This is a genomic window from Sphingobacterium sp. IITKGP-BTPF85, assembly GCF_001006065.1.
Taxonomy (GTDB): Bacteria; Bacteroidota; Bacteroidia; order Sphingobacteriales; family Sphingobacteriaceae; genus Sphingobacterium; species Sphingobacterium anhuiense.
Genome location: NZ_ASZT02000005.1, coordinates 1 through 83,644, shown reverse-complemented (window position 1 = coordinate 83,644; position 83,644 = coordinate 1). Strand labels below are relative to the sequence as shown.

Here is an 83,644-nt window from a genome sequence, read left to right as displayed (position 1 = left end):
CATATGAAATAGGCCTTTTTTTCGTATAATAGGATCTAGAATTTTGATCCTATCGTTAACATTACATTTGTTCTGCTATTCTTAACGTCAACACTTGGACTAACCGTATTCCAGTCGCCTTCATAAGTGATTCTATAAGGATTTTCTTTATAGTTGTTGGCATTATAAACACCAGTCAGATCAAGATATACACCACGGCCTAATTTAGCACCTAGACCAGCTGAAATGCCATAAGTTTTATACTCAGCATCTTTGTACGGATTACCATTATAATTGAAACCAGCTCTTCCGCTTAATATCTGATTAAATAATACCTCGCCACCTACGCGTACATTGAAGGCTGCCTGGTATGTATTTTTAATATTAGCATTCATCTGCTGCTCGTTTGAATTATTATTATAAACATCTCTATAGCGCATACTTGCATAATCGACAAATTCAACTTCCGCAGTTAATAGACCGGCAGAAAAATATTGTGTAAGACCAGCTGAAAGCTTATAGGGAGTTTGTAAGTTATAATCGTACGAGGTGTCGTAATACTTAGATGCGAAATTATGGAATGACTTATCGGCATTTGGCTTAAAGTAGTTAATGTCTGTATAAGAGGTCGATTCATCTGTAATTGACATAAATGTAGGCGTTTTAGCGTAAATCCTAAACTTAAAGAAGGTGTGGCTTTATAGATCATACCTAATTTAAAATCAAAACCAGATCCTTGAGTCACTTGGCCGTAATGGTCAAATAGTTCGTAGTCCACATCAACAAATTTTGCCTGTTCTTCATCTGCCTTTAGATAGTTTGATTCAGGATTCAATGCTTTAATACCAGCCGCATCTTTCGTTATGCCGTATTCTGTAAAAACAGCAGATTTTTCATAACGGAAATCTGTTAGGCTGAAAGTTGCTCCGATATAAAATTTATTGCTATAATTAGAGCCAAAAGATAATGCTGTTTCAGATTTTCCACCTTTGGTCCATACTGAATTCAATTGTTCGCTTCCTTTATCTTCAGCAATTGGAAAATAAAAGTTTTTGTCTTTGCCAATAGTTTTATCAAACATAAAGGATGATTTCATGTCATTTGCCCATTCACTTCCATCCTCATCGAACATGCGATCTGCATACGCATGTGTGATCGAATTGTCACTATTCACGCCACTATAGTCTAATTTATTGTTAAAAAGATTCGTACGATTGTAAGCAATACCAACATTAAAATTTAACCAGCCTTTAGTTAAGTCTCCGCCGTAACGAGTGGTTGGTAAATGAAATACAACACCACCATTATCCAGGTTAAAATTGTCTGTTTTGCTATTGCTTTTGTTACCGAAATAATCCATCTTATTTTTCCCATATTGGTAACGTAAAGTTGCAGAAGCATCAGATTGGTTATAAAAACCTAAACCTGCAGGGTTTCCTGTTATAGCGCTAATATCACCACCTAATGCAGTTGAAGCACCTCCCATAGCCTTGAAACGAGCTGTTCCTCCATTGTCTCCTTGAGAAAACAAAAGTACATCTTCCGTCATTGACTGGGCCTTTGCGGTGCCAACCATACCTATAGCTAGTACACTCCCAAAAAGTATTTTTTTAATAGTCATATAGTTTTATATATAGTAGTAATGAAAGAGTGATTGAATTTTCATCAACCACTCTTCTTATGAATCATATTTATCTTGTACGGCCTCCACCACTGCGTGTAGCACCACCGCCTCCGCCACCACCTGATGAACGAGTGGCACCACCGCCACTGTTAAAGCTTCCGCTCGATTGTGATCGCATCGTTGGTTGCGATGAACGAACCGGTTCGCTAGAACGTGTTCTTGAAGGTTGATAAGTATCTCTACTTGTACTTCTTGTCGCTGGGTTTGATTGTTGTACTCTTGTTGAACTTGTAGAACGTGTTCTGCCTACATTACTATTTGAGTTGTTGTAATTATCGGAACGTGTTGAACGTGTTCTGCCAACACCATTATTATAATCACCTCTGTTGGTATTGCTTGAACCGATACGTGTTCTTCCTGCTCTGGTATCATTTGGATTATTGCTTGATGCAGAAGAACGTGTTCTTCCAACACTGCTAATTCTACCGTTCGCATCTCTAGAGACGACAGCATTCGAACGTGTACGTCCAGTAGTTCTTCCACCATCACTGTAACGCGTACCTGATCTCGAACGTGTGTTGTAGTTATCACGGTAAGGTGAACGTGCTGCTAAGTCACGTGATCTGTGGTTACCCCAGTATCCGCCACCATAACCACCACCCCAGTAGCCGCCGCCCCAATATCCATTACCCCAATATCCACCGCCCCAGCCCCATCCTGGTACCATGGATTGTAACCCCAGCCAGAACCATAGCCGAAGCCAAAACCTAGGCCAATGGACCATCTGCCACCTCCAAAACCAAATGAAGGACCATAAAAGCCTCCGTATCCCATTCCCATACCATACCAAGGATCAAAGAATGGATCAAAGTAGGTCATACCTGGTGAAGAATAATAAAATCGATTAATTCGATTCGCATATTCCAAGTCTTCGTATTTTCCTTCTTCATATTCTGCATCAGAATATTCATCACTATAATATCCGTTATCTTGGACTTGATCAGCTTCACTTTCATCCGCATAATAGTAATCCGGACTTTGATAAGCTGGTCTTGCCTGGGCATTATTATTATAGACATCATCACTATGAGTGATTGGTCTGCTAGTAGTACAAGATCCCAGCGTAAGGCTCCTGAAATCACAATAGCGCCGAGTAAAAAACTATTTTTTTTCATAATATACTAAGTCGTTATGTTCGACAATACAGTCTAATTTACTATCTTAGACCCAAATTTCAGATAAGGGTTTAATCGTGTTCTCAAAAATAATAAATATTTATTTTTAAAACTTATATTCCTTTATTAGACGGAATTCTTAATCACAATGTTACAATAATTTTTGAATTAATAATATGGGTAAAGGTATAACAAGTCGTGAAGAAGACTATTCGCAATGGTATAATGACCTTGTGATCAAGGCTGACTTGGCAGAATACGCTGCTGTGAGAGGTTGTATGGTTATAAAACCATATGGATATGCTATTTGGGAGCGTATGCAAGCGGTTTTGGATAAAAAGTTTAAAGATACTGGTCACAGTAATGCTTATTTTCCTTTGTTCATCCCCAAGTCATTTTTCTCGAAAGAAGCATCACACGTAGAAGGTTTTGCAACAGAGTGTGCAGTAGTGACACATTACCGTTTAAAAAATGATGGTAACGGAAATATTATTGTTGATGAAGATGCTAAATTGGAAGAAGAGTTAATCGTTAGACCAACATCTGAAACGATTATTTGGAATACTTACCGTGGGTGGATTGAATCTTACCGGGATCTTCCAATTTTAGTGAACCAGTGGGCTAACGTTGTTCGTTGGGAAATGCGTACCAGATTATTTTTGCGTACTACTGAATTCTTGTGGCAAGAAGGCCATACCGCGCATGCAACTCAGGAAGAAGCAATTGAAGAGACCGAAAAGATGCTTCATGTATATGGTGACTTTGTTGAAAAATATTTGGGTGTGCCGGTTATACGCGGTCGTAAGACTGAAAACGAGCGTTTTGCGGGAGCGATAGACACGTATTGTATTGAAGCATTGATGCAGGACGGTAAAGCTCTGCAGGCAGGTACTTCACATTTTCTTGGTCAAAATTTTGCTAAAGCTTTTGATGTGAAATTTACTTCTAAAGAAGGTAAATTAGAGCATGTATGGGCAACATCATGGGGTGTTTCGACGCGTTTGATGGGAGCTCTGGTTATGGCACACTCGGACGATCAAGGTCTGGTATTGCCTCCAATGTTAGCGCCAATCCAAGTTGTTGTTGTTCCAATCTTTAAAACAGCAGAAGAGAAGCAAGCAATTGATAATTTTATCGATGCTTTGTCTGGCGAATTGAAAAGTAAAAATATTTCAGTGAAATATGACGATCGTGATACGCAAAGACCTGGATTCAAGTTTGCAGAATGGGAATTAAAAGGTGTACCATTGCGCTTAGCTATTGGAGCACGTGATATGCAAAATGGAACTGCTGAATTAGCAAGACGTGATACACAGACCAAAGAGACTGTTGAACAAGCTGGATTAGCAGATAGAATCGAAGGTTTATTGACTGAAATTCAGGAAAACATTTTTAAAAAGGCTTTGGATTACAGAGATTCTCATATTACTGAAGTAAATTCATATGATGAGTTTAAAGAAGTTTTGGAAACGAAAGCTGGTTTTATATCTTGTCACTGGGATGGCACTGTGGAGACAGAAAAACTAGTGAAAGAAGAAACAAAAGCGACTATTCGTTGCGTGCCTTTAGACGCAAAAGAGGAAGCTGGTATTTGTATTTTTACAGGTAAGCCTTCGACAAAACGTGTTTTATTCGCAAAAGCGTATTAATTTATAATCAATCACTCATGCGTTATCTCATATTAGGTTGTGGATGGGTAGGAGAGTTTGTCGCTAATTTATGGTTGAAAGAAGGACATGAAGTCTGGGCATCTACCACTACAGCAGAAAAATACCATCGGTTAATAACCGATGGTATTTTTGCATTTAAGCAAAATTTCGACGAACCACTAACTCCTGCTATTAATTTGCCAAAAGAATTTGATTATATCTTGGTGAGTGTTCCTGCAACAAATAAATCAACAATAGAAGACCTGACTAAAAGGTTCCTTCGAGTAAGTAACTTTCTATCCAGTTTACAATATAGTAAAATAATATTTTTAAGCTCAATTGGAATATATCCCGATGTTTCGAAAGAAATAGATGAGGATAGTTTTGAAGAAGATGAACTGCAGTCCAAATTACTGCTTGCTGAAAAATCTATTGGTGTATTCCCAAATACGCATATTTACCGTCTAGGAGGCCTGTTTGGTCAAAATCGCATTTTTGCTAAATATTTTCAGCAGAAAGAATGCACTACGGGTGGACAGCCTGCCAATTTTATTCATTTGGAAGATGTTGCGTCGCTGATAAGTGAGGGTTTTGCAAAGCCTTTAAACAATAAAATCTACAACGTGGTATGTCCTCATCATCCATTAAAGCAAGATGTTGTCGAAGCATCAGCACAGAAATACGGTTTTGATTTACCAACTGCTTTTAATAATAGTGATTCATTTCAGAAAATAGTAAAGTCAAATCGTTTGCAAAATGACTTGAATTATACTTTTAAATATGAATCTCCGTTAGATTTTTAATAAATTTACTTTTTCAGAATTAATATAAATATTAAATAATATGGCATATAAATTTGCAACTAAAGCGATTCATGCTGGTCAACAGTCGGACCCTACAACGGGTGCAGTGATGACTCCTATATATCAGACTTCTACTTATCAACAGGCTTCTCCAGGCGAGCATAAAGGTTACGAATATTCAAGAGGAACAAATCCTACACGGAAAGCTTTAGAAGACTGTTTAGCTGCTTTAGAAAATGGTCAGCATGGTTTAGCCTTTTCAAGCGGTATGGCCGCCACGGATTGTGTTTTGCGTCTATTGAAACCAGGAGACGAAGTAGTTACGGGAGACGATTTATATGGTGGTTCCTACCGTATTTTTACTAAAGTTTATGAAGCCTATGGAATCACTTTTAAATTTGTAAATACTTCAGATCCTGATGCTGTACGGGAAGCGATAACGGACAAAACGAAGTTAATCTGGGTAGAAACTCCGACTAATCCGACATTGAAAATTGCGGATGTTGCGGCTATTGGCCAGGTTGCTAAGGAAAAAAAGTGCTTTACGTAGTTGATAATACTTTTGCTTCTCCATACCTACAAAATCCTTTGGACCTTGGTGCTGATATTGTTATGCACTCAGCTACCAAATATATTAATGGTCATTCGGATGTGGTTATGGGGGCACTAGTTATGAATTCAGACGAGTTATACAAACAATTATTCTTTTTTTATAATGCCGTAGGCGGAACTCCTGGACCACAGGATTCATTTTTAGCGCTTCGTGGCATCAAGACATTACATTTACGTATGGAGGCACATTGTGCTAATGGACGTAAAGTTGCTGAATATCTTAGGAATCATCCAAAAGTGGAAAAAATTTATTGGCCAGGATTTGAAGATCATCCTGGACATGATATTGCTAAAAAGCAAATGCGTGATTTCGGCGGTATGATATCTATTGTTTTAAAAGGTGCTGATCTAAACGAAACATTTCGCATTTCTTCGCAATTTAAAGTGTTTACACTTGCTGAGTCACTAGGAGGAGTGGAGTCTCTGATTAATCATCCAGCAACAATGACCCATGGATCTATTCCAAAAGAAATACGTGAGAAAGTAGGTGTGGTCGATAATTTGATCCGAATCTCAGTTGGGATCGAGGATGCTGATGATTTGATTGCTGATCTGGAACAAGCGTTAGTTTAATAATAGATTAAAAAGTTTTAGCCGTCAGTTCCTCCTGATAATTTTATCGGGAGGAACTGATGGTTTTTATTTAAATAGATGGCAGATTTTAATATTAAGGATTTTTTGGATAAAAAAGTCGAAAAGTATAATCAACCCAATTTCATTCCGAATGATCCGATTTGTATTCCACATCGTTTTCAAAAGAAAGAGGATGTGGAAATCATGGGGTTTATAGCTGCAATATTAGCTTGGGGGCAACGGAAGACCATCATTAATAAATGCACAGAGTTGATAGAACGTATGGATGGAAGTCCACATGATTTCATCATGAATCATCAGGAGGTTGATTTAAAGCAGTTGCTCGGATTTAAGCATCGTACTTTTAACGATACCGATCTTCTGTATTTTATTCAGTTTTTTCGTTATCATTATAATCATTTTTCCTCTTTGGAAGATGCATTTTTAATTGGACAGGAAAATACGGGTACAGTTGTACTAGAAAAGTCTTTAGATGAGTTTAAAAATTACTTTTTTTCTCTTCCTGATTATCCATTAAGAACGAGAAAGCATATTAGTTCTCCAATACAGAAATCTACTGTTAAAAGGATCAATATGTTTCTGCGCTGGATGGTACGTCATGATGATAAAGGAGTAGATTTTGGAATTTGGAGCCGTTTAAATCAGAAGGATCTTATTTGTCCCTGTGATCTTCATGTCGAACGTGTCGCTCGTAAATTTGGATTAATAACTTTGGATCAGGTAAACTGGAAAACAGCGATGCAGCTTACTGAAAATTTGAGAAAGTTAGATCCATTGGATCCGGTTAAATATGATTTTGCTTTATTTGGCCTAGGAGTAGAACGTGAGTTGTAAAACAGATCAGATGTTTCTTTAATCAACTGATCTGTTTTATAATTCCGAGCTTATAGCTATGCGTTAAGCGGTATAATATTTTTTAATTAATGTAATAAATTGCTGTAAAACGGGATGTTGACTTTTGTTGTCATAAGCTAATATCACCTCTGTCTGAATATCCTGTTCTTTTAAAGCATGAAATTCTAATGGCAATTCGGTATTCTGTTTTGCAACCGAAGTTGGAACAAATGCGATACCTAATCCATTCGCTACCAATTCTAATATGGAATGCATGGTGTTACATTCGTGTACAATTTGTGGATGGAAACCGATCCGGTTTGCACAGGTTATGATCTGATTGTGGTAATCATCAGCATAACTTGAATTGTACGAAATAAAATCTTCTTGCATTAAAGTAAGTGCATGAATGTCCTTACCCCACTTTTTAGGCGTTGCTAAGCAAAAGGAATCTTTAAACAAAGAATACACCTGAAGATTAGTTGTAAAGATAGGTGCTCGTAGTATTCCTAAATCAAGTTTCCCATTTTCTAATGCCGTTTTTTGTTTCTGAGAAGAGGTCTCATACAGATAGACATGTAAGTAGGGGAAATCATTTTTGATTTGTTTCAATATCTTAGCCAGCATTTTCTTTGGGGTCGAACTAATGTAACCGAGTCTGAAATCTCCTGAAATAGCCTGATGTAATTGTTTGGTCATGAGCTTAGCCTTTTCCAGCTGCTGCATCAGTTGATCACATTCCTGTAAAAATAGCGTCCTGCATTTGTTAATTCAACACGCTTATTATTTCGGTAAAATAAAATGACCCCTAATTCTTTTTCCAGATCTTTAATCTGACGGGTTAAGGGCGGTTGAGAGATATGCAATTTTTCTGCCGCACGACCGAAGTGTAACTCCGTTGCCACTGCTTTAAAATAATGTAAATGTCTTAATTCCATCGATACTTGAAAGGTATTAATAATTGCCTAAAATAGTATTTTTAAAGTATTATTCAATGTTTTAGATTTGAAAATATTAAAAATTAGAAAGATGGAATATAAATCAACGCTAAAAGAAATTGAAGAACGGTTTGACCAGGATGTAGCACGGTTTTCAAATCTTGACACAGGACAGCAGACGACTTTAGATGCCTTGTTTAATATGGAACTGATTACTGATGGTATTGTCGCTGTGTATCCGGAATTAAATCACGTGCTAGATATTGGTTGTGGCGCTGGTAATTACCCTGTTAAATTAGCGCAAAAGATGTCCGATTTTGACTGTACTTTGGTTGACTTAAGCCAGCCGATGTTGGAAAAAGCACAAGAACGTGTACAAGAAGTCATAACTGGACAGGTTCAGATATTAAAAGGTGACTTTAGAACTGCCGAGCTAAAAGAAAATCATTATGACGTTATTATTGCAACGGCGGTTTTGCATCATCTCCGTGATGACCAAGATTGGGAGCATGCATTTAAAAAACTGTATAGCTTACTCAAAGAGGGCGGGAGTATCTGGATTTTTGATCTGGTGATTCATGATCATGATGCCATTCAAAAATTGATTTATGATAATTACTATGGTAGATACCTTACGGGTTTGAAAGACGGAACTTATCGTGACCATGTTTTTGCTTATATCGAGCATGAAGATACACCGCGGAGTTTAACTTATCAGCTTGATTTGCTTAAAAAGTAGGATTCAATTCTGTTGATGTACTCCATAAAAAATTGAATTTTGCCTCTTTTGTAGCTTTTAAATCTCGAACTACAGCATCTTAAGAAGCATAGTTGATTCATTTTAAAAGACGATAAATTTTAGTTTGCAAATATCACGTTAGTAAGCTGCTGTTTAATAGGAAATATACTTATATATACCTTATACTAAGGTACTATTTTTGGAGATATTCTAAAGGGATAATAGAGGGTTTCTAGAGGTAAAACACTATAAAACCCTCTATTAAAGCTCAGTTAAATCCGATGAAAATCTTACTGCATATTGAACGAGTATTAGCTGAAGTGCAAATCAGTCTTTTACATATTCATAAGAGGATGCAGATTTTGTTAAAAAATTATTATTTGTGACGATGACTGCCTATCCGCCAAATGATTTTCGTACTTTTATAAGCTATTTTAAATAACATATAATATTAGGAGAAAGCTTTGGATTTTTTAGCAGGATTGAACCCTTCTCAAAGAGGAGCTGTAGAACAAACTGATGGACCAGTTATGATTGTTGCTGGGGCTGGATCAGGAAAAACACGTGTCATTACTTATCGCGTTGCCCATTTAATACAAAAAGGAGTAGATCCTTTCAATATATTAGTTTTAACTTTTACTAATAAAGCCGCAAAAGAAATGCGTAATCGTATTATGTCGGTGGTTGGTGCTGAGGCTAAAAATATTTGGATGGGAACATTTCACTCCGTATTTGCCAAGATTTTGCGTGTAGAAGCTGAATTGATCGGATACCCGCGTAATTTTACGATTTACGATACGGATGATACGAAAAGTTTACTACGTTCCATTTTGAAAGAAATGAACTTAGATGACAAACTTTATAATGTCAATCATGTGTATGGGCGTATTTCTCAAGCGAAAAATAATCTCATATCGCCACAGGAGTATAATAAAAATGAAGCACTAAAAGCGGAAGATATTTCTAACGGGAGAGGTCAGTTAGGAGAAATCTATATGACGTATGCGCAACGTTGTTATCGTGCAGGGGCTATGGATTTTGATGATTTGTTGTTCAAAACCAACGTTTTGTTGAATAAGCATCCTGAAGTGCTGCATAAATACCAGCATCAGTTTAAATACTTGATGGTTGATGAGTATCAAGATACCAACTTTTCACAGTACTTAATCGTTAAGCGATTAGCTGCTGTTAATGAGAATATTTGTGTAGTTGGTGATGATGCACAGAGTATTTATGCTTTCCGTGGTGCAAATATTCAGAATATCTTGAATTTCCAAAAGGATTATCCTGCAGTAAAGGTTTTTAAATTAGAGCAAAATTACCGTTCAACTCAAATGATTGTTAACGCCGCGAATTCGGTTATTGCTAACAATCAAAATCAGTTGGAAAAGAATGTCTTTTCTGATAATGAAGAAGGAGAGAAGATAAAAGTTTCACGTGCATTTTCAGATAATGAGGAAGGCAAAATTGTTGCGGAATTAATTTCGCAAGAAAAGTCATTAAAATCGTATAATTATAAAGATTTTGCTATTCTTTATCGCACCAATGCGCAATCTAGAGCAATGGAGGAAGCTTTAAGAAAAATAAATATCCCTTATAAAATATATGGTGGTACTTCTTTTTATCAACGAAAAGAAATTAAAGATTTAATTGCATATTTTAGACTTACTTTTAATCCAAACGATGAAGAGGCGTTGAAACGTGTGATCAATTATCCTCGTCGTGGTATTGGTGATACCACGGTTGAGAAAATCGTGATCGCCGCAGATCAACATCAATACCGTCTTTGGGATATTGTAGCGAATGCTCAAATGTTTATGGACGGACGTAGTGCCGCTTCTGTTGGAGGATTTGGTCAAATGATCTTGAGTTTTCAAGCGCTGGCAAAAACTAATAGTGCTTTTGATACGGCAATGCATATAGCACAGCATTCAGGTATATTAAAGGAACTATATGAAGATAAGTCTGTTGAGGGATTGACACGGTACGAACATATACAGGAATTGCTCAATGGTATTAAAGAGTTTTCCGAACGCGAGGATATTGAGGAACGTGGGTTAGACATTTATATGCAGGATATTGCTTTGCTGACCAATGATGATAACGATAAAGATCCAGATGCGGATACGGTTTCAATGATGACGATACACTCGTCTAAAGGTTTAGAATTTCCTGTCGTATTCATCGTTGGCTTAGAGGAAAATTTATTTCCATCTCAGTTGGCACTTAATTCAAGGACTGAACTGGAGGAAGAAAGAAGATTATTTTACGTTGCAGTTACCAGAGCTGAAAAAAAATTATTACTTTCGTACGCAACTTCTAGATATCGATGGGGAACACTTAATAACTGTGAACCAAGCAGATTCTTGGATGAACTGAATCCATCTTGTTTGGATCTGGATTTTAAACCAAGACAAAGTTCTTCTGCAGAATCTGGAAGTTTCCAAGGTGAGCGTATTGCCTGGCAGCAAAAAGAGACGGATAGTTTTTCGAAACCTAAGCCGAAACCTTTTAAAACTACCTCGATATTACCCAAAGCGCATACACCTTCCGCTGGTTTTACTCCATCCGACACAAATAGTTTGCAGGTTGGCATGGAAGTGGAACACGAAAGATTTGGTTTCGGAAAGGTTGTTAACCTCGAAGGATCAAAGGGAGAAGTAAAAGCAACTATTTTCTTTAAAGACTTGGGACAGAAACAATTGTTGCTTAAATTTGCAAAACTGAGAATTATTCAATAATTTAATACCAAAGTACAGAATACAACGTTGTATTGGTACTGAAATTCACTATATGAACTTTGACTACAACAGCACAAGACCGAAGCTAATCCTAGCTGAATACGGTAGGAATGTGCAAAATATGGTAAACTATATTTGTGATTTACCTACAAAAGAAGAAAGAAATAAGTATGCTCAAGTTGTCATTGATATGATGGGGGTGTTAAATCCTCATTTACGCGACGTGGCAGATTTTAAGCATAAATTGTGGGATCACTTGCAAATTATTTCTGATTTCCAGATTGACGTGGATTCTCCATATCCTAAAGCAACTCCAGAATTGGTGAAGCATGAGCCAGAATTGTTATCCTATCCGCAGCATAATATCAAGTACAAGCATTATGGTTTTACAGTGGAGAAAATGATTAATAAGGCAATTTCCATTACGGATGAAGAAAAACGTCAAAAAATGGCGCTTTCAATTGCCAATTTCATGAAGATGGCGTATACAACATGGAATAAAGATGCGGTAGCAGACGAATTTATTATTCAAGATTTAGCAGAATTGTCAAGTAAGGTATTGCAATTGCCAGAAGGTACAGTTTTGACCAAACAAGATTTCAAAAGTGCGCCTCCGGGAAATAGAGTTAAAGGAAATAATCCGACACAAACTACTAATAACAATTCCGGGCATTCTAATAATAACCATAGTCGGAGCAACAACAATAATAACTCAAATAACAGAAGACCTTCGGGAACAAATTCGTTCCAAAAACGAAGCAATTCAGGTGGCGGAAGTAGTAACAATAACAATAGACGTCCTTACCAAAATAATAATAACAGCAATAATAATAGCAATAGTAACAGCGGTTATAAGAGAGGATAATTGTTAATACTTTAAGTATGATATAAGGCAATTGTGAAGTGATTTATATTTCTTTTCAATTGCTTTTTTTCTTATAACATCAAAGGAAAATATAAAAAGATATAGGTGTACGCATGAATGCATTTGAAATCAATGGCGGGAAGCCATTAAAAGGAGAGATTATTCCTCAGGGAGCGAAAAATGAAGCATTACAGATTTTATCTGCAGTATTGTTGACTGAAGAACCCATCACAATTAGTAATGTTCCAAACATTAAGGATGTCAATAAATTAATAGATCTCTTAATAGCATTAGGTGTACGTGTCAATCGTATTGATGAGGATACTTATGTTTTTGAAGCTAAGGATATCAATATAGATTATTTCCAATCGTCAGAATTTAAAGAAAAAGGAGGAAGCTTAAGAGGTTCTATTATGATTGTAGGACCCTTATTAGCACGTTTCGGGAAGGCAGCTATTCCAAAACCCGGAGGCGATAAAATTGGTCGTCGTCGTTTGGATACTCACTTTTTGGGTTTTGAAAAATTGGGAGCCAAGTTTATCTACGATTCGGAAAATCATTTCTTTAATGTCGATGCTACTCAATTAAAGGGAGCTTACATCTTGTTAGATGAAGCATCTGTTACAGGTACTGCTAATATTGTTATGGCGGCAGTATTGGCTAAAGGTAAAACTGAAATCTATAATGCAGCTTGTGAGCCTTATTTGCAACAGTTATGCAAAATGTTGAATCGTATGGGAGCTAATATCTCCGGTATTGGTTCAAATTTGCTCACGATAGAAGGTGTGGAGCGTTTGGGTGGAACAACACACCGTATGTTGCCAGATATGATTGAAATTGGCTCTTTCATCGGATTAGCAGCTATGACTGGTTCTGAAATTACCATTAAGGATGTCTGTTACAAAGAATTGGGGATTATTCCTACCGTATTCCAACGTTTAGGAATTAAAATGGAGTTGCGTGGTGATGATCTTTTTATTCCAGCGCAGGATTCATACGAAATAGATACATTTATTGATGGTTCAATTTTAACGATATCAGATTCACCTTGGCCAGGATTTACACCAGATTTATTAAGTATTGTTTTGGTTGTGGCAACACAAGCAAAGGGAAATGTCTTGATACACCAAAAAATGTTTGAAAGCCGTCTTTTCTTTGTTGATAAACTGATTGATATGGGGGCTCAGATCATACTTTGTGATCCACACCGTGCAACTGTAATCGGATTGAATAAAATGTATCCTTTACGTGGAATTGAAATGACTTCACCTGATATCCGTGCAGGCGTATCTTTATTGATCGCAGCATTATCTGCAAAAGGTACTTCAACTATTCATAATATCGAGCAAATAGAGCGTGGTTACCAGAATATCGAAGAGCGATTAAAGAAATTAGGCGCTGATATTCGTCGCGTTGATGTTGCTCCTAAAGGACACTAAAACATGTTATTGTCATAATTTGATATTGTATAGTATTTTAGTAGATTTTATTTAGATCTTATAATATCTTTGGTTAATCAAGTGTTTAAACATATAAAATAGATTAAGTTAGTTATGAAAAAATTATTAGTATTACCTGCTATCGCAGCTGTTATTATGTCTTCTTGTGCTGGAAATCCAGAAGGAAAAAAAGCGGAAGTGCAAGATTCTGTTGCGACAGAACAAATTGCTACTCCAGCTGGAGAGGTGTTTAATGTAGATGCAACACAGTCAAAAGTTGTATGGACCGGAACGAAAGTGACAGGTGCACATACAGGTACGATTGCGATTAAATCAGGTTCATTAAATGTGAATAATGGTGTGTTAAACGGTGGTACGTTCACATTGGATTTGAATACAATTAGTTCTACAGATCTTGAAGGAGAGTACAAAGAGAAATTAGATGGCCATTTAAAAGCGGCGGATTTCTTTGATGTTGCTAAATTTCCTGAAGCTACATTTGTTGTGACTAAAGCGGAAGCTGGTGCTACAGCACAAGATGTGAAAATTTCTGGTAATTTAACAATCAAAGGTATTACTAAAAATATCTCATTTGATGCTAAAGTAATTGAATCAACTGCTACAACAATCAACACAGAAGCTGATTTTAACATCGTTCGTGCTGATTGGGGCGTAAGTTATGAAGGTAAAAAAGATGATTTAATTTCTGCTGAGATAAACTTTAAGGTTTCTCTAGTAGCGACTAAATAAGCTCATCAGAATAATTATTATAAAAAAAGGGGAGTGATACACATGTATCACTCCCTTTTTTTATAATAACAGATCTTGTATATAACAAAATCTGTTATTTCTTAAGCGACATCTCGTAAGTCAACTGCAACAACACGTGATACACCTTGTTCTACCATGGTAACTCCATAGATGATGTCTGTGCTCGCAATTGTTTTTTTGTTGTGAGAAACCACTATAAATTGTGAGTTCTTAGAAAAATCACGAATGATATTATTGAATTTATCAATGTTAGTATCATCTAATGGTGCATCTACCTCATCAAAAATACAGAATGGTGCAGGCTTCGAAAGATACAGTGAGAATAGAAGTGCTGTTGAGGTGAGGGTTTTCTCTCCTCCTGATAGTTGATTGATCGACAATGGTCTTTTTCCTTTAGGACGCGCAATAATATCAATATCCGAATCTAACGGTTTAGATGGGTCTGTAAGGATTAAATCACAGCTATCTTCTTCGTTAAATAGGGAGCGGAAAACTTTGATGAAATTATCACGAACACTATTGAACGTAAACATAAATTGTACCTCTGCAGTATCATCAATCTCTTTAATGGTTGCCATTAAAGATTCTTTTGCCTCCAATAGATCTGATTTTTCTTTATTGATGAAGTTATAACGTTCATTCATCTCATCGAAAGCCTCTTTGGCCATAAGATTGATTGAACCGTACTCATTCAATTGTTTTTTGAGTTTCGTACACTTGGCGACAAGTACATCTTGATCTTCTGTGATTGTTGGCGTTTCTTCTTGTTCTAATAGATCTTTTAATTCAATATTAACTCTGCAGAAAGGCGTTCTTTTAAAGTATTAAGATCAATCTGAAGTGCTGTTTTCTTATCTTTTATTTCAGAAATTAGGAGATCATCTTGTTCTTTTGATCGACGGTATTGTATAATTTGCTCTTCTAACTCATTTATTTGTTTACGAACACCATAGTAGCTCTTTTCTAATTCTTCTAAACCTTTTTCCAGTGCATCCTTCTGCGTATACATTTCCACCAGATCTTGGTCTTCTTCATCTACAAATTGGGCTGTATTTTTTAAAGATAACTGTACTTCTTCGAGATCTTTTGTATTACGTTCGATACGAGATTGAAAATCCTCCTGCTGCGTTTCGCGGAATTCGAGATCTTTATTGATGTTTGAAACTTTATTCTGTTGCTGATGGTATCCGAGATTTCCTTGATTGTAACTTGCGGATTTTTCAGTTAAAATCTCTGAAATTTCATTAAATCTGTCCTGAAATTCTTGAAGATCACCTACCTGCTGCTCACGTTCGTTTTTGAAATCTTGAATTTGAGGTTCGATAATCAGTAAATCATTTTCAATAGCTATTATTTTATCTTGAATATCCTTCTTGCGGTTTAGTGCATTAGTAATGAAGGTTTGATATTGTTCTTGTTTTGTTTTGACAAATATCAATTCATTATTTAGACGGTTTAGTTGAAAACGAAGCTCATCAATCATTTCCTTTTGGGAATTAGACTGTAATGCTGCTAACGTCCGGATTCGTCGGCTATTTGATCCTGTAGCTTATTGATGTTTTCATTAAGAGCTTTGATTTCCTTTGCTAAGATTTCGATGTTTTTAGCGCGTCCGATTCGTTTACCTTCAAATAATCCCACAGAACCACCTGATAGACCTAACCTGTTTTTCGAAAATTTACCATTTTTCTGCAAAATAACAATATCTCCCTCGGGCAATGGTAATTCAAGTTCATGGTCGCGTTCTCGTTGCAAAATATAGACATTTTGTAATAAAACTTCGCAAAGAGGCTTGAATTTGTCATCAACAGTAATAACATTCAAAGCTGGAGTTAAGATATCATCATTAATCGATGAAGATGTCTTTATGGATGGGATGGCATCCAATATGAAGAAATTTGCACGACCACGTGCAGCATCGCTTAAAAGATTAATTGCCTGTACCGCATCTTGCTGTGTTTCCACGACATAGTGATTCATGATCGATTCCAGGTAATTTTCAATAGCTACGCGGTAGTCTTCCTCGCAAAAAAGAACATCTGAAAATAATGGCGGTTGTTTTTTCCAACCTGCATTCTTCTTTAGAAATCGGATTGAATCAGGAAAGCCTTCTAAATTATCAATTAAGGATTTAGTTAAGTTATATTCATTCTGTTTCGCATCTGCTAACCTTGACTCTTTATTTAATTCGTCCTTAAGGGTATTTATATTTGCTGTATGATTTTGAATTTGCGATTGCAATTCTTCTTCCATCTGTATGGCGGTCTCATACTGTTGTTGCTGCGTTTCTACACGGCCCTCTAATTCAGCTACAGTAATATTAAATTGATTTAACTCAGCTTCTTTGGATTCAGTATCTGTTACCGTTCGGATGGATTCTTGTAATAAAGCTTCTTTTTGAATATTTAAAACAGCAATATCTTTTTCAAGCTTATAGATATTGTCCTGTAAAGTTGTACTGGCCTTGTTATAGCTGTCTAATTTTCCTTTGGCAGTTTGTTGCTGACCTCTTAGCTCTTCGACTTCAAATTTATCCTTTTCTAGGTTTGTTTGGAAATTATCCAATTGCTGTTGCTCATGAAATAACTCTTCATTTAACCTTTTGATCGTATAAAGAACATGATTGAGTTGTTGATTGTCATTGTTGATTTCAAAATTCAATCTGCTTTCTTTATCCTGAAGATTCTTAAGCTGTTCGTTTTTAACTTTTTTTCCGACTCGTAATTTCGGATTTTATTAATAAATTCCTGGGTGGCTTTCTGTTGTATGGAAACATTTTTTTCCTGCTCCAGATTGTCTTCTCGGATTTGCTTTAGTGCATTTTCAGCTTTATTAATATGTTCTTGTGCGTCGGTACTCTGCTTGTTTAATTTGGATTCCTGACCTTGGAGACGTTCCAGTTCACTGCTAAAATCGGCAATGCGGTAGTAGGCTAAATTGATACTACTCTGGCGGTATTCATCTTTTAAAAGCGTATATTTTTCTGCTTTTTTAGCTTGTCCTTCTAATGATCTTAGATTTTTGGTAATCTCAAACATTAAATCATCTACGCGACTCAAGTCAAGTTCAGTATCTCTTAGCTTATTTAGCGTTTGTTTTTTACGGACTTTATATTTGGATATTCCAGATGCTTCTTCAAATAGATTTCGACGGGAGTTTTCTTTATTATTGATGATTTCATCAATCATTCTCAGTTCGATGATCGAATAAGAATCTGCTCCAACTCCTGTATCTAAAAACAAGTCTGTAATATCTTTTAAGCGACATTTTACATCGTTTAATCGGTATTCACTATCACCGTTTCTAAACAGCTTACGTGTCACAGTGACTGTTGTAAATGCTGTTGGAAGTACGTTTTTATTATTGTCAAAAGTGAGTGAAACTTCTGCCAGGTTTGCCGCTTTACGATTTTTCGTCCCATTAAAAATGATGTTTTCCATTTTTTCTGAACGGAGCATACGTGTACTCTGCTCTCCCAAAACCCAACGTATCGCATCGACGACATTTGATTTGCCACAACCATTTGGGCCCACAATTGCGGTGACGCCTTCATTAAAATTGATTGTAATCTTATCGCCGAAGCTTTTGAATCCTTTTATTTCTAGTTTAGTTAACTGCATTTATACTACAATTTTTCTGCATTAAATAGGAAACGAAATTAAGAAATAAGTTCAACTTATTTGCACGATTTTGGGATTCGGGAGCAGAAGTTTAGCTAACTCTTTGGTTATGTCTGACAATCAAAATTGCTAATAGTAAACTATTAGCAATTTCCGGTTTCACTGTCGCAGCTAGGTCCTTCATTATCATTCATGATAATAACTGTTTTAGCATCTTCATATGCTTGACGGAGTGTCTGTTCAAACATTTCTAAAGGTTGTGCTCCAGCAATACCAAACTTTTGATTAAATACGAAAAATGGAACGCCACGTAAACCTAGATTTACACCTTCTTGAATATCCTGAGTGACTTCGTAAGTAAAACGATCAGAAAACAGCATTTCTTGGACTTCTTTTTTGTCCATCCCCACTTCCGCGGCTAGGTTTACTAATATATTGGTATCATTAACGTCTACTCCTTCACTGAAATGGGCTTTTAGTAGGCGTTCTTTTAAAATATTACCAAGACCATGTTCTTGTGCAAAATGTATAAGACGATGTCCATTTAGGGTATTGACAATTAGTGATTTTTCGAAATCAAAATCAATCTCTAGAGATTTTCCTATGGACTGAACCTGTTGCATCATACCTAAAGTTTCTTCCTTAGTTAGACCTTTCGCATTTTTAATGTACTCTACTGCGGGAATACCAGCCGCATCTTGTGGGAATTGCGGGTGTAGTTGATAAGATTTCCAAATAATCTCAACTTCATCACGATGAGGAAATGAAGCTAATGCTTGTTCTAATCTTTTTTTACCAATATAACAAAATGGACAAACGATGTCCGACCAAATTTCTATTTTCATAATGTATGTTTAAGAATCGGGAACTCCTAATAATTGAGTTCCCAAAATATGTTTTAGTTGAATTTAATAATGAAATCTTCGTGGCTTGGTCTTACTTTCTTTAAGTTAACTAACCAATCGTTTGCTTCATCGCGGTAACCCAGGGCTAAGATTGTAACCGATTTAAGGCCTAATTTGTCTAACTCAAGTAGGGCATCTAACTGTTGGTTGTTAAAACCCTCCATAGGAGTTGCATCAATTTTTTGTTCTGCCGCCGCGGCTACGGCTAATCCAAAACCAATATAAGCCTGACGTGCCGCATGGTTAAATTGCTGTTCTTGGGACAACGCTGATAATTGTGTATAAAGATTGTTTTTATAATCATCTGCAAACCCTATTGGCAATCCTCTTTCTTCCGCCTGTTGCGCAATGGTGCTTCTACACGTTCTTTAGTATAGGAATCGTAAGCTGCGAATATTAAAATATGTGAACTGTCTACGATTTGGGATTGACCGTAAGCGATAGGTTGAATTTTTGCTTTCAATTCGCGATTTGATATTTCAATTACTCTATAAGGGTGTAGCCCAGAAGAGGTAGGAGCCAAACGAGCAGCTTCTAAAATGTAATCAACTTTTTCTTGTGCTACTGGAGTGCCATTCATCTTTTTTGTGGCATATCTCCATTTTAAATCTTCTAATAAACTCATGTTATTTATTGTGGTGTTTTAATGATATAATAAATCCCTCAATAGCATCTGTTAGGATAGGGGATACTACTTCTGGATCTGTTGCTGTATTTGATATGAATTCGATGGTAATAATACCATGTAAAATAGACCAAAAGGTTTTGAATTTTAAAAATAGATCAATTTGTTCGACTTGATTCTCTTCAATACATTTGGAAATACAATTTAACATGACATCTGATGCGACTTTCATCTCTTTGATACTGTTCACAACTTCGCATTGGGGAATACCCAAACCGAACATAATTTCATAGTATTTCTTATTTTCGAATGCGAATTTCCAGTAAGATGTCGCTAGATGATACAAGTTCAGGTCTGCGGTTCTGCTTGAATCTACAGCAGATGCAAGTTGTGTTGCAAGCAAAGAAAAACCGACTTTTGTAAAATAGGCTACAATAGCATCTTTGTTTTCAAAATGTTTATAAATAACAGGAACACTATATTCAATGGCATCTGCTATTTTTCTAATGGATAGTGCTTGCCAACCTTCCTCCTGTACAATAAGCCAGGATTGTTCAATTATTTGTAACCTAATTTTTTCTAAATCTCGCAATTTCCGCTCTGATACACCCATCTTTAAAACTTTAGTTAACAGTGTTAGCAAAAGTAACAATGATTTTTTTAAATTAAATAGCCTGTAAAATTTAGTACATTTTTATGACAGATTATAATTATTCAATCGTAGAGTTTGTCTAAAAAAGCAATTTGTTATTATTAAGATTTGGCTGCAGTACTGGAGTTAATTAGAGGTTATTTTTTTATTTGCTCTTATTTTATAGCTGTTTACAAAATCAAGTAACTCGTTATTTAGCTAAAATTTTCCGCGTAGCATTTGTTTTTGTCTAAAAAAATTAGTACATTTGAAGTTGATGTGAAATTAATTACTATAAGTTTTTTAATTTTTGTCAGTTTTTAAATATAAATCAGTGCTAAAACTTACCAGTTTTACCTTCTCCATACACTATTGATTTTTTTGAAAATTGACCTGATATTTTGATTTATCAATATATTGGTTCTTCTCCACCATTTAGTTTTCTGATCATTTATATTTTTCAGTAGGCTAGCGATTTCAAGATACGGCATCACAGGTTTTATTCAGACGTCTGGCGGTAGAGTCAGCGTATTATTCAGTCACTTTAAATTATACGAAATGTTAGGATTTATTATGAAATTTTTATTAACGGTTATTGTTTCAACTTGGTTAATTATGCAGGGTACTACGGGTAGCTTCTTGAGCATACCTGTTCTTTTTGCAATATTGGTGTTCGCTTTGTTTATATGGGATTCCATTATTTCTTACCGTAAATCGGAGGAAAGAAAAGAAAACTTACAACATTTGAATGATTTCTTTAAATATAAACAAAGTAAATACCGTGGTTTATAAGAAATGTTTTCTTTTGGTACATCCAATTTAATGCAGTGTTGATTTTTATCCACTGCATTTTTTTATGTCTGTAACTAGAGCGAGTTTAAGAAGGAGTTGACCTCTCCACTGAATTTTTCGGGCTCTTCCAAATTAGGTAAATGACCTGATTCCGTAAATTCAATAAATTTAACGTGGGCAATATTGTCAAGTAAGGTTTTGGTCTGTAGATCTGTGATTAACTTATCTTCTTTCCCTTTGATGACCAATGTGGGCACTGTTATAGTGTTTAACATAGCTGTTGTATCTGTACGGGCCGCTAATGCTAATTGTGTCGCACAAATGTTTTGCAGATCGTTTCGCCGAATGGCACTCTTTATTGTTTCAATCGCTTCTGGGTTTTCAGTTAATGTCTTTTTTGAAAATACTGTTTCAATAAAACCTAATGAAAATGGACGTTTTCCATATTTTAGTAAAGCTTGGATTGAATCAAAACGTTTTTGTTTTGCCATATTGTTATCGGCAAAAGAATGGGTGTCACTTAAAATGAGTCCTTGAAGTGTACTTCCTATTAATTCGTAAGTGCGCAGTGCAATGTAGCCTCCCATCGAAACACCACAAAGTACAACGTTATTTAAATTTAAATGTGTGATGAATTGGATTAAATCCTTTGCAAAAACATCCACACTAAAAAAGCCATGACCTCGCGTGCTGTGTCCGTGTCCTCTAATATCTATTGCTATTCCGATAAATTGTTCGTCTAATTGTTGCATCTGTGCGCGCCACATATTTTTATTGAAAGGGAAACCATGTAAAAAGATAACTGTTTTTTCAGCTTTATCTGTCTTACTAGGTCTTATCATATATGAAATGCTGATGTCGTCAATACGTATTTTGCTGAGTTTCGTTTCTTTTTTGGACATAAGTACGTCTTTGTGAAAAAAATATTAAAAAAATAACCTTTGTAAATGTAATACTATCAATAAGATAATAAAAATATTACTTTTTTTGTCTAAAAAAGTTTAAAAATAGTTTGCAGAATTGAAAAAAGTCCCGATATTTGTATCACCAAACAAAGGGGTATGACTTTAAATAAAAGTCGCTCAAAATGCACTCATGGCTCAATTGGATAGAGCACCTGACTACGGATCAGGAGGTTAGGGGTTCGACTCCCTTTGAGTGCACTACTAGAAAGCTTAGTCATTACGACTAAGCTTTTTTTGTTCCATTCCAAATTATTAAAAGAAGGTTTCATCATATAGTTTAATTGAGGTTAATAGGAATATGACACTCCGTTTAAACTCTTTATTTAACTATCCGCTATTTTTGTTGCTATATTTAAATTTCGCCAAAATGAATTATAAAAGTATTTGTCTGCTTTTTTTACTCTTCACTTTCAAAATAATATCTGCCCAGCAAGCTCATTATCCTGATAAGCCTAATATTCATGGAATGTTATTGATGGGGATAGAGACTATATATGCTGAACATTTACCTATGTTTCATCAGCCACACGACTATCAGATTATTCTGGAGCTTGAATTTTCTAAGGCCGATCTAGAGCAATATCGCACTAGCCGTTTAGCATTTCCTGAAGAATTTGTTTATACGATTGAACCAGAAGTTTTTGTTTTGCCAGAAATGGTTAATCAGACCAAAGTATTTAGGGCAAATGTATATAGAGGTCATTTTGAAAGGGGAGGATTTAAGCTTTTAGATTCGATTTCTCTTAAAATCAAGCAGGTTGTCTATTATAAACAGTTTGATAAAGATAATCCAAGGCCTGTAAATTTGCAGTACATCTTATTCGGAAATATGAAAGAACAATTTCTGAGCCATTTGATCAGTAGAAAACCTGATTTTCATGAGGTTTTGTCTGTTAAGTTATCGGATGTTAAGCAGATGAAAACAGACAAGTCTTATCAGCTGCTCGTTTTGAAGGAAAGGGAGAATCGTGTTCCTTTTTCTTGGAGTAAGTCGAAGGCAATGATTCTGGGTACTAAACGACCGGTTAGTTTTATAAACCACAAACAGCTGTATGTTGAATTTGGTGATTTGGAATAAAGAATATTCCATATTCCTTTTATACGAGTCTTCCTGGTTAAAAGGTTTTTATTTTCTTCTATTTTTAAAATAAGATCTAGTTTATGCGTTGACAGAGGTACAGGTAAAGTATTTCAAATGCAATCAGCATTTTATATAGTAACTGAAAAAATTGCTTAGAGTTTTGGGAAACTTTTTTTAATTATTTTAAGATAATCCTTTCAAAGATGAAATAACTTGAATATGTATAATGGGTGATTTAGGGATTAAAAATTCTTCTTTGGTGGTTCTATATATCGAATTTCGCCGTGTGCGAGCTCTTTATATCTGTTGATTATGATTAAGCATAATTGTATTTGATTGATGATTTTTTATTTTGTTTCATTATCAGTCTATTAGATAAAAATTGAAAAAAAATTTGGAGGCAGTGCTATTTTGCGTATATTTGCATCACCAAAACGGAAGAACAGCAATGAAGATGACGTAATGGTTGACGCGCTCATGGCTCAATTGGATAGAGCACCTGACTACGGATCAGGAGGTTAGGGGTTCGACTCCCTTTGAGCGCACTATTTGAAAAGCCTAATCAATATAGCGATTAGGCTTTTATTTTTTACTCTATTACTCTAAATACTACTATGCTAAACCTTGTAATATTTGGCTCCGGGGGCAGGAAAGGGAACACAATCGCAGAAGCTTATCGATAAATATCAGTTAGTTCATGTTTCAACAGGTGATATCTTTAGAGCTCATATTCAAAACCAGACAGCTCTAGGTCAACAAGTCAGTCAGATTATTGCTGACGGAAACTTAGTGCCTGATTCGGTTACGATTGCGATGTTGGAAGAGGAGGTGAAGAAAAATCCGGACGCAAAAGGATTTATTTTTGATGGCTTTCCACGTACTGTGGCACAAGCAGAAGCGTTGGACGCATTTTTAACTGGTATTAATTCTTCTATCTCTGTAGTTATAGCTTTAGATGTAAATGAAGATGAATTAAAAACACGCATTGCTAAACGTCAGGAGATTTCTGGCCGTGCGGATGATGCTGCTGATAAATTGGTAAAACGTATTGATGAATATTTTACAAAAACTATTCATGTGTTACCTTATTATGAAGCACAAGGTAAATTGTCCAAAGTAAACGGTATTGGTGATATCGATTTTATTTTTGGAGAATTGACTGCTATTATTGACAATTATTAAATAATAAAGCGGAGACGTTTTAATAACAAATATATTTTATTTCTATGGCGCAAGGTTCTAATTTTGTCGATTATGTGAAGGTGTGTTGTCGATCGGGACACGGAGGATCAGGCTCAGCGCACTTACATCGAGATAAAACAACCATGAAGGGTGGACCCGATGGAGGTGATGGTGGTCGTGGAGGTCATATTATCCTTAAAGGGAATACACAATTATGGACTTTATTGCACCTAAAATATAGGAAGCATATCATTGCTTCCAGTGGTGAATCAGGTAGTTCTGCTACAAGTACGGGTGCCTCAGGGAAGGATGAAATTTTAGAGGTTCCTGTAGGGACAGTGGCTAAAGATGCTGAAACGGGAGAGGTTTTATTTGAAATCACCGAGGATGGAGAGACACAAATTTTAACTCCTGGTGGTAAAGGTGGATTAGGTAACTGGCACTTTAAATCTTCAACTCAGCAGACGCCACGTTTTGCACAACCGGGTTTGCCTGGACAAGAGCGTTGGATTATTCTAGAGTTGAAAGTATTAGCTGACGTAGGATTGGTTGGTTTTCCAAATGCGGGAAAATCTACACTATTATCTGTTGTTTCAGCGGCGAAACCTGAAATTGCGAACTATCCTTTTACTACCTTAGTTCCTAATCTTGGTATCGTGAGTTATCGTGATGGGAAATCTTTTGTAATGGCAGATATTCCTGGTATTATTGAGGGTGCCTCTAAAGGTAAGGGGTTAGGATATCGATTCTTAAGACACATTGAACGAAATTCTGTGTTGCTGTTTATGGTGCCCGCAGATACTGAGCGCACGATAAAGCAGGAATATGATATTTTATTAAATGAGCTTTCAGTTTATAATCCAGAACTTCGTGATAAACCAAAATTATTGGCAATTACTAAGGCTGATATGTTGGATGATGAATTGGAGAGAGAAATGGAAAAAGAAGTTCCGGAAGGATTACCGTATATCTTTATATCATCTGTTGCAGGAAAAAATATTTTGCAATTGAAGGATATGATCTGGAAAGCAATTAATATGTAATTGATTGTTTTTTGGTAGAAAAAGCGATTACATACGATGTAATCGCTTTTTTTATTTTTTAGCTCCTGTATTGAACGGTAGTTTGTAACTTTAGTGTTTAAACTAATTAAATTATGAATCAAGCGGCACAAAAATATTGTGTAGAATGCGGAGCTATTATTAATGCAAAGGCAGAAATATGTCCATCATGTGGTGTTCGTCAACCGATGTATTATACCCAGCAATCTAATAATCAAAATAAAGATGAAAGGTGGTTAGCCTGTTTATTACTTTGTATTTTTTTAGGACCGTTTGGTGTTCACCGTTTTTATGTAGGTAAGATCGGTACTGGGATTATTCAATTATTGACCTTTGGCGGATGTGGTATCTGGTATATTATTGATCTTGTTATGATTGTCATTGGGAATTTTCGCGATGCATCGGGCAATGTAATTGAAAGTAATTAATAAACACTTCATTATCTTATTAAGATTGGTGATTTTAACGTTATATTTTTGGAATATCACAATATTATAAAAAAAGTCTTTTTACTTTGATGATTTTGTTATACCTTTGTCTCCTGTGAAAATTGAAGTAAATGCTTTCGCAAATGTTGTAAAAAACGATAATTTCGTTATCGTTGAATCAATTGTTAATTGATTATTTAGCCCATTTAGGGCTTTTTTTATACACCAAAACTTCGATAAAGCAAGGAATTAGGAAAAACAATTTTATATTTAATAAATAATGACCAACTACAGCAAATTGCCTGCAATTTTAGTTTTAGAAGACGGAACGGTTTATCACGGAAAAGCAGCGGGAAAAATTGGAACGACTACTGGCGAAATTTGTTTCAATACCGGAACTACAGGTTACCAAGAGATTTTTACCGATCCCTCATATTTCGGACAAATTATGGTAACAACCAATGCCCATATTGGTAACTATGGAATTGATGAAGATGATACTGAATCTGGTAAGATTCAAATCGCAGGATTAGTTTGTAAAAATTATAATATTAACTATAGTCGTAAAATGGCCGACGAATCTATTCAGAGCTATTTTGAAGAGGGAAATTTAGTTGGTATTTCAGATATTGATACGCGATCTTTGGTGCGTCATATCCGTAATAAAGGTGCAATGAATGCTATTATTTCATCTGAAAACTTAGATGTTGAAGCATTAAAAGCTACTTTAGCTACTGTTCCTTCCATGGATGGACTTGAATTATCATCTCAGGTTTCTACAACAGAACCTTATTTTTATGGTAATGAAGATGCTCCTGTACGTGTGGCAGTATTAGATTTAGGTATTAAAAAGAATATTCTTCGCAATTTCTCTCAAAGAGAAGTGTATGCAAAAGTATTCCCTGCTAAAACTACTTTTGCAGAAATGCAAGAATGGAATCCTGCAGGATATTTCATCTCTAATGGTCCTGGTGATCCATCAGCGATGAGTTACGCAATTCAAACGGTAAAAGATATCTTAGCGGCAGACCAACCGATGTTTGGAATCTGTCTTGGACACCAGATATTGGCTTTGGCAAATGATATCCGTACGAAAAAATGCACAACGGTCACCGTGGTATCAACCATCCGGTTAAGAATATTATTGCTAACCGTTGTGAGATTACCTCTCAGAATCATGGCTTTGGTGTTGTTGCAGAAGATATTGAACAGTCAGATAAAGTTGAAGTTACGCACATCAATTTAAATGACCAATCGATTGAAGGTATCCGTGTAATTGGAAAAAATGCGTTCTCGGTACAATATCATCCAGAGTCGTCACCTGGTCCACATGATTCACGTTATTTATTTGATGATTTCATTGAGTTAATTAAAAAATAATCGATTAGTATAAAGATAGGGGTTAGCAATTTGCTAACCTCTTTTTTTGCACTTTATATATTCATTCTTGCCATAAAATTGTGGTTTACGTTTTTTAATAAGCTCAATTTTATTTATATTTGATTATTAAATCAGAATATAATTTTTTAGTGTAAAAATTACACTAAGTATTGTATAAAATACTATATAAAAAGTTTAAACCAATATTACAATGAGTTTAATTATTGATGTACATGCGCGTCAGATTTTGGATTCGCGCGGAAATCCTACTATCGAAGTAGATGTAACGACACAAAATGGTTTCGTTGGACGTGCTGCAGTGCCTTCTGGTGCTTCTACAGGTGTTCACGAAGCAGTAGAGTTGCGTGATGGTGATAAATCAAAATACTTAGGTAAAGGTGTTTTGAAAGCAGTAGAAAATGTAAACACTAAAATTGCTGAGGCTTTAGCAGGTGTTGATGTTTTTGAGCAAAATGCAATCGACAAAATCATGATTGATTTGGACGGTACTGAAAATAAAGGAAACTTAGGCGCTAATGCTATTTTAGGTGTTTCTTTAGCTGTTGCAAAAGCTGCTGCCCAAGAGTCTCGTCAACCATTATACCGTTATATTGGTGGTGTTAATGCTAATACATTACCTATTCCGATGATGAACATCATTAATGGTGGTTCTCACTCTGATGCTCCTATTGCTTTCCAAGAATTTATGATTATGCCAGTAGGCGCTCCTTCATTCTCTGAAGCTTTACGTTGGGGAACGGAAGTATTCCATAACTTGAAAAAGATTTTGCATGACCGCGGTCTATCTACTGCAGTAGGTGATGAAGGTGGCTTTGCTCCGACTTTTGATGGTACTGAAGATGCTATTGAAACTGTATTAAAAGCAATTGAAGCAGCTGGTTACAAACCAGGTTCTGATATTTGTCTAGCTTTAGATTGTGCTGCTTCAGAATTTTATGTAAACGGTAAATACGATTATACTAAATTTGAAGGTGATAAAGGTGCTATCCGTACTTCCGAAGAACAAGTTGCTTATTTAGCAGAATTGACTGAAAAATATCCAATTATATCTATCGAAGATGGTATGCAGGAAGATGATTGGTCAGGTTGGAAATTGTTAACAGAAAAAATTGGCGCTACTATCCAATTGGTTGGTGATGATTTATTTGTTACAAATACAAAACGCTTGCAACAAGGTGTCGATACAGATACTGCAAATTCAATCTTAGTAAAAGTTAATCAAATTGGTTCTTTAACTGAAACAATTAATGCTGTTACTTTGGCACAGAATTCAAACTACACTTCGGTTATGTCTCACCGTTCTGGTGAAACTGAAGATTCAACAATCGCTGATTTAGCTGTTGCTTTGAACTGTGGTCAAATTAAAACTGGGTCGGCTTCACGTTCTGATCGTATGGCTAAATACAATCAATTGTTACGCATTGAAGAAGAATTAGGTGCAAATGCTCGTTTTATTGGAAAGAACTTCCGTTTTGCGAAAAAATAATTTGCAATAAATATCAAAAAGAGGCATCCTTTATTTAAGGATGCCTCTTTTTTTACATGATATTCTAAGCTAGAGTTACAATTTATATCATGCACTGCTAAGTGATAATTTTAAAATAATTTATCACTACCTGGGATATGTAAATCAAGTTTTAATTCCTTATTCAGCTTTTTGATGAAATAACTTGCTAAAAGTGGTGATTCCAGTTCGATGTTTTGATGAATGAAAAAATATAGTTTCTGTAGACCTGCTTCCCGCCATTGTTTAATGACCATAACCCAGTCATCCAATCTGGTGTAATCAGACGGATCATTGGCTCCGACATAGCGAATGAATGCCGATGGAGTAGTTAAATGCATATGTAAGAGGTCGCGTCTTCCTGCTGTGTCAACTAAGATATTTGTAATGTCAAATTGCTCAAGTAACTTGTAAAATGCGGTTGCTGTTTCAGCTTTGGAAAACCATTCCTGATTACGAACTTATACTGCAAGTGGTAGTCCTTTCGGAAATTTAGAGATAAACTCACGGAGGCGTTCCATATCTTTTGGTTTATAGTTATCATGCATTTGTAAGAAGATCATTCCTAACTTTTCTTCAAAGAGAGCGATATTATCTGTAAATTCCTTTACTTTTTCATCAGTGTTTAATAGACGGCTATAATGACTTATTGATTGCGGTATTTTGGGGAAAAATTTAAAGTCTGTGGGAGTCTTTTTTTTCCAAGTCTCAACTTGCTCTTTTGATGGTGCATTATAAAAGGTTGCATTGAGTTCAATACTGTTAAACTGGCTACTGTAGTAGGGAAGTTCATCTTTCGTTCCTTTCGGATAAAAGCCCTTTAAGTCCGATTTATTCCACTTAGCACATCCGACATAGATGGCAAATGCTTCCTTGTTTTTATTCTTTTTTAATAATTTTAGCGTATCCGGGGAAGTAGGGGGTAACGTAAAATCTATTTCTTGTGGATTTGATACCTGTCCAAATTTCATGTTGTTCCGTTTTATATTGTTTATAAAAAGTAAAGCGAAGCTGCGGATTTAAATAATGTAAACCGATTTTATTTTTATCTAACATCACATGATCTTTTTTGAAGTTGAGCTTACCATTGTGCGCTCGCGATTCTTAATAAATCACATTGAAAGAAGGATAAAATAAGCAGTCTATTTTAATGCAGTTCATCCCAAAGTTCTTGAAATTGTTGTTTCAATTGTGCTAATTCTTGTTCTAATGTTTCAATTCTTTTATGAAGGAGTACCGTATTTTCGGAAGGGGGATGTATTTGCTCAAATTGTTCCAAATCGATATCACCGAGTAAATGTATATATCGCACTTCCTTATGTCCTGGTTGTTTTTCTAATGCTTTTACAAATCCTTCTGATGCTAATTTTTCAAGATGTTCTGTAATGTCTTCCAAGGCTTCAAAATCATACAGACGACCTGAATTTGAATTTATTTCTCCGGCTGTTAATGGTCCGCGAAGTAGTAGAAGACAGATGATTGCTAGTTCTGATGGAACTAATGGAAATTGTATGGCAAAATTATGTTTATACTTTGTCACACGGCTACCTCCACCTACAACATGCGCGATAAGACCCTTTTTTTTCAGTATGGCTAAGGTATTGATAATGGTCTCATCGGAATATTGTACCACAGGTCTTCGAGCCGTTTTTTGGTTGCAGGCACTTTGGAGACCGTTCAGTGACATCGGGTAATATTCTGGGGTGACCTTTGACTTCTCGATTAAAGAGCCTAATACACGTTGCTCTTCGGCTGATAATTGTGGTTTGGTGCTAAGTTCCATAAATTTAATTAGTTGAAATCAAATATGCTATTTTTTAGAGGGGGAAACAATTATTTTTAAATATTATCCACAATAAAAACCATTAAATATCCTTTTTATTATCTTAGTGAAGTTTTAAATATACAGCTTTGTTAAAGATCGCGTACCATCCCGAATATATTCATCCTGTACGTGCAGGCCATCGATTTCCGATGGAAAAATATGAATTGATTCCATTACAGCTATTGCACGAAGGGGTAGTGAAAGCGGAAAATTTTTTTGAACCTCTACTTGTGTCATTTGAAATTGCTTGTTTAGCGCATGACCCCGGCTATGTGCAGGCTTTATTTGATCTGACATTAGATCCTAAGATGGTTCGGAGAATTGGTTTTCCTTTAACAAGGAGTCTAGTTGATCGTGAACGTTATCTGGTAGATGGTACGATAAAGTCCGCACTATATGCACAACAAAATGGTATTTCGTTTAATATTGCAGGTGGAACGCATCACGCGGGTTATGATTTTGGAGAAGGCTTTTGTTTATTGAATGATCAAGCTGTGGCCGCTCGTTATTTGCTTAAAAATAAGCTGGCAAAAAAAATTTTAATCATCGACCTCGATGTGCATCAGGGCAACGGAACCGCTCATATATTTCAAGACGACCGAGATGTTTTTACTTTTTCGATTCACGGGGATAAAAATTTTCCATTTATCATAGAAAGTTCTGATTTGGATCTTCCTGTTTCGGATGGTATAACTGATGATGTATATTTGCAGTTGCTTAGCAAGCATCTGCCGAATCTCTTTAACAAAGTCAAACCAGATTTTGTTTTTTACCAGGCCGGAGTTGATATTCTGGCGACAGATAAATTGGGGAAATTGAAACTTTCTCCAGCAGGCTGTCGATTAAGAGATGAGTTTGTTCTGTTAAATTGTTTGCAATATCAGGTTCCAGTTCAAGTTTGTATGGGGGAAGGCTATTCTTTGCATATCAAAGATATTGTTAATGCACATTGCGAAACATTTAAAATCGCTGTCGATTTATATAATTTTTAAAAATAAGATTTAAATAGGAAATATGTTTTTTCATCAAGATGCTACTTTCGATCAACTTTCTATCCATCGTGTAGGCAACAAGTCACAAGAGGAATTTTATATATTATCAGAGCAACCAGTTCCACTTGAGAATGACGATGTACTCCCCCCTCTGCTCATGCAATATTTTATGAGTCCTTTTGCAAAGGTAAATGAAGTTTATCGCTTATTTCATCCCAATGGAGAGCTGGCGTTAAATGAAATTTTTCATTTTACAAAGCAATTCTTTAATGAGCAATTAGCTTTTCATGACTATTCTCAGCAGATAGCAAAACACTTATATGAAGTTTGTATGCACCCGAAGATCAAACCTGGTGAGGTGTATGTGGTTTCATTGAAAAATGTACAGATTGAGGGGGATAATTATGATGCTGTCGGAATTTTTAAGTCAGAAAATAAGGAAACTTATCTAAAAGTATATCCGAATCAAGGTGGTTTTCAATTGGATTATGAGGAAGAAGCAATTAATATTAATAAGTTGGATAAGGGTGTGATCATAGTTAATGTAGAAGAAGAGGAAGGTTATAAGGTGCTGGTTGTCGATCAAACGAATAAAACCGAGGCAGTTTATTGGAAAGATGATTTTCTAAAGATAAAAATTCGTAATGATGATTTTAATCAGACGGGTAACTATTTGAAAGTTTATAAAAACTTTGTAAATGAGAAATTGGATGATATGTTTGAGTTAGAAAAGGCTGATAAGATTGATCTGCTCAATAAATCATTGAATTACTTTAAAGAAAAAGAGACTTTTGATCAAGAGGAATTTGAGGAGGAAGTAATTGGTAATCCTATTGCAGCAACAATGTTTAATGACTTCCGATCTGGATTTGAAGATGAATTTGATTCTCCTTTTCAAAGCAGTTTTGATATCGCCGACAAAGCGGTTAAAAAAATGGAAGCATCTTATAAGACCGTATTAAAGCTGGATAAAAATTTTCATGTTTATTTGCATGGTAAAAGAGAATATATTGAAAAGGGATTTGATGAAGATAAGGGGATGAATTATTATAAGCTATATTTTGAAAATGAGAGCTAATATCTAAACAATGTTTATGCTAAAGAAACCACTTATCTGTTTTGCAATACTGTGTTTTATTACTGCAATAATCACTATTCTGGAAGGAAATACTTTTTTGTTGAGCACTATTATTCAAGAATGTGGTATCCTTCTTTTTCATATTTACCACAAGTTTTTTTGGTTATTTACCTTTTAGTATTGGGGACTTATTTTACTTTTTTGCTGTTTGTTGTCTTTTACTATTAATCGTTAATGTTGTTAAGTACTTATTTAAAAAGAGATATGCTTATGCAGGTAGATTCATAGTATATCTTATTAACGTAATTTTGGGCTTATACTTGTTTTTTTACATAAGCTGGGGGATGAACTATTACCGGATACCCATTGTACAAAATATAGGTTTAAGCACAGATAGTCTAAAGTTAGCTGATTATCTTGTTGTTCTGGAAACATGTCTCGATTCGACAAATGTTTTGCGGTCCCAAATAAATCCAAAGCAATGGGAGCATCAGGATGAAAAGATAAAAAGAGAGATGATAGCATTAGTACAGTCGGATACGACTTTTCAATCTTTTCTTTCAACGACTTTAGTCGGTGCAAAGGGTCCCCTTAATAGTCATTGGGTCTCCTATTTTGGTGTGTCAGGATATTTTAATCCTTTTACACATGAAGCACATGTGAATACAGCAATGCCTGTTTTTTCTAGTCCTTTTACGTATGTTCATGAATTGGCTCATCAACAGGGGGTTGGTTTTGAAGACGAAGCAAATTTTATCGCCTATGTGCGATTGAAAAATCATCCAGAGCTTTTTTACCGCTATTCCAGCTATTTACAAACAACATCATATATGCTACAGGAGCTTAGGGGAATAGATTTGGAATTGTTTGCTACTTATAAAAAACGGCTTTCCCAACTTGTAGTAGCTGATCTGAAGGAGGAAGCTATTTTTTGGAGCAATTATACTGGCTGGACTAATAAAGTCTTTGGTATCTTCTATAATGGCTATTTGAAGCATAATAATCAAAAGGAGGGTATGGCCCGCTATGATAGAATGACTAGACTTGTGGTCGCTTATGAATTAAAGCTTAAAGGATGCCTTTAAAATGATATTAAATAAGAAAAAGCGAGCATTGCTCGCTTTTTCTTATTTAATCGTTATAATCTCAGTCTTGCCATCTGTTCCCGGGCTACCGGAATAGATCTGACCTTGAGGAAGTCCTCTCAAGCCAGCTGGAGCTTGTCTCACGCGATCATAAATAGATCTTAAATCGCTGGTTGCATTGACATTTTTACCACCACCTTCATTTGCAATCTGCAAATAATTAGGTTGTTTTTTATTTTCTCTTTGCGGTACAATGCTATTTTCTGAAAGTGTTAATTTAACATTTCCACCATTACCATTTGGAAATGTTTTTGTTCCATTAAAGGCATTATCTCCTTTCGCTATAATATACAGCGACCCTAATTTTTGAATATTAGCTTGAATATCAAAATTGGAACCGTTATTTTTTCCATCTGTCCCTGAAATAGAAGCATTATTACCTATAATGGCGTGACCAACATTTAAAATGACATTTTTGTTTGCGTAAAACATCAAAGAAGCTTTATCGCCCATTATCAACGTGTCAATATGCAAATTAATCGTCGAGTCTGAGGATTTGGTATTGTAGACTTTTTTAGCCTTTTTCCCAATTTCTAATTTGCTGATGTGCTCAACATTACTTTGTGCATATGACTGAAATCCCAAAAAAGCAAGGGCAAAAATTGTAATTATTTTTTTCATGGCTATTTGTTTTTTATGTTAAAAAACATCTGTTTGACGAATAGCGTTTTTGAAGGTTTAATGCGCTACTTCAAATACTGAACAATTAATTTAGCGGTTTTGTTTGATGCTCCTGGTTCTCCTAGTTTTTGGGCCAATGTTTCATAATTTTCCATTACACTTGCCCGGTATTCTGCTTTATTGATCAATTGATCTAACTCTTGTGCAATATCGTAAGTGGTACAATCGTCTTGAATCAATTCTCTTACAGACAAGAAGTCATTAATTAAATTGACCAGCGAAATGAATTTTACTTTAATGACCTGTTTAGCAATCCATATAGATAGTGCATTGGCTTTATAAACAACGACTTGAGGTACTTTAAGAATTCCAGTCTCTAATGTTGCTGTCCCACTTGTTACGACTGCTGCTTCGGCATGTTTTAATAAATCGTAAGTAGTATTAAATACAATCGGTATATTTTGATCACCAATGTATTGCTGGTAGTATGATTTATCAAAATTTGGTGCTCCTGCAATTACAAATTGATGCATTGGAAAGAGGTAGGTTAAATTTGCCATAACCGGTAATAACTTTTCTATTTCCATTTTACGGCTACCAGGCAGCAATGCGATGATTGGCCGTTCGCTGAGCTGTTGTTCAGTAATGAAATTAGGATTGAATTTATAAGATGAAATGGCATCTAGTAATGGATTTCCAACATAGTCAACGGGCATTTTCCATTTTTATAAAAATCGACTTCAAAGGGAAGGATACAGAACATGTGATCGACGACACGTTTAATTTTAATCACACGTTTTTGATTCCATGCCCATACTTTTGGAGAAATATAGTAACATGTTTTTATACCTTTTTTCTTGGCAAAATCTGCGATTTTTAAGTTAAAGCCAGGGAAATCAATTAAAATGACACAATCAGGCTTTTCTTTAATAATATCTTCTTTTACCTTTTTTAAATTTTTTGAATGGTACTTAAGTTTTTTAATACTTCGACAAAGCCCATAAAGGCCATTTCCGAAGTGTGTATTAAGGCTTTTTGATTTGCAGACTCTTCCATTTGTGTGCCGCCTACGATTTTGAAGGTAGCGTTTGGATCTTCGACTTTTAATGCGTTGATCAAGTTTGCACCATGTAAATCTCCGGAAGATTCGCCTGCTATAAGATAATATTTCATTTGCTCGATTCTATTCAATAATAGGGTTAAACTTAGATAATTTTGCTTAGATCCGCAATATTATTGCGCTTATATAAAAGTAATGATATTGGATTTATCGTTTTATGGAAACAGTATGGGTGATTCATTTTTTGATGATGATTGCGCATTTCTAATGAAGAAAGTTACAGGTTCCTTTTATAATAGATGATTATCACGCAGTTTTTCCATAATTAATGTGTTCATAATTAGACTTCAGCTAATTTTCAGATAAATGTTTTTATATTTAATTGAGATTTAGCATGTATAGATCTTAAATATTACTTTTGTACTATGGATAGATTTTTAGCACTTATTCGAAACAAATATTTTTTAGCTGGTATAGCTTTTACTGTTTGGATGTGTTTTTTGATCGTAATGATTTTGCAACACAATATAGTTACCAGCATCAAAAAAGTAATTTGGAGAGAGAGAAAGCGTTTTACGAGAAAGAAAATGAGAGTATTATTGAAACCATAACAGACATCCGCTCTGATCAACGTGAAGTGCAAAGGATAGCTCGTGAAAAATATAAAATGAAGAAAGAAAATGAGGATGTTTATATTGTAACCGAGGTAGAACCAAAAGAAGAAAATTAAATCTAAGTTTCCTTTCTTTAGGATATTGCATTATTACAATAACATAAAAAAGGCTGTTTCAAAATCGAAACAGCCTTTTTATGTTATTCTTTAGTCTTATGCTCTGCGGCATATTCTTTTCTAATTTTCGAATGTTTTTTGCTATAAACAAAGTAGATTATTACACCGATCAACATCCAGATGCCTAATCGTTCCCAAGATTCAATAGGTAATGATGCCATCATTAATACACAGACTAAAATACCGAGTATTGGAATAAGCGGTACAAATGGTGTTTTAAATGGACGTTCCAGGTTTGGTTCTGTTTTGCGTAATACAAGTATCCCTATGCACACTAATGTAAATGCAAATAAGGTACCAATACTGACCATGTGGCCTAAATCAGATACGGGCACAAATCCGGCAAAAATACTTACAAATACCATGAAAATTAAATTTGTTTTCCAAGGAGTCTGTCTTTTTGATAGATCTGAAAATATTCGAGGTAATAGACCATCTTTACTCATTGAATAAAATACACGGCTTTGTCCTAAAAGCATGACCAAAATTACAGATGTATATCCAGCGATAATCGTTACGATTAAAGCTGTGTTTAAGAAGGTATAACCTGTTTTTGCAAATGCTGTGGCAACAGGTTTGGCGTCACCTTTAAACTCAGTGTAAGGTGCCAATCCAGTCAATACATATGAAAACAATACATATAGTAAGGTACAGATGATCAAAGAACCAATAATACCGATTGGCATTCCTTTTTTAGGGTTTTTAGCTTCTTGCGCAGCAGTACTAACGGCATCAAAACCGATAAAAGCAAAAAATACAACTCCAGCCGCTCTCAGGATACCGCTAAAACCAAAATGACCAAAATCATCGCTTCCCAGAAAACTCCAGAAACTTAACTGGCCACTTTTCACCATTTCTTCTCCATGATTGACAGGTATAAAAGGTGTGTGATTCGCTGGATCTATGAATCCCCAACCCAATACAATGAAAATTAGAACTACAGCAACTTTTAGAATAACTAAAATGTTATTTACAAAAGAAGATTCTTCTGTACCACGCATTAAAAGTAGTGATAGTAAACAAACAATGATGATTGCAGGAACATTGACAATACCACCTTCCCAAGGACCATGTAGAAATTGAGTTGGAATTTCGACGCCTAATGTTAAGAGAAGTTGATTGAAGTATTGGGACCAACTAACAGATACCGTAGCTGCTGCCAAAGCATATTCTAACACTAGATCCCATCCAATTATCCACGCCATAAATTCACCCATCGTAGCATATGAATAGGTATAAGCAGATCCAGCAACCGGGATCATCGATGCAAATTCTGCATAACATAAACCTGCAAAACCACAGCCTACAGCCGCAATAATAAAAGAGAGTACTACAGCAGGACCAGCATGGTCGGCCGCCGCTATACCTGTCAGTGAAAATAAGCCTGCACCTATAATGGCACCTACTCCTAATGCAATAAGTCCAGAACTGGAGAGTGTACGTTTTAATGTACCTTGGCCATTTAGCTCTGCTTCTGCGATTAATTTGCTAATCGATTTTTTAAAAAGCATAAATATATTTTAAGTGGGTTGTTTTTTAATGTTTATTGATTGTCTTTTCAAAGTCAAATATAGTTTTTTATATGAAAAAAGAGGAAGTTTTTTTTGTTTCTGTTCTTGATATAATGATAATTAATGTTTATAAAGCTGTTGTAAAGTATTTTTACATAGCCTAACTTATTTAAACTTGTTCAAAATAAAAGAAAGAAATTTTTAATAAAGTATGGGGAGTTTGAACACAGAATGGTAAAGAATCTGCGCGTTAATGATTCAATGTTCGTATAAAGGCTTTAAAAATAAAAAAGCTTTAAACCTTATATGTGAAATATTTTGGTTTAAAGCTTTTTTGAACTTATAATAAAGTTGAATTTACTATTTTCCTTTTTTCGTGTTGTATTTTTTGTAGGCATCTATAATATACAGCTTAACATCTTCTGCTGAGGCTTGCTCAATGAATTTGTAAGTCGGTCTGTATTGCTCTTTGAAAAGTGCCAAATCTGGATTTTTTAGAGGCGTTACGGATTGGATTAAGTCATCTGTGAATTTACGATCGATAGCTCTTTTATGTTGCTCCTCTACTAAAAGTTTGTAGTTTTGACGTGCTCTTTTTCCTTCTTTACTAAATAGTCGAGAAGGAGAGAGACGGATACCGCCACGTTGTTGACCAACATCAGAGTATTTTCCCGCGATTTTTGTTGCATTGATTTCTGCAATTAATCTACTATCTGTCATTCTTTCAATATAGACTTCATTTAGTTCAATTACTGAATTTAATCTATTTAGATAGACTCTTTTAACACCATAATCATAGACAAAAACAGTGTCTTTTTCATATCCGGTAGCCTCTATCGCTAAATAATCATTCAATTGAGCATCAATGATAAAATTGCCTTCTTGATCTGTTTGCACAATTTTATTTGTACGGGTATTTTTGATAGAAACTCCTTCAATTTTTTGACTACTGACCAATTCCATGGCAATTCCTTTTATTTTTTCCTGCGCTTTGAGATTGCTGAAGATACTGGTAATTCCCAGAAGTGTCAATATGCTTAAACTATGTATGAATGCTGTTTTCATTTTTCCTTTTTATATAACCAAAATACATAAATATAAGTAGTAATGTATTTAAAAGAAATTATTTTAATAAAAAAATCTCATATATGATTGTATATGAGATTTTCTGTTTTTTATTTTGCTGTCCAGATATTGTTTTCCGGAACATGGTCTGGAAAAACTTTATCAGGATCTAATTGAACTGATATTAAAGGTTCTTTTGAATCTATTTTGAAGTCAAAAGATTGGTTTCTTTCCCAAACTTCTACGGGTAATTTTTTTCGAATTTTCTTTCCTGATACTGTTGTGGCTTCAACTACTACAGGCATAGGAAGTTTTTCTAAATTTTGAACCGTAATAACGGAACCTAATTTAGGGTCATTTTTTATGTATGTTACTTTATTGATTGCCTGATCAAGACGCCAGTTGTTTAGAAACCAACCGCGCCAAAACCAATTTAAGTTTTCCCCTGTCCCATTTTCCATTGAACGGAAAATCTTCTGGTGTCGGATGTTTATAGGCCCAATCAGAAATGTATTTTTTGAATGCATAATCAAAACGTTCTGCGCCAATAATTTCATTTCTTAATAATTTGAGACCATAAGCAGGTTTATAGTAAAGCAATATACCAATATTGCGTTCATCCATGCTTTGCGGTGTATTCATTATCGCTTCTAAGCGAGGATCTGTAAATCGGACTGCTTGACTGTTTGGATCCCCAACTTGTTTAAAATATTCACCGTTATTGAAACTTTCGGTTGCAATTTCATTTATGAAAGAGTTGAATCCTTCATCCATCCAGCCAAATTCTCTTTCGTTGCTGGATACGATCATTGGAAACCAGTTATGGCCAAATTCATGATTTGTTACTCCCCATAAGGATCCAGCACGTGCTTTATTGCCACAAAAAGATAATGCAGGGTATTCCATGCCTCCAACATTGGAAGCTACGTTGACAGCTACAGGATAGGGATAATCAAACCATTTGTTGGAGTAATGTTCAATGGCCGCTTTGGTATACTCGGTAGAACGTTCCCAGGCATTATTACCATTACTTTCTTCTGGGTAAGCAGAAATAGCAAGTGATTTTTTTCCATTGACCAAATTAATTCTCGCTGCATCCAATATAAAAGAAGAGGAAGAAGCCCATGCAATATCTTGCGCATTATTTAAAATGTATTTCCACGTTAGGTTTTTTTATTTGGTCTTGAGTTTGCTTGAGCGACCTCTTGTGCAGAACGTATGATGACTGTCTGGTCACTATTTTTGGCATTTTCATAGCGTTTAAACTGTTCTGCCGTAAATACTTCTTGTGGGTTCTGAAGTTCTCCCCCCAAAACTACAATGTGATTCGCGGGAGCCGTTATCTGTACCTGATAATTACCAAATTCACGATAAAATTCGCCAGGCCCCGTATAAGGTATTGTATTCCATCCTCGAATGTTGTCGTAAACGCATACTCTAGGGAACCATTGTGCGATGGCAAAAACATTACCTTTGGCGGCTTTTAGTATTCCCGTTCTATCGGCACCATACTCTGGTATTGTGTATGAATATTGTATCTTAAAGCCTGTTTTACCACCTTTTGCTGCTAAGGCTTGAGTTAGCCTAATTTGCATGCGGGTATCGGTGATGATATAATCAACTGGTTTACCAGTTAGATCGGTGACAGAAGATATCGTATAGCCACCATCAAACTTGCGTTAGCATCACCATATCTACTTTTTGTTAATGGAGATATGGCTTTACCTCGACCTTCTTTGGAGAACATATTTTGGTCTAACTGAAGCCATACATAGTCCAGCTGATCTGGACTATTATTGCTATAATTAATTTCAACATTTCCAGCAATTGTATTTTTTCGATCGTCTAATGTTGCTGTAATTTTATAGTCAGCATTGTTTTGCCAGTAAGCTGGTCCTGGTTTTCCACTTGCTGAGCGAAATTCATCACCATTATTATTAAAAAATAAAGGAGCAAATGCTTCAGTATAACTATAATTGCTTATTTGTTGAGCAAAACTTGGAGTTGATAATGATAAGGACAGAATACTTATTGACAATAAGGGTAATCTTTCATACTTAATTGTAGGGATTGTTCTGCCTAAATATAGTATGAAAAGATGTATTGTTAAATTTTTTCGAAGAAATAGTCGGATTGTAACGATTATTTTAGAGAGGAAGCGTATTCTAGTTCATCGAAACCGAGCAAAATTTGCTTTCCTCCTTCAATTACAGGTCTTTTAATCATACTTGTGTTTTTGATCAAAACTTGGTTAGCGGTGTGTGCGTCTGTAACGGTCGCTTGTTCTTCTACATCAAGTTTTTTCCATGTGGTTCCTTTTTTATTCAGCAGTTTTTCCCAACTGATTTCTTTTTCCCATTCCTCAAGTTTATTTTCAGAGATCCCTTCCTTTTTATAATCGTGAAATGTATAAGGCAATTGGTGTTCTTCTAACCAATTGATCGCTTTTTTCACTGTGTTGCAGTTTTTAATTCCGTATACGTGTAACATGTTTGTTCTATATTTTAATTCAAACTTAGAGAAATTGTAATTGATATCCAATAACGTATAGGTGAATATTAAATTATAGATGCTATTGGGTAAACTTATTTATTCAGTGAGCATGGATCATTGTGTTAGTGTAATAAGTACACTTTATAAATTATGTAGAACAATATTTTTTTTTAACTTAGTCCATAAATAGTGAGATTATAAATAACAAAAGCAAATTATAATATGAGCCTAAAAGATTTTAAAGGTGTATTGACGGGAGATCAAGTACAAGAATTGTTTGAATTAGCAAAAACGCACAAATTCGCATTACCAGCTGTTAACGTAACTGGTACAAACTCGATTAATGCTGTAATGGAAACTGCAAAAGCGGTTAACTCACCAGTGATTATTCAATTGTCAAATGGTGGAGCACAATTTTATGCTGGTAAAACGTTAAATAATGATGGATTAAAGGCATGTATTCTAGGTGCTGTAGCTGCTGCTCAACACGTTCATTTATTAGCAGAGCACTATGGTGTTGCAGTTATTTTGCATACAGACCATGCTGCTAAGAAATTATTACCTTGGATCGACGGTTTATTAGATGCTGGTGAGAAGTTTTTCGCACAACATGGTAAACCATTATTCTCTTCTCATATGTTAGATTTGTCTGAAGAGCCAATTGAAGAAAATATTGAGATTTCGGCAAAATACTTAGCACGTATGAAGCCGCTTGGAATGACTGTTGAAATCGAATTGGGTGTAACAGGTGGTGAAGAAGATGGTGTCGATAATTCTGATGTTGATAGTTCAAAATTATATACACAACCGGAAGAGGTAGCTTATGCTTATGAAGAATTATCAAAGGTGTCTGATAAATTTACTGTAGCAGCAGCTTTTGGTAATGTACACGGAGTATATAAGCCGGGAAATGTAAAATTACAACCTGTTATTTTACATAACTCACAAGAATTCATTCGCGAGAAATTTAATTTAACTGCTGATAAACCTGTTAATTTTGTTTTCCACGGTGGTTCGGGCTCAACTCCTGAGGAGATTGCAGAAGCAATTTCATATGGTGCAATCAAAATGAACATCGATACAGATATGCAATGGGCTATGTGGGATGGTGTTCGTGAGTATGAAGCTAAAAACCATGATTATTTACAAGGTCAAATCGGTAATCCTGAAGGAGCTGATTCTCCAAATAAAAAATACTACGATCCCCGCGTTTGGTTACGTAAGGGAGAAGAAGCTTTCGTTACACGTTTGAAACAAGCTTTCCAAGAATTGAATGCAATTGATGTTAATAGCAAGTTATAATATCGATTGAGTCTACATTTAAGTAGTACTAAAAAGCGTATGAGGTAATTTCACTTCGTACGCTTTTTTGTTGGGGCTATGTTTTTTATTTATTTTTGTTAAAATCTGCTAAATTTTATCTTAAAGTCAGGAATGGTGCATATTTTGCAGGATAGTTATACGAATAGAATATATTGATATGAAAAAATTAGGATTAGGTGCTATTTTATTTTTTATTGCGCAATTAGGTATTGCTCAGACAAAGCAGAACGTGGGTACGTTTAATTCGGTAGATGTTACAGATAAAATTCAGGTTGAATTAATTCATGGGAATTCCAATGAGGTAGTGACGGAAGGGGCTAATTCTGAGAATATCCAAGTTATCAACAAAAACGGTGCATTACGTATTAAAATGAATACTTTAAATGCGCTTCAAGGAAATAATATCAGTGTTAAGGTATACTATCAATCTTTGAATAGTTTATCTGCCAAAAAAGGAGCGAAGATCGTTAATAGAGAAAAAGAGAAAATAGTAGCCGATCAATTAAATGTTTCCGCAGCAGAGGGTGGTTTAGTGGTTGTTTATGTGGAGGTTAAAAAGGTAGATGTTAAGCCTACCTCAGGTTCTACAATTTCACTTATTGGAAAAAGTATCACACAAGATGTTGTGTCTAATTTCGGCGGTAAATATGAAGGTAAAGAATTGATAACAGATGTAACCAATGTTACGGTCAATGGCGGTGGTCAAGCAGAGGTATATGCAAAAGATTCTATTGTTGCTAAAACGCGTGCGGGTGGCGTTATTGAAGTTTATGGCAAACCTGCACATAAATCTGAGAAGAAATTGGCTGGCGGAATAATTAATTATAAATAATCTACCATAGTAGATTAAAAAAGCACTTAATTTTTTAAGTGCTTTTTTTTAATGATTTTAACTGGGTTCTTTCTGGAAGTTAATCAGTGTGTTCTTAGCAACACCTAAACCTTCTATTCCATATTCAATTTCATCACCCTCTACTAAAAATCGTTGCGGTACATGTCCTATACCTGTGCCAGCAGGTGAGCCGGTTGAAATAATATCTCCGGGGAATAATCCAAAGAAATCCGAAATATAGGAAATTAATTCTTTAACAGGGGTAATGAAATTTTTTGTATTTCCTTCCTGCATTAATTTACCGTTCAGTTTTAACCAAATTCTTAAATTCCCATCATCTTCAATTTCGTCTTTTGTTACAAAATAGGGGCCTAAAGGAGCAAAAGTATTATAGCCCTTTCCTTTATCCCAGGTACCACCTCGATGTTTCATAAAATGACGCTCTGTTACATCATTCATCATGACATATCCAGCGATATAATCTGTTGATTCCGCTGTCGAAATATGTGTGCCCTTTTTTCCGATCACAACAGCAAGTTCTGTCTCCCAGTCTGTATGGTATGAGTTTTTTGGAATTATAATGTTATCAAAGGGGCCATTTAATGCTGAAATAGCTTTTAAAAATAATATTGGCTCCTGTTCTTGAGCTAATCCAGTTTCTTTTGCATGGTCAGAATAATTAAGTCCTACGCATACAATTTTAGTTGGATTTGCAATCGGTGTTCCGATACGACTTTCGGAAGGAATCGGCTTTAAGCTTGTACGGTTATTTATCACAAACTCTTCTAATCTTTCGAGCCCACCATTAGCGAGAAATTTATTGTCATAATCTTCTCCAAAATCGGAAGTGTCATAGTGAACTTCATTAATTAAAATTCCTGTTTTTTCTTCATTTAGTGGTCCGTAGCGAAATAACTTCATAGCATCTTAAAATATAATCGGCAAATGTAACCGTATAATCCTATTTATTCGTTTTAGTATTGTCAAAATCTGGTAATGAAATTAGGGGCTTTTCTATCATTGTATTCTAAACAGATGATTTTTCATATCATTATATGAAGTTCGAAAACAAAAAAGGTTCCTTTTTTAGAGGAACCTTCATTTTTATAAATCGCTTTGCTTTTTTTTCTTTTTACGAATCTCTGGTTTGGCAGCTTTCTTTAATTCAAACTGTTTTTCGAGATACATGATAATTTCTCCAGCAATATCTTTTTTTGTTGCTTTTTCTATTCCTTCTAATCCAGGAGATGAGTTTACTTCCAGTACAAGAGGGCCTCTGTCTGATGGCATCATATCAACACCACAAACTGTTAATCCCATGGAAGCCGCAGCTGCAATAGCAGTCTCACGTTCATTTTTTGTAAGTCTGATAATTTCTGCTGTTCCCCCACGGTGGATGTTAGATCTAAACTCTCCTTCTTTGGCTGTTCTTTTCATTGCACCGACCACTTTTCCTCCAACAACAAATGCACGAATATCTGTTCCTTTCGCTTCTTTGATATATTCTTGTATTAAGATATTATTTCCTAATCCATAGAAAGCCTCTATAACTGAGGAGGCCGCTTTCTTCGTTTCAGCTAATACTACACCAATTCCTTGTGTTCCTTCGAGTAATTTAATAACTAAAGGTGCACCACCGACCATACTAATCAGGTCGTCAACATCAGATGCAGTACGGGCAAATCCAGTAATGGGAAGACCGATTCCTGCACCAGATAAAATTTGCATACAACGAAGTTTGTCTCGTGATCGTGTGATTGCTTGACTTGGATTGGCTGAAATTACGTCCATTACCTCAAATTGCCTCACAATGGCCGAACCATAGAAAGTAACCGAAGCACCAATTCGAGGAATTATTGCATCAATATCTGAAATATCTTGACCTTTATAGTGGATGCTAGGTTTGCCTTGTTGAATTCCTACATAGCATTTGCTATGATCGATGACAACGCATTCATGTCCACGTTTTTCTGCAGCTTCTACTAATCGACGTGTCGAGTATAAGCTTTTAACTGTTGATAATACAGCGATTTTCACTTTGCTATGATTAGAATGATTTAATTGTAATGTTGGTTCATAAACAATTGTCTATGAATATTCTTTTTATCCAACCGATTTTTGAGATAAGTTAGATCTTGACACGTCCACGATAAACCTTTTTGATAGGAAACTTTTTCCTAGTAACATAGGATATCGCATGGAAGAACGGTTTCTAAAAGATAATTTAATTTCGAAAAACTGATTATATAATTTGGCTTTTGTTAATATGTAATAACGCTTTTCTTTTTGACCGAATGAACTTTTTACAATTTTTTCTCGATAAACAGGAAATTTAAATATGCGAAGTTCTCTTGTTTTAAAATTAACGATAATATGGCAAATAATCCACTTTTGATTTTCAATTATTTTGATTTCATAAGATTCACAATGTAAAACAGATGATCCCGCACCTGTATCTACTTTTGCTTCAATATTAAAAATACCAAGTTCCGGTAAATCTAATGATTCTTTCCAACCCACAATTAGTTTATCTTTCATGGTTATAAGGAGTCATTAGACTTGATAAAATACCAAGTCTAATGACGTTTTAGTTATTCGTAAATAAACTCGCCGTAAGGAGATTTAACTGTTACTTGTTTTGTAGTAGCAGCTTCTACGCGACCAATAATTTGAGCGGGAATACCATAAGATTCGGAGATTGCAATAATTTCTGATGCAATTTCTTCTGGTACATAAAGTTCCATGCGGTGTCCCATGTTGAATACTTTGTACATTTCTTTCCAATCCGTATTTGATTCTTTTTGAATCAAATCAAACAATGGAGGGATAGGGAAGAGATTGTCTTTGATAACGTGTACTGCATCAACAAAGTGTAATACTTTCGTTTGTGCACCACCTGAACAATGTACCATTCCGTCAATTTGAGAACGATAAAGATCTAATATTTTTTTGATTACCGGCGCATATGTACGTGTTGGAGAAAGAACTAGTTTTCCTGCTGTAATTTCTTCACCAGTTTCAACTGTGATTTTATCGGTTAAATTTTGACTTCCTGAAAAAACTAAGTCATATGGAACAGCAGGGTCAAACTTTCCGCATATTTTGCTGCAATATTTTTATTAAAGACATCATGACGTGCGGAAGTTAATCCATTGGATCCCATTCCTCCGTTATATTCTGTCTCATAGTTAGCTTTTCCTGAAGAGGATAAACCAACAATTACATTGCCTGGTTTTATGTTGTGATTAGAAATGACGTCTTCACGTTTCATGCGACAAGTTACCGTACTATCTACAATAATAGTACGTACTAAATCGCCCACATCTGCAGTTTCACCTCCTGTTGAATAGATACCGATACCCATCTCACGGAGCTCTGCTAGAATTTCTTCTGTTCCATTAATAATTTCTGCAAGAACTTCTCCTGGAATGACATTCTTATTACGACCAATAGTAGATGATAATAAAATATTATCGGTAGCGCCTACACAAAGTAAATCATCAAGATTCATGATGATTGCATCTTGTGCAATACCGCGCCAAACAGATATATCACCTGTTTCTTTCCAGTAAACATAGGCCAAGGAAGATTTCGTACCTGCACCATCAGCGTGCATAATATTACACCACTGTTCATCACCACCTAGAATATCAGGAATGATTTTACAAAAAGCTTTTGGATACAATCCTTTATCGATGTTCTTAATAGCATTGTGTACATCCTCTTTACCTGCGGATACACCTCTTTGGTTATATTTTAAATCTGACATGTTGCTGCAAAAATAATGATTCGTTATGAATTTTAAGCTTTTATTGTAGTAAATATTTGTTAATCTTTTTTAAATATGAGTTGCCATTCAAGAAGTAATTTTTCTAAAGAGTATTGTGCATTTGCAGGACTTGTGCTTGGTAGTGTGTAATACTGGTATTGATCCGCTTTTTTAAAGTGTTTATCAAATACTTTACGTGCTTTTTGTCCATTAAATATGATGGTATGGAGGTGTGGGTGCTGGGAAAAGAATGTAGTGAGGTCATTTGGAATTTCCTCAAGGATATCGAGATCCATACTGCCTTTTCTTTTTGCTTGTGCGCACACATCCCATAGACCGATCCTATTTTCTAGCAGTATATTTAATTTTTCTGAATAAGAATGAAAGTCAGTTATATTAAAAATCCGTTGGATTAATTTCCAGAATCGATTCTGAGGATGTGCATAATATTCTTGGGCTTGAAGCGACCTGTCTCCGGGTAAAGAACCCAATATTAATACTTCAATATCGTTATTTTGAATGGGTAAGAATGATTGTTTAAACATCTTGATAATAAACATTTATGCCGAATATAAAGAATCCTTTTTGATCTGGCATATTTTATTTTGAAATGAAATCTAAATGCTATATATTTGATATCAAACTAATATCAAAACTTAAAAAAATATGGAAAAATTAATTAAACCTCTTTCTGGTTATTTAGCTCTTTTAATTGCTATTGTTCTTTTTGTACTTGGAATCGTATGTTTCTTTCAAGCAGAAGCTTCTTCCTGGTATATTGCGGTGGGGATTTTATTTATTTTAACCACACTGTTCTTGTTAAAGGGTCTGATGATCATTAATCCAAATCATTCACGTGTGTTGAATTTCTTTGGAAGTTATATTGGTACAGTAAAAGAAAATGGGTTATTTTTTGTTAATCCTTTGTACTCTACTTTAAATGTTAGTCTACGATCGGATAATTTACAGGGACAAACTTTAAAAGTAAATGATAAAATGGGTAATCCTATTGAAATAGGCGCTGTTATTGTTTGGCAAGTTGGTGATACTTATAAGGCTACTTATGATGTGACAAATTATACTTCATATGTCCGCACACAAAGCGAAGCGGCTGTGCGGCATTTGGCAGGTAGTTTTCCTTATGATAATTTAGAAATAGATCCTAATAATCAAGCAACAATTACTTTACGTGAAGGTGGAGATACTGTTAATCATATCTTAGAAAAAGAATTATTAGATCGTTTGGCTCCAGCTGGTATTATTATAAAAGAGGCGCGGATCAGTCATTTAGCGTATGCTTCTGAAATTGCCGGAGCAATGTTACAAAGACAGCAGGCAACTGCGATTGTTGCCGCTCGTGCTAAAATTGTTGAAGGTGCAGTTGGTATGGTAGAAATGGCTTTACAAAGATTGTCTGAAAAAGATATAGTTGAGCTTGATAATGATAAAAAGGCAGCAATGGTTAGTAATTTGATGGTTGTACTCTGCGGGGAAAAGGCGGCATCTCCTGTGTTAAATACGGGAACCCTGTATCAATAGTTTTATTCATAAATAATATGGCGGAAAAAAAGAATTTCATGCTCCGGATTGATAGTGATGTATATAAGGCATTGGAAAAATGGTCTGCCGACGAATTTAGGAGTGTGAACGGGCAAATAGAGTTTTTATTGAATAAGGCGTTGAAAGAAGAAAAGCGCTTACTTGATAAAAAAATAAAAACAACTTCAGATAAATCAGCAGAGTAGTTTGTGGTTGGTTTAACATCCTTAATTGAGTTTTATTGCATTTGACATGTGATAGTTGCTAGTGTGAAAGTAAAGGTTTTTAAAATCATTTTCACACTAGCTTTTTTAATGATGAAATAACATAATAAATTTTAAATTTGAATGAATTTTGAGTGGTAAGATAGATAGATATGAATAATAATTTTAGATTGCTTGTTATCAGTACAAGTACGATCCATGGAAGTTCTTTTTTGACCTATATAAAAATGATTTGGTTGACTTTATTCAGACCGATGAATTGATATTTGTACCTTACGCAAGGCCATCTGGTATTTCTTATGATGAATATACAGCTAATGTTCAGAAAGCTTTAAAAGATAAAGGAATTCGGGTAAAGGGTCTACACACTTTTTCTGATCAAAAGGATGCAATAAAAAAAGCAAAAGCAATTTTTATAGGGGGAGGAAATACTTTTCTTTTGCTCAAGACTTTGTATGAATTGGATCTTGTTAGTGAAATTAAATCGGCTGTTGCTTCTGGTTTACGTTATGTGGGTACTTCAGCTGGATCTAATTTAACGGGCTTGACAATTGGTACAACTAACGATATGCCGATCGTTTATCCACCAAGTTTTGAAGCGTTACAGTTTTTACCTTTTAATCTCAACCCACATTATCTTGATCCAGATCCTAACTCTACACATAAAGGTGAAACGAGAGAGACAAGAATCCAAGAATTTCATCAATTCAACAGTCAGGCTGTGTTGGGTTTACGAGAGGGTAGCTGGTTACATGTTGAGCATGGTCAAATTGAATTGAAAGGTGAACTGTCTGCACGATTATTTCAACAAGGAAAAGATCCCATTGAGCTTAATCCTGGTCAACTTCAATTTTGAGATATTTACAAAATACTTTAGCAATTTAGCTTCTAGATTTTAGCGGTGATTAAAAAAGTAATTATTTATGAGTAAAAAAATAAAAGTACATCCCGCAGATATTGCTGAAAATCTAAGTAAATTAGACAAAGAGGCTTTGTATGAGCAATTTAATCATTATGATTTTGACTTGCAACTCGAGATATTTTCTTTTTTAGAAAAGGATGTTCAATATCGCCTAGCAAAATCCCTCTCAGAATCGGAACTGACAGAATTACTTAACAACTTAAAGCCTGATATTAGGAATCAGCTATTTTCTGATTTACCTGATGATTTGATTAAGTACTTAATTAATTTGTTAAATGAACGTGAAAAACAGTTAGCGTTGAAGCTGATTGGCTATGATGAAAATAGTATTGCACATCTCATGACCCCGATGTATGTCCAAGTTAGACCATATTTTACTGTTGAACATGTTTTTAAGCATATTAAGCTTTTTGGAAAGAAGGCTGAAACCTTAAATTTTATATATGTTGTCGATGAAAAGAATGTGCTTATTGATGATTTAAAAATAGGTGAGTTGTTATTAGCCGATACAGATACTGAAATTTCAGAACTGATTGATCATAATTTTGTTGCTATCAGAGCCGCAACTCCTATGGAGGAGGCATTTGAGATTTTCCAGAAATACGATCGAAGTGCGCTTCCGATCACGACGGATAATAGTGTATTGGTAGGTATTGTGACATTTGATGATGTATTGGATCAGATAAAAGATCGAGATACGGAAGATATCCAACGTTTTGGCGGGATGGATGAACTTGATGTCGCTTATACAAAACTCCGCTACTTAAATTGATTCAAAAAAGAGCTGGTTGGTTGATTATTTTGTTTTTAAGTGAAATGCTAACAGCTTCAGCGATGGCTTACTTTGACGGAGAAATTGAAAAGGCTGTAGTTCTTGCTTTATTTGTTCCATTAATTATTTCTAGTGGCGGAAATTCTGGATCGCAAGCTGCATCATTAATTATTCGAGCCATGGCTTTGGGAGAGATAAAACTTAAGGACTGGTGGTATGTCATGAAACGTGAGATTTCATCTGGTCTGATTTTGGGAGGTATATTGGGTACTATTGGTTTTCTTAGAATTTTACTTTGGCAAGAACTGGGGATATATGATTATGGTATTTACTGGGTTTATATTGCACTAAGTGTTTCTTTATCTTTACTTTTTGTTGTGCTTTGGGGTACATTATCCGGTTCGGTTATCCCATTTGTACTACGCAGATTTGGTTTAGATCCGGCAACTGCGTCAGCACCTTTTGTCGCAACTTTGGTTGATGTATCCGGATTGATTATTTATTTTACCGTTGCGGGCTTATTATTATCGGGTAAACTATTATAGCCTTTATTAACAGAATATTTTAAAACTGATTCTATTTTTCATTGTTATTTAGTATAGGGGGTGTTGATTTCCCCTTAACTTAAATAATTTAATATGGCAAAGATTGTAGCAGATCAGTTGGTTGAAATGCTTGTGGAAGCAGGTGTAAAACGCGTTTACGCAGTTACTGGAGATAGTCTTAATTTTTTTAATGAAGCAATACGTAAAGATGGCCGACTTAAATGGATTCATGTGCGTCATGAAGAAGTTGGGGCTTATGCAGCGGCTGCTGAAGCGGAACTGGATGGAATAGCATGTTGCGCAGGTAGTTGCGGGCCTGGTCACGTTCATCTCATAAATGGCATGTACGATGCTCATCGTTCACACGTTCCTATGATTGTAATTGCTTCCACAATTAATACCTCGGAGATGGGGATGGGGTATTTTCAAGAGACAAATACTGTAAAGCTTTTTGATGACTGCAGTTGTTACAACCAATTAATAACTACTGCAGAACAGGCTCCTCGAATTATTCAGACTGCCATACAGCATGCAATAGGACAGAAAGGAGTTGCTGTCATCGGTTTGCCAGGGGATGTATCAGAAATGAAAGCTGAAGATTCTTCGGTGTCTACCCAATTATTTTATGTTAATCCTGTCATTCGGCCTTCTGATAGTGAATTAGACGCTCTTGCAAAAGTTATTAACGCGAGTAAATGCGTTACCGTTTTTTGCGGAATTGGAGCATCTGGGGCTCATCCTGAAATTGTACAATTATCTCAAAAGATTTTAGCTCCAGTGGGATATTCTTTTAGAGGTAAAATGGGGATTCAACATGATAATCCTTACGAAATAGGAATGACTGGTCTGCTAGGGCAAGCCGCAGCCTATCAAAGTATGCATGAGTCAGATTTGATTTTATTATTAGGTACGGATTTCCCTTATGATAAGTTTATGCCTACTAATAATAAGATTATTCAAATTGATACTGCTGTTGAACGATTAGGACGACGCGCAAAATTGGAAATGGGATTGTGCGGAGATATCAAGCATACTTTACAGGCACTTCTTCCGCTGCTGGAACAAAAAGAAGATGCAAGTTTCCTTGAAGCTCAGCTGAAGATCTATGAGAAAGTAAAGGACAATATGCATAGTTTTATGCAAGAAAAAGGGGGGGAGGATACAATTCAGCCAGAATATTTGGCACACTGTATTGATGAACTGGCTACGGACAGTGCTATATTTACGGTGGACACGGGGATGACCTGTGTCTGGGGGGCGCGCTTTATTTCAGGGACTGGTAAACGGCAGATGCTCGGTTCTTTCAACCATGGATCTATGGCCAATGCGATGCCAATGGCAATTGGAGCTGCTTTATCTCATCCGGAACAGCAAGTTATAGCATTATGTGGTGATGGTGGATTGTCGATGTTGCTTGGTGATTTAGCTACTATTAATCAATATCAACTGCCTGTAAAAATAATTGTTTTTAATAATCGGGCTCTTGGTATGGTCAAATTAGAGATGGAAGTTGCCGGACTACCTGATAACGAAACCAATATGATAAATCCTGATTTTGCCGCTATAGCGGAAGCGATGGGTTTTAAAGGTATGAATGTACATAAACCTGAAGAGGTTAGGAATGCAGTTGAGTTTGCTTTATCGCATCCTGGTCCAATTTTATTAAATGTTTTTACGAATCCAAATGCGCTGGCTATGCTCCTAAGGTTGATTTTGATCAAATGGTAGGAATGGCAAAGTCAATGTCTAAATTGATGCTTGGAGGTAAAATGCAGGAAGTTTTGGATACGATTAAATCTAACTACAAACACCTTAAAGAGTTGTAGTTGCAAAAGTTCAAGGATGGATTATTGGCGACAAATCCTTGAACTTTTTTATTATAGATTCCTTAATCGTTCGTAGATGTCATTTTGCCTTTTTTTTATGTGGAGATAGAAGTGATGTTTAGGGCCTGTGATGATCTGAGTTGTATAGATTCCTTTTGCTCCAGAAAAGAAATAGGCGACAAAACAGGCAATTGCAAAATAAATACTGGCTTCAAACCCAAATAATTCTACCCCCATCAGTATACAAGCCAGCGGTGTATTGGTTGCTCCTGCAAAAACAGCAATAAAACCCATTGCGGCCAATAATCCCATTGGTAGCGGAATAATTCCAAATAGGACATTACCTAGAGTTGCACCAATAAAAAATAATGGTGTTACTTCTCCACCTTTAAACCTGCGGAAAGGGTGAAAGTGGTTAGTAATAGTTTGATAATAAAATCATAAGAATTTAATTGACTTTCGAATGAGGCTAATATGGTAGGAATTCCTAAACCTATATACTGTGTAGTTCCTAGCTGCCATATTAGGAAAATAAGGACAATACCTCCAATAAAAGGACGCAGGGGAGGGTATTGAATCTTTCTGAAAATGTAGCTAAAGATATCTCCGAATGCAGTGAATAGATAAGCTACTAATCCAAAAATTATACCTGTGATGACCGTATAAAGTAGATGTTGCGGATTGAGTGCGGGGATGATTTCTCGAATGTGATAATGGGTATGCGATACATTCCAGAAAGAACAGGCATAGTTGGCAATAAAGGCTGTCATGATACTTGGTATAAGTGCTTTTAATCTTGACTTTCCACCAGTTATAACTTCCAGTCCAAATAATGCACCTGCCCAGGGGGTTCCAAAAACAGAAGCAAATCCCGCACTTATCCCGATAATGATTAAAATCTTTCGATCGTCATGAGTTAACTTGAAAATTCTTGAGTATTGATCGGCGATTGCACCTCCTATTTGTACAGCGGTTCCTTCTCTTCCTGCGGAACCTCCAAAAAGATGTGTAAGCAACGTGCTGAATAAAACCAAAGGTGCCATTCTTAATGGGATGGTCTGTTCGCTTTGGTAATATTCTTTAAGCAGGAGATTATTGCCTTTGCTTGAAGCGCCACCATAGTAATGATAAAGTAATCCAATTATTAAACCTGCTAATGGTAATCCTAGCATGATGACCGGATGAAGATCTCTGTAATTTGTTACCCAGGATAGGCTCGTGAGAAAGAAAGCTGAGATTGATCCTACAATAAACCCAACTGAAATGGCGATCGCTATCCATTTTAAAGCACAAAAAGTCTTCTCTTTAAGTGCTATTTTTGATAAAGTGTTACTTTTAGTTGACATGTCTACTTACTTATTGTCATAAACGATTCTAGCGGATACAAAAAGTATCAGCAAAAGTAGACGTCATCAGCTCATTAAAGCGGTTAGTGGCAGACATCATTGCCTTAACATAGGTAAAGTTAAATAAAACGAATGATTAACGCAACCCAGCCAGCGATCATTAACAGTCCCCCTAATGGTGTAATTGGGCCTAAGAATTTTAAATTTTTATTCCAATATTGAGCAAAAGACAGGAGGTAGATACTGATAGAAAATAATAAAGTTCCTGCCGTTATACTATAAAATACAAAACGTTCACTGTAAAGGTCGAAATGTAAATTAAACCCTAAGACCAGTAAGGTAATAGCCGAATACATTTGATAACGAACACCTACTTCAAAAGAGGTTAGTTTTTCTTCGCTAATTAGTTTCTTAAAAGCGTGTGCACCAAAGGCACCCAGCATAATGGCTGTAGAACCTAATATTGCGGCAGTAATAATAACAATATGATTCATATTAGTAAGTTTAAGCTTTTATCATGTCAATATGTGGGATTCCATAATCCAGGTATTCATCGGATACTTGTTCAAATCCGAAGCTTTCATAAAATTTCTTTAGATAGGTTTGCGCGCCTATCTGAATCGCTGTGCTACCATACTTTTCAGATATGCAGGTAAGCGATTTATTTATAAGAGCTTTCCCATAATTATTACCTCTAAAGGATGGGTTTGTTACAACTCGGCCAATTGCCGGTTCTGGATAAGATAGACCTGGTGGTACAATTCGGGCATAAACAACAATTTCATTATTGATTTCTGCCCAAATATGGGCGCACTGATCATCTTTATTATCCAATTCTGGATAAAAGCATTGTTGCTCATTCACAAAGACATCAACACGTAATTTGAGGATGCGATATAATTCTTCTGTTGTTAATTCAGAGAATGTCTTATATTTCCAAAATAATTCCATAAAAAGAAGAGCTATATTACTATAGCCCTTTTTATATTAAGTATATGTAATTAAGCTAGTAAACTTTTTACAAGCTCGGAAATTGTTCTTCCGTCGGCTTTTCCTGCTAATTGTTGGTTAGCAGCACCCATTACTTTGCCCATATCTTTTACTGTAGAAGCTCCAGTTGTGCTGATTATTTCTTTGATTATCGCTTCCACTTCTTCTCTGCTGAGTTGCTTTGGTAAGTATGCTTCAATTACTTCTTGCTCTTCAACTTCGATCGCATACAGATCATCTCTGTTTTGGGTTTTGTAAATTTCCGCGGATTCTTTACGTTGTTTTACTAATTTTTGAAGAACTTTAATTTCTGTTTCTTCTGTCAATTCTTCGCTGTGACCTTTTTCCGTTTTTGCTAATAAAATAGCTGCTTTGACAGCACGTAAGCCACGTAATTTGTTCGCATCTTTTGCGATCATTGCGGTCTTGATATCTTGATTTATTTTTTCTTCTAAAGTCATATTAAACTGAATTTTATTATTTTCTATTTACAATCGTTCCTGTTGCTTGTGCGGTTGGCATAATAATGAGATCGTTGATGTTAACATGCTTGGGTCTGCTAATCACGAAAGATATTGTTTCAGCAATATCTTTTCCCGTTAAAGCGTCAACTCCGTTATACACATTTTTTGCACGCTCGATATCACCTTTAAAACGTACTTCTGAAAACTCTGTTTCTACCATTCCCGGATTTATGCCGGTTACTTTTATTCCTTTCGGAAGTAAGTCAATTCTCATTGCTTTATTAAGTGCATCTACTGCATGTTTACTGGCACAGTAGACATTTCCATTTGGATACACCTCTTTAGCGGCTATAGATCCTAAATTGACAATATGTTGTGCTCCCTCTTGATTTTCTAATAGCGGTATGACGGTTTTTGTAACATATAATAATCCTTTGACATTTGTGTCGATCATGCGATCCCAATCGCCGATATCGCCATCTTGGATGCTATCTAAACCCTGGCTTAATCCTGCATTATTAATAAGTACATTTATATTTTTCCACTCTGAAGGTAAGTTCTCAATTTTAGATTTTACTTCATCATAATTGCGAACATCAAGTTCAAAGATATGGATCGCAATTTGTGGATATTGTTTATTAAGTCTATCCCTAATTTCCTCTAATCTTTGGAAACGACGCGCACAAAGTAATAAATTATATCCTTCACGCGCTAAGACTTCTGCACAAGCTTCTCCAATACCTGAACTTGCCCCTGTAATGAATACTGTTTTTGACATTGAATTAATTTTAAAATAAAATAAATTGGTTCTCTATTTTGTGGCAATATATATCGTACAAACGCCAAAAGTCTGGGGGCGAATTATTGTGTTTGAAAAACCAACGGCTTTTGTAATTTCCGCGAATTTTTCACCATCAGGAAATCGAGCTACAGATTCAGGTAGATACGAGTATGCACTCGAATCTTTTGAGAAGAGTTTTCCTATTGTTGGGGTTATTCTTTTAAAATAAAAATTATACAATTGTTTAATTGGAAATTTTTTAGGATTAGAAAATTCCAATATTATTGCTTTTCCGCCAGGCTTCAATACACGACAGATATCTGCTAAGCCCTGATTTAGATTTTCAAAATTACGGACGCCAAATGCAACCGTTACAGCATCGAAGGTGTTGTCGTCAAATTGCAACTGTTCTGAATCACCAAGTTGTACTTCAAATTGCTCAGATAAACCTTTTTGTTTAATCTTTTGCTGTGCAACATCAAGCATACCTTGCGAAATGTCTACGCCGATTATTTTTTTGGATTCAATATTTTAATTGATTCCAGCGCGAAATCACCAGTTCCTGTTGCTACATCTAACATATATTGCGGAGCGATGGATTTTAAAGCATTAATTGCTTTTTTACGCCAGATGATATCAATGCCTAAGGATAGAAAATGATTTAAAAAGTCATAAGTTTTGGATATGTTGTTAAACATATCTGCAACTTGCTCTTTTTTACCGTCTTTTGCGTCCTTGTATGGTTTTAATGATGATGCTTCATTTGTCATAGTAGCAAAGATACAATATTCTGATTGAGCTTTAATATGATCGAAAAGGAAAAATCAAAATAGCAAAATTTTCTTGCAAATACTTTATTCAGCGTGACGATTTGAATACATTTTTAATTATTTATTATTTTTTTGATTGCGCTATTGTTGCGATAAATAGCGTAACTTTATTAACATTGGTGGAAGTTGTTAACAGTTGCTTAATGTCTTGTTAATTAGATGCTGTTTTTTATTATCAACATTTTTTTCAACATCAAATGTGGAAAACTTGAGTTGTAAATCAATGTTTATCAAAAGCTTTTGGGGTGATTGTTTTCACAACTAATTTGACTGTGTACAACTCTTGAAAAATGTCTACCTTATTTTTTTTACATTTGCTATCCGCTATCAGTTTTTTAGCGTACATGCACAAGTTTTTGGATATCATATAAGATGAGTAACGATAATAATTTTGAAGATAGTAATACTGGAACTGGTAAGAAGACCAATTTTGGAGAGCGTAGAACCAAACTCAATAATTTAGTCAGTGGATTAGGTAAACTTCCTCCACAGGCTTTAGATTTGGAAGAGGCGGTTTTAGGAGCTCTGATGTTGGAGAAAAATGCCTTAAGTGAAGTTATTGATATTCTTAAGCCAGAATCCTTTTACAAAGACGCTCATCAGAAAATTTTCGAATCTATTTTTAGCTTATTTCAGAAATCATCTCCTATTGACTTATTAACTGTTACTGCTGAGCTTCGAAAAATGGGAGCTCTGGAAATGGTTGGTGGAGCATATTATATAACACAATTAACTGATCGTGTTGTTTCTGCAGCTAATATTGAATTTCATGCGCGTATTATTTCGCAAAAATATATTCAACGTGAATTAATTAAAGTTTCAACAGAGATTATTAATAGCGCCTATGATGAAACTTCGGATATCTTTGATCTTTTGGATCATGCAGAGAAGAGTTTATTTGATATTGCCCAGAATAATTTAAGAAGAGATTCTAGGAAAATGGATGATATCATGCGTGAAGCAATATCAAATTTGGAATTGTTGCGTGATCGTACAGATGGATTAACTGGTGTTCCTTCTGGTTTAACGGCATTAGATCGTATGACCTCCGGATGGCAACCTTCAGATTTAGTAATTATTGCGGCTCGTCCTGCGATGGGAAAAACGGCCTTTGTTTTATCTGTAGCACGTAATGCTGCTGTAGATCATAATAAACCTGTAGCTGTTTTCTCTCTTGAGATGTCTTCAGTGCAATTGGTTAATCGTTTGATAGCTGGAGAAACAGAAATTGAACAGGAGAAGTTGAAGAAAGGTAATCTGGCTGATCATGAATGGCAGCAACTGCATTCTAGAATTGGAAGGTTGACTGAAGCACCTTTAATTATTGACGATACACCAGCATTAAACGTATTTGAATTTAGAGCCAAGTGCCGACGTTTAAAAGCGCAGCATGATATCCAGATGGTCATTGTCGATTATTTGCAACTTATGCATGGAAAGGCCGAAGGAAAAGGTGGTGGTAATCGTGAGCAGGAAATCGGTAGTATCTCAAGGGCATTGAAATCTGTTGCAAAAGAGTTAAATGTTCCGGTATTGGCCCTTTCACAATTAAGCCGTGCAGTAGAGTCTCGTCCAGGGAATTCAAAACGTCCTATGCTTTCTGATTTACGTGAATCGGGATCCATTGAGCAGGATGCGGATATGGTATTGTTTTTATACCGTCCGGAGTATTACGGTATGACCGAAGATGAAGAAGGTCGATCAACTGCTGGTGTAGGAGAGGTTATTATTGCTAAGCACCGTAATGGTGAAACTGGAATTGTGCCACTTCGTTTTATTGGTAAATATGTGAAGTTTGTGGATTTGGAAGATGAATTCACGGGTGTTGGTGTGGCGGATGGTTTTAATAATCCAACATCATTTAGCTCACCAGCAATGAATCCTTCGGCTATGTTTAGTGGTAGTGATATGGGAGGGATGACTGGTGGTATTACAATGCCTTCACGTATGAATGACATGCCGGACGATGCGCCTTTTTAATAACTTTAGAATATACGGTTATAATAAAAGAAGCACTGTTTACAAAACAGTGCTTCTTTTATTTCATACTGATTACTTTATCTACGATATAGACCGTATTTCCTCGCCAAGGTAGTGCTCCATGATATTCCTTATAATGCAAATCAAAGTATTTCCCACTATTTGATTCTAATTGTTTAAAAACGGTATCATCTTCAATTGAAAATTCAAATTGATTGCTTGCTACACCACCAGCTTTCATCTGTCCAAAACCCTCTTGAATAAGTTTACCTTCATATGTCTTGAAAACATTCCCTTTTTTGACAGCATAATTTAAATATCCTGATTTAACACCTTCTCCGAAAACGAAGTAATATTTATAATATGTTATGCTAGCTCCAATTGCTAAAATAACTAAGATGGTGATAAATAAAAATTTTTTAAAACCTCCTTTTTTTTGTTGCGTATCTGTAGAATTAGTCATATCTGAGTTTAATTTTATAATAAACTTAAGTAAAATTGTTTAGATGAACAATAAAGTTTCGTTTATACTTAAATCAATTTTTAGGCCATCTTTTTTTATATCGGTATTTATAATTCCTTAATTAATACTGGTTTTGGTTGTCTAAAAATGTAATTATGTAGTAATGCATTTATTTGCTGGAAGGAGTCGGTTTATTCTGATTATAGTCAATCCTTTATCAGCGTATTTATTTTTTTGCATTAGGTAATGATGAATTCAAAATAGTAAATGTTGAGACTTCTCTGTATAATATTATCTAAATTTGTTTTTTGAAAAACGATGGATGATACAATATTAAATAAGAAGAGGAAAATAATTCATTTAGATATGGATGCATTTTTTGCTTCTGTTGATCAACGCGATTTTGAAGAATTACGGGGTAAGCCTATCGCCGTTGGTGGATCTCCTGATGGACGTGGTGTTGTAGCCACTGCTAGTTATGAGGCGAGAAAATATGGTGTTAAGTCGGCTATGTCATCTATACAGGCTATAAAATTATGTCCCCACTTAATTTTTACTCGTCCTAGATTTGATGTTTACAAACAGGTGTCCGATCATATTCGTTCCATTTTTATCGTTATACTGATTTGGTTGAACCGCTATCTTTGGATGAGGCGTTTTTAGATGTATCGGATGATAAACAACATATTGGGTCGGCTCTAGAGATTGCTAAGAGAATTAAACGTGAAATAAAAGACGAACTTAATTTGACCGTGTCTGCTGGGGTTTCGGTTAATAAATTCGTGGCAAAGATAGCTTCTGATATGAATAAACCTGATGGTTTAACTTTTATAGGCCCTTCAAAGATTGTAACTTTTATGGAGGAGCTACCTGTTGAAAAATTTTTTGGAGTTGGAAAAGTAACGGCAAATAAAATGCGCTCTTTGGGTATTTTTAAAGGTCTCGATCTAAAAAAGCAATCACATGTAGATTTGACGCGATGGTTTGGTAAATCGGGAGATTTTTTTTATCAAATTGTGAGAGGTATTGACAATCGAGCAGTTGTACCAAATCGTATTCGTAAATCTATTGGTATTGAAGATACTTTTCCTAGTGATATTGGACAGTTAGATGAATTAAAATCAATTTTGGAAGACTTAAATTCACGACTTTATACACGACTCGAAAAAGGTGGTAAATGGGGGAGAACTTTGACTTTAAAAGTAAAATTTGCAGATTTTACGGTGTTGACAAGAAGTATCTCTATCTTGGAGATTTTTAAACATCAAGAAGATATGTATCAAATTGCACTTTCATTACTTCTAAAACTGGAGTTTGATAAAAAAGTCCGGTTAATGGGGATTTCGATTTCAAATTTTAGAGATGAAAGTAATGACCGTTTCGAGGGTTATCAATTGTCTCTGTTTGATGATTAATTAAATTCGAGTTGTCTAATCACCTTGTTACAACTTAAATTTCTTGTAAATAGGGGCAATTTCCTATATTAGTGCTCAAACTTAGATAATCTTCATATTTAAATGAGTAAATTAATTACCGCGCTGAGTCTTACGGCTTTTATTCTGGTATCAGAATCTACAGTTCAGGCGCAACAAAAACGATTGGATTTTGATCAATCTTGGGGAAATCGAAATTCATTAACACAAAATGTCAACTTCTACCCTGGTTGGGCAAACAGTGTCGCTTATCTAGAACGTGATGCGAAAGATGGTAAAACGTATCAAATTGATTTGAAAAGTGGGAAACGTGAATTATATGTCGTTCCTGCCAAATCATCTGTCAAAGTATACGTTTCAAAAAATGATATTTTTATTCAGGACGGTAGTCAAGCAGCTAAGCAACTGACAAGTTCTCCTGATGTTGCAGAGCAAAATCCAACACTTTCACCAGATGGTAAACTTGTTGCTTTTACACGTAAAAGTGATCTGTATGCGATTGATTTAACGACAGGCAAGGAAATTCGTTATACTACCGATGGTACAGATGTTATCTACAATGGTTGGTCATCGTGGGTGTATTATGAGGAGATCTTAGGTAGATCAACTAATTATAAAGCTTTTTGGTGGTCTCCAGATAGTAAGAAGTTGGCTTTTATGCGCTTTGATGATACAAAGGTGCCTATGTTTCCAATTTATGTGTCGAAAGGTCAACACGGTTATCTAGAAGAAACGCGTTATCCTAAAGCTGGAGATCCAAATCCAGAAGTTAAGGTCGGTTTTGTAAATGCTACTGGTGGAGAAGTGACCTGGTCTGATTTTAACGAAAAGGATGATCAATATTTTGGCCAACCTTATTGGAGTTTTGATAGTAAAAATATCATGGTTCAATGGATGAATCGTGATCAGAATAATTTGAAATTTTATCAAGTTGATCCTAACTCTGGAGCTAAGAAAGAAATTTATGATGAAAAACAATCTTCATGGATTAATTTAGATCATGAAGAGCGTATCACCTATCTGGCCGATAACAAACACTATATATTAAAATCAGATAAGACAGGCTGGGCTCACTATTATCTTTATACTTTAGATGGTAAGTTATTAAATCCAATTACATCGGGTAATTGGCAGGTGACTTCATTAGAGTATATCGATGAGAAGGCAAAAGTAGTTTACTTCATGGCGCGTAAAGAGAATTCGGCACGTTATGATCTATATCGTGTTGACTTTTCAGGTAAGAATATGAAAAGACTGACATTTGGTGATTATTCGCATGATGTAAAAGTATCTCCTGACGGACATTATTTCATAACTAATTATTCTAACGTAAGCACACCTAATAAGGTAGCACTAGTGACAATAATGGTAAAATTGTAAAAGAACTGGCCGATAGTAGAGCATCGGATTTTAATACCTATAAATTTGGTGAGACAAAATACTTTACTATAAAGTCTGATGATGGACAGTATGATTTACCTGTTGTCGTGACTTATCCGACGGATTTTGATGAATCGAAAGAATACCCTGTTATTTTCAGTATATATGGTGGTCCTGACGCAGGTACTGTGAAAGATACATGGAAAGGTACAAGAAGTCAATATTGGGCTAATGAGGGCGTTATTCAAGTGTCGGCTGATCATCGTGCATCTGGACAATTTGGAAAACAGGGCGTAGCACTTATGCATCGTAATCTGGGACACTGGGAAATTATAGATTATTCTACTGTTGCGAAATGGTTTAAAGCAAAACCTTGGGTAGCTAAAAATAAATTTTTGATTACTGGCCATAGTTATGGCGGTTATATGACATGTTTAGCAATGACTAAAGCCGCAGATGTTTTTGACTTTGGGATAGCTGGTGCTCCTGTGACATCATGGGAGTTGTATGATACCCATTACACAGAGCGTTGGATGGATACGCCACAAGATAATGCAGAGGGATATAAAAATGGTTCTGTCTTAACTTATACGGATAATTACAAAGGTGTTTTGAGAATTATGCATGGCGATATGGACGATAATGTTCATTTGCAAAATACCATGCAATTGGTTGATGCTTTGACCGATCGTTCTGTACCTTTCGAGTTGATGATTTATCCGGGTAGTCGTCACGGATTTGAAAGATCTAAAAATGCATATGATTTTAAAGAACGTGTACGTTTTTACTATCAGTATTTATTAGAAAAACCGGTTCCAAAGGACTTTAAATAGAGGTGTACCTATAACTAAAGCCTTCTCAGAATATTATTTGAGAAGGCTTTTTTGTTTTGCTATCTTTTGTGTGTAAAAAAAGATGAAATATTGAGTTGTTAAATTGTTGATAACCAAAAATTATTTCATCTTTGTGTAATTTATTTTTATTTCGATGATTCAGTTTCTCAAGGAGAGCACTTTTGCTGTTAATGAAGTTTTAAGCAGATCAATTCATATACTAAAGGGACATTATTTCTCAATAGGGGGATTGTTATTGTCTATTTTTTTATTGTTTGTTGTTGCTCATGAATTAACTTTTTATTTGGAGACCTCAAGTATACTTCTCAAAATTCCTTTGATGCTGTTATTTGCTGTAACTTTATTAGGCTTACAATTGTTTCTGTTTAAATTTATTTTGAATTTATTGGATCATAAAGAGCATGTGGGTGTTGTTAAAACATGGCCTTCCTGGGCAGAATTAATTAATTTTTTAGGTGGAATTGTCGTTTTTACATTAGCTTCTATATTGATTCTTTTTTTTGCTATGATTGTTTGTTTCCCCCTTATCTATATGGGTATAGATACGGAGGTGGTATCATTTGAGATCGTACCAAATGTAGGAGCAATCTTATCCTTCTTTATATTGCTTCGTATCTCATTCTTTCCTTTTTTTATTATTGATAAAGGAATTAGTGTCATGAAGTCTTTGCGTTGGAGTCTGGCGATTACGAAAGGAAATATAATTCGTTTATTTTTAATTTTATTGAGTTTAGCTTTTGTTAGCGTATTAAATATTTATTGTGTTTATATGGAGTATTCCATTATGGCAATTATATTTAGTTTAATAAATTCATTTTTAATTATCCCGTTAACTTCTGTTGTCTATACAGTTGCTTACCGAGATATGGTTCAAGAATATAAGGGTAGTGAAGATCCGAGTATTTTAAGTAATATATTTTAATAAATAATTTTGATTTTGAATAAAAAAGGAATTGCGGTTTTAGGTTCAACGGGTAGTATAGGTACACAAACCTTAGATGTGGTACGCGCCTTTCCTGATCTTTTTCATGTTGTAGTATTGACCTGCGGTTCAAATGCTACTTTGTTAGTAGCGCAGGCATTAGAATTTTTGCCCGACGCTGTTGTTATTATCAATGAAGAACAAGTTGATTTTGTTAAATCAAAATTAGGACATACTCAAATTGCGGTTTACTCAGGTATGCAGGCTTTAGAAGAAGTGGTACAGTTTGAGGCGGTTGATGTTGTTTTGAATGCCATTGTAGGTGCTGCTGGACTCAGACCTACTGTTAAGGCTATTTCCTGCGGTAAGGATATCGCACTAGCTAACAAAGAAACACTGGTTGTTGCGGGTGAATTGGTGATGAGCTTAGCTTCTCAATATCAAGTTAAGATGTTGCCAGTCGACTCGGAACATTCAGCGATTTTCCAATGTTTGGTTGGTGAAGAAGCTAATCCGATTGAAAAAATATATATCACTGCCTCTGGAGGGCCTTTTCGTGGGAAGGACCGTTCGATATTGACTTCCGTAACAAAGGAACATGCTTTGAAACATCCGAATTGGGTAATGGGTGCTAAGATTACGATTGACTCGGCTTCATTAATGAATAAAGGACTTGAAGTAATCGAAGCAAAATGGCTTTTTGATCTGAAAGTAGACCAAGTTGATGTAATTGTACATCCTCAGTCCATTGTACATTCGCTTGTACAGTTTCAAGATGGATCTTTAAAAGCACAACTCGGATTGCCAGATATGAAGTTACCGATACAGTATGCCCTGTCTTATCCAAATCGTTTAAAGAATACTTTTGAACGGTTTAATTTTATGGATTATCCAGAATTAACTTTCGAAAAGCCAGATTTGGAAACTTTTAAAAATTTGGCATTAGCTTATGATTCTTTACGAAAGGGAGGGAATAGTGCATGTGTACTAAACGCGGCAAATGAAGTCGTTGTGGATGCATTTTTGAAGGATAAGATTAGTTTTTTAGGAATGAGTGATGTGATCGAGACTGTATTGGAAAAAGTAAATTATCTTGCGAGACCAAGTCTAGATGACTATATTGAGTCCGATTATGCTGCAAGGAGAGTTGCGCAAGAAATAATCAATTAAGTAAATAATTATAGAAGAAGATACATGGGTGTTTTAATTATGGTGGCACAAGTCATATTGGGCTTGTCAATTTTGATCGTATTGCATGAGTTGGGCCATTTTTTAGCGGCACGCGCTTTTGGAATTAAAGTAGAAAAATTTTATTTATTTTTTGATGCATGGGGTGTCAAATTATTTAAATTCAAATATAAAGACTGTGAATATGGAATTGGCTGGTTGCCTTTAGGTGGCTATGTTAAAATTGCTGGTATGATTGATGAATCCATGGATACTGAGCAATTGAGTGGAGAGCCTCAAGAATGGGAGTTTCGTTCAAAACCAGCTTGGCAACGTTTGATCGTGATGCTAGGTGGTATTATTGTTAATGTCATTGTTGGTGTTGTTGTATTTTGGATGTTAACATTTAAAATGGGCACTACGGACATCAAGAATGATCAATTGGTGAATGGTATTGTACCCGGGGAAATTGGGAAGTCAATCGGCTTGCAGGCGGGAGACCGTATTTTGGCTATTGATGGCACTAAGATTGAAAACTATTCAGATTTAATTAGCTCTAAACTATTAATGGGAGGAGTAGATCTGACTGTAAATCGTGCTGGTGCTGATACAAAAATTCATGTTCCAGCGGATATCTTAAATACAATTGCGGATAAAAAAGATGAGAAATTTATAGAACCACGGATGAAAATGACCTCTGTTGCAGCTATTCAACCGGGTTCAGAAGCAGTTAAAATGGGTTTTCTTAAAGGCGATAGTATTGTTGCAGTTGACAATACGCCAATTCAGTTTTTTGATCAGTTTAAGGACCAATTGAAAGCAAAAGTCGGAAAACAAGTTGAATTGAAAATTTTACGCGATGGTCAAGAACAATCTTTAAAAGGTGTTGTGCCTTCTGATGCGATTTTGGGTTTTAATGTTAATCCGGATCAAACCATTAAAACATTTACGATTCATTATAGTTTAATGGAGTCTTTGCCAATGGGGGCAAAGAAAGCATTCACGGTTATTACTGATAATGCAAAAGGATTTGGTAAGATATTTAAGGGAGAGATTCGTGCCGATAAAGCTTTATCAGGTCCTGTAGGTATTGCGCAGTTGTTCGGTACTGAAGTGGACTGGGTACGCTTCTGGTCATTAGTAGGTATGTTGTCTATGGCTTTGGCATTCATGAATTTATTACCGATACCGGCATTAGATGGTGGACACGTGGTATTCTTGTTGATCGAAATGATCCAAGGAAAACCATTAAGTGAAAAATTCTTAGAGAAGGCACAGATGGTAGGTTTCTTTATTTTACTTGCTCTAATGGTCTTTATTTTTGGAAATGACATTTTTAAATTATTCAAGTAAGGGATATTAAGTTTATACAAGGGGGTCTTACTTAATTTGTAAGACCCTTTTTATTTTTAGATATTTGTATTATGGATGGAAAAACAAGAGCAACGATTAAACCTGGTATGTTGGTTAACATTATCTTGAAAAAAGATCAGCGATCAGGAGAACTTACTGAAGGTATTGTTAAGGATCTTCTGACATCTGCACCATTTCATCACAGAGGAATCAAGGTTCGATTGATGGATGGTCAGATCGGTCGAGTTGCAGAGATAATTGAGGATGACTTTTAACCTATTTTAGTTTTATAAAAAAAGCTTCTGACCTAATAGGATAGAAGCTTTTTATAAACATTTTAAGAAATTGCTCTTTCGATCTTCATTATAGACCAGATTTATAACTGGTCTTAGATGATCGGAAATATCTTTTTCTGAATATCTATTTTAAAATTCTTTTGTAGGGAATCAAAAAATAAATGATTGCTTGGATTATTTTGAAAGACTAAATACGGAATCTCTATAATCTCTTTTTGTGTTTTTATTCTAAAGTACCCAAATAATAATCCTTTTGTATTTTGGATTGATTCAATTTGTTGCACTGCCTTAACATCTCGTAACAAATTAAAGTGATAAGGGTCTTTTGTCATAGATTCAATGACTACATCTTCAGTTTGCTTATTATACCAAATTACTTGACTGCTCGTTTTCTTTAAATGATTCTTAAAAAGAAAAAGGTAACCAATCATGTATATTGATATTGGAAATAGGAATAGTAAAATCTTTATTTTGATTATCAGCGCAAGCATAATAATCAATAAAATTGCTCCTATACCTACATTTTTCATTACCTTTTGAGATGTATCTGCTATGATAACTTTGGATGTATCTATTTTTTGATAACCATTTTTTACAATAATAGCTGGACTATTGGTTGCGGTAAATGACGCGGACAGCTTTTTACTGATGTAGTACAATAAAAATAAAATAAGTCCAACTATTAATATAACTTTGGTCATGACAGTTTATATGTTAATACTGTTCATTATCATTTGGATAATTAACTGATTTTACATCAGCTACATATTGTCCTACAGCTCCCGTTATTTCTTGATATAATTGTGCATATTGTCTTAAAAACTTAGGTTTAAAGCCTTTAGTCATACCTAGCATATCATTGACAACTAGAACTTGTCCGTCACATTGGTTACCAGCGCCTATACCAATAGTCGGTATCGCTAAACTTGCACTTACTTCGGCAGCAAGTGCTGCTGGTATTTTTTCCAACACGATGGCAAAACAACCTGCTTCTTGCAGTGCTAGCGCATCGGCCTTTAATTTTTCAGCTTCATTATCATCTTTAGCACGAACACCAAAATTTCCAAATTTATTAATTGCTTGTGGTGTTAATCCCAGATGTCCACAAACTGGTATTCCCGCATTTATAATTTTCTTAATGTTGTCAATGATTTCTAGACCACCTTCCAATTTAAGGGCGTGTGCTCCCGACTCTTTCATGACACGTACTGCAGATAAATAGGCTTGATCGATGCTTCCCTGATATTCGCCGAAAGGAAGATCCACTACAACCATTGCTCTAGTTGTACCTCTTACAACAGATGCCGCGTGGTAGATCATCTGGTCTAAGGTGATGGGCAGTGTTGTTTCATAGCCTGCAAATACGTTCGCAGCGGAGTCGCCTACTAAAATGATATCGATGCCACCTTCGTCAAGTGCTTTTGCCATGGTGAAATCATAACCTGTTAACATCGCGATTTTTTCATGACGATGTTTCATTTCCTGTACCTGTACTGTAGTGATACGTTTTATTTCTTTATTTACAGACATTACTGATTTGTTTAAATTAACCAAAATTAGAGAAATTCGTTGAATTAAGGTCATTAATTATTGATTTTAAAATGATAGTTTGGTAATTAGCAGATTAAATTGCTTTGATTTTACTATTTTTGCAGGATGAGAGAAAACGAAACTCGCTTATTTAAATTTCCAAAATTTTCCGATCTAATTGTTTTTGAAGATGATAATTTGATTGTTATCAATAAACCCCCTTTCATTGCTTCGTTAGATGAGCGTGAAGGAGGAGAGATCAATATTTTACGATTAGCAAAAAAATATTACGCAGATGCGCAGATTTGTCACCGGTTAGATAAGGAAACTTCTGGATTATTACTGATTGCTAAAAATCCTGAGACCTACCGTTCTGTTTCTATTGAATTTGAAAGACGTCGTGTCAATAAGGTATATCATGCTATCATTGCAGGCACACATACATTTACGGATTTAAAAGTTGAGTTACCCATTTTAAATCAAGGAAGCAAAAATGTGTCAATAGATCGCGCCAAAGGTAAGGCGGCTACTACAATTTTTAATTCAATACGTTATTTTAACCACTATACTTTAGTCGAATGTAAGCCTATTACAGGCCGTATGCATCAAATTCGTATTCACTTAGCCACACAGAAAGCTGCAATTGTGGGGGATGATATGTATCATGGAAAACCGGTATACTTGTCACAGATTAAAAAACGTGGGTTTTCTTTGGCTAAAAATGAAGAGGAACTACCAATTATGAAGCGCTTTGCTTTGCACTCCCGGTATGTTGACTTTACAATTGATGGAAAGAAGTTTGAGTTTGAAGCCCCATATCCAAAGGATTTTGCGACTTTGCTTAAACAGTTAGAAAAGTTTGATTCTTAAATGCCGATCATGAATCCGAAAACAAAAAAATAATTGGCAATTCAGTATTTGTCGTTATCATTCTTTTGCTTTTGTGGCCAACAAGTAGAGCTTATTTTCAACAAGGCTTAATGAAAATTGGTTTATTTAAACCAACATTGGAAGAACCTGAAAAAATAAATTCGCAGATTTCTGTGCAGAATAACATTTCTTTTAAAAATGATAAAGGGGAGATCGTGAATATGAACGATCTAAAGGGTAAAGTTGTATTCATTAATTTTTGGGCCACATGGTGTCCTCCTTGCATTGCAGAAATGCCTTCCATTGCTACGTTATATGAACGATTGAAAGGTAATAGTGAAGTCGTTTTTCTGATTGTAGAAATTGAAGGAGAATCTGAGAAGGCAAATAAATTTATGACGGGTAAACAATTAAATCTACCCGTTTATTATCCAAATTCACAAATTCCTAAAGAATGGTTAGGTGGTTCTATACCAACGACATTGATTATCAATAAACATGGTGAGATTGCTACTAAACATGAAGGTTTAGCAGATTATTCTCGCCAGGAAGTTTCAGATTTTATAATTGAATTAACAAAAAAATAAGTACAGAATAACCGGTATGACTAGAGCAGAACTTATTCAACAGATTAAGATAAAAAAATCATTTCTTTGTGTTGGTTTAGATACAGATATTACAAAAATACCTGAGCATCTACTGGCAGAGGAGGATCCAATTTATACGTTTAATAAAGCCATTATTGATGCTACATCAGATTTGTGTGTCGCATACAAACCGAATATCGCATTTTATGAGAGTTACGGTATTAAAGGCTGGCAGTCTTTGCAAAAAACTTGGGAGGCATTACCTAAAGATTGTTTGAGTATTGCTGATGCTAAACGTGGTGATATCGGAAATACATCAAAATGTATGCACAGGCATTTTTGATGAAAAGCAATCGGGATTAGGTTTTGATTCCATAACGATAGCACCATATATGGGAAATGATTCTGTTACTCCCTTTTTAGATTTTGATGGAAAATGGGCAATTGTACTGGCATTGACATCAAATGCAGGAAGCCTGGATTTTCAAAATTTTAAGAATGAATCAGGTTTGCAGTTATTTGAGCAAGTCATTGATAAAGTGAATACATGGGGAACAATTGAAAACCTGATGTATGTAGTAGGTGCGACCCGTGGTGAAGGTTTTATTAAGATTCGTGAGCATGCTCCTGATCATTTCCTTCTAGTTCCGGGTGTTGGAGCGCAGGGAGGTTCCCTTCAAGATGTCTGTCAATATGGAATGAATAAGGATTGTGGCCTTTTAGTAAACAGCACAAGAGGTATTATCTATGCTTCAAAAGGACATGATTTTGCGGAGAAAGCAAGAGAAGAGGCTTTGAAATTACAACAAGAGATGGAAGCCGAATTAATTAAGGCTGGAATTATTAGTTAATTCTTACATATCGGCATATTGAAAAGCTTCAGATCGAAAGGTCTGAAGCTTTTTTTATGTATTTAGGTGATTAATCGTGATTATTCATAAAGAAGAAATTGTAAATTTAAAATATAAAATAGATAACAATGAATGTAGTGAGTACTCTACTATTAGCATGTATGCTAGGAACTGGCTGTGTGGTTGATGCACAAGAGATCGGAAATATTGTAGAGGGTGAAGTTTTTACTTCAACGAAGTCTAGTGAAGATATGTATCAGTTAGTCTGGAAACTTTACAAATCTAACAAGCACGAAGAAGCTTTAAAACTTATCGATAAGCTTATCGCTCAAGATAAAACAATAAGTGCTTATTACGAATTGAAATGCTACATCTTAATTGCACTGAAAAGAAACACAACTATTATTGAAACTGCCACGAAGGGTATCGCATTAGATCCTGATAATCATTCGTTTTACGATATAAGGGGTAATACTTATTATTTTGATTTAAAACCCGAATTGGCAAGATCTGATTATCAAAAGGTACTTCAATTGGAAAAAAATAATGCTCGTTATTATAATAATTATTTGAAGTTACTTAATGAAATGCGCAAGGATGATGAATTGATAAATGTATTTAAGCTTTTCGAGAATAGCATGGTAAGTGGAGAAGATATCAAGGAACCTCGATTTATAGCTGATGTTTACTTTTATGGAGCCTTGGCCTATCAACGTCAAAAAGATAATTTAAGAGCTGTTGAGCTTCTTGGGAACGCAATTAAAAAATCTCCAGAAGCAGCGATGTATTACAATAATAGAGGTTTGATATTTCAAGATCTAAATAAACTGGAAGCTGCAAAGAAGGATTTGGATAAAGCTATTGAATTGGATCGTGATAATCCTGTTTATTATGAAAATAGATATGCTATCTTTTTTGATTTAAAGAAATATCAAGAGGCGCAAAATGACCTATTAAAAGTAATTAGTCTGGGAAATTCTGATCTAGATATCTATGCTTCATTGGCACTGACCTATGATGTTCTTAATAATTATCCAAAAGCTGCTGAATATTATGATTTGGTTTTACGCAAAAATCCAAATCAAACAATGATTCTAAGTAACTATGCTTATGCTTTATTTGAATTGAATCAAATATCTAAAGCTATTGAAATGTTTGAACGGGCGCTTGTTACTGATCCTGCAGAGGTTGATATTTTGGTAGGTCTAGCAGTCTTATATCACGTTGATGGGAAAGAAAATAAGTCTAAAGATTTATTTCAGGACATTAAAATCAAGACAAAATATGAGGCAAAAAAACAGCTACTAGAAACTTTGGAAAAGGAAGATTATAGATTTTCTTCAAAATTTAAAGCAGCATGGGAAAACTGTTTTAGTGATTAATGTTATTTAAGCCTGATCAAAAGGTATTATTTTTTTGCAATAAAAATAGGGTGTGTTTTTATACAGAATGAGTATTTTGAGAAGATTTAAGTCAAATTTCCTTTCTATAAATTCATATCAAATGCGTAACTTTGCGCCATGCCAGAAAAAATTATAATTCTTGACTTTGGTTCGCAATACACGCAATTAATCGCGCGTCGTGTAAGAGAACTTAATGTGTATTGTGAAATTCACCCATTTAACAAATTACCTGAATTTGACGAGACTGTAAAGGGAGTAATCCTTTCGGGAAGTCCATATTCAGTAAGACAAGAGGAAGCTCCTCAAATTGATTTTAAATCAATTCAAGAGCGTTTTCCTTTATTAGGTGTTTGTTATGGTGCACAATATATCGCTCAAAAATCAGGAGGTGAAGTATTACCTTCGGAAATCCGTGAATATGGACGTGCTAATTTGCAATTTGTGAATGCTGAGAATGAATTATTAGCGGGTGTACCGGTTCAGTCTCAAGTATGGATGTCTCATGGTGATACTATTAAAGAAGTTCCTTCAAACTTTGAAATTATCGCAAGTACAGATAAAGTACGTGTAGCAGCTTATCACATTATCGGTACAAGAACTTTTGGTATTCAATTTCATCCAGAGGTGACCCACAGTACAGATGGTGTTATTTTATTGAAAAACTTTGTTGTGGAGATCTGTGGATGTGCTCAAGAGTGGACTCCAGATGCTTTTGCTGAAACAAGTGTTGCTTCTCTGAAAGCGGAATTAGGTGACGATCACGTAATTTTGGCATTATCAGGAGGAGTTGATTCTACTGTTGCAGCTGTTTTATTACATCAAGCCATTGGCAAAAATTTGCATTGTATTTTTGTTGATCATGGTTTGTTACGTAAAGGTGAATTTGAACAGGTTTTGGATTCATATAAAAACATGGGACTTAACATTAAAGGTATAAACGCAAAAGAATTATTTTTTGGTCGTTTAGCTGGTGTTTCTGATCCTGAACAAAAACGTAAAATTATCGGTAATTCTTTTATCGATGTATTCGATGAGGCAGCAAAAGAAATTCAAAAGGAATTACCTGAAGGTATTGAGGCAAAATGGTTAGGTCAAGGTACTATTTATCCAGATATTATTGAATCGGTATCAGTTAAGGGTCCTTCTGCGACTATTAAATCGCATCATAATGTTGGCGGTTTACCTGACTACATGAAGCTGAAAGTAGTAGAGCCTCTGAAGACTTTATTTAAAGACGAAGTAAGACGTGTTGGTAAAACATTGGGTGTAGATCCTGCTATTTTAGGCAGACATCCTTTTCCAGGTCCAGGGTTAGCTATTCGTATCTTAGGAGATATCACTGAAGATCGTGTACGTATTGTACAAGAAGCTGATGATATTTACATCCGTAATTTGAAAGAAGCAGGATGGTATGATAAGGTTTGGCAAGCTGGCACGATTTTTCTTCCTGTTCGTTCTGTAGGTGTGATGGGCGATGAGCGTACATATGAGCATGTTGTTAGTTTACGTGCTGTAGGTTCATTGGACGGCATGACTGCAGATTGGATTCACTTACCTTATGATTTGTTGGCAAAGATTTCAAATGAAATTATCAACCACGTCAAAGGCATTAATAGAGTTGTATATGATATCAGTTCAAAACCACCAGCGACGATTGAGTGGGAATAAAATTGCTCTTGCAGTAGCATTGGCTTTAAGTCTTGCAAGCTGTACGATAAAAAAAACAGGCGTACTTCGCTCACCTTCTAGTGAAGGTGAGCAGGGTACTGTTTCTAATAATAGTGGTAAAACTGCTGCTGAACAGGCTGAAGATGCCAGAAAACTCGAAGCTGCTAAAGCGAGTGAAAGCCTTAAAAATCAAAAATCAATTGCTCTTCTCTTACCTTTTCAATTAAACCGTATCGCAGGTATGCGTCCCACGGCTGAAGACGTTAAAAGATCGGCTTTAGCGTTGGATTTTTATCAAGGGTTTCAACTTGGCTTGGAAGAATTGGGTGAAAAAGGAAGTAAATTTAGTTTAAAGGTTATAGATTCTGAAGATGATAATTTTAGAAACACATCTTTAGCTGCTTCAGCGTCTATAAAAATGCCAATTTAATTGTAGGACCTGTTTATCCAAAAGAGATTAGAGCATTTTCACAAGCCTTTAAAGAGAAAAATATTTACAAATTTCACCTTTAGCGGCAACTTTGGCTTCCGAGTTTGCGATTCCCAATTTAGTGTCTTTAACACCTTCTATTCGTGCTCACTCTGAAATTATGGCGAAGCATGTAGCCAAGCAATATGCTTACGGCGACGTTGTTTTGGTTTACAATATACAAGATGGTGATAGTAAACAGTTTTTGGATAACTTTGCATCAGAGGCATTGGGTTATAATAAAAGTCTGCAAATAAAAGTTGTGACTTCTATAGCTGAATTAAACGAAAACTTAGTTGTTGCTGGGACTAATCATATTGTCTGTGGTACTACAAATAGAAATCAGATTAGAGCATTATTAGCAAATATGGACGTGCAAAGCAGTGAGTCGGGTTATGCTTTTAAATTGTATGGTCACCCAAATTGGGCAAAATTATCTTTTGAAGATTACACGAATATTGATCGTTATGAGTTGACCGTGACGACATCAACATTAGTGGATGAAAATGCTGAGCGAACAAGACGATTTAATCAAAAGTATAAGAATAAGTTTCAGGTAATTCCATCAGATTTTTCTTATAAAGGTTACGATGCCGCTATTTATTTTGGGGGCTTAATTGCTAAGTATGGCGATGACTACGCGCAACATTTGGTTAAGGAAACCTATTCTGGAATAAATAGTGATTTTAGTTTTGATTACTTTCCTGAGTGGGGATATGTAAATAGAGGGGTTCGATTTATGGTGTATCGTAATAATAGTTTTGATAGGAAGTAAAGATGAGTGATTTTAGTGAAAAAAGAGTACAGCAGCAAATTCGTAATTTTGAAAGAGCAATGGATGGTTATGAAGGGAATGAGCCGTTTGCTCGTTATCTAACTTCATTTTTTAAAATTAATAAGCAAATGGGATCAAAGGACAGAAAATGGACTTCCCGGTTGTGTTATAATTATTTTCGATTGGGTAAGGGGGCAACGCAGCTTTCTCAACAAAAAAGATTAATCATTGCGGAGTACTTATGTGAAACAGAAAGTCCATTTGTCGCTTTATTTGAACCTGATTGGAATTTAAGCCTATCATTGGAAGAAAAAATAGCTTTTTTAAAAAAACTAGAATTATTGGAGCTAGATACCATTTTTCCTTTTAAAAAATACCTTTCATCTGCGATAGATCAGGATGATTTTATACAAAATCAATTCTTGCAACCTGACTTATTTATTCGGATTAGAAAAGGTAAGGAAAAGTTTGTGAAAGCTATTTTTGAAGCGGAACAGATCGGCTATAAATTTATAACGGAACAAACTGTTGCTTTAGCAAATGGAACTTCACTACAGCGGTTTAAGGACCTCGACGGTGTAATCGAAGTGCAAGATCTTTCTTCTCAGCGGACCCTTGAATTTATGGATGCTTTTCCGAAAGAAAATTGGTGGGATGCCTGTGCCGCTTCTGGTGGTAAGGCTTTATTGTTCCTAGATAAGCATCCAACTATTAATTTATTGGTTTCAGATGTTCGTATGAGTATTCTGCGTAATTTAGATGAACGTTTTGAAAGGGCAGGTATAAAAGCTTATCGAAAAAAATAGTTGATTTAACGAAAGATACTACGCCTATTTTGGGTGCTGAGCTTTTTGATGGAATTATTTTAGATGCTCCATGCACAGGTTCAGGAACTTGGGGTCGTAGCCCTGAAAATATTAGTTACTTTAATGCAAAGAAGATCGATGAGTTTGCCACATTGCAAAAAGAAATTGCTAAAAATGTTTCATTGCATTTGAAAGTGGGTAAACCGTTGGTATACATCACTTGTTCTGTTTTTGAGAAAGAAAATGAGGAGGTGATTGCTTATATTCAAAAAGAACTGGGGTATAGTCTCCATTCTTATAAGGTATTAAAAGGATATTATGAAAAGGCAGATAGTATGTTTGTTGCCCGTTTAATCAAACTTTAATAGAATAAGAAATTTATCATAATAAAAGCATTTGCATATCGCAAATGGCTTTTATTATGATAGAACTATTAGCTTTGAATTAGCTTATTCACATTTACCCGGTACAACGAGCACAGGACATGTTGCTTTTCTAATTACAGCTTCAGAAACGGAGCCCGAGATAAAATGATCAAACCCTGTTCTACCATTTGATCCCATTACGATGAGATCTGCTGACCACTCATGAGAAGTGGCCAATATCTCTTCTTTTACCGAGCCTATTCTATTGAATAAGAAAACTTCATTAGCGCCTTCGAACTCTTGTCCTAGTTCTTCTAAGTATTTTTGAGCATTCTGCTGCTCTATTTCCGATACTTCGGGTATGATGATTGGTTGTTGACCTAACAGCGGATCTGCACCATAGCTGGCAGGAGAAGTGGGAGAGGTAACCGTCACTAAAGCTACTGAAGCTTCAAATTTTTAACCATTTCTTTAGCATAGGAAATCGCTTTATGTGAACATGGTTCATCGTCCACAGCAACTAATATTCTCGTTATTTTTACAACATTGGTATCCATGGTTCTGATATTAAAGTTTATATTCGTACATATTAATAACTTGAATATACGGTTTTTTGTTTTAGAAATATGGAATTTGGAATATGTAATTTAACAATTGTACCATTGCGGGCGGAGGAATCACATCGGAGTGAAATGGTTTCTCAATTGCTGTTTGGAGAAGCTTTCGAAATACTGACGAAATCAAAGGATTGGACAAAAGTTCGTACTGAAATGGACTCTTATGTTGGTTGGATACAGAATGGGCAATTTTTAGCAATAAGAGATGATCAGTATGAGGAGTACCAGTCGTTAAGTAAGGTAAAGATTGGTTTTGATGGGGGGCATCTTATCAATAATGATCTTTGTATCCAGCTTTTACATGGAACGATTGTACGAAAGGATTTTCCTTATATTGGAGTAGATCATTTAGTAGAGCTTAATGCAATTGAACTGCATTTTGAGCAAGAAGACTTCATCGAGCAGGTTGCAATACTCGCAAAGCAATACTGGGAGGTACCCTATCTTTGGGGAGGGCGATCTAAATTTGGAATTGATTGCTCCGGTTTCTCACAATTGATTTATCAATCCTTTGGTATTTCCTTACCAAGGGATGCTTATCAACAGGTTGAATTAGGGCAGACAGTTGACTTTTTGTCAGAGATTCAAGTTGGTGATCTTGCTTTTTTTGATAATGAAGAAGGTAGGATAAATCATGTTGGTATTATGCTGGACTCTGAAACCATTATTCACGCTTCTTCCCGTGTTCGAATAGATAGGATGGATCAAGAGGGAATATTTAATAAGGATTGGAATAAATACACACATAAGCTGCGTATCATCAAGCGCTATGTTTAAAAAAGAAAGGTCCGTCTATATTGAGACGGACCTTTCTTTCTTTATTTTCAAATATGATTAGAATTTGAAAGTTAAACCAAATTTAGCTGTATCAAAAAAGTTGTTAAAACTGTTGATGTTAGCATTGAATTCGTTTGAAGATTTACCGCCATCTTCTTTAGCTGTACCAAAAGATAATAAGTCTGTTAAACCAAAGTTGATCGCGATGTTTTCAGTAACGAAGTAATTCATCCCTAAACCAGCGCCAGCACCAAATCCTTTAACTTTAGGAATGTCTGTAGTTGTTGTACCGTTGTTAACTTCTCCAGTTCTTTGTTGATAACCAGCTGCCAATTGCGCATAAGTTTTAAAACGTGATCCTAAATCTAAAAAGTAGTAACGACCATAAGCACCAACTCCAAAGTTGCTTGATTTATTGTAAGTATCGTTAGTACCAGAATAGTCTGTTGCTTTTAAATTTCCAAAGTTGAAATCTAAACCAACTGCAACTTTATCAGATACGAAATAACCTACAGAAGGATTGAAGTTGAATGAGTTTTCTTTCTTTTCAGCTGTTTTATTATTTTTTGTATTTGCTGAGAAATTACCTTCTACAATAAAGTCAGTTTTTTTGAAACCAAATTCTTGTGCTTGAGATGCAAAAGTTAGACCAGCTACTGCTGTTAGAGTAAGTAATAATTTTTTCATTTTTTTAAAGTTTGTTTTTACAATATCCATAGTCAAACCTTTTGACTATTTGATTGATATTATCAATATAGATACCAAATTGATTTTTCAATGTCATAGAAATGTATTGATAAATTGTGTTAATCGTAATTTAAACGTTTTCAGAGGTTTAAAAATTGACATTATGAAAAAATAATTTATAATATATTTTGATATTTATATTGATTTAACTTTTTGTGATAAAATGTCAGTTTTTATTATGACACAAAAAAGACCATATGTCAGTGCTGACATATGGTCTTATAATTATTTTATTATTTAATATTTCTAGTCGAAATATTCTTTGATCCGTTCAAAAAATGATTTTTCAGATTTACCAGGTTGTGGCTTGAAATTCGGTGATTCTTTCAATTTCTGTAAAATCTCTTTTTCGTCAGATGAGACCGCTTTAGGCGTCCAGATATTCACGTAAATCAATTGATCACCTTTGTGGTAAGAATTGACTTCAGGAATACCTTTTCCTTTTAGTCTTAATATCTTGCCGGCCTGAGTTCCTGGTTCAATTTTAATTTTTGCTTTACCATCAATCGTTGGAACTTCAACGCTTGTTCCTAATGTAGCATCTACAAAATTAATATATAGGTCATAAATAATATTTAGACCATCTCTTTTTAATGCTTCATGAGGAATTTCTTCAATGAGGATAATAAGATCACCGGCAACACCTCCGCGAGGAGCTGCGTTCCCTTTTCCACTCATTGAAAGTTGCATACCTTCACTTACACCAGCCGGAATGTTGATCGCAATTGTTTCTTCACCTCTTTCTAATCCTTCACCTCTACATGTAGTACACTTTGCGGTAATTTCTACCCCTTCACCATTACAAGTAGGACAAGTGCTTGTAGTTTGCATCTGGCCTAAGATTGTATTGGTTACGCGGCGAACAGATCCTGAGCCGCCACAAGTATTACAAGTGTGGAAAGATGATTTATCTTTTGCACCACTACCATCGCAGGTATGACAGTTTACTTGTTTATTTACTTTTACTTTTTTCTCAACACCTTTAGCAATTTCTTCGAGTGTTAATTTTACTTTAATGCGAAGATTTGTTCCTTTAGCAACACGACGGCCTCCTCTTGAGCCTCCGCCACCGCCACCGAAGAAACTTTCGAAAGGATGACCACCTCCACCAAATATATCTCCAAATTGGCTAAATATGTCATCCATATTCATGCCACCACCATAACCGCCTCCGGAAGCAGAGCTACCCGCATGACCAAATTGATCATAGCGTTGTTTTTTCTGAGGATTGCTTAATACATCATATGCTTCAGCAGCCTCTTTAAATTTTTCTTCAGCTTCATGATCACCAGGGTTTTTATCCGGGTGATACTTTACGGCAAGTTTACGGTAGGCAGATTTAATTTCTTTTTCATCTGCACCACGAGCTACACCTAATATATCGTAATAATCTCTTTTTGACATCTTTTTTATCTTATTGACCTATAATTACCTTAGCATGACGGATTACTTTATCATTTAAATAGTAACCTTTTTCAATAACATCAATAACTTTATTTTTCAAATCTGGAGTAGGAGCTGGAATAGCCGTTATTGCTTCTTGTAAATCAGCATCAAATTCTTTACCTACTACATCCATTTCTTTTAAACCTTGGTGTTCTAAAGTTTGTCTGAATTTATTATTGACGATCTCAATACCAGTTTTTATTGATTCAACATCTGTTGCTGTTTCCATTGCTTTTAAAGCTCTGTCAAAATCATCCACTGTTGATAATAGTTTTGTGATTACATCTTTTCCAGCAGATTGAATTAATTCAACACGTTCTTTACTTGTACGCTTTCTATAATTATCAAATTCTGCTGATAAACGCACATATTTATCTTTTGCCTCTGCTACTTCAGCACTTAATTTCTCTTCAACAGAAAGTTCAATCGTCTCTTCTTGATTTTCCGTTGTATTATCCTCAATAGGATCTTGAATCGTCTCGTTATTATTCTCTTGTTCGCTCATTTCTTCTAAATTCTATGTGGGAAACTAATGTTCTTTCTCTAAAATCTAATTACAGTCAAAGTTGTTGCCAAAATGAAAAAATCCGACAGCTTGTCAGTAACCGGGAGAATGGACTAACAAAATGTCGGATGATCAGGATTTATGTCAGTATTGACAGTTATATTTCTACTTGATCTAGCAATACCCCATCAGCGGTTTTGATGATGCGTGCAGGCATATTACGGATTATTTGGTAATCATGAGTTGCCATTAAAACTGCTGTTCCAGAAGAAGCGATATCCCGTAAAAGCAATACAATTTCTTCAGAAGTAGCAGGGTCAAGGTTTCCTGTTGGCTCATCGGCCAATATAATTTCCGGATTATTAAGGAGTGCTCGTGCAATAACAATACGTTGCTGTTCTCCTCCTGAAAGTTCATGAGGCATTTTTTTTAATTTCGAGCGAAGTCCTACTTTTTCCAGCACATCGAGCATTCTATGTTCAATTTGCGTTTTATCTTTCCAGCCGGTGGCTCTAAGTGCAAATTCTAAATTTTTCTCTACAGAGCGATCTGATAATAAATGAAAATCTTGGAAAACGATTCCTAACTTACGTCTCAGGTAGGGGACATCATTTTCATGCAGTTTTTTTAAATCAAAACCTGCAATTAGTCCTTCTCCATTACCAATATATAAATCGCCATAGATTATTTTTAGCAAACTACTTTTTCCACTTCCTGATTGACCAATGAGGTAAAGAAATTCGCCTTTATTGATATTCAAATTCACATTCGATAAGACCAAATGTTTTTGTTGGTAGATATCGACGCTTTTTAATGTGATTACTGTATTTCCAGACATTGAACTATAATTCTAATTTTTTTATTTGTCCAAATGGCAATTCCTTTACCATTTGCATAATGTACGCTGACTTGTCTCCGAGACCAATTTGTCCAAAGATTTGTCGGGGCGATCAACCCTAAAATATGCTAAAAGAGTGAATGAATCATCTCTTAATTGAACATAGTCAGGGATTTTGGCAACTCCTTTTACTTTGATTATATACATCTATTTACAAAGTTAGTACTTTTTATTTCAAAAAATCCTTCCACGAATATAAGGCTATGCTTACTGGTTTGCAAATAAAAATTCTAGTGTATTGACCCCATCAGCATAATCATCTAAAGCAGGATTTTGTCCGGCACCGAATTTAAAAGCTGGTGTTTTGATCGTTAAAGGTGCTTCTGATGTAACGCATTGTAAGCTGTCTGATAATGTATTTAAGTGCTGGGAAAGATTGTCTAAGTTATCATACTCTTCAAAATAAACCACAGCTAAGGGTGATGCTATTTTGTCATTTTGTTTTAATAATAAAAACCCATTATCATAATGCTTGTCACCATTTATTAAATAAATGGATTTGTTATAATCGTAATTATTATTGTATTTATAATGCGTGTTCACATCTTTAAAAGATTCAATTCCTTCATAGAAATGACTTATATCATAATTTTTTGGGATAAATATTTTAGATACAGAACGACATCCCAGACCGTAATAATCAAAGATATCATGGCCTAAAGCTTTTAGTTGCTCGTGCGATTCTTCACCTGTAATGATGGCAATGCTGTTTCTGTTTTTTCTAATAATATGTGGTTTTTTTCCAAAGTAATGTTCAAAGTACCGCGAAGAATTGTCGGAACCTGTTGCAATCACTAGATCAAAATCAGTTAATCTATCTACTAGTTGCACGCGATCTTTAAATCTTGGTTCAACTTCTATCAATTTCTGAATCACGTAAGTTGTTAGAAGAGCATCGTCTGAAGAAACCTTAATCTGTGCTTTAAAACCAGCGACCAATACGCATAATATATCATGAAGACCTACAAGAGGTATATTGCCCGCTAAGACTAAACCTACAATTTTGTCACTTTCAATATCAGGATATGGCGATAGCAATTTTCTAATAGCTCAAGGTTTAAATTTGCTTTCCAAGAAGTAAAGGCTTTATTAACGTGTTCTGCGGTATACCATGCATTTTTATGATGAGCAGTTGCAACTAAATGTTGTAGCTCTGCATGATCATTAATGAATAAGTTCGCAAGTTTTGCAAACCTTCTAATCGTTGTTTCTTTGTCAAAATGTAAAAATTAATAAACGTGTATACACAAATTTGTATTATATTTGTGTTATTAATACAATCAGCGAAACCAAGTTACTCTTAGTATTTAAACGTGTAAAATGATTTGATTGTATAAATGATAGTACAAAAATAGTTTTTTATCATAATTTTGAGGTTATAAATGGCGATTAAAATTACAGACGAGTGTATTAACTGTGGTGCTTGTGAACCGGAGTGCCCAAATAATGCAATATATGACGCTGGAGTGAGTTGGAAATTCTCAGATGGGACGGCATTAGATGGAGTTATTGATTTTGGCGATGGAGTAACGTTAGATGCTGACGATTCTCAAGCTGCTGTATCAGATGAAGTATATTACATTGTTTCGGACAAGTGTACAGAGTGTGTTGGTTTTCATGATGAACCACAATGTGCAGCTGTTTGTCCAGTAGACTGCTGTGTAGATGACGAAGAGGTTCGTGAATCTGAAGAGGAGTTATTAGCAAAGAAGGCCTGGTTACACGCTGAATAAAAGCATCGCTTTTAAAATAAAATTTTGAAAAAGGTAGAATATGTACAT

Annotated in this window: 86 protein-coding genes, 2 tRNA genes, 10 pseudogenes and 1 riboswitch; of the genes and pseudogenes, 50 read left to right on the top strand and 48 right to left on the bottom strand. The window is 35.3% G+C overall.

Features of this window, described 5'->3' with window-relative positions; translation table 11 throughout:
* Positions 1–35: 35 nt before the first annotated feature.
* The 5 genes from L950_RS01905 to L950_RS31595 form a co-directional block, all read right to left on the bottom strand.
* Complete coding sequence (locus L950_RS01905; protein WP_021192310.1) at positions 36–419, bottom strand: hypothetical protein; 384 nt, start codon at positions 417–419, stop codon at positions 36–38.
* 32 nt (positions 420–451) lie between these two features.
* Complete coding sequence (locus L950_RS01900) at positions 452–1,600, bottom strand: hypothetical protein (protein WP_031289764.1); 1,149 nt, start codon at positions 1,598–1,600, stop codon at positions 452–454.
* Positions 1,601–1,670: 70 nt separating this feature from the next.
* Positions 1,671–2,330, bottom strand: coding sequence for a hypothetical protein (locus L950_RS31605; protein WP_021192309.1), 660 nt, complete (start codon positions 2,328–2,330; stop codon positions 1,671–1,673).
* Entirely contained in the window at positions 2,213–2,482 is a 270-nt protein-coding gene (locus tag L950_RS31600; protein WP_231576780.1) for a hypothetical protein, read from the bottom strand. Before L950_RS31600 ends, L950_RS31605 begins: the two co-directional genes overlap by 118 nt.
* A complete protein-coding gene (locus tag L950_RS31595) occupies positions 2,479–2,778 on the bottom strand; it encodes a hypothetical protein (protein WP_021192307.1) in 300 nt (99 codons plus the stop codon). Before L950_RS31595 ends, L950_RS31600 begins: the two co-directional genes overlap by 4 nt.
* A 176-nt stretch (positions 2,779–2,954) precedes the next feature.
* Here L950_RS31595 and proS point away from each other — a divergent pair, with 176 nt between their 5' ends.
* From proS to L950_RS01870, 4 genes and pseudogenes are all read left to right on the top strand, one after another.
* Complete coding sequence (gene proS / locus L950_RS01885) at positions 2,955–4,427, top strand: proline--tRNA ligase (RefSeq protein WP_021192306.1); 1,473 nt, start codon at positions 2,955–2,957, stop codon at positions 4,425–4,427.
* Between the two features lie 17 nt (positions 4,428–4,444).
* Complete coding sequence (locus tag L950_RS01880) at positions 4,445–5,230, top strand: hypothetical protein (protein ID WP_021192305.1); 786 nt, start codon at positions 4,445–4,447, stop codon at positions 5,228–5,230.
* A gap of 40 nt (positions 5,231–5,270) precedes the next feature.
* Positions 5,271–6,415 (top strand): annotated as a pseudogene (locus L950_RS01875) (cystathionine gamma-synthase).
* Between the two features lie 78 nt (positions 6,416–6,493).
* Positions 6,494–7,270 (top strand): TIGR02757 family protein, encoded by a 777-nt coding sequence (locus L950_RS01870; RefSeq protein WP_021192304.1) that lies wholly within the window; start codon positions 6,494–6,496, stop codon positions 7,268–7,270.
* Between the two features lie 63 nt (positions 7,271–7,333).
* On the opposite strand, the gene L950_RS01865 is transcribed toward L950_RS01870, so the two are convergent.
* Positions 7,334–7,996: a LysR family substrate-binding domain-containing protein gene (locus L950_RS01865; protein ID WP_231576779.1), complete on the bottom strand. Its 663-nt coding sequence runs from the start codon at positions 7,994–7,996 to the stop codon at positions 7,334–7,336.
* Positions 7,996–8,208 carry a LysR family transcriptional regulator gene (locus tag L950_RS29200; RefSeq protein ID WP_197086168.1) on the bottom strand — a complete coding sequence of 71 codons (213 nt, stop codon included), beginning with the start codon at positions 8,206–8,208 and terminating at the stop codon, positions 7,996–7,998. The genes L950_RS01865 and L950_RS29200 overlap by 1 nt, the downstream gene beginning before the upstream one ends.
* A 91-nt stretch (positions 8,209–8,299) precedes the next feature.
* Here L950_RS29200 and L950_RS01860 point away from each other — a divergent pair, with 91 nt between their 5' ends.
* The 5 genes from L950_RS01860 (at position 8,300) to L950_RS01840 (ending at position 14,742) form a co-directional block, all read left to right on the top strand.
* On the top strand, positions 8,300–8,947 hold the full coding sequence (locus tag L950_RS01860) for a class I SAM-dependent methyltransferase (protein WP_021192303.1): 648 nt from the start codon (positions 8,300–8,302) through the stop codon (positions 8,945–8,947).
* Between the two features lie 464 nt (positions 8,948–9,411).
* Positions 9,412–11,688, top strand: coding sequence for an ATP-dependent helicase (locus tag L950_RS01855; RefSeq protein WP_021192302.1), 2,277 nt, complete (start codon positions 9,412–9,414; stop codon positions 11,686–11,688).
* A gap of 52 nt (positions 11,689–11,740) precedes the next feature.
* On the top strand, positions 11,741–12,553 hold the full coding sequence (locus L950_RS01850) for a DUF4290 domain-containing protein (protein ID WP_021192301.1): 813 nt from the start codon (positions 11,741–11,743) through the stop codon (positions 12,551–12,553).
* Between the two features lie 113 nt (positions 12,554–12,666).
* Positions 12,667–13,992: a UDP-N-acetylglucosamine 1-carboxyvinyltransferase gene (murA, locus tag L950_RS01845; protein ID WP_021192300.1), complete on the top strand. Its 1,326-nt coding sequence runs from the start codon at positions 12,667–12,669 to the stop codon at positions 13,990–13,992.
* Between the two features lie 114 nt (positions 13,993–14,106).
* Positions 14,107–14,742, top strand: coding sequence for a YceI family protein (locus L950_RS01840; RefSeq protein ID WP_021192299.1), 636 nt, complete (start codon positions 14,107–14,109; stop codon positions 14,740–14,742).
* Between the two features lie 101 nt (positions 14,743–14,843).
* On the opposite strand, the gene L950_RS31590 is transcribed toward L950_RS01840, so the two are convergent.
* From L950_RS31590 to L950_RS01820, 8 genes are all read right to left on the bottom strand, one after another.
* On the bottom strand, positions 14,844–15,458 hold the full coding sequence (locus L950_RS31590; RefSeq protein WP_231576778.1) for an AAA family ATPase: 615 nt from the start codon (positions 15,456–15,458) through the stop codon (positions 14,844–14,846).
* A gap of 86 nt (positions 15,459–15,544) precedes the next feature.
* On the bottom strand, positions 15,545–16,246 hold the full coding sequence (locus tag L950_RS31585) for a hypothetical protein (protein ID WP_231576777.1): 702 nt from the start codon (positions 16,244–16,246) through the stop codon (positions 15,545–15,547).
* 29 nt (positions 16,247–16,275) lie between these two features.
* A complete protein-coding gene (locus L950_RS31580) occupies positions 16,276–17,424 on the bottom strand; it encodes a hypothetical protein (protein ID WP_231576776.1) in 1,149 nt (382 codons plus the stop codon).
* Entirely contained in the window at positions 17,421–18,383 is a 963-nt protein-coding gene (locus L950_RS31575) for a chromosome segregation SMC family protein (RefSeq protein WP_231576775.1), read from the bottom strand. The genes L950_RS31580 and L950_RS31575 overlap by 4 nt, the downstream gene beginning before the upstream one ends.
* A 143-nt stretch (positions 18,384–18,526) precedes the next feature.
* A complete protein-coding gene (locus L950_RS01830; protein ID WP_021192298.1) occupies positions 18,527–19,228 on the bottom strand; it encodes a DsbA family oxidoreductase in 702 nt (233 codons plus the stop codon).
* A gap of 53 nt (positions 19,229–19,281) precedes the next feature.
* On the bottom strand, positions 19,282–19,611 hold the full coding sequence (locus L950_RS31570; RefSeq protein ID WP_231576774.1) for a nitroreductase family protein: 330 nt from the start codon (positions 19,609–19,611) through the stop codon (positions 19,282–19,284).
* On the bottom strand, positions 19,602–19,913 hold the full coding sequence (locus L950_RS31565) for a nitroreductase family protein (RefSeq protein WP_231576773.1): 312 nt from the start codon (positions 19,911–19,913) through the stop codon (positions 19,602–19,604). The genes L950_RS31570 and L950_RS31565 overlap by 10 nt, the downstream gene beginning before the upstream one ends.
* Position 19,914: 1 nt before the next feature.
* Positions 19,915–20,526 carry a TetR/AcrR family transcriptional regulator gene (locus L950_RS01820; RefSeq protein WP_021192297.1) on the bottom strand — a complete coding sequence of 204 codons (612 nt, stop codon included), beginning with the start codon at positions 20,524–20,526 and terminating at the stop codon, positions 19,915–19,917.
* 591 nt (positions 20,527–21,117) lie between these two features.
* Between L950_RS01820 and L950_RS01815 the strand changes: the two genes are divergently transcribed.
* Positions 21,118–21,336: a hypothetical protein gene (locus L950_RS01815; protein ID WP_156169482.1), complete on the top strand. Its 219-nt coding sequence runs from the start codon at positions 21,118–21,120 to the stop codon at positions 21,334–21,336.
* A 74-nt stretch (positions 21,337–21,410) separates the two neighbouring features.
* Here L950_RS01815 and L950_RS01810 read toward each other — a convergent pair whose 3' ends face one another.
* Positions 21,411–22,238, bottom strand: a complete 828-nt coding sequence (locus L950_RS01810) for an alpha/beta fold hydrolase (protein WP_021192295.1) — start codon at positions 22,236–22,238, stop codon at positions 21,411–21,413.
* Between the two features lie 187 nt (positions 22,239–22,425).
* On the opposite strand from L950_RS01810, the gene L950_RS01805 reads away from it, so the two are divergent.
* From L950_RS01805 to eno, 8 genes and pseudogenes are all read left to right on the top strand, one after another.
* Positions 22,426–22,499, top strand: a tRNA-Arg gene (locus L950_RS01805).
* A gap of 169 nt (positions 22,500–22,668) precedes the next feature.
* Entirely contained in the window at positions 22,669–23,379 is a 711-nt protein-coding gene (locus L950_RS25660) for a hypothetical protein (RefSeq protein ID WP_021192294.1), read from the top strand.
* 474 nt (positions 23,380–23,853) lie between these two features.
* Positions 23,854–23,927 (top strand) — tRNA-Arg (locus tag L950_RS01795).
* Between the two features lie 69 nt (positions 23,928–23,996).
* Positions 23,997–24,564: pseudogene (locus L950_RS01790) on the top strand (adenylate kinase).
* A 44-nt stretch (positions 24,565–24,608) separates the two neighbouring features.
* A complete protein-coding gene (gene obgE / locus L950_RS01785) occupies positions 24,609–25,607 on the top strand; it encodes a GTPase ObgE (protein ID WP_021192292.1) in 999 nt (332 codons plus the stop codon).
* Between the two features lie 113 nt (positions 25,608–25,720).
* Positions 25,721–26,053: a TM2 domain-containing protein gene (locus L950_RS01780; RefSeq protein WP_021192291.1), complete on the top strand. Its 333-nt coding sequence runs from the start codon at positions 25,721–25,723 to the stop codon at positions 26,051–26,053.
* 280 nt (positions 26,054–26,333) lie between these two features.
* Positions 26,334–27,433: pseudogene (gene carA, locus L950_RS01775) on the top strand (glutamine-hydrolyzing carbamoyl-phosphate synthase small subunit).
* A 211-nt stretch (positions 27,434–27,644) separates the two neighbouring features.
* Positions 27,645–28,940, top strand: a complete 1,296-nt coding sequence (eno, locus tag L950_RS01770) for a phosphopyruvate hydratase (protein ID WP_021192290.1) — start codon at positions 27,645–27,647, stop codon at positions 28,938–28,940.
* A gap of 110 nt (positions 28,941–29,050) precedes the next feature.
* Here the strand turns inward: eno and L950_RS01765 are convergent.
* Both L950_RS01765 and L950_RS01760 read right to left on the bottom strand, forming a co-directional pair.
* Positions 29,051–29,929 (bottom strand): annotated as a pseudogene (locus tag L950_RS01765) (DUF72 domain-containing protein).
* A 176-nt stretch (positions 29,930–30,105) separates the two neighbouring features.
* Complete coding sequence (locus L950_RS01760; RefSeq protein ID WP_021192287.1) at positions 30,106–30,741, bottom strand: YceH family protein; 636 nt, start codon at positions 30,739–30,741, stop codon at positions 30,106–30,108.
* Positions 30,742–30,869: 128 nt separating this feature from the next.
* Here L950_RS01760 and L950_RS01755 point away from each other — a divergent pair, with 128 nt between their 5' ends.
* From L950_RS01755 to L950_RS01745, 3 genes are all read left to right on the top strand, one after another.
* Positions 30,870–31,775: a histone deacetylase gene (locus L950_RS01755; RefSeq protein WP_021192286.1), complete on the top strand. Its 906-nt coding sequence runs from the start codon at positions 30,870–30,872 to the stop codon at positions 31,773–31,775.
* A gap of 22 nt (positions 31,776–31,797) precedes the next feature.
* On the top strand, positions 31,798–32,853 hold the full coding sequence (locus L950_RS01750; RefSeq protein ID WP_021192285.1) for a nucleoid-associated protein: 1,056 nt from the start codon (positions 31,798–31,800) through the stop codon (positions 32,851–32,853).
* 122 nt (positions 32,854–32,975) lie between these two features.
* Positions 32,976–33,938, top strand: coding sequence for a DUF3810 domain-containing protein (locus L950_RS01745; RefSeq protein ID WP_231576772.1), 963 nt, complete (start codon positions 32,976–32,978; stop codon positions 33,936–33,938).
* 42 nt (positions 33,939–33,980) lie between these two features.
* Here L950_RS01745 and L950_RS01740 read toward each other — a convergent pair whose 3' ends face one another.
* Both L950_RS01740 and lpxB read right to left on the bottom strand, forming a co-directional pair.
* Positions 33,981–34,619, bottom strand: coding sequence for a hypothetical protein (locus L950_RS01740; RefSeq protein ID WP_021192283.1), 639 nt, complete (start codon positions 34,617–34,619; stop codon positions 33,981–33,983).
* A 65-nt stretch (positions 34,620–34,684) separates the two neighbouring features.
* Positions 34,685–35,792: pseudogene (gene lpxB / locus L950_RS01735) on the bottom strand (lipid-A-disaccharide synthase).
* Positions 35,793–36,172: 380 nt separating this feature from the next.
* Between lpxB and L950_RS01730 the strand changes: the two are divergent.
* On the top strand, positions 36,173–36,409 hold the full coding sequence (locus L950_RS01730; RefSeq protein ID WP_231576781.1) for an FtsB family cell division protein: 237 nt from the start codon (positions 36,173–36,175) through the stop codon (positions 36,407–36,409).
* An 83-nt stretch (positions 36,410–36,492) separates the two neighbouring features.
* Here the strand turns inward: L950_RS01730 and L950_RS01725 are convergent, their stop codons facing one another.
* The 7 genes from L950_RS01725 to L950_RS01710 all read right to left on the bottom strand — a co-directional run bounded on the left by L950_RS01725 (position 36,493) and on the right by L950_RS01710 (position 41,535).
* Positions 36,493–37,980: an amino acid permease gene (locus L950_RS01725; RefSeq protein WP_021192279.1), complete on the bottom strand. Its 1,488-nt coding sequence runs from the start codon at positions 37,978–37,980 to the stop codon at positions 36,493–36,495.
* 360 nt (positions 37,981–38,340) lie between these two features.
* On the bottom strand, positions 38,341–39,045 hold the full coding sequence (locus L950_RS01720; RefSeq protein WP_021192278.1) for a hypothetical protein: 705 nt from the start codon (positions 39,043–39,045) through the stop codon (positions 38,341–38,343).
* A gap of 110 nt (positions 39,046–39,155) precedes the next feature.
* A complete protein-coding gene (locus L950_RS31560) occupies positions 39,156–39,506 on the bottom strand; it encodes a hypothetical protein (RefSeq protein WP_231576771.1) in 351 nt (116 codons plus the stop codon).
* Positions 39,436–40,125: a M1 family aminopeptidase gene (locus tag L950_RS31555; RefSeq protein ID WP_231576770.1), complete on the bottom strand. Its 690-nt coding sequence runs from the start codon at positions 40,123–40,125 to the stop codon at positions 39,436–39,438. The genes L950_RS31560 and L950_RS31555 overlap by 71 nt, the downstream gene beginning before the upstream one ends.
* An 83-nt stretch (positions 40,126–40,208) precedes the next feature.
* Entirely contained in the window at positions 40,209–40,640 is a 432-nt protein-coding gene (locus L950_RS31550; protein WP_231576769.1) for a hypothetical protein, read from the bottom strand.
* A 38-nt stretch (positions 40,641–40,678) separates the two neighbouring features.
* Positions 40,679–41,083 (bottom strand): hypothetical protein, encoded by a 405-nt coding sequence (locus L950_RS31545; RefSeq protein WP_231576768.1) that lies wholly within the window; start codon positions 41,081–41,083, stop codon positions 40,679–40,681.
* Between the two features lie 104 nt (positions 41,084–41,187).
* The gene (locus L950_RS01710; protein ID WP_021192277.1) at positions 41,188–41,535 is read right to left on the bottom strand and encodes an ArsC family reductase; all 348 of its coding nucleotides are present in this window, start codon (positions 41,533–41,535) and stop codon (positions 41,188–41,190) included.
* Between the two features lie 225 nt (positions 41,536–41,760).
* On the opposite strand from L950_RS01710, the gene fbaA reads away from it, so the two are divergent.
* A complete protein-coding gene (fbaA, locus tag L950_RS01705) occupies positions 41,761–42,840 on the top strand; it encodes a class II fructose-bisphosphate aldolase (RefSeq protein ID WP_021192276.1) in 1,080 nt (359 codons plus the stop codon).
* A 178-nt stretch (positions 42,841–43,018) separates the two neighbouring features.
* Positions 43,019–43,693, top strand: coding sequence for a GIN domain-containing protein (locus L950_RS01700; RefSeq protein WP_021192275.1), 675 nt, complete (start codon positions 43,019–43,021; stop codon positions 43,691–43,693).
* A gap of 57 nt (positions 43,694–43,750) precedes the next feature.
* Here the strand turns inward: L950_RS01700 and L950_RS01695 are convergent, their stop codons facing one another.
* From L950_RS01695 to L950_RS01675, 5 genes and pseudogenes are all read right to left on the bottom strand, one after another.
* Complete coding sequence (locus L950_RS01695; protein ID WP_021192274.1) at positions 43,751–44,614, bottom strand: fumarylacetoacetate hydrolase family protein; 864 nt, start codon at positions 44,612–44,614, stop codon at positions 43,751–43,753.
* A gap of 183 nt (positions 44,615–44,797) precedes the next feature.
* Positions 44,798–45,730 (bottom strand): 30S ribosomal protein S6--L-glutamate ligase, encoded by a 933-nt coding sequence (rimK, locus tag L950_RS01690; RefSeq protein ID WP_021192273.1) that lies wholly within the window; start codon positions 45,728–45,730, stop codon positions 44,798–44,800.
* Positions 45,731–45,796: 66 nt separating this feature from the next.
* Positions 45,797–46,231, bottom strand: a complete 435-nt coding sequence (locus L950_RS01685; protein ID WP_021192272.1) for an ATP-dependent zinc protease — start codon at positions 46,229–46,231, stop codon at positions 45,797–45,799.
* 53 nt (positions 46,232–46,284) lie between these two features.
* A pseudogene (locus tag L950_RS01680) lies at positions 46,285–47,462 on the bottom strand (AIR synthase related protein).
* A gap of 59 nt (positions 47,463–47,521) precedes the next feature.
* A complete protein-coding gene (locus L950_RS01675; RefSeq protein WP_031289756.1) occupies positions 47,522–48,007 on the bottom strand; it encodes a DNA-deoxyinosine glycosylase in 486 nt (161 codons plus the stop codon).
* A 121-nt stretch (positions 48,008–48,128) separates the two neighbouring features.
* Here L950_RS01675 and L950_RS01670 point away from each other — a divergent pair, with 121 nt between their 5' ends.
* The 6 genes from L950_RS01670 to L950_RS01650 all read left to right on the top strand — a co-directional run bounded on the left by L950_RS01670 (position 48,129) and on the right by L950_RS01650 (position 53,192).
* Positions 48,129–49,001, top strand: a complete 873-nt coding sequence (locus L950_RS01670; protein WP_021192269.1) for an SPFH domain-containing protein — start codon at positions 48,129–48,131, stop codon at positions 48,999–49,001.
* A 17-nt stretch (positions 49,002–49,018) separates the two neighbouring features.
* The gene (locus L950_RS01665) at positions 49,019–49,207 is read left to right on the top strand and encodes a hypothetical protein (protein WP_021192268.1); all 189 of its coding nucleotides are present in this window, start codon (positions 49,019–49,021) and stop codon (positions 49,205–49,207) included.
* Between the two features lie 250 nt (positions 49,208–49,457).
* Positions 49,458–50,081 carry a dipeptidase PepE gene (gene pepE / locus L950_RS01660; protein WP_021192267.1) on the top strand — a complete coding sequence of 208 codons (624 nt, stop codon included), beginning with the start codon at positions 49,458–49,460 and terminating at the stop codon, positions 50,079–50,081.
* A gap of 67 nt (positions 50,082–50,148) precedes the next feature.
* Positions 50,149–50,919, top strand: coding sequence for a magnesium transporter MgtE N-terminal domain-containing protein (locus tag L950_RS31540; RefSeq protein WP_231576767.1), 771 nt, complete (start codon positions 50,149–50,151; stop codon positions 50,917–50,919).
* Positions 50,916–51,464, top strand: coding sequence for a magnesium transporter (locus L950_RS31535; RefSeq protein WP_231576766.1), 549 nt, complete (start codon positions 50,916–50,918; stop codon positions 51,462–51,464). Before L950_RS31540 ends, L950_RS31535 begins: the two co-directional genes overlap by 4 nt.
* Positions 51,465–51,557: 93 nt before the next feature.
* Positions 51,558–53,192 (top strand): thiamine pyrophosphate-dependent enzyme, encoded by a 1,635-nt coding sequence (locus tag L950_RS01650; protein ID WP_316930499.1) that lies wholly within the window; start codon positions 51,558–51,560, stop codon positions 53,190–53,192.
* Positions 53,193–53,341: 149 nt separating this feature from the next.
* Here L950_RS01650 and L950_RS31530 read toward each other — a convergent pair.
* The 6 genes and pseudogenes from L950_RS31530 to ubiE form a co-directional block, all read right to left on the bottom strand.
* A pseudogene (locus L950_RS31530) lies at positions 53,342–54,462 on the bottom strand (chloride channel protein).
* A gap of 224 nt (positions 54,463–54,686) precedes the next feature.
* A riboswitch (Fluoride riboswitch) is annotated at positions 54,687–54,749 on the bottom strand.
* 6 nt (positions 54,750–54,755) lie between these two features.
* On the bottom strand, positions 54,756–55,130 hold the full coding sequence (locus L950_RS01640) for a DUF423 domain-containing protein (protein ID WP_021192264.1): 375 nt from the start codon (positions 55,128–55,130) through the stop codon (positions 54,756–54,758).
* 10 nt (positions 55,131–55,140) lie between these two features.
* Complete coding sequence (locus tag L950_RS01635) at positions 55,141–55,587, bottom strand: GNAT family N-acetyltransferase (RefSeq protein WP_021192263.1); 447 nt, start codon at positions 55,585–55,587, stop codon at positions 55,141–55,143.
* Between the two features lie 50 nt (positions 55,588–55,637).
* Positions 55,638–56,087: a GatB/YqeY domain-containing protein gene (locus tag L950_RS01630; RefSeq protein WP_021192262.1), complete on the bottom strand. Its 450-nt coding sequence runs from the start codon at positions 56,085–56,087 to the stop codon at positions 55,638–55,640.
* Positions 56,088–56,103: 16 nt separating this feature from the next.
* Positions 56,104–56,868: an SDR family NAD(P)-dependent oxidoreductase gene (locus L950_RS01625; protein WP_021192261.1), complete on the bottom strand. Its 765-nt coding sequence runs from the start codon at positions 56,866–56,868 to the stop codon at positions 56,104–56,106.
* A gap of 33 nt (positions 56,869–56,901) precedes the next feature.
* A pseudogene (gene ubiE / locus L950_RS01620) lies at positions 56,902–57,641 on the bottom strand (bifunctional demethylmenaquinone methyltransferase/2-methoxy-6-polyprenyl-1,4-benzoquinol methylase UbiE).
* 432 nt (positions 57,642–58,073) lie between these two features.
* On the opposite strand from ubiE, the gene dnaB reads away from it, so the two are divergent.
* A complete protein-coding gene (dnaB, locus tag L950_RS01615) occupies positions 58,074–59,681 on the top strand; it encodes a replicative DNA helicase (RefSeq protein WP_021192259.1) in 1,608 nt (535 codons plus the stop codon).
* A 58-nt stretch (positions 59,682–59,739) separates the two neighbouring features.
* Here dnaB and L950_RS01610 read toward each other — a convergent pair whose 3' ends face one another.
* Positions 59,740–60,144 (bottom strand): hypothetical protein, encoded by a 405-nt coding sequence (locus L950_RS01610; RefSeq protein ID WP_021192258.1) that lies wholly within the window; start codon positions 60,142–60,144, stop codon positions 59,740–59,742.
* Positions 60,145–60,462: 318 nt separating this feature from the next.
* Here L950_RS01610 and dinB point away from each other — a divergent pair.
* The 7 genes and pseudogenes from dinB to L950_RS01580 all read left to right on the top strand — a co-directional run bounded on the left by dinB (position 60,463) and on the right by L950_RS01580 (position 67,528).
* Positions 60,463–61,559, top strand: a pseudogene (gene dinB, locus L950_RS01605) (DNA polymerase IV).
* A 102-nt stretch (positions 61,560–61,661) separates the two neighbouring features.
* The gene (locus tag L950_RS31525; protein WP_231576765.1) at positions 61,662–62,957 is read left to right on the top strand and encodes a DPP IV N-terminal domain-containing protein; all 1,296 of its coding nucleotides are present in this window, start codon (positions 61,662–61,664) and stop codon (positions 62,955–62,957) included.
* 107 nt (positions 62,958–63,064) lie between these two features.
* Positions 63,065–63,790 (top strand): alpha/beta hydrolase family protein, encoded by a 726-nt coding sequence (locus L950_RS31520; protein ID WP_231576764.1) that lies wholly within the window; start codon positions 63,065–63,067, stop codon positions 63,788–63,790.
* A 154-nt stretch (positions 63,791–63,944) separates the two neighbouring features.
* Complete coding sequence (locus L950_RS01595; protein ID WP_021192257.1) at positions 63,945–64,733, top strand: hypothetical protein; 789 nt, start codon at positions 63,945–63,947, stop codon at positions 64,731–64,733.
* A gap of 15 nt (positions 64,734–64,748) precedes the next feature.
* Complete coding sequence (locus tag L950_RS01590) at positions 64,749–65,903, top strand: 1-deoxy-D-xylulose-5-phosphate reductoisomerase (protein WP_021192256.1); 1,155 nt, start codon at positions 64,749–64,751, stop codon at positions 65,901–65,903.
* 24 nt (positions 65,904–65,927) lie between these two features.
* The gene (gene rseP / locus L950_RS01585; RefSeq protein ID WP_021192255.1) at positions 65,928–67,253 is read left to right on the top strand and encodes an RIP metalloprotease RseP; all 1,326 of its coding nucleotides are present in this window, start codon (positions 65,928–65,930) and stop codon (positions 67,251–67,253) included.
* A 71-nt stretch (positions 67,254–67,324) separates the two neighbouring features.
* Entirely contained in the window at positions 67,325–67,528 is a 204-nt protein-coding gene (locus L950_RS01580; protein WP_021192254.1) for a YwbE family protein, read from the top strand.
* A 113-nt stretch (positions 67,529–67,641) separates the two neighbouring features.
* On the opposite strand, the gene L950_RS01575 is transcribed toward L950_RS01580, so the two are convergent.
* Both L950_RS01575 and panB read right to left on the bottom strand, forming a co-directional pair.
* Positions 67,642–68,250 (bottom strand): hypothetical protein, encoded by a 609-nt coding sequence (locus tag L950_RS01575; RefSeq protein WP_021192253.1) that lies wholly within the window; start codon positions 68,248–68,250, stop codon positions 67,642–67,644.
* Between the two features lie 13 nt (positions 68,251–68,263).
* A complete protein-coding gene (gene panB / locus L950_RS01570; RefSeq protein WP_021192252.1) occupies positions 68,264–69,079 on the bottom strand; it encodes a 3-methyl-2-oxobutanoate hydroxymethyltransferase in 816 nt (271 codons plus the stop codon).
* Positions 69,080–69,205: 126 nt separating this feature from the next.
* Between panB and L950_RS01565 the strand changes: the two genes are divergently transcribed.
* From L950_RS01565 to L950_RS31515, 10 genes are all read left to right on the top strand, one after another.
* The gene (locus tag L950_RS01565) at positions 69,206–69,949 is read left to right on the top strand and encodes an RluA family pseudouridine synthase (protein WP_021192251.1); all 744 of its coding nucleotides are present in this window, start codon (positions 69,206–69,208) and stop codon (positions 69,947–69,949) included.
* A gap of 110 nt (positions 69,950–70,059) precedes the next feature.
* Positions 70,060–70,536: a TlpA family protein disulfide reductase gene (locus L950_RS01560; protein WP_231576763.1), complete on the top strand. Its 477-nt coding sequence runs from the start codon at positions 70,060–70,062 to the stop codon at positions 70,534–70,536.
* 16 nt (positions 70,537–70,552) lie between these two features.
* Positions 70,553–70,879 carry an orotidine 5'-phosphate decarboxylase / HUMPS family protein gene (locus L950_RS36995; RefSeq protein WP_021192249.1) on the top strand — a complete coding sequence of 109 codons (327 nt, stop codon included), beginning with the start codon at positions 70,553–70,555 and terminating at the stop codon, positions 70,877–70,879.
* Positions 70,833–71,387, top strand: a complete 555-nt coding sequence (locus tag L950_RS01555; RefSeq protein WP_410528076.1) for an orotidine 5'-phosphate decarboxylase / HUMPS family protein — start codon at positions 70,833–70,835, stop codon at positions 71,385–71,387. The genes L950_RS36995 and L950_RS01555 overlap by 47 nt, the downstream gene beginning before the upstream one ends.
* Positions 71,388–71,524: 137 nt before the next feature.
* Entirely contained in the window at positions 71,525–72,769 is a 1,245-nt protein-coding gene (locus L950_RS01550; protein ID WP_197086167.1) for a tetratricopeptide repeat protein, read from the top strand.
* 138 nt (positions 72,770–72,907) lie between these two features.
* Positions 72,908–74,458 (top strand): glutamine-hydrolyzing GMP synthase, encoded by a 1,551-nt coding sequence (gene guaA, locus L950_RS01545; protein WP_021192246.1) that lies wholly within the window; start codon positions 72,908–72,910, stop codon positions 74,456–74,458.
* Positions 74,445–74,888 carry a hypothetical protein gene (locus tag L950_RS25655; RefSeq protein ID WP_021192245.1) on the top strand — a complete coding sequence of 148 codons (444 nt, stop codon included), beginning with the start codon at positions 74,445–74,447 and terminating at the stop codon, positions 74,886–74,888. Before guaA ends, L950_RS25655 begins: the two co-directional genes overlap by 14 nt.
* 91 nt (positions 74,889–74,979) lie before the next feature.
* A complete protein-coding gene (locus L950_RS25650) occupies positions 74,980–75,702 on the top strand; it encodes a hypothetical protein (protein WP_021192244.1) in 723 nt (240 codons plus the stop codon).
* Between the two features lie 2 nt (positions 75,703–75,704).
* Positions 75,705–76,508 (top strand): hypothetical protein, encoded by an 804-nt coding sequence (locus L950_RS01535; RefSeq protein WP_231576762.1) that lies wholly within the window; start codon positions 75,705–75,707, stop codon positions 76,506–76,508.
* A gap of 29 nt (positions 76,509–76,537) precedes the next feature.
* Positions 76,538–76,873 (top strand): hypothetical protein, encoded by a 336-nt coding sequence (locus tag L950_RS31515; RefSeq protein ID WP_231576761.1) that lies wholly within the window; start codon positions 76,538–76,540, stop codon positions 76,871–76,873.
* An 84-nt stretch (positions 76,874–76,957) separates the two neighbouring features.
* Here the strand turns inward: L950_RS31515 and L950_RS01530 are convergent, their stop codons facing one another.
* Positions 76,958–77,308, bottom strand: a complete 351-nt coding sequence (locus tag L950_RS01530; RefSeq protein ID WP_021192243.1) for a universal stress protein — start codon at positions 77,306–77,308, stop codon at positions 76,958–76,960.
* Between the two features lie 191 nt (positions 77,309–77,499).
* Between L950_RS01530 and L950_RS01525 the strand changes: the two genes are divergently transcribed.
* Complete coding sequence (locus L950_RS01525; RefSeq protein WP_021192241.1) at positions 77,500–78,267, top strand: C40 family peptidase; 768 nt, start codon at positions 77,500–77,502, stop codon at positions 78,265–78,267.
* A 57-nt stretch (positions 78,268–78,324) separates the two neighbouring features.
* Here the strand turns inward: L950_RS01525 and L950_RS01520 are convergent, their stop codons facing one another.
* The 6 genes and pseudogenes from L950_RS01520 to L950_RS01495 all read right to left on the bottom strand — a co-directional run bounded on the left by L950_RS01520 (position 78,325) and on the right by L950_RS01495 (position 82,901).
* Entirely contained in the window at positions 78,325–78,954 is a 630-nt protein-coding gene (locus L950_RS01520; RefSeq protein ID WP_031289748.1) for an outer membrane beta-barrel protein, read from the bottom strand.
* 306 nt (positions 78,955–79,260) lie between these two features.
* Positions 79,261–80,418 carry a molecular chaperone DnaJ gene (gene dnaJ, locus L950_RS01515; RefSeq protein WP_021192239.1) on the bottom strand — a complete coding sequence of 386 codons (1,158 nt, stop codon included), beginning with the start codon at positions 80,416–80,418 and terminating at the stop codon, positions 79,261–79,263.
* A gap of 10 nt (positions 80,419–80,428) precedes the next feature.
* The gene (locus tag L950_RS01510) at positions 80,429–80,965 is read right to left on the bottom strand and encodes a nucleotide exchange factor GrpE (RefSeq protein ID WP_021192238.1); all 537 of its coding nucleotides are present in this window, start codon (positions 80,963–80,965) and stop codon (positions 80,429–80,431) included.
* 157 nt (positions 80,966–81,122) lie between these two features.
* Positions 81,123–81,803 (bottom strand): cell division ATP-binding protein FtsE, encoded by a 681-nt coding sequence (locus tag L950_RS01505; protein WP_021192237.1) that lies wholly within the window; start codon positions 81,801–81,803, stop codon positions 81,123–81,125.
* Positions 81,804–81,807: 4 nt separating this feature from the next.
* Positions 81,808–82,010: pseudogene (locus L950_RS31510) on the bottom strand (fructose-6-phosphate aldolase).
* Positions 82,011–82,070: 60 nt separating this feature from the next.
* A complete protein-coding gene (locus tag L950_RS01495; protein WP_021192236.1) occupies positions 82,071–82,901 on the bottom strand; it encodes an acyl-CoA reductase in 831 nt (276 codons plus the stop codon).
* 344 nt (positions 82,902–83,245) lie between these two features.
* Here L950_RS01495 and L950_RS01490 point away from each other — a divergent pair, with 344 nt between their 5' ends.
* Entirely contained in the window at positions 83,246–83,596 is a 351-nt protein-coding gene (locus tag L950_RS01490; protein ID WP_021192235.1) for a 4Fe-4S dicluster domain-containing protein, read from the top strand.
* Positions 83,597–83,644: the final 48 nt, after the last annotated feature.

Bases quoted from the DNA above. Each gene is read 5' to 3' on its own strand.
- dnaB (WP_021192259.1), top strand. From the start codon at position 58,074: ATGAGTAACGATAATAATTTTGAAGATAGTAATACTGGAACTGGTAAG.
- L950_RS31560 (WP_231576771.1), bottom strand. From the start codon at position 39,506: ATGGAAAATGGGACAGGGGAAAACTTAAATTGGTTTTGGCGCGGTTGG.
- L950_RS01565 (WP_021192251.1), top strand. From the start codon at position 69,206: ATGAGAGAAAACGAAACTCGCTTATTTAAATTTCCAAAATTTTCCGAT.
- L950_RS01505 (WP_021192237.1), bottom strand. From the start codon at position 81,803: ATGTCTGGAAATACAGTAATCACATTAAAAAGCGTCGATATCTACCAA.
- L950_RS01675 (WP_031289756.1), bottom strand. From the start codon at position 48,007: ATGTTTAAACAATCATTCTTACCCATTCAAAATAACGATATTGAAGTA.
- L950_RS01810 (WP_021192295.1), bottom strand. From the start codon at position 22,238: ATGTCCAAAAAAGAAACGAAACTCAGCAAAATACGTATTGACGACATC.
- L950_RS01710 (WP_021192277.1), bottom strand. From the start codon at position 41,535: ATGTTACACGTATACGGAATTAAAAACTGCAACACAGTGAAAAAAGCG.
- L950_RS01865 (WP_231576779.1), bottom strand. From the start codon at position 7,996: ATGCAGCAGCTGGAAAAGGCTAAGCTCATGACCAAACAATTACATCAG.
- L950_RS01700 (WP_021192275.1), top strand. From the start codon at position 43,019: ATGAAAAAATTAGGATTAGGTGCTATTTTATTTTTTATTGCGCAATTA.
- L950_RS01625 (WP_021192261.1), bottom strand. From the start codon at position 56,868: ATGTCAAAAACAGTATTCATTACAGGGGCAAGTTCAGGTATTGGAGAA.
- L950_RS36995 (WP_021192249.1), top strand. From the start codon at position 70,553: ATGACTAGAGCAGAACTTATTCAACAGATTAAGATAAAAAAATCATTT.
- L950_RS01850 (WP_021192301.1), top strand. From the start codon at position 11,741: ATGAACTTTGACTACAACAGCACAAGACCGAAGCTAATCCTAGCTGAA.
- L950_RS01740 (WP_021192283.1), bottom strand. From the start codon at position 34,619: ATGAAAAAAATAATTACAATTTTTGCCCTTGCTTTTTTGGGATTTCAG.
- L950_RS01630 (WP_021192262.1), bottom strand. From the start codon at position 56,087: ATGACTTTAGAAGAAAAAATAAATCAAGATATCAAGACCGCAATGATC.
- L950_RS01695 (WP_021192274.1), bottom strand. From the start codon at position 44,614: ATGAAGTTATTTCGCTACGGACCACTAAATGAAGAAAAAACAGGAATT.
- L950_RS01595 (WP_021192257.1), top strand. From the start codon at position 63,945: ATGATTCAGTTTCTCAAGGAGAGCACTTTTGCTGTTAATGAAGTTTTA.
- L950_RS31540 (WP_231576767.1), top strand. From the start codon at position 50,149: ATGAGTAAAAAAATAAAAGTACATCCCGCAGATATTGCTGAAAATCTA.
- L950_RS31595 (WP_021192307.1), bottom strand. From the start codon at position 2,778: ATGAAAAAAAATAGTTTTTTACTCGGCGCTATTGTGATTTCAGGAGCC.
- guaA (WP_021192246.1), top strand. From the start codon at position 72,908: ATGCCAGAAAAAATTATAATTCTTGACTTTGGTTCGCAATACACGCAA.
- proS (WP_021192306.1), top strand. From the start codon at position 2,955: ATGGGTAAAGGTATAACAAGTCGTGAAGAAGACTATTCGCAATGGTAT.
- panB (WP_021192252.1), bottom strand. From the start codon at position 69,079: ATGTCTGTAAATAAAGAAATAAAACGTATCACTACAGTACAGGTACAG.
- L950_RS31585 (WP_231576777.1), bottom strand. From the start codon at position 16,246: ATGATTGATGAGCTTCGTTTTCAACTAAACCGTCTAAATAATGAATTG.
- L950_RS01880 (WP_021192305.1), top strand. From the start codon at position 4,445: ATGCGTTATCTCATATTAGGTTGTGGATGGGTAGGAGAGTTTGTCGCT.
- L950_RS01905 (WP_021192310.1), bottom strand. From the start codon at position 419: ATGCGCTATAGAGATGTTTATAATAATAATTCAAACGAGCAGCAGATG.
- L950_RS25660 (WP_021192294.1), top strand. From the start codon at position 22,669: ATGAATTATAAAAGTATTTGTCTGCTTTTTTTACTCTTCACTTTCAAA.
- L950_RS31565 (WP_231576773.1), bottom strand. From the start codon at position 19,913: ATGAGTTTATTAGAAGATTTAAAATGGAGATATGCCACAAAAAAGATG.
- L950_RS01780 (WP_021192291.1), top strand. From the start codon at position 25,721: ATGAATCAAGCGGCACAAAAATATTGTGTAGAATGCGGAGCTATTATT.
- L950_RS31525 (WP_231576765.1), top strand. From the start codon at position 61,662: ATGAGTAAATTAATTACCGCGCTGAGTCTTACGGCTTTTATTCTGGTA.
- L950_RS01640 (WP_021192264.1), bottom strand. From the start codon at position 55,130: ATGAATCATATTGTTATTATTACTGCCGCAATATTAGGTTCTACAGCC.
- L950_RS01635 (WP_021192263.1), bottom strand. From the start codon at position 55,587: ATGGAATTATTTTGGAAATATAAGACATTCTCTGAATTAACAACAGAA.
- L950_RS01650 (WP_316930499.1), top strand. From the start codon at position 51,558: ATGGCAAAGATTGTAGCAGATCAGTTGGTTGAAATGCTTGTGGAAGCA.
- L950_RS01610 (WP_021192258.1), bottom strand. From the start codon at position 60,144: ATGACTAATTCTACAGATACGCAACAAAAAAAAGGAGGTTTTAAAAAA.
- L950_RS01665 (WP_021192268.1), top strand. From the start codon at position 49,019: ATGGCGGAAAAAAAGAATTTCATGCTCCGGATTGATAGTGATGTATAT.
- L950_RS01760 (WP_021192287.1), bottom strand. From the start codon at position 30,741: ATGGAACTTAGCACCAAACCACAATTATCAGCCGAAGAGCAACGTGTA.
- L950_RS01685 (WP_021192272.1), bottom strand. From the start codon at position 46,231: ATGAAAGATAAACTAATTGTGGGTTGGAAAGAATCATTAGATTTACCG.
- fbaA (WP_021192276.1), top strand. From the start codon at position 41,761: ATGAGCCTAAAAGATTTTAAAGGTGTATTGACGGGAGATCAAGTACAA.
- L950_RS31550 (WP_231576769.1), bottom strand. From the start codon at position 40,640: ATGCAAATTAGGCTAACTCAAGCCTTAGCAGCAAAAGGTGGTAAAACA.
- L950_RS01900 (WP_031289764.1), bottom strand. From the start codon at position 1,600: ATGACTATTAAAAAAATACTTTTTGGGAGTGTACTAGCTATAGGTATG.
- L950_RS01490 (WP_021192235.1), top strand. From the start codon at position 83,246: ATGGCGATTAAAATTACAGACGAGTGTATTAACTGTGGTGCTTGTGAA.
- L950_RS01725 (WP_021192279.1), bottom strand. From the start codon at position 37,980: ATGCTTTTTAAAAAATCGATTAGCAAATTAATCGCAGAAGCAGAGCTA.
- L950_RS01535 (WP_231576762.1), top strand. From the start codon at position 75,705: ATGAGTGATTTTAGTGAAAAAAGAGTACAGCAGCAAATTCGTAATTTT.
- L950_RS01820 (WP_021192297.1), bottom strand. From the start codon at position 20,526: ATGGGTGTATCAGAGCGGAAATTGCGAGATTTAGAAAAAATTAGGTTA.
- L950_RS31605 (WP_021192309.1), bottom strand. From the start codon at position 2,330: ATGGTACCAGGATGGGGCTGGGGCGGTGGATATTGGGGTAATGGATAT.
- L950_RS01860 (WP_021192303.1), top strand. From the start codon at position 8,300: ATGGAATATAAATCAACGCTAAAAGAAATTGAAGAACGGTTTGACCAG.
- L950_RS01720 (WP_021192278.1), bottom strand. From the start codon at position 39,045: ATGAAAACAGCATTCATACATAGTTTAAGCATATTGACACTTCTGGGA.
- eno (WP_021192290.1), top strand. From the start codon at position 27,645: ATGAGTTTAATTATTGATGTACATGCGCGTCAGATTTTGGATTCGCGC.
- L950_RS01560 (WP_231576763.1), top strand. From the start codon at position 70,060: ATGAAAATTGGTTTATTTAAACCAACATTGGAAGAACCTGAAAAAATA.
- dnaJ (WP_021192239.1), bottom strand. From the start codon at position 80,418: ATGTCAAAAAGAGATTATTACGATATATTAGGTGTAGCTCGTGGTGCA.
- L950_RS01510 (WP_021192238.1), bottom strand. From the start codon at position 80,965: ATGAGCGAACAAGAGAATAATAACGAGACGATTCAAGATCCTATTGAG.
- L950_RS01815 (WP_156169482.1), top strand. From the start codon at position 21,118: ATGAAATTTTTATTAACGGTTATTGTTTCAACTTGGTTAATTATGCAG.
- L950_RS01525 (WP_021192241.1), top strand. From the start codon at position 77,500: ATGGAATTTGGAATATGTAATTTAACAATTGTACCATTGCGGGCGGAG.
- rseP (WP_021192255.1), top strand. From the start codon at position 65,928: ATGGGTGTTTTAATTATGGTGGCACAAGTCATATTGGGCTTGTCAATT.
- L950_RS01840 (WP_021192299.1), top strand. From the start codon at position 14,107: ATGAAAAAATTATTAGTATTACCTGCTATCGCAGCTGTTATTATGTCT.
- L950_RS31600 (WP_231576780.1), bottom strand. From the start codon at position 2,482: ATGACCTACTTTGATCCATTCTTTGATCCTTGGTATGGTATGGGAATG.
- L950_RS31575 (WP_231576775.1), bottom strand. From the start codon at position 18,383: ATGCAGTTAACTAAACTAGAAATAAAAGGATTCAAAAGCTTCGGCGAT.
- L950_RS29200 (WP_197086168.1), bottom strand. From the start codon at position 8,208: ATGGAATTAAGACATTTACATTATTTTAAAGCAGTGGCAACGGAGTTA.
- L950_RS01750 (WP_021192285.1), top strand. From the start codon at position 31,798: ATGTTTTTTCATCAAGATGCTACTTTCGATCAACTTTCTATCCATCGT.
- L950_RS01870 (WP_021192304.1), top strand. From the start codon at position 6,494: ATGGCAGATTTTAATATTAAGGATTTTTTGGATAAAAAAGTCGAAAAG.
- murA (WP_021192300.1), top strand. From the start codon at position 12,667: ATGAATGCATTTGAAATCAATGGCGGGAAGCCATTAAAAGGAGAGATT.
- L950_RS01520 (WP_031289748.1), bottom strand. From the start codon at position 78,954: ATGAAAAAATTATTACTTACTCTAACAGCAGTAGCTGGTCTAACTTTT.
- L950_RS01575 (WP_021192253.1), bottom strand. From the start codon at position 68,250: ATGACCAAAGTTATATTAATAGTTGGACTTATTTTATTTTTATTGTAC.
- L950_RS01580 (WP_021192254.1), top strand. From the start codon at position 67,325: ATGGATGGAAAAACAAGAGCAACGATTAAACCTGGTATGTTGGTTAAC.
- L950_RS01670 (WP_021192269.1), top strand. From the start codon at position 48,129: ATGGAAAAATTAATTAAACCTCTTTCTGGTTATTTAGCTCTTTTAATT.
- L950_RS01830 (WP_021192298.1), bottom strand. From the start codon at position 19,228: ATGAAAATAGAAATTTGGTCGGACATCGTTTGTCCATTTTGTTATATT.
- obgE (WP_021192292.1), top strand. From the start codon at position 24,609: ATGGCGCAAGGTTCTAATTTTGTCGATTATGTGAAGGTGTGTTGTCGA.